This is a genomic window from Alkalihalobacillus sp. MEB130 (assembly GCF_032335535.1).
In the GTDB taxonomy this organism is placed as follows: domain Bacteria; phylum Bacillota; class Bacilli; order Bacillales; family Bacillaceae_D; genus Halalkalibacter.
In genome coordinates, this window is record NZ_JAOANA010000008.1 from 1 (window position 1) to 115,343 (window position 115,343).

At 36.7% G+C, this 115,343-nt stretch carries 114 protein-coding genes, 1 tRNA gene, 3 pseudogenes and 2 riboswitches; of the genes and pseudogenes, 98 read left to right on the top strand and 20 right to left on the bottom strand.

All coding sequences use genetic code 11. From position 1 onward, the window contains the following. Positions 1–92: 92 nt before the first annotated feature. Positions 93–446, top strand: coding sequence for a hypothetical protein (locus tag N0O92_RS09585; RefSeq protein WP_315614462.1), 354 nt, complete (start codon positions 93–95; stop codon positions 444–446). Positions 447–968: 522 nt separating this feature from the next. Further along, a complete protein-coding gene (locus N0O92_RS09590; protein WP_250096249.1) occupies positions 969–1,946 on the top strand; it encodes a tyrosine-type recombinase/integrase in 978 nt (325 codons plus the stop codon). Between the two features lie 107 nt (positions 1,947–2,053). On the opposite strand, the gene N0O92_RS09595 is transcribed toward N0O92_RS09590, so the two are convergent. Then, a complete protein-coding gene (locus N0O92_RS09595) occupies positions 2,054–3,112 on the bottom strand; it encodes a tyrosine-type recombinase/integrase (RefSeq protein WP_315614463.1) in 1,059 nt (352 codons plus the stop codon). A 572-nt stretch (positions 3,113–3,684) separates the two neighbouring features. On the opposite strand from N0O92_RS09595, the pseudogene N0O92_RS09600 reads away from it, so the two are divergent. The 18 genes and pseudogenes from N0O92_RS09600 to N0O92_RS09685 form a co-directional block, all read left to right on the top strand. Then, a pseudogene (locus N0O92_RS09600) lies at positions 3,685–3,819 on the top strand (metal ABC transporter substrate-binding protein); the annotation flags it as partial. A gap of 209 nt (positions 3,820–4,028) precedes the next feature. Then, a complete protein-coding gene (locus N0O92_RS09605; RefSeq protein ID WP_250095570.1) occupies positions 4,029–4,379 on the top strand; it encodes an AbrB/MazE/SpoVT family DNA-binding domain-containing protein in 351 nt (116 codons plus the stop codon). A gap of 160 nt (positions 4,380–4,539) precedes the next feature. After that, on the top strand, positions 4,540–6,153 hold the full coding sequence (locus tag N0O92_RS09610; RefSeq protein WP_315614464.1) for a multicopper oxidase family protein: 1,614 nt from the start codon (positions 4,540–4,542) through the stop codon (positions 6,151–6,153). Between the two features lie 541 nt (positions 6,154–6,694). Then, positions 6,695–7,405, top strand: coding sequence for a hypothetical protein (locus N0O92_RS09615; RefSeq protein ID WP_315614465.1), 711 nt, complete (start codon positions 6,695–6,697; stop codon positions 7,403–7,405). 72 nt (positions 7,406–7,477) lie between these two features. After that, positions 7,478–8,176 (top strand): response regulator transcription factor, encoded by a 699-nt coding sequence (locus N0O92_RS09620; protein ID WP_250095573.1) that lies wholly within the window; start codon positions 7,478–7,480, stop codon positions 8,174–8,176. A gap of 18 nt (positions 8,177–8,194) precedes the next feature. Beyond that, on the top strand, positions 8,195–9,589 hold the full coding sequence (locus N0O92_RS09625; protein WP_250095574.1) for a sensor histidine kinase: 1,395 nt from the start codon (positions 8,195–8,197) through the stop codon (positions 9,587–9,589). 390 nt (positions 9,590–9,979) lie between these two features. Beyond that, positions 9,980–10,510: a thiol-disulfide oxidoreductase ResA gene (gene resA, locus N0O92_RS09630; protein WP_034633130.1), complete on the top strand. Its 531-nt coding sequence runs from the start codon at positions 9,980–9,982 to the stop codon at positions 10,508–10,510. Between the two features lie 5 nt (positions 10,511–10,515). Continuing rightward, complete coding sequence (gene resB, locus N0O92_RS09635) at positions 10,516–12,123, top strand: cytochrome c biogenesis protein ResB (RefSeq protein WP_250095576.1); 1,608 nt, start codon at positions 10,516–10,518, stop codon at positions 12,121–12,123. A 21-nt stretch (positions 12,124–12,144) separates the two neighbouring features. Next, entirely contained in the window at positions 12,145–13,341 is a 1,197-nt protein-coding gene (gene ccsB / locus N0O92_RS09640) for a c-type cytochrome biogenesis protein CcsB (protein WP_250095577.1), read from the top strand. Between the two features lie 12 nt (positions 13,342–13,353). Then, positions 13,354–14,064 (top strand): cytochrome c biogenesis CcdA family protein, encoded by a 711-nt coding sequence (locus tag N0O92_RS09645; RefSeq protein WP_250095578.1) that lies wholly within the window; start codon positions 13,354–13,356, stop codon positions 14,062–14,064. Positions 14,065–14,374: 310 nt separating this feature from the next. Further along, positions 14,375–15,277, top strand: a complete 903-nt coding sequence (locus N0O92_RS09650) for a F510_1955 family glycosylhydrolase (RefSeq protein ID WP_034632503.1) — start codon at positions 14,375–14,377, stop codon at positions 15,275–15,277. Between the two features lie 304 nt (positions 15,278–15,581). Next, positions 15,582–16,142 (top strand): class I SAM-dependent methyltransferase, encoded by a 561-nt coding sequence (locus tag N0O92_RS09655; RefSeq protein WP_250095579.1) that lies wholly within the window; start codon positions 15,582–15,584, stop codon positions 16,140–16,142. Between the two features lie 304 nt (positions 16,143–16,446). Next, positions 16,447–17,307 carry a prolipoprotein diacylglyceryl transferase gene (gene lgt / locus N0O92_RS09660; protein WP_250095580.1) on the top strand — a complete coding sequence of 287 codons (861 nt, stop codon included), beginning with the start codon at positions 16,447–16,449 and terminating at the stop codon, positions 17,305–17,307. 274 nt (positions 17,308–17,581) lie between these two features. Further along, entirely contained in the window at positions 17,582–18,865 is a 1,284-nt protein-coding gene (gene spoIVB, locus N0O92_RS09665) for a SpoIVB peptidase (RefSeq protein ID WP_250095581.1), read from the top strand. Positions 18,866–19,142: 277 nt separating this feature from the next. Then, the gene (locus N0O92_RS09670; protein ID WP_250095582.1) at positions 19,143–19,793 is read left to right on the top strand and encodes a ferric reductase-like transmembrane domain-containing protein; all 651 of its coding nucleotides are present in this window, start codon (positions 19,143–19,145) and stop codon (positions 19,791–19,793) included. A 235-nt stretch (positions 19,794–20,028) separates the two neighbouring features. Then, entirely contained in the window at positions 20,029–20,586 is a 558-nt protein-coding gene (locus N0O92_RS09675) for a DUF1405 domain-containing protein (RefSeq protein WP_250096189.1), read from the top strand. A 222-nt stretch (positions 20,587–20,808) separates the two neighbouring features. Continuing rightward, entirely contained in the window at positions 20,809–22,731 is a 1,923-nt protein-coding gene (asnB, locus tag N0O92_RS09680; RefSeq protein WP_250096190.1) for an asparagine synthase (glutamine-hydrolyzing), read from the top strand. A gap of 189 nt (positions 22,732–22,920) precedes the next feature. Then, positions 22,921–23,340, top strand: coding sequence for a rhodanese-like domain-containing protein (locus N0O92_RS09685; RefSeq protein ID WP_315614466.1), 420 nt, complete (start codon positions 22,921–22,923; stop codon positions 23,338–23,340). Positions 23,341–23,412: 72 nt separating this feature from the next. On the opposite strand, the gene N0O92_RS09690 is transcribed toward N0O92_RS09685, so the two are convergent. Both N0O92_RS09690 and spoIIP read right to left on the bottom strand, forming a co-directional pair. Continuing rightward, positions 23,413–24,249, bottom strand: a complete 837-nt coding sequence (locus N0O92_RS09690) for a cupredoxin domain-containing protein (RefSeq protein ID WP_250096192.1) — start codon at positions 24,247–24,249, stop codon at positions 23,413–23,415. Positions 24,250–24,650: 401 nt separating this feature from the next. Further along, on the bottom strand, positions 24,651–25,814 hold the full coding sequence (gene spoIIP / locus N0O92_RS09695; protein ID WP_250096193.1) for a stage II sporulation protein P: 1,164 nt from the start codon (positions 25,812–25,814) through the stop codon (positions 24,651–24,653). A gap of 290 nt (positions 25,815–26,104) precedes the next feature. Here spoIIP and N0O92_RS09700 point away from each other — a divergent pair, with 290 nt between their 5' ends. From N0O92_RS09700 to N0O92_RS09835, 28 genes and pseudogenes are all read left to right on the top strand, one after another. Continuing rightward, positions 26,105–26,803: a response regulator transcription factor gene (locus N0O92_RS09700; RefSeq protein WP_250096194.1), complete on the top strand. Its 699-nt coding sequence runs from the start codon at positions 26,105–26,107 to the stop codon at positions 26,801–26,803. Beyond that, complete coding sequence (locus N0O92_RS09705; RefSeq protein WP_250096195.1) at positions 26,800–28,185, top strand: sensor histidine kinase; 1,386 nt, start codon at positions 26,800–26,802, stop codon at positions 28,183–28,185. The genes N0O92_RS09700 and N0O92_RS09705 overlap by 4 nt, the downstream gene beginning before the upstream one ends. Positions 28,186–28,399: 214 nt before the next feature. Then, entirely contained in the window at positions 28,400–28,657 is a 258-nt protein-coding gene (locus N0O92_RS09710) for a hypothetical protein (RefSeq protein ID WP_250096196.1), read from the top strand. Between the two features lie 72 nt (positions 28,658–28,729). Next, on the top strand, positions 28,730–28,897 hold the full coding sequence (locus tag N0O92_RS09715; protein WP_315614467.1) for a hypothetical protein: 168 nt from the start codon (positions 28,730–28,732) through the stop codon (positions 28,895–28,897). A gap of 322 nt (positions 28,898–29,219) precedes the next feature. Beyond that, the gene (locus N0O92_RS09720; RefSeq protein WP_250096198.1) at positions 29,220–29,777 is read left to right on the top strand and encodes a TVP38/TMEM64 family protein; all 558 of its coding nucleotides are present in this window, start codon (positions 29,220–29,222) and stop codon (positions 29,775–29,777) included. A gap of 88 nt (positions 29,778–29,865) precedes the next feature. Next, positions 29,866–30,699 (top strand): M15 family metallopeptidase, encoded by an 834-nt coding sequence (locus tag N0O92_RS09725; protein ID WP_250096199.1) that lies wholly within the window; start codon positions 29,866–29,868, stop codon positions 30,697–30,699. 214 nt (positions 30,700–30,913) lie between these two features. Next, positions 30,914–31,315, top strand: a complete 402-nt coding sequence (locus N0O92_RS09730; RefSeq protein WP_315614468.1) for a four-helix bundle copper-binding protein — start codon at positions 30,914–30,916, stop codon at positions 31,313–31,315. A 12-nt stretch (positions 31,316–31,327) separates the two neighbouring features. Next, complete coding sequence (locus tag N0O92_RS09735) at positions 31,328–32,656, top strand: MFS transporter (RefSeq protein WP_250096201.1); 1,329 nt, start codon at positions 31,328–31,330, stop codon at positions 32,654–32,656. A 51-nt stretch (positions 32,657–32,707) separates the two neighbouring features. Next, positions 32,708–33,025, top strand: coding sequence for a hypothetical protein (locus N0O92_RS09740; RefSeq protein WP_250096202.1), 318 nt, complete (start codon positions 32,708–32,710; stop codon positions 33,023–33,025). Positions 33,026–33,804: 779 nt separating this feature from the next. Continuing rightward, on the top strand, positions 33,805–34,953 hold the full coding sequence (locus tag N0O92_RS09745) for a YncE family protein (protein WP_250096203.1): 1,149 nt from the start codon (positions 33,805–33,807) through the stop codon (positions 34,951–34,953). 476 nt (positions 34,954–35,429) lie between these two features. Further along, positions 35,430–36,164: a cytochrome c biogenesis CcdA family protein gene (locus N0O92_RS09750; RefSeq protein ID WP_250096204.1), complete on the top strand. Its 735-nt coding sequence runs from the start codon at positions 35,430–35,432 to the stop codon at positions 36,162–36,164. Positions 36,165–36,293: 129 nt separating this feature from the next. Further along, positions 36,294–36,500, top strand: coding sequence for a hypothetical protein (locus tag N0O92_RS09755; RefSeq protein ID WP_250096205.1), 207 nt, complete (start codon positions 36,294–36,296; stop codon positions 36,498–36,500). A gap of 308 nt (positions 36,501–36,808) precedes the next feature. Beyond that, positions 36,809–37,504, top strand: coding sequence for a response regulator transcription factor (locus tag N0O92_RS09760; protein WP_250096206.1), 696 nt, complete (start codon positions 36,809–36,811; stop codon positions 37,502–37,504). Further along, complete coding sequence (locus tag N0O92_RS09765; RefSeq protein ID WP_250096207.1) at positions 37,501–38,913, top strand: sensor histidine kinase; 1,413 nt, start codon at positions 37,501–37,503, stop codon at positions 38,911–38,913. Before N0O92_RS09760 ends, N0O92_RS09765 begins: the two co-directional genes overlap by 4 nt. Before the next feature lie 261 nt (positions 38,914–39,174). After that, entirely contained in the window at positions 39,175–39,372 is a 198-nt protein-coding gene (locus tag N0O92_RS09770) for a hypothetical protein (RefSeq protein WP_250096208.1), read from the top strand. 2 nt (positions 39,373–39,374) lie between these two features. Further along, a complete protein-coding gene (locus N0O92_RS09775) occupies positions 39,375–39,629 on the top strand; it encodes an SHOCT domain-containing protein (protein WP_250096209.1) in 255 nt (84 codons plus the stop codon). 89 nt (positions 39,630–39,718) lie between these two features. Then, positions 39,719–39,961, top strand: a complete 243-nt coding sequence (locus tag N0O92_RS09780; protein WP_250096210.1) for a hypothetical protein — start codon at positions 39,719–39,721, stop codon at positions 39,959–39,961. 405 nt (positions 39,962–40,366) lie between these two features. Further along, positions 40,367–40,573, top strand: a complete 207-nt coding sequence (gene copZ, locus N0O92_RS09785) for a copper chaperone CopZ (RefSeq protein WP_315614469.1) — start codon at positions 40,367–40,369, stop codon at positions 40,571–40,573. A gap of 213 nt (positions 40,574–40,786) precedes the next feature. After that, a complete protein-coding gene (locus tag N0O92_RS09790) occupies positions 40,787–43,249 on the top strand; it encodes a heavy metal translocating P-type ATPase (protein WP_315614470.1) in 2,463 nt (820 codons plus the stop codon). Positions 43,250–43,307: 58 nt separating this feature from the next. After that, complete coding sequence (locus N0O92_RS09795; protein WP_315614471.1) at positions 43,308–44,639, top strand: cell wall-binding repeat-containing protein; 1,332 nt, start codon at positions 43,308–43,310, stop codon at positions 44,637–44,639. 265 nt (positions 44,640–44,904) lie between these two features. After that, positions 44,905–45,993 (top strand): hypothetical protein, encoded by a 1,089-nt coding sequence (locus N0O92_RS09800; protein WP_315614472.1) that lies wholly within the window; start codon positions 44,905–44,907, stop codon positions 45,991–45,993. Between the two features lie 522 nt (positions 45,994–46,515). Then, positions 46,516–47,490, top strand: coding sequence for a helix-turn-helix transcriptional regulator (locus N0O92_RS09805; RefSeq protein ID WP_315614473.1), 975 nt, complete (start codon positions 46,516–46,518; stop codon positions 47,488–47,490). A 92-nt stretch (positions 47,491–47,582) separates the two neighbouring features. Further along, positions 47,583–49,118, top strand: a complete 1,536-nt coding sequence (locus tag N0O92_RS09810) for a TIGR02677 family protein (protein WP_315614474.1) — start codon at positions 47,583–47,585, stop codon at positions 49,116–49,118. Beyond that, positions 49,111–50,292 carry a TIGR02678 family protein gene (locus N0O92_RS09815; protein WP_315614475.1) on the top strand — a complete coding sequence of 394 codons (1,182 nt, stop codon included), beginning with the start codon at positions 49,111–49,113 and terminating at the stop codon, positions 50,290–50,292. Before N0O92_RS09810 ends, N0O92_RS09815 begins: the two co-directional genes overlap by 8 nt. 1 nt (position 50,293) lies before the next feature. Beyond that, complete coding sequence (locus tag N0O92_RS09820; protein WP_315614476.1) at positions 50,294–54,529, top strand: TIGR02680 family protein; 4,236 nt, start codon at positions 50,294–50,296, stop codon at positions 54,527–54,529. Positions 54,530–54,540: 11 nt separating this feature from the next. Next, positions 54,541–55,827 carry a TIGR02679 domain-containing protein gene (locus tag N0O92_RS09825; protein ID WP_315614478.1) on the top strand — a complete coding sequence of 429 codons (1,287 nt, stop codon included), beginning with the start codon at positions 54,541–54,543 and terminating at the stop codon, positions 55,825–55,827. Positions 55,828–56,199: 372 nt separating this feature from the next. Continuing rightward, positions 56,200–56,346, top strand: a riboswitch (cyclic di-AMP (ydaO/yuaA leader). Positions 56,347–56,409: 63 nt separating this feature from the next. Further along, positions 56,410–57,075 (top strand): potassium channel family protein, encoded by a 666-nt coding sequence (locus tag N0O92_RS09830; RefSeq protein WP_315614479.1) that lies wholly within the window; start codon positions 56,410–56,412, stop codon positions 57,073–57,075. 2 nt (positions 57,076–57,077) lie between these two features. Further along, positions 57,078–58,414, top strand: a pseudogene (locus N0O92_RS09835) (TrkH family potassium uptake protein). 471 nt (positions 58,415–58,885) lie between these two features. Here N0O92_RS09835 and N0O92_RS09840 read toward each other — a convergent pair. Both N0O92_RS09840 and N0O92_RS09845 read right to left on the bottom strand, forming a co-directional pair. Beyond that, positions 58,886–58,982, bottom strand: a tRNA-Sec gene (locus N0O92_RS09840). Between the two features lie 165 nt (positions 58,983–59,147). Next, positions 59,148–59,270 carry a hypothetical protein gene (locus N0O92_RS09845; RefSeq protein ID WP_315614480.1) on the bottom strand — a complete coding sequence of 41 codons (123 nt, stop codon included), beginning with the start codon at positions 59,268–59,270 and terminating at the stop codon, positions 59,148–59,150. 213 nt (positions 59,271–59,483) lie between these two features. Between N0O92_RS09845 and hutP the strand changes: the two genes are divergently transcribed. The 5 genes from hutP (at position 59,484) to hutG (ending at position 65,470) form a co-directional block, all read left to right on the top strand. Beyond that, positions 59,484–59,927: a histidine utilization transcription antiterminator HutP gene (hutP, locus tag N0O92_RS09850; RefSeq protein WP_315614481.1), complete on the top strand. Its 444-nt coding sequence runs from the start codon at positions 59,484–59,486 to the stop codon at positions 59,925–59,927. A gap of 123 nt (positions 59,928–60,050) precedes the next feature. Then, entirely contained in the window at positions 60,051–61,568 is a 1,518-nt protein-coding gene (hutH, locus tag N0O92_RS09855) for a histidine ammonia-lyase (protein WP_315614482.1), read from the top strand. Between the two features lie 15 nt (positions 61,569–61,583). Beyond that, positions 61,584–63,245, top strand: coding sequence for a urocanate hydratase (gene hutU, locus N0O92_RS09860; RefSeq protein WP_315614483.1), 1,662 nt, complete (start codon positions 61,584–61,586; stop codon positions 63,243–63,245). 16 nt (positions 63,246–63,261) lie between these two features. Then, positions 63,262–64,548, top strand: a complete 1,287-nt coding sequence (hutI, locus tag N0O92_RS09865; protein WP_315614484.1) for an imidazolonepropionase — start codon at positions 63,262–63,264, stop codon at positions 64,546–64,548. Beyond that, on the top strand, positions 64,517–65,470 hold the full coding sequence (gene hutG, locus N0O92_RS09870) for a formimidoylglutamase (protein WP_396334490.1): 954 nt from the start codon (positions 64,517–64,519) through the stop codon (positions 65,468–65,470). The genes hutI and hutG overlap by 32 nt, the downstream gene beginning before the upstream one ends. Positions 65,471–65,513: 43 nt before the next feature. On the opposite strand, the gene N0O92_RS09875 is transcribed toward hutG, so the two are convergent. Beyond that, the gene (locus N0O92_RS09875; RefSeq protein ID WP_315614485.1) at positions 65,514–65,717 is read right to left on the bottom strand and encodes a hypothetical protein; all 204 of its coding nucleotides are present in this window, start codon (positions 65,715–65,717) and stop codon (positions 65,514–65,516) included. A 413-nt stretch (positions 65,718–66,130) separates the two neighbouring features. On the opposite strand from N0O92_RS09875, the gene N0O92_RS09880 reads away from it, so the two are divergent. The 6 genes from N0O92_RS09880 to N0O92_RS09905 all read left to right on the top strand — a co-directional run bounded on the left by N0O92_RS09880 (position 66,131) and on the right by N0O92_RS09905 (position 71,180). Further along, positions 66,131–66,874, top strand: coding sequence for an ABC transporter ATP-binding protein (locus N0O92_RS09880; RefSeq protein WP_315614625.1), 744 nt, complete (start codon positions 66,131–66,133; stop codon positions 66,872–66,874). 1 nt (position 66,875) lies between these two features. Next, positions 66,876–68,498, top strand: a complete 1,623-nt coding sequence (locus tag N0O92_RS09885; protein WP_315614486.1) for a hypothetical protein — start codon at positions 66,876–66,878, stop codon at positions 68,496–68,498. 119 nt (positions 68,499–68,617) lie between these two features. Then, on the top strand, positions 68,618–69,112 hold the full coding sequence (locus N0O92_RS09890) for a small multi-drug export protein (protein WP_315614487.1): 495 nt from the start codon (positions 68,618–68,620) through the stop codon (positions 69,110–69,112). Positions 69,113–69,133: 21 nt separating this feature from the next. Further along, positions 69,134–69,874 carry a hypothetical protein gene (locus N0O92_RS09895; protein WP_315614488.1) on the top strand — a complete coding sequence of 247 codons (741 nt, stop codon included), beginning with the start codon at positions 69,134–69,136 and terminating at the stop codon, positions 69,872–69,874. Between the two features lie 18 nt (positions 69,875–69,892). Next, complete coding sequence (locus N0O92_RS09900; RefSeq protein ID WP_315614489.1) at positions 69,893–70,297, top strand: GntR family transcriptional regulator; 405 nt, start codon at positions 69,893–69,895, stop codon at positions 70,295–70,297. After that, on the top strand, positions 70,290–71,180 hold the full coding sequence (locus tag N0O92_RS09905) for an ATP-binding cassette domain-containing protein (RefSeq protein ID WP_315614490.1): 891 nt from the start codon (positions 70,290–70,292) through the stop codon (positions 71,178–71,180). The genes N0O92_RS09900 and N0O92_RS09905 overlap by 8 nt, the downstream gene beginning before the upstream one ends. A gap of 38 nt (positions 71,181–71,218) precedes the next feature. Here N0O92_RS09905 and N0O92_RS09910 read toward each other — a convergent pair whose 3' ends face one another. Beyond that, the gene (locus N0O92_RS09910; RefSeq protein WP_315614491.1) at positions 71,219–71,542 is read right to left on the bottom strand and encodes a 2Fe-2S iron-sulfur cluster-binding protein; all 324 of its coding nucleotides are present in this window, start codon (positions 71,540–71,542) and stop codon (positions 71,219–71,221) included. A gap of 237 nt (positions 71,543–71,779) precedes the next feature. Here N0O92_RS09910 and N0O92_RS09915 point away from each other — a divergent pair, with 237 nt between their 5' ends. Further along, positions 71,780–72,499, top strand: coding sequence for a YebC/PmpR family DNA-binding transcriptional regulator (locus tag N0O92_RS09915; protein WP_315614492.1), 720 nt, complete (start codon positions 71,780–71,782; stop codon positions 72,497–72,499). 160 nt (positions 72,500–72,659) lie between these two features. On the opposite strand, the gene N0O92_RS09920 is transcribed toward N0O92_RS09915, so the two are convergent. Next, positions 72,660–73,136: a CBO0543 family protein gene (locus N0O92_RS09920; RefSeq protein WP_315614493.1), complete on the bottom strand. Its 477-nt coding sequence runs from the start codon at positions 73,134–73,136 to the stop codon at positions 72,660–72,662. A 172-nt stretch (positions 73,137–73,308) separates the two neighbouring features. After that, on the bottom strand, positions 73,309–73,455 hold the full coding sequence (locus N0O92_RS09925) for a hypothetical protein (RefSeq protein WP_315614494.1): 147 nt from the start codon (positions 73,453–73,455) through the stop codon (positions 73,309–73,311). Positions 73,456–73,565: 110 nt separating this feature from the next. On the opposite strand from N0O92_RS09925, the gene N0O92_RS09930 reads away from it, so the two are divergent. Then, positions 73,566–73,799, top strand: coding sequence for a hypothetical protein (locus N0O92_RS09930; RefSeq protein WP_315614495.1), 234 nt, complete (start codon positions 73,566–73,568; stop codon positions 73,797–73,799). An 86-nt stretch (positions 73,800–73,885) separates the two neighbouring features. Here the strand turns inward: N0O92_RS09930 and N0O92_RS09935 are convergent, their stop codons facing one another. After that, on the bottom strand, positions 73,886–74,194 hold the full coding sequence (locus N0O92_RS09935) for a hypothetical protein (protein ID WP_315614496.1): 309 nt from the start codon (positions 74,192–74,194) through the stop codon (positions 73,886–73,888). Positions 74,195–74,330: 136 nt separating this feature from the next. On the opposite strand from N0O92_RS09935, the gene selB reads away from it, so the two are divergent. From selB to N0O92_RS09965, 6 genes are all read left to right on the top strand, one after another. Continuing rightward, positions 74,331–76,229, top strand: a complete 1,899-nt coding sequence (gene selB, locus N0O92_RS09940; protein ID WP_315614497.1) for a selenocysteine-specific translation elongation factor — start codon at positions 74,331–74,333, stop codon at positions 76,227–76,229. Beyond that, entirely contained in the window at positions 76,201–77,253 is a 1,053-nt protein-coding gene (locus tag N0O92_RS09945; RefSeq protein ID WP_315614498.1) for a glycosyltransferase, read from the top strand. Before selB ends, N0O92_RS09945 begins: the two co-directional genes overlap by 29 nt. Before the next feature lie 72 nt (positions 77,254–77,325). After that, positions 77,326–78,276, top strand: coding sequence for a phosphate/phosphite/phosphonate ABC transporter substrate-binding protein (gene phnD, locus N0O92_RS09950; protein WP_315614499.1), 951 nt, complete (start codon positions 77,326–77,328; stop codon positions 78,274–78,276). Positions 78,277–78,287: 11 nt separating this feature from the next. Next, the gene (gene phnE / locus N0O92_RS09955) at positions 78,288–79,049 is read left to right on the top strand and encodes a phosphonate ABC transporter, permease protein PhnE (protein ID WP_315614500.1); all 762 of its coding nucleotides are present in this window, start codon (positions 78,288–78,290) and stop codon (positions 79,047–79,049) included. Between the two features lie 36 nt (positions 79,050–79,085). Next, positions 79,086–79,820, top strand: a complete 735-nt coding sequence (gene phnC, locus N0O92_RS09960; protein WP_315614501.1) for a phosphonate ABC transporter ATP-binding protein — start codon at positions 79,086–79,088, stop codon at positions 79,818–79,820. 179 nt (positions 79,821–79,999) lie between these two features. Continuing rightward, entirely contained in the window at positions 80,000–80,728 is a 729-nt protein-coding gene (locus N0O92_RS09965; protein ID WP_315614502.1) for a hypothetical protein, read from the top strand. 701 nt (positions 80,729–81,429) lie between these two features. Here N0O92_RS09965 and selD read toward each other — a convergent pair. After that, positions 81,430–82,479, bottom strand: a complete 1,050-nt coding sequence (gene selD / locus N0O92_RS09970; RefSeq protein WP_315614503.1) for a selenide, water dikinase SelD — start codon at positions 82,477–82,479, stop codon at positions 81,430–81,432. Between the two features lie 177 nt (positions 82,480–82,656). On the opposite strand from selD, the pseudogene N0O92_RS09975 reads away from it, so the two are divergent. The 3 genes and pseudogenes from N0O92_RS09975 to N0O92_RS09985 form a co-directional block, all read left to right on the top strand. Further along, a pseudogene (locus tag N0O92_RS09975) lies at positions 82,657–82,848 on the top strand (Rdx family protein); the annotation flags it as partial. A 55-nt stretch (positions 82,849–82,903) separates the two neighbouring features. Next, on the top strand, positions 82,904–84,295 hold the full coding sequence (gene selA / locus N0O92_RS09980) for an L-seryl-tRNA(Sec) selenium transferase (RefSeq protein WP_315614504.1): 1,392 nt from the start codon (positions 82,904–82,906) through the stop codon (positions 84,293–84,295). 36 nt (positions 84,296–84,331) lie between these two features. Beyond that, positions 84,332–84,829, top strand: a complete 498-nt coding sequence (locus tag N0O92_RS09985) for an acyl-CoA thioesterase (protein ID WP_315614505.1) — start codon at positions 84,332–84,334, stop codon at positions 84,827–84,829. A 71-nt stretch (positions 84,830–84,900) separates the two neighbouring features. Here N0O92_RS09985 and N0O92_RS09990 read toward each other — a convergent pair whose 3' ends face one another. Then, positions 84,901–85,038, bottom strand: coding sequence for a small acid-soluble spore protein P (locus tag N0O92_RS09990; protein ID WP_315614506.1), 138 nt, complete (start codon positions 85,036–85,038; stop codon positions 84,901–84,903). Between the two features lie 109 nt (positions 85,039–85,147). Between N0O92_RS09990 and N0O92_RS09995 the strand changes: the two genes are divergently transcribed. After that, complete coding sequence (locus N0O92_RS09995; protein WP_315614507.1) at positions 85,148–85,282, top strand: hypothetical protein; 135 nt, start codon at positions 85,148–85,150, stop codon at positions 85,280–85,282. Positions 85,283–85,327: 45 nt separating this feature from the next. On the opposite strand, the gene sspO is transcribed toward N0O92_RS09995, so the two are convergent. Beyond that, a complete protein-coding gene (sspO, locus tag N0O92_RS10000) occupies positions 85,328–85,462 on the bottom strand; it encodes a small acid-soluble spore protein O (protein ID WP_315614508.1) in 135 nt (44 codons plus the stop codon). Between the two features lie 293 nt (positions 85,463–85,755). Here sspO and acnA point away from each other — a divergent pair, with 293 nt between their 5' ends. The 6 genes from acnA (at position 85,756) to N0O92_RS10030 (ending at position 90,634) form a co-directional block, all read left to right on the top strand. Continuing rightward, complete coding sequence (gene acnA, locus N0O92_RS10005; protein ID WP_315614509.1) at positions 85,756–88,470, top strand: aconitate hydratase AcnA; 2,715 nt, start codon at positions 85,756–85,758, stop codon at positions 88,468–88,470. A 161-nt stretch (positions 88,471–88,631) separates the two neighbouring features. Continuing rightward, positions 88,632–88,775, top strand: coding sequence for a hypothetical protein (locus N0O92_RS10010; RefSeq protein WP_315614510.1), 144 nt, complete (start codon positions 88,632–88,634; stop codon positions 88,773–88,775). Positions 88,776–88,929: 154 nt separating this feature from the next. Beyond that, a complete protein-coding gene (locus N0O92_RS10015; RefSeq protein WP_315614511.1) occupies positions 88,930–89,646 on the top strand; it encodes a DUF421 domain-containing protein in 717 nt (238 codons plus the stop codon). A 61-nt stretch (positions 89,647–89,707) separates the two neighbouring features. Beyond that, entirely contained in the window at positions 89,708–89,848 is a 141-nt protein-coding gene (locus N0O92_RS10020; protein ID WP_315614512.1) for an FbpB family small basic protein, read from the top strand. Between the two features lie 47 nt (positions 89,849–89,895). Continuing rightward, positions 89,896–90,036 (top strand): acid-soluble spore protein N, encoded by a 141-nt coding sequence (locus N0O92_RS10025; RefSeq protein WP_315614513.1) that lies wholly within the window; start codon positions 89,896–89,898, stop codon positions 90,034–90,036. 139 nt (positions 90,037–90,175) lie between these two features. Beyond that, positions 90,176–90,634, top strand: a complete 459-nt coding sequence (locus N0O92_RS10030) for a VanZ family protein (RefSeq protein WP_315614514.1) — start codon at positions 90,176–90,178, stop codon at positions 90,632–90,634. Positions 90,635–90,730: 96 nt separating this feature from the next. Here the strand turns inward: N0O92_RS10030 and N0O92_RS10035 are convergent, their stop codons facing one another. Beyond that, positions 90,731–91,360 (bottom strand): TVP38/TMEM64 family protein, encoded by a 630-nt coding sequence (locus N0O92_RS10035; protein WP_315614515.1) that lies wholly within the window; start codon positions 91,358–91,360, stop codon positions 90,731–90,733. A gap of 186 nt (positions 91,361–91,546) precedes the next feature. Between N0O92_RS10035 and N0O92_RS10040 the strand changes: the two genes are divergently transcribed. The 10 genes from N0O92_RS10040 to N0O92_RS10085 all read left to right on the top strand — a co-directional run bounded on the left by N0O92_RS10040 (position 91,547) and on the right by N0O92_RS10085 (position 100,823). Beyond that, complete coding sequence (locus N0O92_RS10040) at positions 91,547–92,137, top strand: copper resistance CopC family protein (protein ID WP_315614516.1); 591 nt, start codon at positions 91,547–91,549, stop codon at positions 92,135–92,137. After that, positions 92,134–93,732 (top strand): copper resistance D family protein, encoded by a 1,599-nt coding sequence (locus N0O92_RS10045; protein WP_315614517.1) that lies wholly within the window; start codon positions 92,134–92,136, stop codon positions 93,730–93,732. The genes N0O92_RS10040 and N0O92_RS10045 overlap by 4 nt, the downstream gene beginning before the upstream one ends. A gap of 88 nt (positions 93,733–93,820) precedes the next feature. Beyond that, positions 93,821–94,750, top strand: a complete 930-nt coding sequence (locus N0O92_RS10050; RefSeq protein WP_315614518.1) for a DMT family transporter — start codon at positions 93,821–93,823, stop codon at positions 94,748–94,750. 94 nt (positions 94,751–94,844) lie between these two features. Continuing rightward, positions 94,845–97,172, top strand: a complete 2,328-nt coding sequence (locus tag N0O92_RS10055) for an AAA family ATPase (RefSeq protein ID WP_315614519.1) — start codon at positions 94,845–94,847, stop codon at positions 97,170–97,172. A gap of 22 nt (positions 97,173–97,194) precedes the next feature. After that, positions 97,195–97,617 (top strand): acyl-CoA thioesterase, encoded by a 423-nt coding sequence (locus tag N0O92_RS10060; RefSeq protein WP_396334491.1) that lies wholly within the window; start codon positions 97,195–97,197, stop codon positions 97,615–97,617. Positions 97,618–97,686: 69 nt separating this feature from the next. Next, positions 97,687–97,923, top strand: a complete 237-nt coding sequence (gene tlp / locus N0O92_RS10065) for a small acid-soluble spore protein Tlp (protein WP_315614521.1) — start codon at positions 97,687–97,689, stop codon at positions 97,921–97,923. A 268-nt stretch (positions 97,924–98,191) separates the two neighbouring features. Then, positions 98,192–98,503, top strand: coding sequence for a hypothetical protein (locus N0O92_RS10070; RefSeq protein ID WP_315614522.1), 312 nt, complete (start codon positions 98,192–98,194; stop codon positions 98,501–98,503). A gap of 46 nt (positions 98,504–98,549) precedes the next feature. After that, on the top strand, positions 98,550–99,377 hold the full coding sequence (nadE, locus tag N0O92_RS10075; protein ID WP_315614523.1) for an ammonia-dependent NAD(+) synthetase: 828 nt from the start codon (positions 98,550–98,552) through the stop codon (positions 99,375–99,377). 88 nt (positions 99,378–99,465) lie between these two features. Beyond that, positions 99,466–99,957, top strand: coding sequence for a DUF4352 domain-containing protein (locus N0O92_RS10080; protein ID WP_315614524.1), 492 nt, complete (start codon positions 99,466–99,468; stop codon positions 99,955–99,957). Between the two features lie 2 nt (positions 99,958–99,959). Next, complete coding sequence (locus N0O92_RS10085) at positions 99,960–100,823, top strand: PHP domain-containing protein (RefSeq protein ID WP_315614525.1); 864 nt, start codon at positions 99,960–99,962, stop codon at positions 100,821–100,823. A gap of 76 nt (positions 100,824–100,899) precedes the next feature. On the opposite strand, the gene N0O92_RS10090 is transcribed toward N0O92_RS10085, so the two are convergent. Further along, on the bottom strand, positions 100,900–101,559 hold the full coding sequence (locus tag N0O92_RS10090; RefSeq protein ID WP_315614526.1) for a reverse transcriptase-like protein: 660 nt from the start codon (positions 101,557–101,559) through the stop codon (positions 100,900–100,902). Positions 101,560–101,737: 178 nt separating this feature from the next. Between N0O92_RS10090 and metA the strand changes: the two genes are divergently transcribed. The 4 genes from metA (at position 101,738) to N0O92_RS10110 (ending at position 105,834) form a co-directional block, all read left to right on the top strand. Then, positions 101,738–102,649: a homoserine O-acetyltransferase MetA gene (gene metA, locus N0O92_RS10095; RefSeq protein ID WP_315614527.1), complete on the top strand. Its 912-nt coding sequence runs from the start codon at positions 101,738–101,740 to the stop codon at positions 102,647–102,649. A 264-nt stretch (positions 102,650–102,913) separates the two neighbouring features. Further along, complete coding sequence (locus N0O92_RS10100) at positions 102,914–104,131, top strand: EAL domain-containing protein (protein ID WP_315614528.1); 1,218 nt, start codon at positions 102,914–102,916, stop codon at positions 104,129–104,131. 113 nt (positions 104,132–104,244) lie between these two features. Beyond that, positions 104,245–105,390 (top strand): MFS transporter, encoded by a 1,146-nt coding sequence (locus tag N0O92_RS10105; RefSeq protein WP_315614529.1) that lies wholly within the window; start codon positions 104,245–104,247, stop codon positions 105,388–105,390. A 240-nt stretch (positions 105,391–105,630) separates the two neighbouring features. Further along, complete coding sequence (locus tag N0O92_RS10110) at positions 105,631–105,834, top strand: hypothetical protein (protein WP_315614530.1); 204 nt, start codon at positions 105,631–105,633, stop codon at positions 105,832–105,834. A 2-nt stretch (positions 105,835–105,836) separates the two neighbouring features. On the opposite strand, the gene N0O92_RS10115 is transcribed toward N0O92_RS10110, so the two are convergent. Further along, positions 105,837–106,235 carry a YppG family protein gene (locus N0O92_RS10115; protein ID WP_315614531.1) on the bottom strand — a complete coding sequence of 133 codons (399 nt, stop codon included), beginning with the start codon at positions 106,233–106,235 and terminating at the stop codon, positions 105,837–105,839. Between the two features lie 15 nt (positions 106,236–106,250). Beyond that, positions 106,251–106,688 carry an Hsp20/alpha crystallin family protein gene (locus tag N0O92_RS10120; protein ID WP_315614532.1) on the bottom strand — a complete coding sequence of 146 codons (438 nt, stop codon included), beginning with the start codon at positions 106,686–106,688 and terminating at the stop codon, positions 106,251–106,253. A gap of 92 nt (positions 106,689–106,780) precedes the next feature. Between N0O92_RS10120 and N0O92_RS10125 the strand changes: the two genes are divergently transcribed. The 5 genes from N0O92_RS10125 (at position 106,781) to N0O92_RS10145 (ending at position 110,865) form a co-directional block, all read left to right on the top strand. Beyond that, positions 106,781–107,713: a dipeptidase gene (locus N0O92_RS10125; protein WP_315614533.1), complete on the top strand. Its 933-nt coding sequence runs from the start codon at positions 106,781–106,783 to the stop codon at positions 107,711–107,713. A 56-nt stretch (positions 107,714–107,769) separates the two neighbouring features. Further along, a complete protein-coding gene (locus tag N0O92_RS23885; protein ID WP_483860627.1) occupies positions 107,770–108,054 on the top strand; it encodes a HesB-like (seleno)protein in 285 nt (94 codons plus the stop codon). A gap of 366 nt (positions 108,055–108,420) precedes the next feature. Further along, positions 108,421–109,158: a SurA N-terminal domain-containing protein gene (locus tag N0O92_RS10135; protein ID WP_315614535.1), complete on the top strand. Its 738-nt coding sequence runs from the start codon at positions 108,421–108,423 to the stop codon at positions 109,156–109,158. Positions 109,159–109,311: 153 nt separating this feature from the next. Next, complete coding sequence (locus N0O92_RS10140; RefSeq protein WP_315614536.1) at positions 109,312–110,217, top strand: chemotaxis protein; 906 nt, start codon at positions 109,312–109,314, stop codon at positions 110,215–110,217. Positions 110,218–110,547: 330 nt separating this feature from the next. After that, positions 110,548–110,865, top strand: coding sequence for a HesB/YadR/YfhF family protein (locus N0O92_RS10145; protein WP_315614537.1), 318 nt, complete (start codon positions 110,548–110,550; stop codon positions 110,863–110,865). Positions 110,866–110,958: 93 nt separating this feature from the next. On the opposite strand, the gene N0O92_RS10150 is transcribed toward N0O92_RS10145, so the two are convergent. Next, positions 110,959–111,222 carry a YuzF family protein gene (locus tag N0O92_RS10150; RefSeq protein WP_315614538.1) on the bottom strand — a complete coding sequence of 88 codons (264 nt, stop codon included), beginning with the start codon at positions 111,220–111,222 and terminating at the stop codon, positions 110,959–110,961. Positions 111,223–111,467: 245 nt separating this feature from the next. Here N0O92_RS10150 and msrA point away from each other — a divergent pair, with 245 nt between their 5' ends. Then, positions 111,468–111,998: a peptide-methionine (S)-S-oxide reductase MsrA gene (gene msrA, locus N0O92_RS10155; RefSeq protein WP_315614539.1), complete on the top strand. Its 531-nt coding sequence runs from the start codon at positions 111,468–111,470 to the stop codon at positions 111,996–111,998. Positions 111,999–112,188: 190 nt separating this feature from the next. Further along, positions 112,189–113,352, top strand: coding sequence for an alpha/beta hydrolase (locus N0O92_RS10160; protein WP_315614540.1), 1,164 nt, complete (start codon positions 112,189–112,191; stop codon positions 113,350–113,352). Between the two features lie 25 nt (positions 113,353–113,377). Here the strand turns inward: N0O92_RS10160 and N0O92_RS10165 are convergent, their stop codons facing one another. Together N0O92_RS10165 and N0O92_RS10170 are read right to left on the bottom strand one after the other, a co-directional pair. Beyond that, positions 113,378–113,623: a DNA alkylation repair protein gene (locus N0O92_RS10165; RefSeq protein ID WP_315614541.1), complete on the bottom strand. Its 246-nt coding sequence runs from the start codon at positions 113,621–113,623 to the stop codon at positions 113,378–113,380. A 156-nt stretch (positions 113,624–113,779) separates the two neighbouring features. Next, the gene (locus N0O92_RS10170) at positions 113,780–115,012 is read right to left on the bottom strand and encodes an aminopeptidase (protein WP_315614542.1); all 1,233 of its coding nucleotides are present in this window, start codon (positions 115,010–115,012) and stop codon (positions 113,780–113,782) included. A 118-nt stretch (positions 115,013–115,130) separates the two neighbouring features. Further along, positions 115,131–115,174: riboswitch (PreQ1 riboswitch) on the top strand. Positions 115,175–115,343 lie beyond the last annotated feature (169 nt).

Below are 115,343 nucleotides of genomic sequence, written 5' to 3' on the forward strand. Positions count from 1 at the left end.
TTCGACACCATTACAGTAGAGGGACTTGGGGTGACTGGCAAGTCTTTTTTTATGCACTTATAAAATAAAGTGCAGGACTCTGCATTTTTCCTTTGCAAAGCTCTGCACTTTTATTTTGCAATAAACAACATAAGAGTTCAGGTAATTTAACAAAGTATCCTTATGTAGAATTCGGTCCATATGGCTTTCATATAAAGGCTAATGATAAATACCTAGAATCACTAATTAATAGAAATCCAACAATAATAAAGGGAAATTTACCTAATAAAATTCAAGCGGTTGATCATTCAAGATTAAATATAAACCAGTTACTACTTTCTATAGCGGAGGAAACGGTTTGTAATTATTTGCACAAAGGACTTTATAATGGTTTATGGAGAGAGTTAGTTAAAAATAAAAAGCGGTTGGGAATTGATGAAACAGGAAGATTTATCTCCATTAATTAACTAAATATGTGTTATAACAGGAGCATGAATTATGCAAGATAAAAGAAGAGAAATATGAGGATAAATATAGTATAATTAAAGTGCACATATATAAAAACTATTGAATCGTGTTGTTGAGGAAAAGAGAATTTATAAAATAATTTCTAATCCATTTACTAATTATTTTCTTTTCAAAAATACCCAAACTTCATTACACAAATTTTATACACTATCCCTATGAAACCTTTTAAAATAAGGGGTTATGAGGCTTTCTCTAGACTGACCACCGGTAGCAATTTATGCTTTGTAACAATTTCCATAAGACCTTTTTTGAAGGTGATTATAAACAACATTTCTGCTCTTAGGCTTTAATAAAAATTTTTTTATTTTTTTGTGTACCTGTTGTTGCCGTCACATAAAATCTATTTTAAGATTACATCATAGATAGATTCACAAATTTAATAATCGAAAAGGGAAGCACCCTCACGAAGCCTAATTACTTAGGTCTCGTTTGGGTGCTTTTTCTTATTTAAGGAGTTGTAGATGTTGATAGAATACCGTAACAATATCAAGCTAGAAGATGCATTTGAAGAGTTTATCTTTCAAAAAAAGATTGGTGGAGAAAAAGCACGGACCATAAAGGACCATATCACACACCTTAATTATTTTAAAGGATTTCTTAAGCTGAGAAACAAGGCGTTTACCTACCTAGAACAGATTGATAAAAAAACATGCCAAAAGTACATTGAATATATGTTGGAAGAAAAAGTACTTTATGATGATCATCGACATATAACAAAGGATAAAAAAGGTCTAAGTCCTTCTACGATAAACATACGGACCAATTCACTTAAGGCACAATTCAATTTTTATGTTGAGGAAGGGTACATTCAACAATCTCCTTGGAAAGGGATAAAGAAATTAAAGGTAGATGAGACAGAACCTAAATTCTTAAGTGTGAAAGATTATTCACTACTACTAAAAGCACCTGACCGCAAGACTTTTCATGGATTTCGAGATTATTGTATCATAAATATCTTGTTAGATGACGGACCTCGGATTACTGAAACATTGAATTTGACTCTTGATGATGTAAACTTGGAAGAACTCTACATTAAATTCCCTTCACAAGTTACTAAAGATGGGGAATTTCGTATTGTTCCAATTAGAAAAAGAACAGGCTTCCTATTAAAGCAGCTAATCAAAATGAACAATGAAGTAAATGATGAATCTTTCCATATTTTCATAAGCAGTACAACTGGGAAAAAACTAGCTGCTAGTAGCTTTAGGAGTAACCTTACCAAATATAAAGAGAAAGCAGGAATAACAGAATCCGTACATCCACATAAATTACGCCATACATTCTGTATTGATTACCTGAGAAATGGAGGAGATCCGCGTTCTATGATGGCTATCATGGGACATACAACTGAGGTAGCCTCTAAAAAGTATTCACGATTTTCAACTAATACTCTTAGAGAAATAAAGGGTAAGCATTCGCCACTTAGTAAAAAGGATTAAGAAAAAAATTTCTTAATAATCCAACTCGAAAAAATGTTTCAAATAAAAGCCATCAACTATTATCATTTACTATAGTTGATGGCTTACTTATTAAAATAGCTAATTGTTTAACTTTCCATCAAATGCTGAATGGGACTATATTGATGATGTTGGGATTTGATATCTTCTCCATTCATCTGAATGTATTTTCTCACCATGTTCATGCTAGAATGCCCCAGTATCCTCTGAAGTGTAAAAGGATCACCACCATTTAAAATATAAAACTTCGCAAATGTATGTCGGAACGTATGAGGGGAGACTCTTACATCCCTTATGTCTGATTCATCTCCATAATCTTTAATTCTTTCTCTAATGCCACTTGCATCTAATTTCTCTCCAAAATTGCTCAGAAAAATGTTATCAGCTGGTTCTTCGAATGCTCTACTTTCATTGATTAGTATTTTAATTAACTTTGCTGTTTTTTGTGAAAGAGGCACGATTCTCTCTTTACCATTCTTTGCTAAATGGGAAGGAATTGTTATTGTCTTTTGGATTTCATCAAAGTGCTTTTTCTCTATGCCCAATATCTCTTTGCATCGGATTCCTGTATCAATAAACGTAACCATTAACACATAATCTCTAAAGCCTGCATAGCTCCTTTGATCAGGCTGCTTTAATAGGTCTTGGACTTGTGTTTCTGAGAACGACGGAATAGTATCTTCTTTCGTTTTTAAGAGCTTTATTCGTGCCGTAGGGTTAATTAGAATATAATTTTCATCAAATAAAAACTTGAAAAAGCATTTCAAGGTTCTTAGCCGTACATTAACTGTGACAGGAGAGAGACCCTTCTTCTCTATATGCTTATAAGCTGAGCTGGTATGATCATCCCAAAGCATCTTCTCTTTTGTCATGTAATAAATATAATCCCTTACCATTTCAGTCGTAATATCTATACCTAGTTTAACACTTGGATAAGCATTGTTTAAAAATGAAACAAAATACCGAAAGTGGGTACTGTGATCCTTTAGTGTACGTTCTCTCAACCCTTCAAGTTCTTTTGACTTCATAAATGTCTGAAATAATGCATCTAACTGTTGCTCTTTTTTCTCTTCAGCTAAAGGAACTTCATCATAAAACGTTCTTTGTGAAATGGTTTTCCTACCCTTACGTTTACTTTGGTTTGCCAAAATAAAAACCTCCTTCGATTTGAGGGAAAGATCCCTACATAGCAAAGGAGGTCGAACGGTTTTCTTTGTATTGCCCACACGGTCTATATGTAAAACCTAAAATTGATCAGGTCTTAAAAACGTTGATTTGGCGGGACTGTGTAGGAATCGAACCTACCAGAGACGGCACGCGCCTCCCAAGCGGTTTTGAAGTTCTTGGTGGTATATATTTTGTAGTACTATGAAGTGCTGTAAGGTGCTATGTAATAAGGTTTGTGTGATATAGAATCTTACGTAGTATCAATAAATTTTTAGAAATGGGCACCAAACTTGGCACCAGATATGTTCAAAAATATGACTTGAAGTTCTAATTATTTTTTTTTATAATTATTTGTTCCTAACACTATAGAGAGCTAAAATAGACTGTCCTTTGTGACATCTTAAAGAGCTTAGGATAGACTAAAATAATGATTGGTAAGAAACAATTGAAAGAGTACTCAAAAGACATTCATTTTGTGCGATTATATATGAGAGAACTAAATTATAAAGAAGATTTTGATGATGTAGTTGTTAATCTTTTCACAAGATTCGGATCAAAGGAAACTGGTGTACCTATTGTAGGTACCGTATATACAGATTTTTTAGGAAAAGAACGAACAGATGGAGATACCTATTTAAAAATGATGGAATCAAATATTAATATGATTATTGATGGTTTAAGTCAGTAATTGATTTATTCTTTAAAGAAAACACACCATACCTACAAATAAGGGATGGTGTGTTTTCTTATGATTAATGTTCAGTAGTTTATATCTTTTGGGTTACGTAAATAGCTAAATTTCACAAAATATACCTTAAAAATTATTACGACTTCTTCACACTTTCTTTAAATTTCAATCCTATTCTATTAATAGTCATTGAAATGAGGTGTTAATAAATGATAAAAAGTTGCAATATTAAAGAAAGAGTTAATGAACTAGTTGATAGTAAATTAACGTGTAGTCTTAAGCATAAGCAGCACATTACTATTCCGAGTGCAATTAGGAGGAGGTTGAATATCTTACCTGGAGAAGAGGTTGCGATAGGGTTAAAAGGTGGCTCAAAAGATCTTATTATTAAAAAATACTCGGATCATTCTCTTGATAATAAAATGATAGTTAGTGATAGAGGCTCAATTCGTATTCCTACAGAATTAACAAGAGTTTTGGGCCTATGTAGAGGTGATGTATTTCACATTTATTTATTAAAAAATGATGATTGTATCCTTCTAAAAAAGGAAAATTTATAGACGTAATTTAAATTTCTTGTTTATTTTTTCAGAGGAAAAGTGTGACGTTTTTATGAAAATGATGTTTAAGTTCATTTCTTCATAAATTCTATATACTTTTTTTTTAGACTTATATTTGAAAGCTAATCAAACATTATTTTTGGAAAAGGGGAAATTAACATTGAAAAAATCATACGGTTTAGCTGGAATAGCTCTGGTATTGTCATTCGTTATAGCCGGCTGTTCAAATGATGCAGTTGATCATTCTGCGATGGGACATGGTGAGCCTCAGCAGGAAGAACAAACACAGGATGTGACTTCAGAAGTAGATGGAAAGAGAGTTTTTGATCTAAATGTGACAGAAACTCACTGGATGTTCAATGATGAGATCATGGATGATGCATGGACATATAATGGTAGTTTACCTGGTCAAGAAATTAGAGTTCTAGAAGGCGATAGTGTAGTAGTAAATGTGACCAATTCACTAGATGAACCCACTGCTCTCCATTTACACGGATTTCCGGTTCCAAATGAAATGGATGGTGTTCCTGGTGTAACACAAAATGCAATCATGCCTGGAGAAACATTTACTTATGAGTATCAGGCTGATGTGCCGGGGACATATTGGTATCATTCCCATCAAGATGGTGCTAGACAAGTTGGCAAAGGTCTTTACGGTGTCTTTATTGTTGAGCCTAAAGACGGGGAATCTTATGATCTGGATGAAGTGGTCGTAATTGATGAATGGTCCTCTATGGGAATGGGAGACATGGATCACAGCGGTATGGATCATGGTGCTATGGATCACGGTAATATGGACCATGGAAGCATGAATCATGGAGATATGGATCACGAAGAAATGGACCATGGCAATATGGAAGAAGAGGAAATGGATCATGGCGATATGAGTAGTGATAGTAATGGGTTAAGTCATGCTGAAATGATGAATGAAATGTATGATACTATGATTATTAATGGAAAAGCCACTCCGCAAATAGAGTCAATTCAAGTTGAAGAAGGAAATAAAATGAAACTTCGTTTTCTGAATGCAGGGCTCTTTACTCAAGTTGTTTCGATTCCAGGGCACTCTTTTCAAATCACAAATTATGATGGCCAGCCTGTTAATGAACCTGAATGGTTAAACGATACAGCATTTCGTATAGCACCTGCTGAACGCTATGATGTTGTAATAGATCTAGACAATCCAGGGGCATGGGGTATACAGGTTTTCGCTGAAGAGAACCGAGAGAATTTACAGTCTTTAATACCTATTATTTATAATGATTATGAAGATAATGATCTTCAAACGACGGAATCGATTTCTTCATTTTTTGACTTTACTACCTACGGAGAAGCAGTTGATGTAAATCTACCTGAAATCACAAAAGAGTTCGATATGAATCTTGGAACAAATGATGGTGGCGAGACGTTTACAATTAATGATAAATTGTTTCCAGACCATGAGAGCTATGAAGTTGAAGAAGGAGACGTGGTGAAATTTACAATTGTAAATGACACGGATGTTGACCACCCAATGCATTTACATGGAGAATTTTTCAATGTTATCTCTAAGGACGGAGTATCTATCTCTGGATCACCAATCTTAAAAGATACATTGAATGTCAGACCAGGGGAAACATATGAAATTGTCTTTGAAGCAAAGAACCCAGGGATTTGGATGTTCCATTGCCATGAATTTCACCATGCCAATGCAGGAATGATGGCGGAAGTCCGTTATAAAGGTTTTGAACCAAGCTTTTCAATAGATCCTAACATCCCGAATAAACCTGAGTAATTTCATAGAAAATATAAACAAACATGACTCCTATATATGAGTCATGTTTGTTTTGTTTTAATGACTCAGTATTTTTTGCGTATTTTGACTGTTTCGTTTCATCAAACTTATATAATTCTCATTGATCGTAATATCTCAGAAGGAGCTACTGCACGGTTGTGTAAGAATAATGTCGGCACCAATTTCTGTATCATTTCAATAACCTTATCGTGAAAATTTGTTTGACAAAAAGATGAGTAAGCTTCAGAGACTCACCTTCCATTATTTCAGTCATTTGTCTAGCTGTAGGTTCAAATGAATGAGCATCAACGCCTACAGTGTTTTTTGAAAAGGTAAGATCTTAGTTTATTATCTTCATATTTTCTCCACATTTATCTCCTATTGTTATATCAAATGCAAGCAGTTTTCAATCAGGGAAGTAGAATTCTATTAATAGTGCAACTAGTAATATTTTCTCTCTATAAATAATGGTAGTTAGTGTAACTTAATATAAATGGACTGGTTACCCCTTTATAAATGTGTGGGCTATAGGAGGAGTAATGTGAGAATAATATTAGTACTGATATTCATTTTTATTACTTTGGCTGGATGTCAACAACCAGATATCAAAGACGTTCAATATATTTACGAAAACAGTTATATAAAAGTGGAAATAGATGAAATCGAGGAAGTAGAGAATGGTTTTTTCTTAACAGTAACGCTGGAAAGTATTACAGAGGGCGGAATTAACAAAAATGATTATGCTGTTGCTTTTCCAAGTCAGATCATTTTAGCTAATGGTCATGAATTTTACAAAATTAATGAGGAGCAAAAAACAGAGTTCGTTAATGATGAGAAAGTGATGATACGCGAGTTCTATTTAAGTGAAAGTGAAAACCAAAAATTAGCAGGATTCCTATCTTTTTCGTTATACGTTAAGCCAACTTTAAATAAAAAATTAGTTACCTTTGAAATAGATGGGAATAGAAATAATGTTATGAGTGACGGAATTATACTAACAAATATAGATATAAAGGATAACTATTTAAGGTTAAATTTAAATGATGTACATCCAACAAAAGGAATAGGGGTAACGATAGAGCTTGAAGGAGAGAGGATTTATCCATTGGTGTCTAAAACTGAACAAAATCTAAATACGATAAAAGGTGAATATGAGTTCGCTCAACCACTACCTGAGACTATTGTATTAATGGTTTCAAGAGCAAATTTGTCAGAAACGATATGGGAACTTCCTTTTACAATAGAATTTTAACATTAATATGATAACATGCTTTTCATAATTTTTACCATTTCGTTTCAAATTAAATACTAAGGGGTTAATCATATGATTGAAAACAAAACTATTTTAATTGTTGATGATGAGTTTCAAATGCGAACTCTTTTATCGATATATTTGAAGGATGAGGGATTTGTTCTATTTGAGGCTTCGACGGGTAAGGAAGCTATTACAAAGATTCGGAATAACCCAGATAATTATGATCTGATTATACTAGATATTATGATGCCAGATCTTGATGGTTTTGAAGTATGTAAAATCGTAAGAGAGTATTCAACAATTCCGATACTAATGCTCTCAGCTAGAAAGGCATTAGAAGATCGAGTAGATGGGTTAAATTTAGGAGCAGATGATTACCTTACAAAACCATTTGAGCCAGAAGAGTTAATAGCTCGTGTAAAAGCATTGCTAAGAAGAGTAACCACAATTGAGGCAAAGAAAGACGAGGTGAAGTTAGCATTTGAAGATGGATTATCCATTTATTATGAAAATAGAAGTGTCTATGTGAACAATGAATTGGTTGAATTAACAGCAAAAGAGTTCGAGCTTTTATATAAGATCGCTTTAAATCCACAACGAGTATATACGAGAGACGACTTGCTTTATTTAATCTGGGGAGAGGATTATGTAGGAGCACAAAGAACTGTAGACTCTCATATCAAAAATATACGATCAAAACTTTATGCTGCTGGACTAAAAAATAATCGAATAATAACTGTATGGGGTGTTGGATACAAATTTGTATAAAAAGAGATGGGATAACTTATGAATCGAATTGATATTAAATTAGGACTTACGATTCTACTCTTATTAATTACGATAATATTACCGTTAGGCTTTGTTATGAATCAAATTTTTTATGGGTTTTATGTTAGTCAAGCCCAAGAAGAAACACATATGCTGTCTTCTCAATATGCTAATTTAATTAATGATAGTACAGTTGAAAACCGATTAGAGGTTGTGGAAGTAGCTGCGAAAATCTCGAATCAAAAAATGATAGCACTTAGTGATGAAGGAGAGGTCTGGGCTCAATCGAATTTTGTAATGAGTCATCATGACACAGAGTATCTTCTTGACCTTATCCATTCTGCAAATTCACACCACTATATGACCAATTCGTTTGAAGATAGTGATGGGAAAACGTATATTGCGACAGCTTCACATATAAATGTAAATAATGCCAAGGGACATGTTATTGTTTTTTCTTCACTCGAGAGTATCATACTGTCCATAAAAAACGTGCAAAACTTCCTAAAACTCTCAGCAATTGGTGCTTTATTTCTGGGAATTGGACTTACTTATTTTATTTCCAAAAAATTATCTCAGCCATTAGTCAGTATGGAAAAAGCGGCAAGACAAATTTCTAAAGGTAACTATAATACACGTATCGTTCAGAAATCAGGTGATGAGTTAGGGACACTTGCGCGAGCTATTAATGATTTAGCATTTAGTTTACAACGTATAAATGATCAGAGACGCGAGTTTTTCGCCAATATATCACATGAGTTACGCACGCCTATGACATATCTAAAAGGGTACTCAAAAGTTTTGCGCGAAGGGCGTTGGAAAACAGAAGAAGAAAGAAACCAATATCTTGAAATTATTGATCATGAAGCAACAAGATTAACTTATTTAGTCAATGATTTATTTGACTTAGCACAGATGGACGAAGGCCGTTTTAATCTTGAACATAAAAAAGTGAACATAAATGAAATTATAAAACTTGTTGTAAAGAAAACGGCATACAAAGCTCTAGAACAAAACCTTAAAATAGAATACTTAGGTGAACTATCTGATAAGGATGACAGTATAGTGCTTGGTGATCCTTTAAGATTGGAGCAAGTTCTTATAAATTTAGTCGAAAACGCAATAAAGTATACGAAAGAAGGATCCATTACAATTTCTACTGTTAGTATTGATGAAAATATTAAGATTAAGGTTAGGGACACGGGAATTGGCATGGAAGAAGATGAGCTACCGTATATATTCGAGCGTTTTTATCGAGTAGAAAAGTCTCGGTCTAGGGCTTTCGGTGGTACTGGTCTTGGATTGTCCATTGTGAAGCAACTAATAGAGTTACAAAATGGGACAATTGAGGTGGAAAGCACTGTTGGTGAAGGTACTGAATTCACTATTATTCTACCCAAAATTTCGGATTAAAGTGAGATGAAGCCAATTGAAGAAAGCAGAATGGCTAGTTATTTTTGTTTTTACTTTATTAGGAATTATATGTTTAACGATTTCAGCAACTTGGATTCTACCTGAAGCACATCGTCATCTCAGTCTTACCTTTATTACCATTTGTTTATATACTCTTATTCCAGTTTTCCTAGTAAGTTGCGTTTATATTATCTTTAAAATCTACACCAAAAAGGCAAAGCATATTAAATAATAATTAATGGGTTCTCTTAATATTAAGGGGCTCATTTTTTATGCCATATTGAATATATGAATAGGATGTGACAGATTTTCCAATTTAGCATTTCTCCATGATTCCTTCACAATTTCTCTTTATACTCTTAAATATTGTAGGTTTAAAGGAGGAATTTTATGAAAACTAGACGATTATTTATCCGAACAGTGACCTTGCTCATCATGGCAATCGCGATAGGGTATACATTCTATTCTAATTTTTTTTCAGATGCGGATGCAGCTGTTCGGGTAGGCGATGAAGCACCAAATTTTGTTCTTACAGATCTTAATGGCAATGAGGTAGAGCTTGAAGATTACCGGGGGCAAGGTGTTTTTTTGAATTTCTGGGGTACATATTGTCCACCATGTGAGCGTGAGATGCCTTATATGGAAAATCAATATGCGATATATAAAGATCAGGGAGTTGAAATCCTTGCTGTTAATGTAGGTGAACCCGAATTAACCGTTCAGCGCTTCGTCGAAAGACTAAACTTAACGTTCCCAATTCCAATGGATAAAGGACAACAAGTATTAGACCGTTATGGTGTTATTCCACTTCCTACTACATTTCTAATCAATGCGGAAGGAGAAATCATTAACATCATTACAGGAGGCATGTCAGAGCAAGCGATCGCACAGTATATGGAAAGTATTAAACCGCAGGAGTGATTGAAATGAATAACCTTAGCTGTTCTTGTGGACAGCAAAATCCTCAAGGAACAGACTTATGTGGAGGATGCGGCAAACCATTAGTCGCGAGTGAAAATCAGCAAGTTTTAAATATGCGTTATGAAGGAGCAGCAAGACGTTCGCAAACCTACAATAAAACGATAGTTGATCAAATATGGAATTTTTTCTCCTCAGTAAAAGTAGGGATTTGGATTATTGTCATTTTGTTGCTAGCGTCATCATTGGGAACCATTCTTCCACAGGAAATGTATATACCACCAGCCGTTAACCCGGCAGAGTACTATCAAGATCAATATGGGTTCCTCGGACAAGTGTATTATGAATTAGGCTTTCATAACCTATATCAATCTTGGTGGTATTTATTATTAATGGCTGCTTTGACCGTTTCACTTATCATTGCTAGTGTGGATCGTTTTTTTCCATTATATCGTTCCTTAAAACACCAACGTGTCCATAAGCACATCAATTTTATGAAGAAACAGCGTCTAGTGAGTGAAACACAACTAGATAAAACGGCAAATACTGAAAAATGGTTGAATAGTTTAAAAGGGAAAAAATACAACGTTAGAACAGATGGAACCTCTATTTTAGCTGAAAAAGGACGGTTTGCTAGATGGGGACCTTATGTAAACCATATTGGTCTCATTATTTTCTTAATTGGTGGGATGCTACGCTTTTTTCCGGGAATGTTTGTTGATCACCACCTTTGGGTTCGAGAAGGGGATACGGAGGTCATCCCAGGGACAAATGGAGAATACTATCTCGAAAATCATCAGTTTATCGTTGAATTATACGATGAAAATGACGAGCTCTTCCAAACGGCGATTGATAGAGCAGGGGGAGTTGTTGTTAAAACTTATCAAACAAATGTGACATTGTACCAACGAAACGATGACGGCCCAGTAGGTTCACAACGCGATCTTCAAGAAGTGGATTCGTATCAAATCAGAGTAAATGATCCTTTTAAATTTGATGGATTTGGTCTTTACCAAGTTGATTATAAACTTCACGAGTTAAATAAGATGATGTTTACAGTTGAAAATGATGAAACAGGAGAAATGATTGGAGAGTTTACAGTTGATCTATTTTATCCTGAACAACAGTATGATCTCCCTAACGACTACTACGTTAAATTACAAGATTATCTTCCAGACTATTATTTAAATAATGATGGAATTCCAAGTACCAAATCAAGGATTCCTGATAATCCAGCCTTTATCTTTGAAGTGAATAGTCCAAATCAAGAAAAAAAAGAAGTGAGTTTTTTAACCATTGGACGTAATTTTGATCCTACAAATGAGAATGTTTATTCAATTCGATTATCTGATCTAGAGACAAAACATGTATCTGCGCTGATTGTTCGAAAAGACTATACTTTACCCATTTTAGTTATAGGTGGATTCATTTTTATGATCGGATTAGTCCAGGGAAGCTATTGGACTCACCGGAGAATTTGGATACAAGAAGAGAATGGGAAAGTAATGATGGCAGGCCATACGAATAAGAATTGGTATGCTTTTAAACGTGAAATGGCTGAAGTGGCAAAAGAGGCAGAGCTCGAACAGCCGGTCGATAGGACAGAAGACAAATAAGTAGTTTGGGAGTGTTACAATATGGTCGAACTAAGTAGTAATCTATTGCTCGCGGCGTTTTTTATCTACATTTTCGCGACAATTGCTTTCTCTATTACGATCTATTATGAAAATAGTAAATCAGTTAATAAAACGAAGAGGTGGGGATGGATCAGCTTTGGTCTGGCGTGTGCAGGATTTTTAGCACAACTAGGGTATTTTGTCACTAGGTGGATTGCGGCTGGACATGCCCCGGTTAGTAATATGTTTGAATATACCACGTTCTTAGGATTAACCATTATTTTTGCGTTTCTCATTCTTTATCTTATTTATAAGAAGCCGGTATTAGGTATTTTCTCAATGCCTGTTGGAATTGTGATCATTGCCTATGCATCAGTATTCCCAAGCGAAGTTACGCCTTTAATACCTGCCTTGCAAACTTACTGGCTTCATATTCATGTGATAACCACTGCTATTGGTCAAGGGATTCTAGGGGTTGGATTTATTGCAGGTTTAATCTACCTTATACGTGTCGTTGACCAAAGTAAGCGCTCAAAACAAACATTTTGGCTTGAGGCTGTTATTTATTCGGTTACGTGTGCTGTGGCCATTGCAATTACAGTCGGAGTGTTTTCATTAAATAATTACTCTGTCACTTTTAATTGGATAAATGAATGGGAAATGGAGGCACAGCTTGAATATGAACTACCGGCTATTGTAGGTCCTTATGAAGGTGAATTAATCACAGCTGATCAAAACCGGTTCGGACCATTACTGGAAACACCTAGCTGGATGAACGGAGTGGAGTCCCCAAGAAAATTGAATACGTTTTTCTGGTCAATTCTATCAGGTAGCATTCTTTATCTTTTATTGCGTTTCATTCTGAGAAGACGGATTGCAGCTGCGATACAACCTATCTTGAAAAACGTTAGTCCACAACTATTTGATGAAGTTAGTTACAGATCGATTATTATTGGGTTTCCAGTCTTTACTTTAGGTGGATTAATATTTGCCATGATTTGGGCTCAAATCGCTTGGACACGATTTTGGGGATGGGATCCAAAAGAAGTTTGGGCTCTTATAACGTTTCTTTTTTATGCTGCCTATTTACATTTAAGACTATCAAGGGGTTGGCATGGTGAGAAATCCGCATGGCTTTTAGTGATTGGTTTTGGGATTATCATGTTTAACTTACTATTTATCAATTTAGTCATCGCAGGATTACATTCATACGCGTAAAAGGAGATTCTAATGGCAGATTTAACTATATTATTGGCTTTTGGAGCGGGGGTTTTATCTTTTATTTCCCCCTGCAATCTCCCATTATATCCAGCCTTTCTATCCTATATAACTGGGATGACGGTGGATGAGATGAAGAAAAAAGGTCGTTTTCTACCTCCAAGAGCTATGTTACACACGTTCATCTTTATTTTAGGGTTTTCTACTATTTTTGTTGTGCTTGGAATGTCCACAACATTAATAGGAGACCTATTCTTGAAATACAATAATCTCATTAGACAACTAGGGGCCATTTTTATTATTTTGTTTGGACTGGTAACTCTTGGAGTAATCAGGCCGTCGTTTCTAATGAAAAATCATCAATTCCAATTTTCAAAAAAACCAAGTGGATATGTCGGAACTTATGTAATAGGAATTGCTTTTGCAGCTGGGTGGACTCCTTGTATTGGTCCCATCCTAGCTTCAGTCATTACTTTAAGTATGACCAACCCGGGTTCCGGGATGCTTTATATGAGTGCTTATAGTATTGGGTTTGCCATACCGTTCTTTATGATGACATTCTTTTTTGGGAGAATGAATTGGATTAAAAAATATACAAATCTCATTATGAAATTTGGCGGAATTTTAATGATCATATTTGGTGTATTTTTATATTTTGATTGGATGACTAGAATTACCTCTTATTTAGTAAATAATATTTTTAATGGTTTTATGGGTTTTTAAAAGAGGGGATCATACGTATGAAGATTCAGCTGAAATGATGTCGTATATCTTAAAAGTGGGATTTGTTGCACTTGCTCTGCTTGTAATCATTTATTTAATACTAAGGCTTTTGTTTCGATTGGAAAGTAAAGCGAAGTCTCCCTTTGCCATTTTGGAGGAACGTTTCGCAACCGGTAAAATCTCAGAAGAAGAATTTGTAAAGAGAAAGAACATGTTAAAATAAAAGTTGTCGCTCTATCGTAGAAGGTTTTAACGATAAAGTGAGCAAATTTTCAACAAAAAGATAACACATTTAAAGGGGATTATTTCAATGAAAAAAGGATTAATGGCTAGCATTATTACTCTATCTCTATTTGTTATATCAGCATGCTCAAATGACACAAATCAGATCGACTCGTTTATGCATATTCATGGATTAGAATACTCACAACATGACGAGAGTATTTTTTTAGCTACACATATGGGCTTAATTAATTTAAATGAAGAAAGTTGGGAACTAGTTGGTGAGCCAGAACATCAGCATGATTTCATGGGTTATACAGTTATAGATGAAAACGTAATGATCTCAAGCGGGCACCCTGGTGCTCGGTCTGACTATGTTGATCCATTAGGGGTTATCATTAGTCATGATTCTGGTGAAACATGGGAACCAATTGCACTTTATGAGGAAGTTGATTTTCATCTTTTACACGTAAATGAAGGAAACCAAGAAATCATGTATGGAATTGATGTATACAACTCAAACCTATATCGGTCAAACGATGGAGGTTATGATTGGGATGTGGTGGATACAGCAGGATTACCAGGACCTGTAGCTTCCGTTCTTTCATTAACGTCTCATCCGCAATCTCCTGATTACTTGCTAGCTGGAACTGAGACTGGAATGTATGAATCATCAGACGGTGGTCAAACGTGGGCTTTAAAAGAAAATAATCTTAGCGCAAGTTCTTTCCAAACTCTTGATTCTGATTCAGAAGATTTAGTAGCCTATCTCTTCGGAGAAAAGGAAGGCTTGTATTTAAGTGAAGACTTTGGAGAAACATGGGCATCTTTGAATTTTAAGGTAGACGATGATTACATTATGTATATTAGTAACCATCCAACAGATGATCAAAAGATAGTACTCGGATCAATGAGCCAAAGTATTTATGAGACAAAGGACTTTGGGAAATCGTGGGAAGTATTGGCAGAGGAAGGAAAAAGAAAGAATTAAAAATATAACTCAATTAAGAGTAAAGTCAATAAAATGAAAACAGAAAGGGGTAAATGAGATAATAAGTCATTTATCCCTTTTTTGGTTTGTATTATATTAAGTTGTTGCATTTTTTTGTAAGAAGCATAGCTGCAGATATATTAAGAGTCGGATATAAAGGGCTCGTGCAGCTCGTAATTGTCAGGTAAGTTAAAAATTAATTTTTCAGAATAACATAACTTTTTATTAAAACTACTAAACTTCATACTTTGAACAAATTCATATGAAATAATCCTCTTATTAACGAAAATAAGGGGTTTTTATTATGCCAAATGAGAAAAGAGTTTTCTTGAAAAGTTTTATGCACTCCCCAAAGGCTATTGGAAGTATTATCCCTAGCTCTCCTTACCTCGTTCAGAGTATGGTTAACCAAGTAAAATTACAAAAAAATTCGAAGGTTGTTGAATTAGGAGCTGGGACAGGAGTTCTTACTGAAACAATACTCAAAGAATCAAAACTAAATCACCCATTAATAGTATTTGAAAACAATAACTCCTTAAAACAATCGTTAAACAGATTTGCTTCTGAAATTACTATTTTTGATGATGCTTTTAACTTGAAGGGGCTCCTAAATGAACAAGAAAATTCAATTGATTATATTTTTTCTGGTCTTCCTTTACTAAATTTCAAAAAAGAAGAACTATTCAATTTACTTGATCAGATAGACTATGTTCTCAAACCAGGCGGGAAATTTATTGCTTTTCAATATACACCTTTTTTGCTTCTTTATCTTAATGCGGCTTTTGATAAAACGAGTCTTAAAGTAGTTCCTTTAAATATTCCTCCTGCTTTTGTCTTTGTCTGTGAGAAAGAGACATTGACATAAAATCGAAGTTCTACTTATTAGGACTTTGGATAGGAGATTCTCTTATATACTTTAAAAATTAGAAAGGCTGAATTTATTACGTATCCTGTTTGTGGTAGGGAGGATGAATTTCCCTTTGAACGTACCTGTATCAATCATCGAAACTATCAACGTACCTTTGAAACTAGTTAAATTATAAAAGATCTAACAGGAATTATATTTAATTTTCATAATTAATTCAAACTTTCCTTATATATTAATAACTATAGTTCAGATTTTATATTAACTTTGCAAAACAATTAAACAGCTAAGAGGTGAAAGGGAAATGGAAGAAACAATACAACCGTTAAGCAGAATTTTTATTGAAATCGGTCCTTTAAAAATCTATTGGTATGGGGCACTTATTGGGACCGGTGTAGCCATTGGTTATATAATGGCTACACGGGAAACGATTAAACGAGGGCTACCGAAAGATACATTTGCAGATTTACTTCTATGGGCATTACCTATCTCCATTATTTGTGCCCGCTTGTATTATGTGGCCTTCCGATTTGAACATTACGTAGACGACCCTATAAGAATGTTGTATATATGGGAGGGTGGCTTAGCTATACATGGTGGATTAATTGGCGGTGTAGCGACAGCTATTGTTTATGCCAAAAAACAAAATATACCAATATTTAAATTGTTGGATATTGCTGCACCTAGTATCATACTGGCTCAGGCCATTGGTCGTTGGGGTAACTTCATGAATCAGGAAGTGTATGGTGGACCTGTAACAAGAGAGTTTCTCGAAAATCTTATGTTACCTAATTTTATTATCAATCAAATGTATATTAATGGAACCTACTATCATCCAACATTTTTATATGAATCAACCTGGAATATAATTGGTGTTGCAATTTTACTTTGTCTGCGCAGGTTAAACCTGAAACAAGGTGAAATTTTTTATAGCTATCTCATTTGGTATTCTATTGGTCGCTTTGTCATAGAAGGAATGAGATTAGATAACCTGATGATGGGTGATACTTTGCGAACGGCACAAGTAGCTTCTATTATATTGATTATTGGGGCAGTAATAACTTGGATTTATCGAAGAAGAGCAGGTTTAGCTAATCAAGGATATCTTGATGAGGTAGTGAAGCAACAAAAAAATAATAAAGGGAAGAAGAGAAAGAAAAAATAGACATTCTAAAAACAGCTGACCATTTAAGGTCAGCTGTTTTATGTTTTATTAAAGTGTCGTCTCTTAAAAAAAGGAAGAAGAAATTAAATTAAGATAAATGATTAATAAAAGCATAAAAATTTTGTAAATTCCCAAGAATGAATTAAAAAATAAGGTTGTCCAAGAAGTTAGTTGTCATGGGCTTGAGTGTTAAATGTCATCATTTTTTAATTATGTAGCTTTCAAATTTAGGAGATTAAGTTAACACATGTATTGTACCAAGGAGGCTGAAGTTGTGAAGGGCGAGGGGATCAGAAAATTAATTGGTTGTATTCTCTTACTAAGTATATTTTTCGTGGGCTATTCTACGCCTGTTCAAGATGTCATAAGTATTCCAAATGAGATTACTGTTTATGAAGGGCAGCAAATAAGCTGGGAAGTTTCTTCTACACGTATAGGTGACTTTTCTACAAAAACTGAAAATGAAAAACTTGTTACAAACATTACTACTTCTACAAATAATAGAACAGGTACAACCTCAATCACTGCAACAAGCAAAGAAGCCAATGATACAACTTTGACAATTGAAATAGGTAATTTTCCAATTAAACAAGTTCAGGTTCGTACATTACCAGAACTGAAAATTTTGCCCGGAGGTCAATCCATTGGTGTCAAGCTAAATAAAGAAGGCGTGGTTGTCGCAGGCTATCATTCTGTTAAGTCTTCAGTTGGAGAAGAATCACCTGCAGTTAAGGCAGGAATAGAAGTAGGAGACTTGATAACGAAAATTAATGGGAATCCTATAAGTAGGGCGGATCAAGTGGAAGAAATTGTTCAAGAAGCTGGTGAGAAAAAAGAAATACTAAAAATAGAAATTAGGAGAGATAATCAATTTTTTTTGAAAGAATTAACACCTTTAAGAAATAAAGAAGACGACAAATATCAATCAGGGCTATATATACGTGATTTCACGGCAGGTATAGGTACTCTAACATTCTTTCACCCTGATACGAATAAATACGGGGCACTTGGTCACGTTATATCAGAAGCTGGAACCAAACAGGCAACCGTTGTTCATGATGGTCAAATAATGTTGTCCCCTGTTACATCAATTAAGAAAGGGGTTAACGGTGAACCTGGTGAGAAGATAGCAAAGTTCTTACCTAATCAGGAGCTTTTAGGTTCAGTTACATTAAATAGTCCTTTTGGTCTTTTTGGAGAAGTATTCAATAAAGATACTTTTTTTGATCAACCTATTCCTGTAGCTTCTGCTGATCAAATTAAAGAAGGTCCCGCTAAAATACTTACGGTTATAGAGGGAGATAAAGTACAAGAATTTGATATTGAGATTCTTAAATCAAATCCAAGAAAGTCTCCAACAACAAAAGGATTAATTATTAAAGTAACCGACCCTAAATTACTAGAAACAACAGGAGGAATTGTACAAGGGATGAGTGGTAGCCCAATTATTCAAGAGGGCAAGTTGATTGGTGCGGTTACGCATGTTTTTGTAAATGATCCAACATCAGGCTATGGAGGCCACATTGAATGGATGTTACAAGAGGCGGGAGTTAAATAGCTATGTATGGTGTAAAAGGGGGTGTCTCAAAAGGTCTGTTTTTGACCTTTTGAGACACCCCCGAAGCAATGAGCGAAGTCGCTACATCTTTTAAAAGCCTTGAGAGGAGTGGGTTTCTCCTCTCAAGGCGCGTAGCGAACGGAGCCATTGCCACCTCTGTTTCGGACTTTTGGGACAACCCCTTTAAATTGCTCGTAAAAATTTTTTCTTCTATCATTCTTCATACATTCTACAAACATGCAGGATATACTCCAACAGAAGATTAAGGAGGAGTGCGATGAAAAATAGTACTTATAGACAAATAGTTGTAGGGGGTTTATCGCTTATACTAGCTTATCTATTTTTTCAAAGCAGAGGTCTCTGGGATCCAATGCATGCATGGAACAGAGCATTTGCAGATGTATCGTTACTATTCTTAAGTGTGATTTTACTTCTAGGATCCCTTTCTAAAGTATTCAAGTCAGTAAGGAAATGGCTGGTTTGGAGAAGAGAACTTGGGATATGGACAGGTGTTACTGCAATTGTTCATGTATTGATTATCCTTGATGGCTGGGTTCAATGGGAATTATTCCAGTTCTTTTTCGTTTTTAGTCCAATTGCAGGTGAGTGGGTTTTACATCCTGGATTTGCTTTAGGTAACTTATTGGGAATTGTAGCGTTGGTATATGTTCTTATCTTAATGTTAACATCAAATACAAGAAGTAAAAAAATATTGGGATTCAAATCTTGGAAATACGTCCAACAAACTGTACATGTCTTGTATCATTTGGTAATTTTGCATACGGCTTATTTTATTTTTATACACAATCCTGATGCGCCTAATTGGTTACAAGTACCTTTCATCATGACTATTACATTAGTCTGGCTAAGCTCTTTAATAGGGTTTTGGTTTACCGTAAAAGAGGCTAAAAAAAGTAAAGGTATATAAATAAATGGCTCCTTACGAAGGTTAGGAGCCATTCATTTTGTTGTCATAAGAGATTAAAGCTATTATCTTTTTTTCAAAGATTTCATAAATCTTCTTCATAGTTTCTACACAATTAAATGCAATACTCTATAACACAAAGCTTGTTAGGCTAATTTTAAATAGGATGTAGAAAGAAGGAAAGCTATTGATTTACTTGAAGCTGGTTTATTAACTGGCTTGGGAAGAAACGTACTATTTGGTTATTATTTATGACCAATTGGGAACGATCTACGGATATATATGGTATATGCCTCAATTAGTCGAAACGGAACTTTGGTTTTTGCCGTTTGTCCCAGATAGTCCTACTGCTAGTTTATTTTTTACCATTACGTTGCTGTCCTTTTTAGTAGGGAAAAAATGGCCGCTAATAGAAGCGTTTGGTGCTGTTACTTTGTTTAAATACGGAATATGGGCAGTTGTCATGATTGTGGCAACAAATTTTACTGGAGGAACCCTTCATTGGACAAGTTATATGTTAATTGTTTTTCACATTGGAATGGCAGTTCAAGCACTCCTGTTTAGTCGATACTTTCGTTTCAAATTAAAACATTTGTTAATTGTAGCACTGTGGACTTTAACAAACGATATATTGGATTATTCACTGGGGATTTTTCCGTGGTTATATTCAGGACTTCATCCCTATTTAACTAATATTTATATGTTTACTGTAAGTCTAAGTATTACGAGTGTTCTCGTATTTCATGTGTTGGTTGCAAGGAGAACTGGACAATACAAGAATGATATACCTGTTTGATTAAATTCGATGTGTACTCCTAAACATGACCATAAAGTAGAGGTCATGTTTTTATGATGGTATGTCTTTAAAAATGGCGGTTCAAAATGGGAGTGGCACTGTGATGTTGAACATTAAAATTCATTTCCCTTTGTTTTACATGAGTTCTTCATGAAAAAAACATACATTGAGGGTAATGTAATTATCTAATCTAAAACAAGAAGAAATATGAGGTGTTGTCAAATGTGCGGTTTTGTTGGATATATAAATGAACAAAATGAAATCGGAAATATAGAAAAAAATCAAATAAATAATATGCTTAAGTTGATTCATCATCGTGGACCAGATGACACAGGTTTCTTTAATGATGATCATATCGTTTTTGGATTTAAAAGACTAAGTATCATTGATGTGGAAAATGGAAAACAACCTATCTCATTTGAAAATGAGCGGTACTGGATGGTATTTAATGGTGAAATTTATAACTATCAGGAACTGCGTAAAACCTTGAAAAATATAGGTTATACGTTTCAAACTTCATCAGATTCAGAAACGATTCTTGCTCTTTTTAGTCATAAAAAAGAAGAAGCTTTTTCTGACTTAAGAGGAATGTTTGCTATTTTGATTTGGGACAAGCAGGAGCAAACGATGTACGGAGCACGAGACCCCTTTGGTATCAAACCATTGTATTATACGAATGGTGAAAGTGAGCATGAACTATATTTCGCGTCTGAGAAAAAAAGTTTAGTAGCACTTGAAAACAAAAGATCTTTAAATAAGGAAGCATTACATCATTATTTAACTTTTCAATATGTGCCTGAGCCATTAACGATGACAACTGATACGTTTAAAATCGAGCCTGGCCATTATTTCATCAAAAGGAAAGGAGAGAATTTAATCCAAACAAAATATTGGGAGCCAACCTTTAAACCAAGTCAAGGTGATCTGGATGCAAGTTCTAAACAGATCGCACGAACGTTAGAGGAGTCTGTAAATTGTCATATGATAAGTGATGTTCCATTAGGAGCTTTTTTATCTGGAGGAATTGATTCCACTTGTATAGTAACATTAGCAAAAAAAATTAATCCTGACATTAAGACATTTACTGTTGGATTTGAGCAAGAAGGATATCATGAACTAAACCCTGTAAAGCAAACAGTGGAAGCTTTGGAGGTTGAAAATTCTTATTATCAAGTTTCAGTTACCGAATTTATTGAGGAACTTCCTAAAATCATTTGGCATTTAGATGATCCCGTGGCTGATCCAGCAGCTATTCCTCTTTACTTTCTAGCAAGGGAGGCTACCAAACATGTAAAAGTTGTTTTATCTGGAGAGGGTGCAGATGAACTTTTTGGAGGCTACCGAATCTATAAGGAGCCTTTGTCACTTCGTCCTTTATCTTCACTTCCGGATAGTGGTAAAAAAATGATGAATTTCATTCTTAATCGAGTTCCACAAAAAGTAAAGGGCAGAAATTATATAGAACGCGGGCTTACACCGATCGAAAAGCGTTACATTGGGAATGCAAAAATGTTTTCGGAAGCCGATAAATTTAAGTTGTTAAGCCAGTATCAATCAGAATATAACTATGAAAAGATTACTACGCCATTTTATGAACAAATTCAACACCTTGATGATATTACGAAGATGCAATATATCGATCTTCAGACATGGTTACGAGGTGATATTTTAGTGAAGGCTGATCGAATGACAATGGCGCATTCATTAGAACTCCGTGTTCCATTTTTAGATAAAGAAGTCTTTAAAGTGGCTGCTAACCTTCATCCCACTTTAAAGGTAGATAAATCACAAACGAAAATTGCTCTTAGAAGTGCTATGAAGCACATTGTACCAGAGCATATTGTCAATCGAGCTAAGCTAGGGTTTCCGGTTCCAATTAGACATTGGTTACAAAATGAATTGTACGATTGGGCAAAGAATTTGATTATGGATAGTCAGACTGACTATATATTTAAGAAAGAAGAGATTCTTCAGTTGCTTGAACAACATCGTAAAATCAATTTGCATGAAAGTTCAATGTTTAAGAGCAAAGGGGATTATAGTCGTCCATTATGGACAGTACTGACTTTCATGCTTTGGCACCAAGTCTTTATTGAAAAGGTCTATGAATTTGATACTACTATGGAGCATAGTAAACAGTTTTAAGTTTTTTCATTGAACATGTTGAATAACTTTATTCAACATGTTCGGCTATTATTGTTGTATGTTAAACGCTTTCTAACAATGCTTGTCCCGCCTTAAGGGGCTTACATGTTAACAGTTTTAATACATATCCTTTTCTCTAATCTTTTAAATAAGCAAGAAAAAATATAGAACTAGAAAAAGGAGCGAGAAATGATGAGAAAATATCTTTTACCTTTAAGTTTTATCGTTGTAATAATCATTTCAATTGCAATTGTTATTAATCCATTCCAAACAGCTACCGTAGAAGAGGAGCCGATAAGTCAAAAATGGGATGATATTGACCAAGAGGAAGTTCTGATGGAAGTTGGTAACGAATATGTAGAAATAGTAGATTTACGAGAAGAGGAGCTCTATAAGGAGGGGCATATATCTGGAGCCATTAATATCCCCTATGAAGAGTTTCAAGACCGCTATAATGAATTAAATCAAGAAAAACGAATTATTCTTATTTGTCATACAGGTAGAATGGGAGTTGAAAGTGCCGATTTTCTTGTGGAAAAAGGATTTGATAAAGTAGCTAACTTCGGAGGTGGCATGGCTGTTTGGGATGGACCTCTTTCAACAGAATAAGTTCGTTTCCTTTTTAAAATAACAAAGTTCCCCTACTTAGTCTGAGCGAAAAGTAAGTAGGGAAACTTTGTCTTATAATTCCGTAACGATTATAGTAGCTTTCATTCCAGCTGCTTCATGTCCAGGTATGGTACAAACGGCTTCATACGTACCAGGTTTCGGAAAAACAACTGACATATTTTCAGAAGTACCAGGCATCGCATGGAGGTGAAAATCCAACCCTTTAATCTCAAAATCATGTTCCTCTATTCCGTTATTAACTAATGTTAGTGATACCTCCTCACCGGGTAACAATTGAATTTGATCTGGACCAAATTGATATTCATTCGCGCCTACTACTATTTCTTGATTATTTCCATGATTGGCATGATGGGCTGGGCTGTTATTAAATTCAAAAGTGAAATTGTGAAAACTAAAAATAAACAAACAAACAAGAGTAAAGTATGGAAGTGGGTGTGAAATCAATGAATTATTGTTTGATTCCTTATTAATTTCATAAACTAAAAGTAAATAAATTAGAAAGAAAATCCCAACAGTCCAAAGACTCATTATGTTTAAAAGTTGGTTATAATGTTCAGGGGAAATCATAACACCTAACATCGTTCCCATCATTCCCCCCATTACTCCAGAAATGAGTCCATCAATAATCGCGATCAAGGAGTAAGGAAATCCTGCTATTACACCAACGAACCCGCCAATTAACATGCTTAGAACAGTAATTTCAAAAAACAAGTCAGGAAATAAAACTGCAGAGAACGTACCTATACTTAATCCGGTAATCATTCCAAGAGTCATTGAAACAACCATTCCTATCATATTGCTTAATTTCTTTTTAAATAGATAGGAAAGACATATTAACCAAGTTAATAAAAGGATAAAAACAATACCGAGCAAAACTGGTTGTAGCAATTTATTCTCTCCCTTCATGTTCATACTGTTAGTTTATTAACGTTAAAGATTAAATATGTACAAGGGTTACTATTTCGTATCTTCACACATCGGGAGAAAGTCGATATAAATAATTTTAACGAGGTAAGGGATAAGTACGTGAGGTGAGACAGGGGCTCATAAAATTAATCATTTTTATTTAAGACGATGTAAACTATAATTAAGTAAATTCTCTTCTACTTTTTGTTTTTTGCGTACTTTTTAAAGGGTATACAATTATTGTTATTGAAGGTCCCAAAATTATGGGGTCCTTCAATAACATGTAAAAGTCAAGTCATTTCAATATTTTTCATTAGATTACGTTTGTCAAAATTCAAAGTAGAACTAGAGTAATTACTATTAAGAAATAATGCTAAGTAAAATTAGTTATTCACCTGCTCAGCGGAGTTCCAGTAATACTCACTAATAATTTCTGCTAATGCCTCAGTTGTCCGGTAACTTTCCTCTAATGTATTATCTACACCGCCCATTTCAATAAGTATGGAGTTTTCCGAAAGATCCTGATTATATCTACCGTTAATCCCGGTTCCGTCTTTAACTAGTACCCCTCTACTTAACCCTGGATATTGTTTTTCGAGTAAATAGTGCAAGTCCTCAGCTAGTTTTTGATTCTTCTCATAGTTAGGGTTATTTTTCCCAATAACAAAATAAGTTCGTGCGTATTCTATCCCGTTAATTGTAACGGTTGTTATATCTCTGCGTAATGCATCGCGATGGATTTCAAAGAAAAATTCTAAGTCTTGATTGTTTTCCATGGCTGTTTTTATAAGATCTCTTGACGCTTCATAGGACTGAGGATAGCTCCATCCAAGTTCGCTTAACATACCACTAATATCAGTTTTGTCGACCTCCGTTCCGATACCTCTCTTTTCTAATTCTTTTCCTAATCTCTCGCCTACTAAAGTGACATTTACATCTGCATGCCAAGCATCGTCCGGTTCAGATGCGTTTTTTAATTCAGGAAGGAATGATTCCCGACTATGTGAATGGATAATATGAACAACTTTATTCTCTGTTGATTGAGATTCGGCGCTCATATCATTACGTTCATCAGAAGTTTCTTCGTTTATATTTGGTAACCCCTCAGAAGCCGCCTCTCTTTCAGCAAGTATCACATCCATTGGGGGAGCTGATTCAGAAGTAGGCATGTTTGTAAAATCGGATCCTTCTCCAGCAACAACAATCGTTCCATCATAAAAAGAAAACCCAGGAAGTTCTCTTCCTAAAAAAGTTCTAGGATCATCAAAATTTATATTAGTTATAAATTCAAATGCAAATTTCCCTATTGAGGGATTTTGACTTTCGGCTGGCAAAACCTCCGAAAAATATTGATTCTCCATGCTCATAAAATAAAAGAGTGATTCAACGGAGATGTCATAAGTTGTTCGTTTTAATGCGTCACTTGTTAGAGATGTTTGAAAGGTCGTTAATGCTCCAATAATTATAAAGATGGAAATCATACTTAAAATCAACATAGTTATCATATTTTGAATGGTTGCAGCACTATGAGTTTTGCTAGATTTCAATAGCGACCTCTCCTTTCACTCGTTAATAGATATGATGATAAGTTAAATATTAGAAGAATCAAATTCTATAAAACTCTATTAATTTAAGCGGAACTTTTTATTTATAATAGTAAAAGGGACAAGAGATTAGTTCATAGCAAAGTGGATATAGAATAAAAATGAATCTTTTCTGATAAGAAGTTCATTGTTTTTACATACTTTTAAGTTAATATGACATTGGATTGTTAATATTAAAAATCTATGTCGAAGGTAATATGTTTAAGAAATAGATTAAGTATGAGGTGAGATCAATGAAAAAAATACTTATAGTTGATGATGAAAAACAAATGCAATCATTGCTCTGTGTATGTATTGGTTCTAGTGAATTTGAGTTAACGACAGCGGGTTCTGGAAAAGAAGCACTTGAATTAATAAAAGAGCAACAGTTTGATTTAATGTTACTTGATATCATGATGCCAGAAATGAATGGCTTTCAAGTATTGAAGGAATTAACGGAGAAAGAATTATTAGTCCCTACTATTATTATTTCAGCTATTGGTGAAACAGATCAGGTGGTAGAGGGGTTAAACCTTGGGGCATCTGATTATATTACGAAGCCGTTTGAACCGAAAGAACTAGTGGCCAGAGTTAATTCTGTACTTCGACGTGTAGAACCTTTACAACTGGTAGAAAAAAGGAAGGGGATTTTTGGAATTACCATAGATCAGTCACAGCAAATGGTTTCCTACAATCAGAATGGGATTCCACTGACGAAAAAAGAGTATCAGCTTTTTAGTACCCTTCTATCCAACCCTGGACGTGCTTATACAAGGGAACAACTCTTTTACCTTGTATGGGATGAGGCAGATGATCGTGATTTCCGAAATATTGATACCCATATTAAAAACATCCGTGACAAATTAAAAAAAGCCGGGCTTGACAACACTGTCGTGGAGACAGTATGGGGGATTGGTTATAAAGTTCCTCAATGTGAGGGATTGAGTATATGAAATTGTCGACTAAAGTGAGCTTGCTTGTACTTTTGTCCGTGGTATTGATTATAGTCATGATGGGTTTCTCTTTTTACACCCTTTCGAAATCATTTTACAAAAATCAACTGCAGGTGGAAATTGAGCATAGACTTGACGCACACCGCGAAGTAGTAGAACTGCATACGGTGCCAGAAACGCTAGAACATGTGATGATTATGGAAAAAAGAAATCAAGATAATTCATTTATTGTGTTTGATGCGAATTTCAATGTTCAAAATAGTACTCAACAAGTTTCAAAGGAAATGATTGATCGATATCAAAGTTGGATTGTTAGCCTTTCTGAACGCTCGAATGAAAAAACAGAACTTGTTAACACCATGACTGAACATATTCCCCATATCTGGTCATACGAACCGTTTGAAATCAACGGAGAGTTGGGAGGGTATCTATTTATTGACCAAGATACTGGTAGCTTTGAAAAAGCTAGATTAACTCTTTTAGGTATTACAATGTCAATGGGATTGATTACACTATTATTTTCAGGTATGTTAACAATTTTCTTGTCAAAAAAGATTACGCTTCCACTTAAGAACGCACGGGATTTGACAAAGCAAATAGCAAAAGGGAACTTTGATGTCCAACTTTCTAGTAGAGGAAATGATGAAATAGCTGATTTATTAAGACATATTTCTACTATGGCAAGACAACTTAAAGAATATAAAGATACAAGACAACAATTTCTAACCAACGTCTCCCATGACATCCGAACACCACTAACATATATTAAAGGCTATGCTGCATTGTTAAAAGATCAGAAGGTTGAAGCAGACCTTGTTCATGAGCAGGCAACAATTATTCACCAAGAAGCTGTACGAATGGAAAGTTTAGTAAAGGACCTGTTTCAATTAATGAAGTTAGAGGAAGGGAAAATCCCGTTGAATATTCAGGAAATCGATCTTGTAGATTTCATTCAAGAAGTTAAAAAGAAAGTAACATTAGCTACTGATGATAAGAAAATAGACATACTCTTTTCATACGCCTACCCAACTCTTCTTGCTAACATTGACCCAGATCAGTTTGAACGAGTCTTACTTAATCTTTTGAATAATAGTATAAGACACACAAACCTAAATGGGAAAATACAAGTTAGACTAGAGAAGAGAAACAAAGAAATAATAATTGAAATTGAAGACGATGGCGAAGGAATTCCAGCAAAGGATCTTCCCTATATATGGGACCGTTTTTATCGAGTAGACAAATCGCGTTCCACGAAATACGGTGGTAGCGGATTAGGGTTAGCCATTACTAAGCAAATAATTGAACTGCATGGTGGAACAATACAAATCAAAAGTATGGTTAATGTAGGAACGGTCTTCACCATTAGATTAAACAATTCTTGATATATTGTTATCAAAAATAGATGGACTTAACAACCAGCGAGCAGAGTAAGCCCTTTTTTCATAAATGAAAATCGGCTCAAAAATAAATTTTCCAAAGAAAGTATTCTAATCTTTTGTACTACTTCATATTTCCATCAAATTCTTTTGTTACATTTTTTATGAGAGGTCCTTAAAGCTCTGTAGGGAACCGAATTGCTGAAAGGGGTTTTGCGAAATGGATTTAGTTACATTCCTTTTACTTGGTGTTCTTGTGCTCTTAAGCCTGACTTGTGTTAAAGGCATGGGCAAGCATGGTGGAAGTTCTACCTGTTGTTCGCCTAAAAAAAACATAACTGGTAGTCCAGTAAACAACGAAGATTCAGTTTCTGAATCGATCGAGTTACAAAAAATGTATTCACAAATGGAGAAAATGGAAAAGGATAATCAAAAACTATTGAAAGAAATTGACGGATTACGAAAGGAGTTGAAATAATTGAACATATTTTTAATAGTATTTATTGCGATTAAAATCGTTTGTCTGTTCTTCTGTTGGAAAGCCGTCAAGATGACTAAGCAGAGTACCCCTAATAGGACGCAAAAAAATAAGAATGAGAATGTAATTAACTCATCTGAAGATTGGCAGCGAGCACATAAACAAATGAGTAAATTAATGGAAGAAAATAAAAAGTTGACGGCATCTTTAGAGGAACTAAAAAAGTCAAAGTCATCATAAGAAAAATGCTCACTTTATAGAGAAATCATTGTTGAAAAGGTTAATATAAAATGAAGGTAATTGAAGAAAGCATATGACGCATGAAAGAATAATGGCATTGACTCCTATCAATTTGTAGGAGTCTTTTGGATTTTATAAAAGGTATGCAAAGTTACTTTAGTGATAATAACCAAAATTTGAAAACTTCATATTTTCTACATAAATGAACGATAGAATGATAGTTCTTGATCAGAGTAACAATACAAGAAAAATTAAGCGTCAGGGTCTATGGAGATCTCATAAAAATACAAGATCATTATGAAGACAAATAGAGGAGGGGAAAATGGAAGATCGGCTTATATATTACTTTCAAGAGTATGAACACTTTGCAATCTTAATTAGTATTGGAATTAGTATTATTGTTGCAGTATTAGGAGTTATTCCAAGTTTCTTTGTGACTGCAGCGAATCTTATCTTTTTCGGGTTCTGGATGGGGACATTTATTTCTTTTGTTGGAGAGTCGCTCGGAGCCATCATAGCATTTTATTTGTATCGAAAAGGGTTTAAACAATTTTCTCAGAAGCCATTGGACAAGTACCCGAAATTAAAACGGTTAGTACATTTAAAAGGAAAAGATGCCTTTTATTTAATTTTATCCCTTCGCCTTCTTCCTTTTGTTCCTTCAGGTCTGGTTACTCTTGCTGGAGCCATTGGGAGTGTTTCATTTATCACTTTTGCTATTGCAAGCTCAATAGGTAAAATACCTGCGCTTTTGATTGAAGCGTATTCGGTTTATCAGATTACTCAATTTGAGTGGCAAGGAAAAATGATCCTTAGCATTGCAGCGATTTATTTAATTTTTGTTGTTTGGAAAAAAAGGAAGCAACCCACTTCTGTATAATGAGTCACTTACTAATAAAGCTTAAGACCTGAAATCTCGCTAAGTTGTAATTGCAGTAATAACACAGAAAGGATAGGTATTTTATTAAATGAGGTATTTTTACATTGCTGCACTAGCAGTCGTATTTGTAATCTTAATTGTAATTTATAAAGAAAATTCACTATTAACAAATTCTACAAAAGAAGAAAATAAAGAAATGTTATTAAGTGACTACTTATCAACAGACGACGGAAAAATGAAGAATAAGAACGGTGATATAGATAGTGCTCCAATAAAAAATAGTATCGATAAAGGCGAACAATCCCAAGAAGATCTTGCTAAAGATAAACCATGGGAATCTTACACGGAAGAGCAATTAGATGATGTTCTTTTATTGGTAAATAAAGAGCGAAATTTACCAAAAGACTATGTACCTTCGGATTTAGTTGAGCCCAATGTACCTTTTCCATTTATAGAGGATCTGCCTCAACGGTTAATGCGCCAAGAAGCAGCGGAAGCACTTGAAGACTTATTTGAAAAAGCCAATGATGATAACTTAAATCTTTATGCTCAATCCGGGTATCGCTCTTACGAACGACAGGAGAGTATTTTTGCATATTATGTTGAGAGAAGCGGAGAAGAAAAGGCAAGTCAAGTAAGTGCGAATGCTGGACATAGTGAGCACCAAACTGGTCTAGCAATGGATGTTACTAGTCCGGAAGTGAACTTTCAATTAGTTACCTCATTTGAAGATACGCCTGAGGGGCAATGGATTAAGGAAAATGCTGCGCAGTTTGGTTTTATAATACGTTATCCAAAAGATAAAGAAAAAATTACAGGTTATCAATACGAGCCATGGCATCTTCGGTTTGTAGGCAAAGAGCCAGCCAAAGTAATTTATGAACAGGGGTTAACGTTAGAAGAATACTTAGGATTTGAGTAAGATACGAAGAGTAAATTTTAATTAAAGTAAATACTAATATTTTTTTTCTAAGCTCCCTTCTCAAGGGGGCTTATTTACGTTTTGGTGTCATGATAATAATTAAAATTTTGAACAAATTTCCTATAATACTTCTGCCTTGTGTGACTTGGTAATATTTACTAGATTTGTGTAGAGTGGTCTATTAAATAATAAGAAAGAAGGGAGGAGATGTAAAATGACCAATTTGATTGATTCAACTATACAACAACATCAGGCCTGTATTGATGCTTGCAACAAATGTATGCAAGCATGCGAAGAATGTTTGTCATCATGTCTAAAAGAGCCTGATGTACAAGCTAGAACTCACTGTATCAGTATGTTAAGAGACTGCGCAGATATTTGTTCAATGGCATCTCAATGGATGTCTCGTGGGAGTATGTTTGCAAAACAATTTTGTGAAATGTGTGCTATGATCTGCGAAGCCTGTGCTACTGACTGTGAGAAGTTCCAAGACGCTCATTGCCAGGAATGTGCTACTTACTGCCGCAAGTGTGCAGAAGAATGCCGTAAAATGGGAGCTTTAAATCGAGCAAAAGCAGGTGATCAAGGTTGCCTGTTTTTGTTCAATACCTGTTAAAGAAGGGATCAAATGATTATACAAGACATTAAAAAATTAGACCGTGCCATGCTGATTTTATTATTAGGAGTCTTGCTTTCACATCTAGGAACATACTTAGTGATTCCTATGTTACCGATTATGTTAAAAATAGATGCAGCATTATCTCTAGCGCAAGTAGGAATGGTATTGGCAACGAATGCCATATCATTTCAATTTGGGAGTTTACTCGGAGGATTTTTGGCAGATCGTATTGGAAGAAGGTTCATTATTGGATTAGGAGCGATGATTGGTGCAGCTGGATTAATCGGTTTTGGGCTCTTTAATGTATTTGGATTGTTACTTGTAGCCTCACTGATTACAGGTCTTGGCAATGGATTGAACGCTCCATCAACCAAGGCGGCCATTGCGGCATTGGCATCAGAAGAAACGCAAACGACAGCCTTTTCGATGCGTGGGATTGCCGCTAATATCGGAACAGCAGCAGCTGGACTTATTATCTTCTTTGTTGTGACAGGATCCTCTAAGTTGATTTTTTGGATTGCGGGGATTATTTATGTGGCACTCGCATTAAAGAGTTGGTTTTTCCTTCCGAAAAATTGTGGAGATGCAAATTGTCCTGTTATCCCATCGGGTGCATATAAGGAAGTGTTTAAGAATAAACCTTTTATTGTGTTTGGTGTAGTTAGTGTTATTATTTGGGCTTTATATGCTCAGTTGGCTTTGACCCTTCCAATACGGGCAACGGAGGTCTTGCCCGATCCAAGTAATGTGGCCCTAATTTGGACGATCAATAGTGGGATTGTCATTTTGGCTCAAAACGTGATGACAGGAAAAGTTATTCAGAGGTTACATCCGTTAACCGCACTTGCATTCGGGATGTTATTTATCGGGTTTGGAGTCGGTTCTCTTTACTTTGCTACATCGTTTTTTCACCTTGTGTTAAGTGGTGCCATCTTTGTTTTAGGTGAAATGCTTATCTTACCAACTATTGATAGTACAATTTCACAGTTATCGACAGCTGGATTGATCGGTCTCTTCTTTGGATTGGCGAATGTGATGTCAGGCTTAGGTGAAGCTGGTGGAAACTTTATTGGTGGTCAATTACTTCAAATCGGAACAGAAGTTAGTTATTTGCCGTGGGTCGTGTATGCAGCAACAGGGGTAGCGTTATTCTTGGTTGTTCTATTACTCAAAAAGTGGCAGCCGCTTGAACAATTATTACAAAAGGCAGCGACACAAGATGATAAGCCGAGACACGCACCAAGAGTTCAACCGGGACCTACGAAAAACCGCTCTCATCCGTTTAGTGGTTGGGAACAAGAAGTATTTTTCAGAAAAAAAAGTCATCCCCAGAGATAGGCGAATAATCAAATGGAACAACATCATTAGCATCATGAATTGCAATATCATATGTACAGGGGTGCAGACGAAAACGATATCATCACAACCATTACGTATCAAGATTCTATTTTGAAAATTCATTTAGAAGATCGGGAAGGAAATTCACCAGAGTTTTTACCAACACATGAGAAATATATGCACCTGATCGTAGTTAGTGATGATTTGCAAGAGTTTTATCATTTACATCCTGAACAAATTGATTTGTATACGTATGAAGTAACGCTTCCTCTTCGTGATCTTACATCATATAAGGCTTTTGTTGATATAAATTCGAAAGGGAAACATTATCTAATTGAACCGAATGCAATAAAGGGCAATATACTTTAACATACTAATATGAATCTAATTCCTAACAAAAAAAGATAAAGGAGATTAATGGGAAGCAAGTTGAAATGACTCAATCGGAGAAGATGTTACATTTCATTTCGATTTCAAAGGTGAGAAACCTGAACCTTAACGAGGGGCTCTTGGACATGTAGTAATTATTGATGATGAAGTAAAGCAATTTATTCGTGTGCATCCTAATACTATGGGTTGAGTTTAAATTTGCAGATCAAATAATTGCTTTTCCTTTCTGGATAGAAGTAAAGGAAAAGTAAAAGTAAAAGCATGAAATATCAAATCACACCTATCAGAGACTTGAATCTCAAAAATTCTTGTCTTTTTATTTTTGCTTTTAATTCTACAAAGGCTAATGTAAATATTAAACAAATACTAAACAATCTAGTGATTGGATAGAATTAAAAATAATAATCAGCAATGAATTAATAATTGTCTCCATGTACAATATTTGGTTTCTTTTTTGAATCGAAGTTAAATATGAACACAACTTTGAAAAAGCAGCAATCACTCATAGATAGCTAGGAATAAATCAGATGAGGAGGTTTTTGAATATGTTTACTGTATTGTTTGAACTTCTCTAATTTCAAACGATGTAATACAGATAACGACTTTTTTATTACAGATAATTATATAGAAACTATGAAGAAAGCAGGGTAATATATTGAACAAAAAATACTTATTATTTGCTTTTGTGATTGGAATCACATTTGTCCTAAACCCCCTCCTTTTATACTTACATTTATAAAGATCTAGGAGGGAAATAGATGAAAAGAAAAATTTGCTTCATACTTATGATTTTGACGTTTTTACTTTTGCTTGCTGCTTGTGGACAGAACGCTGAAAGCATGATGACTAACGAAGAAAATGCTAATGCAGAAAACAAGTTAAACGATGATATGGAAGAAACAGTAAAAGAAGTGGACGAAGGGGATAATGATTTCGAAGAAGAGTACAATGTTGTAGTCGGAAATGAAAAGGATGGGACTATGTCTGTCATTTACTATCCAGAAGAAAGGCAAGAGCTTGTTTACCTTGATGGGGAAGCACATAATCTAGAAGTCAATGTTGAGTCTCAATTAATTTGGGTAACCATTAATCCGCCACATGGCGATAATGAAGATGAGGAACATAGTCATAGCCATGAAAATGATGGTAACGAAGAAGAAGATAAGGTAAAACAAGAAAAGGTTGTAGCATATGATATAAACACACTAGAAAAAGTCGAAGAACATCAGGTAGGGAGCCACCCTGCTCATGTAACGGCCACAGAGAATGGTGAGATCGTTGTCGTAACTAATTCAGGTGATAATTCTGTCACGGTTATTAATAGAAAGACAGATGAAGTTGTTAATGTAGAAGTGGGAGAATATCCGCATGGAGTAAGGATATCACCCGATCAGCAATATGCTTATATAGCGAATATGCAAAGTGCTGATGTTAGCATTATTGACTTACAATTGAATGAAGAAGTTAATCGAGTACATGTAGGAGAGGGTGCTGTTCAAACTGGATTTTCCCATGACGGAAAGTATGCCTTTGTTGGATTGCATGTTGATAACCAACTAGCTGTTATTGATACTTCATCACAAGAAGTAATCAAACACATTAATGTTGGAGTAGGTCCGGTACAAATGTTTGCTAGTTACAATAATCAATATGTCATTGTTGCAAATCAAGGAAGTGAAGAGAACCCATCAGATACGATCTCTATTATAGGACTTGATACATTAGAAGTTGAAAAGGAGCTTTCCTTAGGAAAAGGGGCACATGGTATCGTTATTTCTAAGGATAGCAAATATGCCTTTGTAACAAATATGTTTGAAGATACGGTTTCCGTTGTTGATTTAAAAAAGTTAGAAGAAGTTAAACGATTAGATGTAGGGGAATACCCTAATGGAATTTCTATAAACTAGAGGAATAGCCTTAAGAAGTTGTAGGTAAACTTTTTAAGGCTTTTGCATTGTTAAATTGTTAATATATATGGCCCCCTAAATTCGGCTGCCAGCGCAAAAGCAGGCTTTACAATGGTTCCCGTTTTCTTACTAGAGAATTTGTCTGACAGTTCTTGAGAAGCTATTTCTATACCTTTAATAGAACCTCTAATAAATAACACCTCGACGATAATCCTTTCTTCGAGGTTCTTCTTGCTTACTATACAATTTTCATTGTCACATGAAAGAATTTTTTCTCGGTGCTTGTCGAAAAAAATCTATATAAATTTCGCATTTTTAAAATTTTTTCTTCATAGTTTCATCACAATTCTTCGTTACAATTGCAAAATATTGAATCATTTTTATCAATTCTTACGGCAGTAATTAAGTGAAAAAGTGAAAATTCTATTAAGGAAGCTTCATGAAATTGTTGTTTACTATAAAGCGAGGTTCGTAATATGTATGATGTATTTAATTCTATTAGCAGATTATTATATGATCCTTTGATTCAACTAACGTATGGTTTTGAACATATTCCGATATTAGCAGCACTTGTTATAGGAATTCTAGCAGCCGCTGCTCCGTGTCAATTTACCGGAAATGTAGGAGCCATTACACTCTATGGGAATCGGTCTATCCAAAAAGCTATTCCATGGTCAGAAGTCATATTCTTTCAACTTGGGAAAGTCGTTGTTTTTTCGGGGTTAGGATTACTAGTGTGGATATTAGGTTCTGAATTTCAACAAGAACTAATTGGTTATCTTCCATGGATACGTAAAATACTTGGGCCCATTTTTATCGTAATCGGTCTTTATTTAGTTGGACTCATCACATGGAAATGGTCTATCGGTCTAAAACAAAAAGAAGCTGGTGATAAAAGAAGAGGCAAATGGGGGGCATTTCTTTTAGGAAGTAGTTTTTCATTAGGGTTCTGTCCAACCATGTTCTCAATCTTTTTCTTTTTGCTAATGCCGCTAACCCTTTCTACTTCATACGGATTTATTTTACCAACTGTGTTTTCGTTTGGTACATCGATTCCTTTGTTCATTACGATGTATCTCATCTGGACTTTTGGATTAAACGGGACACTTTTGAAAAAAGGAAGAAACATCGGAAAATGGATCCAGCGAGTTGCAGGTTTTTTTCTGATCATCCTTGGGATTTTAGATACGATAACTTATTGGGGGATTTAAGAAAGTATGTGCATTTTTTAAACCATGATCTTAACCTAAAAGAAAAGTTTATTTGAGGTTTTTTCTTCAAAATTTCAACACATTTACCCTTTACAATATAAGTAGTTTAAAAATAAGGAGGTATTGTCTATGGAAAATTTAACTTACTATCTTCCACTATTATTATGTCCTTTAATGTTAGTGATGTTATTTTTCTTTATGAAAAGAATGTCTGATGGAAATAACAATAATAAGAGTGAACCGAATGCAAATGATTTACAAAAAGACATGAATCACTTAATGGAGCAAAATCAAAAATTGATGAAAGAAATTGATACTTTAAAAAGGTCACCATAACGGAGGGGATTAGGTTTGAAGGAATTATCAATTTTTGTTCCGATCATACTTATATTCTTACTAATAATTGCGATGATGATTCACTCTTATGCTAATATCAAAAGAAATCCAGAAGTTTTTAAACTATGGATTAACAAACCGGAAGATCCCTTTGGTAAACGGGAAAAAAGAACCTGATATTGTTGAAAGAATTTTATCGTAAGATCAATCAGTGGAGGAGACTTTTAATTGAGTACCTCCATTTTCTTCTTTTCAAGTAGATTTGTGAGTATAAGATTATATTCTTTTATAAGAGAAGAGGCAAAAACATGAATACTAAAATTCTAATTGTTGATGACGAATGGAATATGAGAAATTTAATCCTAATTCATTTATCCAAGCAAGGTTTTCACATAGTGGAAGCTATTAATGGGAAAGAAGCACTTAAAGAAATGAAATGTCATTCATTTCAACTTGTTATTTTGGATGTTATGATGCCAGAGATGGATGGGTGGGAAGTGTGTGAAGAAATTCGAAAAGAAAATTTGTCTATACCTATTTTAATGTTAACAGCTAGGACGGATACCACAGACAAGGTGAAAGGACTCGATATTGGTGCGGATGATTATTTAACAAAACCGTTCAAACCAGAAGAACTTATTGCGCGGGTGAATGCATTATTAAGAAGATCCGTAATAAATCAAACAACGCAAACAAAACAACTCCACTTCCACGAGCTGAAAATGGATGTGGATGATCATAAAGTTTTTGTTCAAGACAATCCCGTTCATTTAACCCCTAAAGAATTTGAGTTATTAAAATTTTTACTATTAAATCCTAAGCAAGTGTTTAACCGAGACCAGTTACTTTTGAAAATTTGGGGAGTGGATTTTCTCGGAGATGAAAGAACGGTTGATTCTCACATAAAAAGTATTCGTTTAAAATTAAAGAAAGAAGGGCTGAGTTTTACTATCATCGAAACGGTTTGGGGTGTTGGCTATAAGTTGAAGGAAATAGACACATGAGATTGAATCGAATTGATGTAAAATTAGGGCTGACGATGATTACCGTTTTTTTATTAGTTTTCGCACCTTTTGTTTATGTCATTGATCAGGTTTTTTGTAATTATTATTACAATAAGGCAAAAGAGGAAGCTCGTCAATTAACGTCAAATTATGCACAGATGATAGCGAATAATCAAATGTTAATGTCAACGCCAATGGTCGAAATGGCAGGAAATATTACACAAAAAATAATCTTCTTACTAGACAAAGATGGAGATATGATCATGTTTACAGGTACGGATGATCTGGAAATAAACATTAAAGAGTTCGACTTGCAAAACCTTTTTGAAGGAAGGCCTGTTTTCTACGAATACGTAGAACCGCTCACTGACAATCCTTATCTTTTGTATGGTCATCCGATAAATGCTGATCAATTCAAAGGTAGTCTGTTCATGTTATTTCCACTTAATGATATGTATGATTCGATGTCTAAGGTAAGACAGTTGTTTCTTCTAGCTGGTGTTGGAGGTTTCTTTCTAGCTCTTGGATTTACATTTATTGCTTCAAGAAAGCTCTCGTCACCTTTACTTGAAATGCAGGCTGCAACGAAAAAGATTGCCAAAGGGGATTTAAATACAAAAGTGATTGTACGATCAAAAGATGAAATCGGTTCTCTAGCTGTTGGCATTAACAACCTAACTCAGGAACTAAAGAGACACCATGATACAAGAAGTGAATTCTTTGCTAGTATTTCTCATGAATTAAAGACACCGGTTTCATATTTAATGGGTTATTCGGAAGTCTTGAAAGAAAAGCTGTATCAGACGGAGGAAGAAAAAGAACAGTATTTATCAATCCTTGAACATGAAGCAACTCGATTAAATTCTCTTATATCAGAACTATTTGATTTATCTAAGATGGAAGAAGGGAAGTTTGAAATAAAGAAGGAGTGGATCGATTTAACAGAACTTGCCGATAATCTCGATATGAAATATTTATTAAAAGCAAAAGAGAAAGGGCTATCATTTATATTTAAAGTAGATGAAAACATTTCCTTGTTTTATGGAGATGGGAAACGTATTGAACAAATTCTTACCAATTTATTGGATAATGCGTTTAGGCATACGACTAACGGACAGGTAACGTGTGAGTTCAAACAAGGTGAAAATCAAGTTTTCGTTATTGTTAAGGATACCGGAACCGGTATTCCTGCCGACGAAGTTCCATTTATTTTTGAACGGTTTTACCGTGTTGAAAAATCTCGTTCAAGGGAATTTGGAGGGACAGGATTGGGGTTAGCCATCGTTAAAATGTTAGTCAAATTACACGGTGGTACAATAGAAGTAACTAGTAAGGAAAACGAAGGAACCCAATTTACCCTTTCTTTTCCTAACGAATTTTTGAAAAAGGAGAGGGGAGAACAGATATGAAGTGGATAGACTGGGTCATTGTTAGTCTACTTTTACTTATTGGGTTAGTTTGTTTAAGTATGTCCTTAACATTAACGACCGACGAAAATTTTATCATCTCTCTCCTGAAAATTTGTCTTTGGGTAGGTATACCATCTCTAATGATCGGACTAATCTTTCTGATGTTCAAAAGAAAGTAAGCAATTCAAGGAGAAAAAACAGGATGTGTGTAACTAGTGTTGACAAAAAAAGATAGATTTACTTGGGGGGCTTATTCTTTTTATGACAATATTCATTTCATTGGTAAACGGAACTGTTGTTGAAGCCCATTCAGAAATAAAAGAAATAAGTCCGAGAATCAGTGAAATATTGGACTTTTCACCGGAACATATTAGTGTCATGTTTGCTAAGCCTGTAGAGGTCTATTCAGAGTCTTTATTTGAGGGAAACCATATAGTTGAAATAATTGGAGGTGTTTAATCATGATGATGAACTGGGGAATAATGAATATCGGTATGATTTTGTATATGGTCTTAGTAATTCTTATATTAGGTTCAATCATTTATGGTGGATTGGTATTAGTCATGAGACTCTTAAAGAAGAACAATTCAACCGTTGTCATTCAAGATCATGAACAAGATACATCACTTGAAATCTTAAAAGAGAGGTTTGCAAAAGGGAATTTAACGCAAAATGAGTTCGAGCAAAAATATACGTTCTTAAAAGGAAAAAATTAAATTATATCAGTAACTATCACAATTTCATCAAAATTATAGTTTAAACTATAAATGTAAATAGATAATACACTTTTAAAGGAGTGAATAACATGCGAAAAAAAACGAAAATGTTACTTTTTTCATTCGGGTTATCTTCTGTCTTAGTCGTAGGAACAATGGGGTTTTCAGGAGTATCTCAAGCTAATGAAGACCATGGTATGATGAATATGATGAATGGTAATGGCATGATGAATATGATGCAAGGTATGAATTCCTTAGAAGGTGAGGAAATGATGGAAGCATGCAGTAACTTTATGGAATCATATGGAAATAAAGGGGCTGAAACAAATTAGGAGCTCTAATAAAAGCTTTCAAGTATAAGAGGAAGGAGAATCCGAGACTGCTGAAAATATAAGGTCTATGAAGTGCAATAAAATTAAAAAGATTAGGGAATGATTTTAAACATTCTCTAATCTTTTTTGAGTCTTACAAGAGCAAATTAATAGGTCATTTCTAACTCATTAATGTGATGATTCGTTTCATATTCACTACGAAGATCGTCGTTGCAATCTGTATGTGCGTGGCAAAGAGACCTTGGGAATGACTTTTTTCAAAGCCATGGCGATTCTTTAGTTAGTAAGGATGCTTCTCATCTATTCAATTAATTTTCACATTTAAATAAGCATTCGGGTTTATTACCGTAGGGGGGTATGGTAAAATTAATTTGAAAAGAAAAAAGATTTTGGGAGGATGAAAAAATGGAACAAAAAACATTAAAAGTTAACGGAATGTCATGTGGGCATTGCATTAGTACGATAGAAAGTAATATTGGAATTTTAAATGGTGTCAACTCAGTAAAAGTTCTACTGTCTGAAGGAGAAGTAAACCTTAATTATGATTCTGATGTTATTTCATTAGATCAAATTATTCATGAGATTGAAGACCAAGGATATGATGTAGAATGAAATAGTTGGATAGAATCATAGAAGTGAGGTCGCACGATTTTAGTACGACCTTCTTCACTATTTTCATTAGCTTTATCTAAATAAAGATACTTATAGAAACAAAGAAGAATTTGTGATGTATCTCACATATTTTCTTTACATTCTTTTGGTAATCTATAGGGGAAATATGATCACAATAACAGTATTATTCGAATTGTAAAGGAGGGGAATCAGGTGAGTAAGATGATATTTTCGGTAAAAGGAATGACATGTGCCTCTTGTGTCAATCGCGTTGAAAAGATGATCTCAAAAGTAGAGGGTGTTCGATCTGTTAATGTAAACCTGGCAGCCAATCAAGCTCAAGTTGAAGCGGATGAAACAATAGAAATGTCTGAGGCAATTATAAAGGCTATTGAGAAGGCTGGATATGATGCTAAGCCTATTGATAACGATGGTCGAAGAAAGGTTCTGTTTTCTGTCAAGGGAATGACATGTGCCTCTTGTGTTACTCGTGTGGAAAAGGCTATTGCAAAAGTAGAAGGTGTACAATCTGTTAATGTGAACCTCGCTGCTAATCAAGCTCAGGTTGAAGGAGAAAAAGGAATATTAGATCCCGAAGCTGTTATAAAACGAATTGAAAAAATAGGATATGAAGCATCCATTATCAATGAAGATGAACAAAGAGAAGAATCCGATGAGCAAATGGAAGAAACGAGAAAGCTGTTTAAAGATTTTACAGTAGCAGCTGTCTTAACAACTGTTGTGTTAGTTGGTAGTATCCCTCATATGATGCATGGCTGGGGAGCATGGGTACCGACATTTTTGTCTAATCCCTTATTCTTACTTGTGTTAACGAGTTACATCCAACTCGTACCTGGTTGGAGATTTTATAAAAATAGCTATAAGGTATTAAGAAATGGCTCAGCAGATATGAATGTACTAGTAGCAATGGGTACGTCAGCTGCGTGGCTTTATAGTGGTGCGATGACGCTATTTCCGGATCAGCTTACGGCAATGGGCTTCCCGTACCAACTTTATTACGATGTCACAACCGTTATTACGACGCTTATCCTCTTAGGACGTTACTTTGAAGCGAAAGCAAAAGGGCAAACCTCTACTGCAATTAAGAAATTAATGAGTTTGCAAGCAAAAACAGCCAGAGTGATTAGAGATGGAAATGAACTCGAAATTTCTGTTGATGAAGTAAAGATTGATGATGAGATCATTGTAAGGCCAGGCGAACGTATTCCTGTCGACGGAGTCGTCACAAAAGGTAGATCTACGATAGATGAATCCATGTTAACCGGTGAGTCTATTCCTGTAGAAAAGGCAGCTGGAGATGAGGTTATCGGTGCGACTATTAACAAATCTGGAAGTTTCCGTTTTCGGGCAACAAAAGTAGGGAAAGAAACGGCACTTGCACAAATTATTCGAATGGTTAATGAAGCTCAAGGTTCGAAAGCTCCGATTCAACGTGTCGTGGATTTAATTTCTGCTTACTTTGTACCGGTAGTCTTACTAATTGCGGTAGTCTCATTTATAGTTTGGTATTTTGTTGGTCCTGACCCAAGTTTGATTTTCGCATTAACTACTTTTATTGCGATTCTTATTATTGCTTGTCCTTGCGCATTAGGTTTGGCAACACCAACAGCCATCATGGTTGGTACAGAAAAAGGAGCTGAAAATGGCATCCTAATTAAAAATGCTACAAGTTTAGAACGTGCCCATAAAATTAAGACCGTTATTTTAGATAAGACCGGTACCATAACGGAAGGCAAGCCAAAACTAACAGATATCATTACAACTGACATAGTAAGTGAACAGGAACTATTGCAAGTCGCTGCATCAGTTGAAACTGCATCAGAGCATCCATTAGGTGAAGCCATTGTGGAAGCTGCCAAAGAAAAAGACCTTCCTATAAATCACCCTGAATCTTTCGAAGCGATTGTTGGTCACGGATTACTTGCCTCATTAAATAACAAAGAAGTCTTAATTGGTAACATCAAACTGATGAATAAATACAATATTGATTTGGGGTTATACGAAGAAAAAGCAATTGCATTAGCTGATCAAGGGAAAACACCCATGTATGTTGGGATTGACGGGGAATTTGCAGGGATCATAGCAGTAGCTGATACATTGAAAAAAGGAACCATCACAGCTATCAAAGCCTTAAAATCGATGGGCATTGAAGTGATTATGTTAACAGGCGATCATAACCGAACGGCCAAAGCGATAGCAATGGAAGCCGGAATCGATAACTATATTGCTGAGGTGTTACCTGAACATAAGGCAGAAGAAGTAAAAAAACTACAAGGAGAAGGAAAAATGGTGGCTATGGTCGGTGATGGTATCAATGATGCTCCTGCACTTGCTCAAGCCGATGTAGGAATTGCGATTGGAACAGGGACTGATGTTGCGATGGAAACCGCTGATATCACTTTAATGCGTGGTGATATTAAGAGCGTTGTAACGGCCCTCAGACTCTCTAAATCAACGATGAAGATGATCTGGCAGAACCTTGGGTGGGCGTTTGGATACAACATTGTTTTGATTCCAGTAGCAGCGGGTTTACTATATCCTCTATTTGGAATTTTACTAAATCCGATGTTAGCTGGAGCGGCAATGGCATTTAGTTCTGTTTCAGTTGTGTTAAACACTTTAAGACTTAAAAAATTCAAGTCAACGATTGAGTAGAGTTGATTTGGATAAGATAACAACAGGAGATATAAATGAAGTTAATGATTAGAAAGGAATGGATAAATTGAAAAAAGCAAAAGCTACTAAGTTGATGTTAATTGTATCTTTCTTACTTTTAAGTATGCTCCTTGCAGCGTGTACTCAAGACAGTGAGGATCATGCAGGGCATGGAAACGATCAGAATATTGAGCACGACGAAGAAATGGACCATATGGACGAAGAAATGGATCATGATGGTCATCATGACGACTCAGTTGAGGTAGATAGATCCAATTTAGAACAGGAGGCTGCAAAAGCTCCAGAAAACCTTAACGAGTTAGCAACCGAAGAATTAAAAGTCGTAAATACTAAAAACATTACTCGAATAAATGAGGATGATCCTATCCAATTCTCCATTCACGTATCACAAACTGTTTGGCCAGCAACCCATGTGGGGAATCAACCTGGAACAGTTATATTGGCTCCTTTAAATCAATGGCAATATTCCTTAACCGCCCTAACGTTGGTTCACCATCCTAATGATGGTCCATTGCTGTATTGGGACGGAGAAATTTCTGATGATGTCTTAAATGAACTTAATCGACTACAACCAAAAGGCAATAGTGAAGACATTCAAGTGCTTGTTGTTGGGGATCTTCCAGAAGCTGAATTGAATAAATTAAACGCATATAATGTTGAACAAGTACAAGGTGAAAATGCAGCTGATTTCGCTAGAAACATTGAAGAAAAATTCACAGAAACTATTAACGAAGTTCATCCAAATGTAATCATTGGTTCTTCAGAGGAAGACGCAAAAGAATATACAATTTCTGTTGGGAATTGGATTGCTCATATGAATGAATCTTTACTTTATGTAGACGATGATGGTATTCCTCAAGAAACAATTGATGCTCTTAATGCAAGAGAGGACGGGGTAACGATTTATCTTGTAGGCCCAGAAGACATTATTTCTGAAGAGATTGCTCAAGAGTTAGAAACGTATGGAACAGTCCATCGAATTGAAGGCGATAATCCAGTAGCTCAATCCATTGAATTCGCGTCATTTAAAGATGCTGAAACAGACTTTGGTTGGGGAATTACTAGTCCTGGGCATGGTTTTGTCTTTTCGTCAACGAATACTCCTGAACTTGCCATTGTAGCTGCTCCTTTTGCTCATTTAGGAAAGCATGCTCCAATGATTTGGTTAGATGAAGGGGAACTTACAGGTGAAATATATCAATACCTAGCAACTGTTAAGCCTGCTTTTAGTGAGGATCCTACAGAAGGACCATATAACCATGGTTTTATAACAGGAACATTTACAGATATTTCATTTACCACTCAAGGCATACTAGATGAAAAGCTAGAAATTGTCTCCTTAGGTGGAGATGACCACGGAGGACATTAAAAAATGGAGGAGAGGTTGATATGTCAACCTCTCCTCTTAATGGTGCGCCCAGCATGAGTGCAATCTCTAGGGTGAAAGTCCTGATCCGTGAAGGCAGAAGTAACGGTTAGCTTAACGCAAGGGTGTTCACGGCGACGTGAAATCTGAAGGAAGCAGGCGGGAAACTTCCGGTCTGAGGAACACGAACTCATATAAGGCTAGGTACCAGTGGGTGAGTTTGCCATACAAAACAAAGCCCTTTCTGCCTAAGGTGGTACAGAGTAAAATGGGAGTAGAAAACCCATCGAGATTAAAAGCCAAGGATTATTTTCAATATTACGATGAAAGAATCCAGGAATTTAAAGAAGGAAATAACAGTATTGCGTATCATCTTCGAGCATTAGACGATGCGATGCATGCCTTTAATGAATCTATGGTCGAATCTGGTGAATATCAGTACCAGTTTAAATTTCCAAAGAAAGAGAGACTTTCAAAGAAATTAAATGATGAAAAAGTATATAGAAAAGCTAAAGAAACAACTGTGGAAGCAGCAAGTAGAAAAGACGTAGAAGAGGTGTGTGCAAGATTAAGAGAAATGAAATCGCATGCGGCTCAAATAGCTGCTGATGTATTATGGGGAGAATTTGTATCCGGTAGGCGTATAAACGCACAGTTAAGACATAAAGCAGGAGATTTCAACAAAGAAGAAGGAAGTTTGACCAGCTATGGTGATAAAGGAGGGAAGGATAATTTTGGATTCTTGCGTCCTGAAGCCATTGACCATTTTACAAAATTAACAATGAAAGTAAATGGCGATAGAAAAAGTGCAGGAGCACCCATGATACATTTGCCGTATCAATTTGGTGACAAAGCTGGACAAGATAAATCGATAGATAATATGAGAAAACATTTATCTGGTTTAATCAAACAAGTCAGTGATGAACTATATACGGAAGGGAATATTGATAATCGTGTTACTTCTCATGGAGCTAGAAAAGGATTTGCTCAAGAGGAAGCATTCTATCTATTGCATAAGTCTAAAAAAGAGCTTCAAGTTCATTTAGATGCAATAGCAGAACAAGACCCAAAACTTAGAGGTAAATTCGGTAATGTTTTAAAGCATATTAGAAGCAAGTTTAAAGTTGAAGCCAATGGGAAAAAACGTAAATTTACAAAAAAAGAACTGGTTTCTCTAATCGTCAGTACTTCCATCAATCATTCAAGAATCGATGTAATGAGGTATTACTTGAATAAGAAGTTTTGGGAGAATATAAAGAAGAATCATAGCGAGCTTCTAAAAGATAAGCCTATTTACTTGTCAAATTGTATAGCCACAAGGCAGTCCAGCATACCTCGACAGAGTACAGTATTATAACATCGAAACAAGTCCAGCATGCCTCTCGATAGGAGTACAGTAGTTTTAACCTCGGTACAGGTACAGTATTATCGATAGGAATTACGTTAAGAAGATGAGTATAAAACGGATTGAATTATTCAATTAAATTAGAACTAAGAAAATATCTGAATATCACTCTCTAGTTAAATAATCCTAAATTCTGATATGTATATAATATTTTCTAAAAAAGCCACTAATATAGGTGGCTTTTTGTGTTTTAATCTCATAACTTTTCAAGATAATATCCGATTATGTGTGAATTTTTAAAATGTTAATACAATCGTCCTTTTTCTTTTTTCTTCATAATAATACGAAGTATCTTAAGTAGTATAAACGCATTTCATTAAAATAGATTATTTTTATTATGATGGAGAGGTACAGTGTAATACGCTGTGGCTCTAGGTTATACTATAAAAGAAGAGGTTTTTACATAATTGTAAAAAAATGGTTGAATGACCTTATGTAGTTAATCCTCATTTCACTTTATAAGGATGTGAAAATTTGAATAAAGGTGATAAATCAAAGTACTCATCCCAGCAGCGTATTGTTGATATATATATTCGCCTACTAACTGGGGAAAACATAAATATCTCTAATTTATCATTTGAATACGGTAAGCACTCAGAGACAATTAAGGATGATATAAAGAATCTTCGAATCGTACTTGAGCAGCAACAGAATGCTATTACCTATAATGTGAAAAACAATACATATTATCTTGAGAAAGAAAATGAGTTTTTAAAGTCGGGTGACATCCTAATTTTACTAATGTTACTTTACCAAAGTCGTTCGTTAGTTAAGGAAGAAAGACTTGAAATTGAGAAGAAGTTGATAGGTCTGTTTCCTTTGGAGGAGCAACAGAAGCTTAACAAATTCTTCCGAAGTTATAACTACCATTATTCAACAGCTCAGGAAAAAAACACAAGAGAGAAATTAAATGATTTATTTTACGCAATTCTTGAACAAAAACAAATTACATTCCTTTATAAAAAAGCTAATGAAATAAAAGAGAGGAGGGTAAAGCCCTTAACTATTAATTTTCACGACCATCAATTTTACTTATTGGCTAATTTTGTAGGAAAGAGTTTTGACCAGCCTACACCTTTTCGCTTAGACAAAATAGATAAAATTCAGATTTTAGATGAGAGATTTCAATTGAATAAGTCTAGTGATTATTTTAAACCCGGTAAGCATAGTAACCAATCCTATAATATGTATAGTGGTAAGGAAGTAACTGTTAAGTTGAAAGTTGATAGGTCTGTAGATGAATACGTTTTTCGGACCTTTCCTATTGTAAACAAAGTAAATTCTGATGACGAGGATATGAGCATTTTTGAAATTAATGTACTTGGAACTAAAGGAATTTTGTTTTGGATTTTAGGACAGCGAGATAGGGTAGAAGTACTTTCACCCAAGGTGCTAAGGGATGAGGTCAAAGAAATTATTACCAAAATGTTAAAAAAGTACCAGGAGTAAATTATTAGTGATGGATAATCAAAAGTTGTCTGGCTGAAGCACATTAAATTTTAATGTATTTTAAGCCATGACTTGGCTTGGGAGGTGGAAGAATGAATAAGTACCACTTGGACTCCGTTGTGGCTTTGAAATATGCAACGGAACCCAATTCCTATATTTATAGACCGATTGTAAGGTATCTATACAACAAACATATGGGTTTTGAGCATTACGACACGACTCTATTGGATGTTTTTCGTATGCTCAAAGAAAATGAGGTTGTTAATGATGAATATACGGAGACTAACTTACAAGAGGCTTTGAATCAATTAGAGACTTGGGAAGTCATTAAATCCAGACAAGAAAAGCAAAGTGGTATGACGATTGAAGAATTTAAGAAGAAACGCTATCTATATCAAATTACCGATTTAGGATTAGAAGTAGATGCATTATTGCTAAGGATTGATGATTTAGATGAAAAACTTATGGGAAGTTTGGATAGCAGACAGTTTAGTAGACTGTATAAGTTTTTAGAAACATTTAAAGACATTGATGCAGTGTACGCTCCGCCAGACAAGGCTTCAGAAATATGGATGAATGTTTTTGAAACGCATAAAACCTTGCGGACAAACGCAACAAATTACTTATTTCATATTCAGGAAGCGGAAAGAGCTAATTTGTTTAATACAGAACTATTCTTGAATTTTAAAGACACGTTTATGCAGTATTTAGGAACGTACATTTCGGAATTAGATAGAGTGAAGTATAAAATTTATAAACTAATAAATGAAATCAATGATGCACATGTTGAAAAGTACATCGATGTACTGATTGAAGCAAATAAGCCGAATAGTATTCTATACGAGGATTTCTCCGAGGGAAAATTAAAGATTTCTCTTAAAAATAAATGGGTGGAGCTTAAAACGTGGTTTCTAGGTACAAAGGGCGGGACAAGTGATATAGAAGTTCTAAGTGACAAAACGAAAGAAGCCATTCGTCTAATCGTCACCTATGCAAATAGATTATCTGATTCCATGACCAATACGCAAAATAGAGTTACCGATTATCAGGCGTTGGCGAAAAAATTTATCGATAGTTCATCTTTAAAGAATGCTCATGAATTGTATGCTGCTGCTTTTGGAACTTCTCATTCCCGTTCATTACATGTAACGGAAGAAATATCACTGAATGAAGATGGTCAATACTCTAATGCGGATGAAATTTGGAATACGGACATTAAACCCTATCAAACCCCTAACATGAGTAACCGAGGACCAAAAGGAAAAACGAAAGCTTCTGTTATAAAAAACAACAAATTAGAGCGTCAACGAAGGGTCATGGAGAGCTTAGAGAAAAAAAGAGCAGAAGAGAGAAAAATGAAAGAGTTAATTAAAGAAGGAAAAATTATACTCTCTGAAATAAAAGAGCCTTTAGAGCCTTTCCAAAGAAAAGTGTTATTGAAATGGATTATGAGAACAACCAATATGAGGCTAGGTAAAACAAAGAAAAACACATTTCGAACGGAAACAGGGTTAACGCTTAAAGCTAATTATCGTTCAAAGGAAGTTGTGACAATTCCTTGTAAGGATGGAGCATTAAGAGGATTCGATATCGAATTTGTCGTTGAGGGTGAAAGATATGATGCGTGAAGAAAATAAGGGGTTACAACTAGGTATAGAAGCCTTGTTAGAAAATTTTCTAGTGCAAAGAAAAGATAATCCGGAAGTATTTCGAGAGATATTAAGTAGTGAAAAAATGATTCGTAAGTACATGGTAACTAATTTTGGTTATCAATTAAAACTTGATAGTGAAACGGCTAAACTTGAGAAGATTCCATTTTTTAGTCGAGATTGGATGGGTATCCAATCTTTTAAAAACGAGTTAGATTACGTCTTTTTAATGGCGTTGTTCTCTATACTAGAAACAAAGTCATTTGAAGATGGTTTTTTATTAAGTTCCATAATTGAGGATGTAAAAATATTTTTGTTAGGCAAAGACGAAGGAAATCTTATTTATGAAGTAGATTGGAAGGTCAAGCACCAGAGAGAAAGCTTTTCAAGAGCGTTACTTCGGGCACAAGAAACAGGGTTGATTAAATTATTGGACGGAGAGTTGTCTAGTTTTGAAAAGTCAGAAGAAGGAGAGGTTCTTTACCAATCAACTTCCTTGATACGTTATCAATTCCGAAACTTCTCTAAAAAAATTGATTCTTTTGAAACAACAGAAGAAATGTTGTTGGATGGTTTGGATAAGGAAAATGTAAGGCATTCTTTGTTTCGTAAATTGTATTTTGAATCCGTACTCTTTTTTGATGAATTGTCAGAGGAAGAAATGCAGTATTTAAATGATAAATACAACTACGAAGATGTAAAGCAACAGATTGAGTTATATACTTTTTTCCGACTTGAACGCATGTATAATTGCATTTGTTTAGTTCAAGATGTTAGGCGATTAAACCTTCAACAACATCCTAGTAGAAAGCACGAATCGTATATCGTGTCTCAGATTGCTTATAGAATAGTAGGTCTTTTAAGAGAAGAAAAACCTTTTGGATTATTAGTTTTGGAGAATAGTCGATTTGAAGATTTATTAAAGGACGTTATCCAACATTTTAGTCTAGGCTGGTCTAGTTCTATGCGAGACAAAACGCCTTTCTCTAAATTTAAACAAATTATATTAGATTATATGACAAGCTGGAAGTTGGCATCGTATGATGATGCAACGATGAAAATAACCATTTACCCATCTATGATACGAACTGTAGGAGAATACGACGCTGACTTAAGGGATTATATCGATACAGAAAACATTAGGGGGAAATAAAATGGTAGTAGAAGCACATGACAGAAGTAATCGTTTAGAACCTTACTTGGTGGGTTTTGTTAATTTTTGGGTGTATGAAAATGAGGTTTATCCATTTCATAAGGGGAACATTCTGTTCGGTGGACAAAATGGGCAAGGGAAGTCCGTTTCTATGCAGTCCATTATACCTTTATTATTGGATGGAAATACGCATCCATCGAGAATTGACCCGTTTGGTTCAGGGAAAAGAAAAATTGGAGACTATTTAAAGACTAATGATGAGCTTGACAAAGGTAGGATTGCTTATTTGTATCTGACGTACAAAAAGATGAAGACGGGTGAAATTATAACGACAGGAATTGGATTACGAGCTATTGATGAGTCAAGAAATGACTTTTGGGGATTTGTTATTAAAGGAAAAGAGATAGGAAAGGGTTTTTCGTTGACTAAAAGCATTGGATATAATGCGGATGGATTAGAAGAGTTTGTTCCTCTCTCCAAAGAGGAGTTGAAAAATCAAATAGAAGAATTGAAATGCGGTAAGTTTGTAACAACACAGAGAGATTATGCTGATGAAGTAAATAAGCAAGTGTTTCAATTTAATAACGTAAGCCAGTTAAAAGAACTTACCAAGTTATTAATCCAAATCCGTTCTCCTAAGTTATCCAAAGAAATGAAGCCGGATGTTCTGTATGATGCTTTAAAAAATTCACTGGAAGAGTTGCCTTCCTCTGAATTTTCTATGATATCCAACACTATTAAGGATATTGATGACCATAACCGTAAACTGGAGAAAACAAAAATTTCACTAGAATTATCTTCTTCCTTACTAGAGGATTACCTTGGTTATCAAAAAGCCATGTTAGGAAATGCTGCGAACCGGTATCTGGAGGCGCTACACGAACAACGCGAAATGATGGTAAAAAAAGATTCAGCGGAAAAGAAACTCATTACGCAAAAAGCAAAGTTAAAAGGTGTTGAAGAGCGGTTAACGGATATAGATATAGAACTACGAACAAGCAAGACCAAGTTAGATTTGTTGGAAACATCTGAGGTCCGTTCGTTAAACAATGAAAAGCAAAATAAAGAGCAAGAAAAGAAAAGAAAAGTAAGTGACCTCAAAGGAAAAAATGACCAGTATGAGAGAAATCAACAGAAATTGAATGCATATAAGAAAGATATAGATAAGGCAAATGAATTATGTGACGAGTATGAGAAAGAAATCAAAGAAATCATTGATGAACTTGGGGATTTGGCAACAGAAGTCCAATTTTTTGAAGGGGAATCCTATTTGTTGATGGCGAAGGAAAATCTCTCCAACTATAGGAAAGATAAGGGATACTTTGGTGTTTGGGTTTCAAGATTAAATAGTCATGTTCAAAGCTTAAAAAACGTATTGGAAGCTATACAAGAAGAAGAAAGAGTTTACGGTTTATTGAAAGAAAAGAAAGAGGAAATGCGTGAGGTAGAGTCAAATATCGAACAAATAGAGAGAGAACTGACAAGGATTAGTGAAGAGTTCGCTTCCATAAAGAGGAAGTTCAAGGAAGATTTTCGAGAATGGGTGCAATCCAATGAGGAATACTCTCTTTCTCAAAGTGAGATAAGTGACGTTATGGAAATCGTGGAAAACTTATTTGATTTCAAAGATATGACACCTAAATACATCGAGGAAGAGTTATATGAACAGAAAGAGCGTTTAATTGAACCGTTAAAAGAAGAAGTTCTTAATAATAAAGTGAATATTGAGCATTTAGAAAATAAAATAAAAGATTGGGAAAGCGTACTGGAAGAATTACAAAAACAGAAAGAAGTAGCACCCTTTTTCCGTCGGAAAGAGACGGTGGAAAATCGTTTGGCTTTGACAGAAAAAAATATACCTTTTGTCCCGTTTTATGAAGCTGTTGAATTTAAGGATGTGTTATCCGATAAGGAAAAAGAAAGAGTAGAGTCGGCTTTGTTGGATGCAGGACTGTTGGATGCATTGATAATCCCTGTTGCTGAAACGAAAAATGTAGGGGAAAACGATGCCGTTGTTATGCCCAAGGAGAATGATGGAGAAACGAAGACACTATTTAGTGTTCTGAAGCCAGTAGTTCCGGAAAATTCCGAAGTTGCAGAAAAAGATATTTGTTCTGTATTAAAAAGTATATCTTTGGAAGAGTTAGAAAATACAACATATGTAACTACCTCTGGAAATTATCAACATGGGTTGCTTAAAGGTAATGCAGTAAAACAAGAACAATCTTCCTTTATTGGAAAAGAAGCAAGAAGAAGGCACAGAGAGAATAAAATGGCGGAAATTCTTCTGGAAATTGAATTGTTGAAAGAGGAAATTGATTCGTGGGAAATGCAAAACGAAGAAGTAAAAGGTAGAATGCAAAAATTGTTAGAAGAGTATGAAGGCAGACCTACAATGGAAGGTTTAGATGAAAATAGAACGTTGAAAGAACAAAAGCTAGTGCAAAAAAGTGAATCTGATAAGAGAAAAGGGAAGTTGCAAGAAGCTCATGAAGATTTAGCGAAGAGTTATGAAAAACAACGCATAGAGAGAATCCAAATTAGCGAATTCTTAGAAGGTACAAAGGATGCAAAAACCATTAAAGAATTAATCGAAATAGCTACGAATGAATATGGTGGAAAAGTTCAATCTATGGAGAAATTATTTTTAAAGTTTGAACACAAGAAATCGGAATCAGTATCTGCCCAACTAAACTACGAAGATACTGAACAGGGTTTAATAGAATTAAAAGGAGAAATAAATGTCTTGGACAGTGACATTAAAATCCTTGTAAAAAACTTAGAAAACATTGAAGAAATGCTAAAGGAAGCTGGCATTGAGAAGATTGAAGAAGACATTAAAAAGTTACGAAAGCTTATACAAGATTTGGGGGATGAACAAAAAAAGAAAATCGGAGAACAACCAACCGTTGAACAGGCGATAAATCGAACCAATGAAGTGATATCTGAGGCAAAGGAAGAGTTGCTCTTTTTACATAGACAATTGATTATTCGGGAGGAAGTATTTGGTTTCGATTTGAAAATGAATCATATAGAATACGAGGGTACGCTGGAATCTTTGGCTAGTAAGTATGCAGAAGAAACGGAAGTGTTAGAGGCATACAAGCAACTACACAATGCAGTCCACGATTTTAAGTCTAAAGATTTAGAGGGCTATCCGCCAACCTCTCGTGAAATGGTGTCTGGAAGTACCGAGTTGTCATGGGGAGATTTCGAAGGCAAAAAAGACAGAGTGCAATTAATTAATTCGGAGAGGAAACGTTTAAATGTTATTATTCCTGTACAAGGCTCGAAGAAAAACCCGAAAGAATTCCACAACTATTTAAGAGAATTAGAAGAAAAACAACGTTCTGTATTGAAGAAGGATGAGGAAAACTTAATCAAAAACGTAATGATTCAGGGAGTAGGAGAAAAAATAAAGTATTTAATCACTAAGGCGAAATCATGGAAAGACGATATTAATGCTTTCATGAAGTCGCTAAACAACTCCATTGAATTACGATTAACGTGGGAACCTATAGACAAAACAGATAAAAATTCTGAGGACCATTTAACTACTACAAAATTAGTGGAGCTCTTAGGAAGAGACTTTGGTACTTTGAAAGATATTGATATCGAAGCCTTGAGTAAGCACTTTATGAGTAAAATAGCCTTAGCGAAAGAACGATTAGACAGAAAAAACAATAAAGACGACTTAGAAAACCTGGAACAAGCCTTAAAGCAAGTACTGGATTATCGCGATTGGTACAAGTTTAAAATACTGTATACCCTAGAGGGTCAAAAGGAAAAAACATTGGATGAGAAGAACCTCAACATCCTAAGTGGTGGAGAGAAAGCGATGGCTATTTATATTCCATTATTCTCTGCTGCTTATTCTAAGTACAGTGCTTCTTCGCCGGATGCTCCTTATATCATTGCCTTAGATGAAGCATTTGCAGGGGTGGATGAAGAAAACATATCGGAAATGTTCTCTTTGATGGAGAGGTTAGGTTTTAATTATATTCTCACATCACAAGCGTTGTGGGCAGATTATCCTACCGTTTCAGGAATCAACATCTTTCGTTTAAGCTATGATAAGGTAGCGAGGTTCGTGTGTTCTGAGCCTTGGAGATGGGACGGAAAAACACTGGAAATTAATGAGGAAGTTTTAATCAGTAAAGGTGTCTTGATAGATGAAGATGACAAGTTGAGCGGAGACCCGATTCAAGATTCGTTGTTTGATTCGGTTAGAACATAGGGGGTATGGTGATGGATAAAGGTTTTATAAGGGAAGTAGAAGAGTATTTTGGGAGGAGGGCGTTTTCTCGCCTTTTCTCTCTTTTTAAAAGCAAAATAGAGTCTTTGGGATATGTAAGCGGGTCTGTGAAAATAGCCCCTTCGGATGAGGAAAGGACCGCAATCGAATCGTGGATGGGGATAGCTTATGGTGGAAAAACAATCACCATTTCTTTATCAAAGTTTGAAAATAGATTGATTGGTTCAAAGTTCGAGGAAATTACATTATACGAGATGGTTGAGTTAATAACGAAAGAATCTATTATACCAAAAAAAGAAAGAGAACGTCGGGAAGAAGAAAAGAAAAATGCGTTCTTCAGGAAGTTAAGGGAAGGGTATCCTCATCCTTACGCGCAAGTAGTTGTTAGAAGAATACTAGAAAAGGAAAAGGGCTCCTCTAGATTTATTGCTTTATATAATGAGCAAGAATACGATTCAATTGAAGTGATACTAAGAGCAATATCAAATTTACCGCCGGATGGGGAATTTGAAAAGTTGCCTTTATTTGCGGAAAGAATCACAGGGAATCCCCATTTTTTTGATAAAAATAAGAAGCTTTATCAGGCGATTGAGATGGTGCTTTGCGAAAAAGAAGACCGAGATTACCGAAGCAATTTAAATGCGGAAGACGAAGTGAATTTGTTGGCAATGGTAGGCTTAGAAAAGGATGACTTGCACAGTTTTGTGACTTGTTATGGGCTTGTGGCTTTTAGGGAAGATGTAATGTTGCAACAGTGGTATTGGGCAAATCAAGAAGAATCTGTTCAAAATATTCCTTTGCGTGCTTTGCGTCATATTGATACAGTAAAGCCGGTAATAGGAAAGAAAGTATTTGTCTTAGAGAATAGCGGGGTGTACTCCAGCATTTTAGATAAAATAGATGGAGTGTATCCTATCGTCTGTACGCATGGGAATTTTAAACTCTCTGGAATGTTGCTATTAGACAAGTTAATTAAAAGCGGTGCGGAGATTTACTATTCTGGTGATATCGATGTGAACGGTATAGCAATTGCAAAGTATTTAAAAAATAAATACAAAGAAAGTGTTCGTATATGGAGAATGGGCTTGGACGAGTATCGAAAAAGTGCTTCAAAGGTACCTTTGACCAATGCTGGGCTAGAACGACTAAACTTAGATGAAAGTGATGAGTTTTATGAAGTTGTTAACGAGATGCAACATTTAAAGGTAGCAGGATACCAAGAGCCACTACTAAATTTGTTTGTATTTGATATTACGGAAGGAATTAATGAAAAGGTATAAAAATCAAAATATCCGAAACTTTTAAGGTGTTATCCAACTGGGGTAGCATTTTTTCTAGCATGTAAAAGATATAAGGGAGTTTTTTCCCTTTTTCATGTTTTATTATGTTTTGGAATATGTTACAAGTATTTTCCAAAAAAGTGGAGACGGTAATCGTATAAAAAATCATCAAGATAACATCTCATTATCTTTATTAAGATTAGTATTTGGGGATTTGGGACGAATCATAAAATTATATTAGGAAAGGAGATACAAATAGAAACTGAAATTGAATCTATCTATTAAAAAAAATTGATACGTTACTCAGAAAGAATATATTGACAAGAATATAAAAGAGGAGTAAATTCTCTTTTATAAATAAATACAATTTTAACCTTTTATTCGCTTAATCTTCTTTAGAGCGGGGGAACCATTTTTGGTGGTTAAAAACCACCTTTGGGGTGAATCTTACTAAGTAAGAGGGGATACTCTCAGTCCCTAATCCGACAGCTAACCTCGTCAGCGTTATTTTTGGAGAGAAGGGTCTTTTTTAGACCATTCTTTGTGATGGTCTTTTTTTATTTGGGAAAAGGAGTGGAAACAATGGCAGAAAAAAAGAAGCAATTTGCAGTTATAGGCTTAGGGCGTTTTGGGGGAAGTGTTTGCAAAGAGTTATATAGAATGGGGCATCAAGTGTTAGCCATTGATAACAATGATACTAAGGTTAACGAATTTGCATCCCATTCTACTCATGCAGTGATAGCCAATGCAACCGATGAAAAATCATTACAATCTCTTGGCATTCGAAATTTTGAGTATGTGATTGTAGCCATTGGTGATGACATTCAATCGAGTATATTGACTACCCTCGTATTAAAAGAAATGGAAGTTGAAAATGTCTGGGTGAAAGCACAAAACGTTTACCACCACAAGGTTCTTGATAAAATTGGAGCAGACCGAATTATTCATCCTGAACAAGATATGGGCATTCGTATCGCACAACATATAGTTTCTGAAAAAATTGTCGATTATATCGAATTATCAGATGAATATAGTATTGTGGAGCTGCTTGGAACAAGAAAAATACATAATTCAACACTTATCGATTTAGATGTTCGTGCTAAGTTTGGATGTACAATTTTGGCAATTAAACGTGGTGAGGATATTAATGTATCTCCAATGCCTGATGATACGATTTATGAAAAAGATATACTTATTGTCATTGGACACAAAGCCGACTTAAAACGTTTTGAAGAAGAAGGGATGTAACGATGTTAGATAGAAGAGGTTTTTTACATCGAAACATTCAAATGTCACCTCCGCAGATATTGGCATTAAGTTTTTTTATAGCAATTGTAATTGGTACTTTATTATTAAAGTTGCCTATTGCAACAGCAGAACCTATTAGATGGTTAGATGCTTTATTTACTGCTACTTCAGCAACAACAGTAACTGGTCTTGTTGTACTAGATACGGGGCTGGATTTTACGGTTTTCGGACAAGTAGTTATAATGATTCTTATCCAAATTGGTGGATTAGGGTTGATGACTTTTGCTGTATTAATTGTTGTTGTCTTAGGAAAAAAATTGGCTTAAAAGAGCGAATGTTGGTACAAGAAGCATTTAATCAGACATCTATAGGTGGTGTCATTCGCCTTGTTAAAATATTATTTATTTTTGCTATCTCAATGGAATTTATAGCAGTAATCTTGTTATCTATGCGCTGGGTCCCAGAGTATGGTTGGGCATTTGGAATATATACAAGTGTTTTCCATACGATTTCTGCATTCAATAATGCTGGATTTTCGTTGTGGTCTGATAGTTTGATGGGGTATGTTGGAGACCCTGTTGTTAATATTCTAATTACTTTTTTATTTATTACAGGTGGTATTGGATTTACTGTTTTATCTGATTTATGGCATACAAAAGTATTTCATCGTTTATCGTTACATACTAAATTAATGCTTACAGGGACTCTAGTTATAAATGTTGTTGCAATGTTATTGATATTTACGCTTGAATACACAAATTCTGCTACGCTCGGCACTCTGGAAATGGGAGAAAAACTATGGGCATCCTATTTTCAAGCTGTTACACCGAGAACAGCTGGCTTTAATTCGTTGGACATTGGTAGTATGAATCCAGGCTCGATAGTTTTTATCTTGCTTTTAATGTTTATTGGAGCAGGGAGTGCTTCAACAGGTAGTGGGATTAAACTTACAACCTTTATTGTAATTGTGATGGCGGTTATAACGTTTTTAAGAGGAAGAAACGAAACGGTAGTGTTTGAGCGAACAATTAAACACCAGATGGTAATTCGTTCGTTAGCAATTGTTGTTATTAGTTTATTTGCAGTGTTTTTAACCATTTTAGCGCTAACGATTACGGAAGATGCACCGTTTATCATGATTGTGTTTGAAGCTTTCTCTGCATTTGGGACGGTTGGTTTGTCTATGGGATTGACTGGAGAATTATCGGATGTAGGTAAGCAACTGATTATTGTTTTAATGTTTATAGGAAGAATTGGTCCATTAACATTAGCCTTTTCATTGGCAAAAGCTCAAAAATCAAGTATTCGTTATCCAGATGGAGAAGTTTTCACGGGGTAGCGGTAACTTGATTCAATACAAGGCTATATCTTCTTACTGGAGATGTACCTTATTGTCTAATGAGTAAAGCTACCTTGTTGAATTTTATTCAAATATTTGTTTTTCTTTAATTCCTGAGTATTAAAAGCTAACTCCTTTTCTTTTCCGAAGTCGTGTTCGCTTTAAGAATATCAATGCAGGGAAATATTTCTTTAAAGACCATGAATCTGTCAAACATCACACTTAAGGAATTAGCCTTCGATTGGTTGGGGTTTCTCTTACTGGTTTTACTCCTAGAGTATTTTCTAATCCTTTTTTGTTCGTGATTTGCCATAAAAAAACCTCCCACATTTTGTATGTAGAAGGATACAGGTTGAATAAATATGTAGACGAAACCAAGCGGTCTTGCTAAACGGTCTGCCACGGTTTCGTCTAAAACCTAACCGAGACCGTTTGATACCTAAAACCCTTAGAACCGTAAAAACCTTAATTTGGCGGGACTGTGTAGGAATCGAACCTACCGGAGACGGCACGCGCCTCCCAAGCGGTTTTGAAGACCGTGGCGAACACCAGTGTCACAGCCAGCCCCTTGATAGTTAGTTTTATCATTGTTTTTTCGCACGGTTTTCATTATGCACTAAGTATGAAACTTTTTCAATAGAAATGATTAGGTAATTTTTTGAAAATAAAGGGCTCAGTTTATTAAAAGCAGTGGTTCGAATAAATTACGTGAATGCATGAAAATGAAATCATTTTAAATCCCCTTAATAGCTTTACAACACCAACCTAAATAAAAGATTAAAATTATAGCTAACAACCCGAAAAAGCTATATCGATCGAATACTGGAATCTCATCTTTCTCTTTATCCTTGTCCACTCAAATCACCCCTTCTTATGATTACCAATTTATTTACAAATGATTACAGGATTAAAACGAACTTGATTTTTACCATCATGAGGATTTCAGGAAAGGTAGGCCTATAACCGTAATAATTTGGAAATTTTTATTGACGCTTATTGTTAAAGCGCTTACAATAAAAGTAGTTAGTAGACATTAGAGCTTTTAGAAAAGTGAAAGAGTTGTTGTAAAATGGCATTAAGCAGTGATAATCGTATTGGACGACACGCCATTCTTCTGTTGCTTTCGGAGGATTCAGAAGGTCAATTGAAGAGACTGGAACAGTCGAATTGGAAAGGTTGTACCGGAAAAGTCGGTTCAATGGAAGCTCATAAAGTAGTGGCGGCAATAGAAACAGCAGCGAAGAAAAATGGGGTTATTCAGTCGAATGTTTACCGCGAATCTCACGCACTTTATCATGCTATTATGGAGGCGTTACATGGTGTAACGAGAGGCCAAGTTCAGTTAGGATCTGTTTTGCGAACAGTTGGTTTATCGTTTGCGATATTACGTGGGAACCCGTATGACAGTGAGTTAGAAGGAGATTGGATAGCGGTTTCCTTGTACGGCACAATCGGTGCACCTGTTAAGGGGTCAGAGCATGAAACAATTGGTTTAGGTATTAATCACATATAACTGCCCATAGTTATTTTAGTTAATAGGGGGCTATATCTTGAAATCAAAAATTTGATTTCAATGATATAGTCCCCTTTTCTATTGCTCCTTTACTTTGCTAAAGACATGAAGGGAGAGAAGAAGATGGTTATTTTGAATGGTCAGACTCTTACGTTTTCTGACATGCGTAAAGTACTGTTTGATAACGAAACAGTAACATACTCAGATGAAAGCATGAGGAAAGTGAAAAAAAGTCGCAAAGCGGTTGAGAAGATTGTTGATGAAGGGAAAGTAGTTTACGGCATCACAACAGGATTTGGGAAATTTAGTGATGTTTATATCGGCAAGGATGATGTCGAGACTTTGCAATTAAATTTAATTCGATCGCATGCTTGTGGTGTTGGAGATCCTTTTCCTGAAGTGGTTTCACGGGCGATGGTTCTGCTTAGGGCAAATGCATTGCTTAAAGGTTTTTCGGGAGTGCGACCGGTTGTCATTGAAAGATTATTAGATCTAGTGAATGCTAACATTCATCCTGTTATTCCGCAGCAAGGATCGCTTGGAGCTAGTGGCGATTTGGCTCCATTGTCACATTTGGCGCTCGTGTTAATTGGTGAGGGAGAGGTTTTTTATCAAGGTGAGAGGATGAAAGCAATCGACGCTTTAACAAAAGAGGGGATTTTTCCGATCACGTTAACCGCAAAAGAAGGCTTAGCTCTTATTAATGGAACGCAAGCGATGACAGCAATGGGAGTCGTTGCTTATTTAGAAGCAGAAAAACTCGCCTTTCAATCCGAGCTTATTGCTTCCATGACGATCGAAGGGTTACACGGAATCATTGATGCTTTTGATGAGGATATCCATTTAGCTCGAGGTTATAAAGAACAGATAGAAGTAGCAAAAAGAATTCGCTCGTATTTACATGATAGTCAGCTTACGACAAAGCAAGGAGAAGTAAGAGTGCAAGATGCATATTCCATTCGATGCATCCCACAAGTGCATGGGGCCACATGGCAAACATTGAATTATGTGAAGGAAAAGTTAGAAATTGAAATGAATGCAGCAACAGATAACCCTCTCATTTTTGATGATGGAAAGAAGATTCTATCTGGAGGGAACTTTCATGGGCAGCCAATCGCCTTTGCGATGGACTTCTTAGCAATTGCAATGGCTGAACTTGCTAACATTTCCGAGCGTCGAATCGAGCGTTTAGTGAACCCACAGTTAAGTGATTTGCCGCCATTCTTGAGTCCAGAACCAGGGTTGCAATCAGGAGCAATGATTATGCAATATGCTGCAGCGTCACTTGTGTCAGAAAATAAAACATTGGCCCACCCAGCGAGCGTCGATTCGATTCCATCATCAGCGAATCAAGAAGATCATGTTAGCATGGGGACAATCGGCTCAAGACATGCCTACCAAGTGATACAAAATGCACGTCGTGTTCTTTCTATTGAAACCATTTGTGCGATGCAAGCAGCAGAATATAGAGGAATAGAGAAGATGTCGAGTGCCACGAATTCCTTTTTAAATAAAGGAAGAGAGCTAGTTACATCGATCACAAAAGACCGTGTGTTTTCTAAGGATATAGAAGCCATTCATGACTGGCTGAAAGATAATTCCCATCATATTGACCAAACAGAAACGAAAATTTATTCATAAAAGGGAGAGAGAAATATGACAACTAAACGAATGATTCAAGCAAAAACAGGGGTAGAGAGAGAATGTAAAGGTTGGGAGCAGGAAGCTGTTTTGCGGATGCTTTGTAATAACTTGGATCCCGAAGTAGCCGAAAAGCCTGAGGAGTTAATCGTGTATGGGGGAATTGGAAAGGCGGCTAGGAATTGGGAGTCGTTTGATGCGATTGTTCGCTCTTTGAAAAAGCTTGAAGCAGATGAGACATTACTTATTCAATCTGGAAAACCTGTTGGTATGTTTAAGACGCACCCGGCTGCGCCAAGAGTATTGTTGTCGAATTCTGTGTTAGTTCCAAAGTGGGCCAATTGGGATCATTTTCATAAACTCGAAAAAGAAGGACTAATGATGTATGGCCAAATGACGGCGGGAAGCTGGATTTATATTGGGACACAAGGCATTTTACAAGGAACCTATGAAACATTTGCCGAGATTGGTCGAAGACATTTCTCTAATAGTTTAAAAGGAACCATCACGTTAACAGCTGGACTGGGAGGAATGGGTGGTGCCCAACCTTTAGCGGTAACGATGAATGGTGGAGTGGTTATTGCGGTTGATGTAGATGCAGAACGAATTCAAAAACGAATGGATACGAAATATTGTGACCGGATGACGGATTCACTAGATACAGCACTTGAATGGGCGCAAAAAGCAAAAGAAAATGGAGAGCCTCTTTCCATTGGGTTAGTTGGAAATGCCGCTGCGATTCATCATGAAATACTCGAGCGAAAAATTCATATTGATATTGTCACAGACCAAACATCTGCCCACGATCCTTTACATGGCTATGTTCCAGAAGGGTTTTCAATAGCGGAAGCTGCCGAACTTCGTGAAAACGATCCGACTAGGTATGTAAAGCTTGCAAATGAGAGCATGAGAAAGCACGTCGAAGCAATGGTTGCATTGCAAAAACGGGGATCAATCGTTTTTGATTATGGGAATAATATCCGCCAAGTCGCTAAAGACGAAGGGTTTGAAGAAGCTTTTAGCTTTCCTGGGTTTGTTCCGGCCTATATTCGTCCATTGTTCTGTGAAGGAAAAGGACCTTTTAGATGGGTGGCCTTATCAGGGGATCCAGAAGATATTTATCGTACAGATGCCTTGATTAAAGAACTGTTCCCTGAGAACGAAGCTCTTTGTCGCTGGATTGATATGGCTCAAGAAAAAGTCGCATTTCAAGGTCTTCCTTCTCGAATTTGTTGGTTAGGATACGGTGAGAGACAAAAGATGGGACTTGCGATTAATGAGTTGGTGAGAAAAGGAGAATTAAAAGCACCGATTGTTATTGGACGGGATCATTTAGATTGTGGTTCTGTTGCTTCTCCAAATCGAGAAACAGAAGCGATGTTAGATGGAAGTGATGCTGTAGGAGATTGGGCGATTTTAAATGCACTTGTTAACACATCAGCTGGTGCAAGCTGGGTGTCCGTTCATCATGGTGGAGGTGTGGGGATGGGATACTCTCTTCACGCGGGGATGGTTGTTGTTGCTGATGGGACGGATCTCGCCGAAGAACGTTTGCATCGAGTTCTGACGACAGATCCTGGTATGGGTGTAATCCGACATGCAGACGCAGGTTATGAACTCGCAAAAGAAGTGGCAACAGAGAAAAAAGTCATCATTCCAATGAATGAAAAAGAGTAAGAAGGAGGGAAAACGTATGAAAGAATATGTAGATTTACTTCTTATAAATATAGGTCAGTTACTCACGATGGAATCAGTTGGTCCAAAAGCAGGTAAGGCCATGCAGGATGTCGGATTGCTTGAAGACGCCGTTGTCGGCATAGCAAATCGCAAAATTGTTTTTATCGGAGAAAGAGAGTCAGCAAGTGGTATTCAAGCAGGGCAAGTAATTGATTGTCAAGGCAAACTCGTGTCACCGGGATTGGTGGATCCGCACACTCATGTTGTCTTTGGAGGTTCGCGTGAACATGAAATGGCACTAAAACAACAAGGAGTTCCTTATTTAGAAATCTTACAACAAGGGGGAGGCATTCTTTCGACAGTGGAGAGTACTCGTGAAGCAACAGAGGATCATTTATATGAAAAGTCACGTTTTCACCTTGACCGGATGTTGTCGTATGGAGTTACAACTGTGGAAGCAAAAAGTGGCTATGGACTAGATGTAGACACCGAGTTAAAGCAGTTGAAGGTGGCCAAACGATTGCAGCAAGATCATCCTATCGACCTTGTTTCTACTTTTTTAGGTGCGCACGCCATTCCTCATGAATATAAGGAAGATCCTCAAGCTTTTTTAACTGAGATGATCAACATGCTTGATTTGATTAAAAAAGAGAATCTTGCCGAGTTTGTTGATATTTTTACCGAGACGGGTGTCTTTACAGTCGAGCAGTCTCGAGAGTATTTAAAAAAAGCGAGTGAAAAAGGATTTGGACTGAAAATTCATGCGGACGAAATTGATCCACTAGGTGGTACCGAACTTGCAGCTGAATTGGGAGCTATATCGGCTGATCATCTCGTCGGTGCATCGGATCATGGAATTCAAAAGCTGGCTGAGACCGGAACGATTGCTGTACTACTACCGGGAACGACTTTTTATCTTGGAAAAGAAACCTTTGCACGGGCGAGAAAGATGATTGATGAGAACGTTATAGTCGCATTAGCAACCGATTTTAATCCAGGTAGCTGCCCAACTGAAAACATTCAACTGATCATGACGTTTGCGGCACTAAAACTAAAAATGACACCAGAAGAAATTTGGAATGCGATGACCGTTAATGCTGCTTATGCGATCGGACGTGGAGAGCAAGCTGGTCAACTAGTGGTAGGGCGTCAGGCAGATTTAGTAATCTGGGATGCTCCGAATTATCACTATCTTCCTTATCATTATGGCGTGAATCATGTGAATACCGTTATAAAAAATGGTGAGGTTGTTTCAAAAAGGAGAGAGGTCAGTGACACAACTTCCTTATCTTCAAAAAGCTAACTCATCTTTTATTGATCGTGAAGTGACAAAGATGGGAGATATAATCAAGCGGTGGAACGGAGAAAAGATCAAGGGAGTTGGGTTAGTTGGAGCCCCTCTATCAAAGTCTTCCATCAGTCATTCAGGAGCATGCTTTGCACCAGGAACAATCCGAAAAGCATTATCAAACTATTCGACTTATTCAGTGGAAGAGAACGTTGACTTGCTCAATTGGGCCATACAAGACCTTGGAGACATCTCGATGCATGTTACTGATATTATGCAATCCCAGAATCGAATTTATGAAACGATTCATCGATTGAGTAAGGAGAATGAATCTTGGCTACCGATTATACTAGGTGGTGATAATTCTATCACCTACCCAAGTGTGAAAGGATTCAAGGAAGCAAATGGAGAGGTAGGAGTCATTCAGTTTGATGCTCATCATGATGTTCGAAATCTCGTAGACGGGGGACCTTCTAATGGTACTCCATTTCGAAGTCTACTTGAAACTCAAACGTTAAAAGGCACCAATTTGATTCAAGTAGGCATACGTGATTTTTCAAATAGTAAACCATATTATGATTATGTAAACCAACATCGTGTGACGGTATACACTATGAAACAAGTAAGACAACAAAGTATGAAAGAGATGATGGAAACATCGTTAAAGAAGCTAGAACAAACAGTCGACAGTATCTATGTTTCTGTAGATATGGATGTACTTGATCAGTCACAAGCACCGGGTTGTCCAGCGATTGGACCAGGTGGAATGGATGCTATTGATCTTTTTGAAGCGATCACCTATTTAGGAAAACACCCGAAAGTAAGGGCTCTAGAAATTGTTGAGGTCGATCCGACGGTTGATTTCCGTGATATGACGAGTCGAGTAGCGGCTCATGTTATTCTTCACTTTCTAAAAGGCAAACATTTAGGAACTTAATCAGGTTAAAAGGACCACCGTTGTTGTAGTGGTCCTTGTTTATTTACCCATTATGAGAGTTTACATTTCTATGAATGCCTGAATTCGAATAACTTTGTACCATTTTTTGTAAGTCTTTATGAGCTTCCCGTAATTCTAGCGTTGCGTCGACGATTTTTTGAAAACCTTCTAAATCTTTTTCTGATGCATTTAATAGTGACTTTGTCATTCCTTCAGCGATTTGTTGTAAGCTTAAATCTCGGTTCACAAACAATGACCACCTTTCTTTTATTTTAGTATCTTTTGTCTTTATTACTATTTTTTGAAAGAGGATGCTTTTTCCTGCAACAAATTATCAACATATCTCACCACAATGTTATAAATGTAAACAAATAACGAGGAAATGTTTCATTTTATATGTAAATTATGACTGAAAAAGCGTATTCATACTCATTCAAACATAGTTTACTAGATACTTTGTGGAAAGGAAGAGCATCCGCAACTTTCTCATTATTTTTTAAGAACTTTAGATTTTTTTTCGGTCCAAAGGTATAGTACCACCGTTTCATTAGCACTTCTTTTTAGAAGTTATGTTAAAATAAGGAAAATGCAGATGGGAGAGGTGGAAGTTTGGTGAGTGAAAGAAACGAACAACCGATAGTAACACTTGAAGATGTAACCATGTCTTTTGATGGGAAAATGGCATTGCGAGCGATTAATCTAGAAGTACTTAAAGGTCAAATTATTGGTTACATAGGACCAAATGGAGCCGGGAAAAGTACAACTGTTAAAATCATGCTCGGACTTGTTTCGGGCTATTCTGGTAAGGTGTCCATATTTGGCAATGATATTTCCGATGGAAAAGTCGACTATAAGAGAAGAATTGGCTATGTCCCGGAAACAGCTGAGTTATATGATAACTTAACAGCCATTGAATATTTATCGTTTGTTGGGGAGTTATACGGGATGGAATCGGAACTTGTTGAGGCCAAGGCTAAACGACTTATGGGTAAGTTTGGGTTAGAGGAAGTCTTTCATTCGAGGCTTTCGAGCTTTTCAAAAGGAATGAGGCAAAAGGTATTGCTCATTTCTAGTTTATTACATAATCCCGATTTATTGTTTCTAGATGAACCATTAAGCGGCTTGGATGCCAATAGTGTTATGGTCGTAAAAGAAATATTAGCACAGCTTGCAGCACAAGGGAAGACGATTTTTTATTCGTCTCATATTATGGAAGTGGTCGAAAAGATAAGCAATCGAATTATTTTGATTTCTGAAGGACGGATTGTGGCAGATGGTAGCTTCGAGGAGTTAAAAGAACAAAACACGGAAGGTACGTTAGAAGAAATCTTTAATCAATTAACGGGTTTTCATCAACATAGAGAAATTGCCGAGGATTTTGTCTCTATCGTTCAAGAGGTGTAAAATGGACAACTTTCAATCTATTAAACTATTAGATATGTTTAGAACTGTATTTGTAAAAATGGGTGTAGATTATGACATAATGAGGCAAATTCTCCGAGTGAAATTAACAATGGATCAAAGAAGAGTTCCAACGATTTTCACACAGTCGAATTCGAAGAAAAAAGAAGGAAACCAATTTTTAAAGTCACTATGGCTGTATGCTCTTTTTGGTCTAATCCTCATTCCTTTTATTTTATTAGGCGAGCATTATTTATTTCAAATGAGCATTGTGTTTGGGATTGCGATGTTTATCATTATGACTTCAATGATCTCGGATTTTTCTTCTGTGTTATTAGACATTCGAGATAAGCCGATTCTTCAAACGAAACCAGTTGATAGGAAGACAATTAGTGCATCCAAATTTGTTCATGTACTAATTTATTTGTTCTTTTTGACTGCAGCCATCATGACAATTCCTCTGATTGTTAGTTTATTTGTACAAGGATTTCTGTTTTTTCTCTTATTTCTTGTGGAAATGATCTTTCTAAATCTTCTCATTATTGTTATGACAGCGATGATGTATTGGGTTATTTTGCGTTTCTTTGATGGAGAGAAATTGATGGATTTAATCAATTATGTTCAAATTCTGCTGTCATTAGGAACGATTATAGGATATCAATTAGTCATTCGATCATTTGAATTTCTTGATTTGAATATTGAGATTACGATGAGTTGGTGGCAATTTCTTCTTCCTCCGATGTGGTACGCAGCTCCATTTGAGTGGCTCTTAAATGGGAATGGAAATGTTTATATCCTCATTCATTCTGGTCTAGCCTTTGTTATTCCCGTCATTTGTATGTTTTTATATATAAAAATGTTGCCTTCGTTTGAAAGGAATTTACAGAAGCTTAGTAATCAAAAAATGAGTAAAAAGAACCGGAACCAGACAAACGTGTTGGAGAAGTGGATTTGCCGTTCGAAGGAAGAGAGAACGTTTTTTCGATTTGCAAAAGTGATGATGAAACAGGAAAGAGAGTTTAAGTTAAAAGTGTATCCATCACTAGGATTAGCAATCATACTTCCTTTTTTGCTGTTTTACAATGAGTTTCGCTATCGTACGGTCGAGGAAATCACTTCTGGTCATTTGTATTTAGTTATTTATGTTTGCTTGATTGTTATTCCAACGATTATTATGATGTTAAAATTTTCGGGTACGTATAAAGGAGCTTGGATTTACCGAGTGACTCCGTTGCAGCAAATGGCTCCGATTTATAAAGGAACATTAAAGGCATTTCTAGTAAAATTGTTTCTGCCGATCTTTGTCATTGTGAGTTTGGTATTTGGAGTCATCTTTTCTACTTCAATCATCCCGCATCTTGTTGTCGTGTTTTTGAGTTCGCTCATTTATACAGTGATTTGTTATTTATCATTGGAGAAGGCTTTGCCTTTTTCTGAATCTTTCAGAGCAGGTCAGCAAGGAGAAGGATTGGCTATTTTCGTTATGATTCTATTAATTGGACCTTTCGTTGGGTTACATTATCTTAGTTCTCTGTTGCCATTTGGAGTTTATGTTTATCTCGTTATTTTGTTTTTCGTAAATTATCTTATGTGGAATGATCGTATCTTTAATCGCGGTCGGATATAGGGAAAGAAGAATTCTCAAAAGCGTATAGGGCTTTTGGGAATTCTTTTTTTCTGTTGACACATATTGGTGTTATACTGTATATATTAATATATACAGTATAACAGTGGGGAGAGGGTATTATGAGTTTTTCAGAATTATTGTGGGCGTATTTGCTTGTGCTTTTGTTAGCGGCTGTTCCTTTTCTTGAGGGATATGCGGTTGCACCGCTTGCTATCATTGCTGGACTAGCAACGGTCCCTGTTTTTGTCCTAGGTGTCATTGGAAATGTGGTAACCGTTGCTTTAGTTATTGTATTTGTCAATAAAATTAAAGAATGGCGCACTAAGAAAAAGAAAGAAACGGAAGAGAAAGCTGAGAGCAAACGCTCGATTCGGGCACAAAAGATCTGGACGAAATACGGTCTTCCAGGGTTAGCGATGATTGGTCCTTTGTTTGTCGGAAGTCATGTGACTGCTTTTATGAGTGTGTCGTTAGGAGGAACAAAAAAGAAGGCGTTAATTTGGATGACAGCAAGTATTACGATTTGGACGGTTGTCTTTGTCATTTTAGCTCATTTAGGAATTGATTTGTTAGGCCATCAAGAAGATGGATTATCCAATCGGTTCTTCAATTAATGTCATAAGGAGGGATGAGAAGTGGTTAATCAGGCGTTCTGGCTTGTAAAAAAAGAACTGAAAACTAATTGGACTGCGTTGTTATTAACGGTTCTTGTAGTTATTTTTTTGGGGTTATTTGCTACTATTTTCTTAGAGCAAGCGGCCCGAGCATTGTTCGGTCAAGAAGTGATGTATTATAACAATCCTGTTTTAGATATTCTTTTTGTTGCTCTGCTGCCGTCGTTATCAACGATTTTTATGTCAGGTCCGTACTTATCCTTTCAAACGATTAAAGATGACCCGTATACAAAAAGGATGGCCTTTATTCGGACATTGCCGATACCTGTAAAAATTGTAGCACTTAGCCGTACATGTTTAATGCTACTTATCTTACTACTGATGTCGATTGCATTCTTTGGAGCGATTGTCTACAAACTACCAAGCGATTTCTATCAATTCGTTTCTGCGAAAGAGCTTATCATTTTTATATTTGCTTGGTTTGGATATTCACTAGCTTTAGGAGGTATGAATCCGTTTATTGAGTACGGAACAAGTGGAAAAGTGTTACACCTCGTACCGCTTTTCTGGATTGGGTTAATGATGGGATTATTTGTTGGATTTCATTCTATTGTTGGCTATAGTATTGTGGAATGGAGCTTGCTTCTCATTAGTCAGTACGGTTGGATTGTTGCTGTTGTTTCAATCATCTTTGGGGGAATAGGTTCTGCATTTTGGCATAAATTGCTCACTCGTCGCCTAGCAAAGAGAGATTATATGTAGTGGAAGGGAGGAGGATCTATGAAGTTACCTATTCGAGTTTCTGAGGAAAGCAGAGAACCCATATACCATCAAATCGAAGCACAAGTCACATCTTTAATTGTTGGGGGACAGCTTCCGCCAGGTACACCACTTCCTTCTATACGGGTTCTTTCTAATGATTTAAAATGCAGTGTTATTACGACGAGAAGGGCATATCAAAATTTAGAAAGCAAGGGCTTTATTAAGACCGTTCAAGGAAAAGGGACGTTTGTGAAAGAGATGGAGACAGAAAAAATGGAGGAGACGAAGCAAAAAGTAGTCATGGATGCCTTTGAAAGGGCCGTTACCCAGGCAGAGCAAGTAGGTCTTACGGCAAAAGGCATACGAGCCATTTTTGATAATGTGATGAATAGAAGAGAAAAGGGGGAAGAGGAGGGTGACTAAATCAATTGTTTTGACGAAGTCTCTTACTAAGCATTATAAAAAATTCACTCTTGGTCCGATCGATTTTCAAATTGAGGAAGGGACCGCAGTTGCTATTGTTGGCGCAAATGGATCCGGAAAAAGTTCGTTTTTTCGTTTGCTGATGAACCTTCTGCAGCCAGACGAAGGATCCATTACATTATTTGATCAATCAATGAATGAAAGTGAAGCGGAAATTAAAAGGAAGATTGGTTATTCAGGTGGCATGCTTGAGCCACTTGGCTATTTAACGGTTAAGGAAATATCAAGCTTTTTCGCTTATTGGTACCCTACGTGGGATCAAGAGTATTATGTGAATTTAATAAACAGGTACGAAATAGACACAGGGATGAAGTTCGGCAAATGTTCAACAGGAATCAAAAAGAGAGTAGAGTTTATCTTTTCGCTAAGTCATCATCCTACATTATTGCTTCTAGATGAACCATCTTCAGGAGTCGATATTGTCTCCCAAAAGAAAATGAAGGAAGATCTTATTGACTTTATGGAGAAGGGGGAAAGAAGCATTGTCATGGCCACACATTCGATCGATGAAGTAAATTCGATTTGTGATTGGATCACGGTGTTTGAAAAGGGACAAATCATTCAATCGTTTAATAAAGATGAGATATTTGAAAAGTGGGCAAGAGTATGGGTAACGGATATGACAGAAACGATCAAACAGCACCCGAATTTCTTGGAACTAGACGTGGAGCCGCTTCAAATTGTGACGAATAACTGGAGTGAAATGGAAAAGGAATTAGAAAAAGAGGGAATTGCTATTTCGCACTTCCAAAAGATGACCCTTGAAGAGGGATTGGAATACATCATATCTTCTGAGTCGCGTAACAGCATAAAAAAGAATTGAAACGTGTGAATGGAGCTCACACGTTTCTTTTTTTCTATTTATTCTTGTGGACGTGTCCCTGGCTCCATTCCTGATTCTGATGCTGTCATAACAGGTTTAACTGTTAGATCCGATTGGACACGGATTTGACAGGAAAGACGGATGTTTTCTTCTCTATAGCCTTTCGCATCTAAAATGGCTGCTTCAGCGTCTGAGATGGCACCTGCATCTCCACTAATAATCTCGACACGACAGGTCGTACATCTTGCATTCCCACCACAACGATGTAAAATATCAACGTTATTGTCTTCTAAAGCAAGAACTAATTTGGTTCCTTCTTCGACTTGAAATGAACCTTTTCCTTCGACTTTGATGGTTGGCATGAGTAATTCCTCCTTTTATTTGTTACGATTTACTAAAACAACACTACCATAAATTGGGTTGAATGTGTACTTGTCCTTCAAATGACCTTAGAGAGGAATCGAAGATAAAGGTCGAAACCATTGACATAAATATAGTATAATGATGAGGTAGGTACATACTGAATGGATTTCATTCAAGAGATTAGAATGAGAAACATTGCGAGAATATAGATATAAGCTGAAAGTGAGTGTTTGAACATGGGGCGTAAATGGAACAATATTAAGGAAAAGAAAGCGTCAAAAGACGCAAATACGAGTCGGATTTATGCTAAATTCGGACGTGAAATTTATGTAGTTGCTAAACAAGGAGAACCGGATCCAGAATCAAATCGAGCGTTAAAGGTCGTGCTTGAGAGAGCGAAGACATACAGTGTTCCAAAAGCGATCATTGACCGTGCTATTGAAAAAGCAAAAGGCGGTTCGGAAGAGAATTACGATGAACTCAGGTACGAAGGGTTTGGACCAAATGGTTCGATGGTGATCGTAGATGCATTGACAAACAATGTGAATCGAACAGCTGCAGAGGTACGATCGGCTTTTAAAAAGAATGGGGGAAACATGGGAGTAAGTGGCTCTGTTTCGTTCATGTTTGATGCAACAGCTGTTTTTGGTCTTGAAGGCAAAACAGAAGAAGAAGTTCTAGAGCTTTTGTTAGAAGCCGATATTGATGTTCGCGACATTGTTGCCGAAGAAAATTCGGTGATAGTATACGCAGAACCGGATCAGTTTCATGAAATTCAAGAAGCTTTGAAACAAGTAGGAATTACTGACTTTACTGTAGCGGAGCTAACGATGTTGGCTCAAAATGATGTAACATTGCCAGAAGAGGCACAAGCACAATTTGAAAAGTTGATTGATGCTTTAGAGGATTTAGAAGATGTTCAGCAAGTGTACCACAACGTTGATTTAGGTGAATAATGTTTAAAATGAGTCTTACTATTATGGTTTGAACTCTAAAGATGAAGGCTACTCCATGATGAGTGGTCTTTTTGCATAGAGAAAAAATGCGATCGTGAGTAAAAATTGGATACATCTGTATTTGATGAGAGGTCAAGATTGAAGCTAACAGCACGTAAAGTTAGATGCTCTTAGCTCCTGGGTGCTTTTTAATTACTTCAAGCATGCCTCTAGAAATGACTTTCACAACAAATACAAGGAAGAATGAGTAGAGCCATCTCCATTTCCCTTTAAATTTGAGTGCATCTGTTTTTCGTTCAAGGACAATTTCATAAATCGCTTGAGGTGTAGCGAAAAGTAACAATTTTCCTACTAATCCAGGGAACTTAGAATGATATGTAGATTGACAATACCAAATAGACAAGAAAGGACAAACTAAGAAATCATAGACAACATTTATCTTAAACATTTTTGGCTGAAACCTTACGGGGTATGAAACTTGCTTTGTTTCCACTAAAGATTTATCGAATACATAATTAACAATACAATTTATTAAATAGAGGGGGAACCAAATTTTAACAGAAGGCTTCTTGAACAGAGTTATTGTTGAGATCATGCCGAAAATAATTCCCAATTTGATTATTGAACGTTCAATCATAGTTCATACCCTCCTTTTCTCAATGTATTTTCAACTAGGAAGGGAAAAAATATGCATTTGAAGATTGAAATAAATTGGAATAAAGGTATTATGGAAGGTTGTACAACGTTTATTTAGGCGAATATGTTTATGGCAGACCAGTATGTGTGGTCTGCCAATTTTTATGTCGTTTTTACTCTTTGCTGCTTCTGTGATTTAGTGAATCTGTTTGAAATTGTCTTAAGCGTTTCATCGTTAGTTTCCAGTCACGTTGTTCACGCTTTTTTTTCTTTCTAAGTAGAAGTTTAAGTTCTTTTTTTCTAGAGTCATCTTGGTTCATGGTTTCGACACACTCCTTTCTTTTGGTAGTTACAAAAGGTAACTACGCTAAATACGTATGTCGATTATTGCCTGACCTATGACGCGAATAAGCCAATTGAAGTTGATTCATTGCATGTTTCTGCCAAACGTAACATTCCTGATTTACTTTTCGTTCGTTTGCGTAAGCTAACTGTAATCGCAGGAGCAGGAGGGAAATTAGAGATGGGAGAACCATGTTTTTATTGTAATGATGATGTGAAAGATGTATTTAGCCATGGATTGTTTATTCATCAAAATGAACATGTAGACAAAACACTTTGTCAAGACTGTTACAAAGAATGGTTAGAAGGAATTAAAGAATAAAAGAAGAACCCCAAAACCCGAACAAGTTGTTCGGGTTTTGGGGTTGGAAAGGAAATCAGCAGCGCTAGTAAGGGGTACGTGGATCCTTACTTACCTGGTTCATTTAAGTCAAGGTCGATATAATCTTGTTGCTTATTTTGTTTTTCTACTTTTGGTTCGAGAACGGTTGAAATAAAGAAGTACGTACTATCTACATCAGGTAATGTTTTTTCCGTGAAAACCTCTTTTGTGTCGGGATCAAACACTTTAGCCGTAAACGTTTGATCAGCTTCATTGAAAAAGAGCTTTACTCCATCTCCAAATTCTTCTGGAGGGCGCGGGAGGACAAAGATTTCGTAATCATCCGGGTGAGCTTTGATGTTTTCAATCTTCTCTAGAATTTTGATTTTATCCATCGAATTCTCCTTTGACTAGTTTGCATGTAGCTTTTGCTGTTTCTATTTTTCGCATGCACTTTCCTTTGTTTCGGTAGAATGGTTATAGTATGATTAGACGAAAGAATTTGGTGATGGTAGAGAGGGATTTACATATATGAATCATTACACAGTTGGAATGGCAGGTCATATTGATCATGGAAAAACAACGTTAACGAAAGCATTAACAAATATTGATACAGATCGTCTAAAGGAAGAAAAAGAGAGAAGCATATCGATTGAATTAGGATATGCACCATTACAGTTACATGAGGATATGGAAGTTTCTATTATCGATGTTCCTGGTCATGAACGGTTTATCCGGCAAATGATTGCAGGGGTGGCAGGAATTGATTTAGTCATGCTTGTTGTTGCGGCAGACGAGGGGATTATGCCACAAACACGAGAGCATATCGATATATTACGTTTACTTGGAATTCAGAATGGCCTTATTGTTGTAACGAAAACAGATCGAATTGATGAAGAAATGAAAGAAATTGTTGAACTAGATATTCGTGAAACAATCGAAGGCACATTTCTAGAATCAAGTTTATTGTTTTTTGTCGATAGCCATAGTCTGATCGGGATAGAAGAGTTAAAAAAAGGGATTGAAATGGCACTGGAAGGGAGAGCTAGTCGTGACGCAACAGGTGCGTTCCGATTGCCGATTGACCAGGTATTTACGATCCATGGTCAAGGAACGGTTGTTAGAGGTACTGTATATGAGGGGATTGTCAATGAAGGCGACATACTAGATTTATTGCCACAACGAGTTTCCGTTCGTGCTAGACAATTACAAGTACATCATCAAAGTAAAAAAAGTGGTAGAGCAGGACAAAGGGTTGCGATTAATGTAGGTGGTGTTTCAAAAGAGGATATCAAACGAGGAGATGTCCTTGTGGCGACAGGGCACTATGAAACAACTGAAACGATTGATGTAGGGCTTACGACGGTTTCAGAGTTGAAATTTCCTTTAAAACAAAGAGGGGCCATCAAATTACATATTGGCACGGCAGAAGTGTATGGGAAAATTGTGTTTTTTGATAGAAATGAGTTGGCAGAAGGCAATGATGATTTAGTTTGTCAAATTCGATTAGATGAACCAATCGTAACACGAAGAGGAGATCGCTTTATTTTGCGACGTCCGACTCCGATGGAAACAATTGGCGGAGGAACTGTCATTGATCCGCATGGAGAAAAATATCGGTTTGGTGAAGATACCGTTCGAAAACTCGAGCAAAAGATGGACGCTACTCCATTGGAACGGCTCTATCAAATAGTGACTGAAAAGAAATTAATTTCATTGAATGAAGCTAGCAAGGAAGCTAGTATAGACGAATCTGATCTAAAACAGTGGATCCAGGATGAAAAAGGGCTAGTCCAACTTGGAAGTGGGGAACTGACAAGTGAAAAGGTAATTCATTCGCTAAAAGAGGCGATGGTGAATGATTTAAAGCAATACCACACTGAATTCCCGTTTCGTGAAGGGATTAAGAAAGCAGAATTGGTTCAACACTATATTCATACGTATCCGAAGCGGCTTGTTGAACGGGTTTTAGAAGAGGAGACTATCGTGCGAGGACCTTTTATCTCGCTTTCTACTCATATCCCTCACCCACCAGAGCAATGGAAAAAACGAGTGGAGCATGCGTTGGATAACTTGAAAAAGGAAGGCCTTCAAGTTTCAGCAGTAGTCGACCATTTAAAGAGTCAACAAATTCCAGACACTCTTTATGAAGAAGTTATTCATTATTTTCATCAACAAGAGATCTTGTTTTCTTTAGATGATAAACTCTCGATTCACCGTGATCCTTTTGTAGCAGCCGTTAAGAAATTACGTAACGAGACCGAGGATGTTTTTGAGTTAAAACAGGCAAAAGAATCTACAGGTTTATCTCGTAAATACTTAGTTCCTTTTTTAGAGAAACTAGACAAACTTAGCTTGACGATGCGACAAGAGCAAGAGCGAAAATGGAGGGTGACAGAAGTTGAAAATTGGCTCGGTAACAAGTCCTAAAATTATTCTGTTTACTCCATACTATAAAGAAAACCGTGGAAATTCAACAACGGCTAGACGTTTAGTGAAAGGGTTACAAATGTGGGATGCAACAGTTCATGTTTTTGCCTATGAGGAAGAGGAATGGACAGCAGATTGGGACGTATTGTTTCAAGAAGTGGATATTTATCATGTCATTCATTTAAAACGTTTTACACAGTGGATAAAAAAACATTCCCATTTACAGTTGAAAAAACCGTACATTTTAACATCTGGAGGAACAGATGTGAATGAAGATTTAAAAAGTCCGGATGCTGTCCGGTTAATGGTGTCGGTAGCAGATCAGTCTTGTGCGATAACGGTTTTTAGTGAAGATGGAAAAGAAAAAATTGTACATGTATATCCTGATCTGGCAGATCGAATTTATGTGATTCCTCAAAGCGTAGATCTTCCTGTTGGAGAAGAAGCTCCTTCTTCGGTTAAAAGTATAGGGGGTAACCCAACTTTATTACTGCCAGCTGGGTTACGTCCGGTAAAAGATGTATTTTATGTTTTAGATGAATGTGAGGAAATGCGTAACAAATGGCCAGATTTAGCGTTTATTCTTATTGGTCCTGTGTTAGATGAACAAGTTTATCACGAAGTAGTGCAGTACGAAAAAAAACATGAATGGTTTCATTATGTGAAAGAAGTTCCACTTGAACAAATGCGAAGCGTTTATGAGCGAGCGGATGTTGTCTTAAATACATCGATATCTGAAGGACAGTCTTCTGCCGTTTTAGAGGCGATGGCAGTAGGAAAGCCTGTTGTTGCAAGGGAAAACTCTGGAAATGCCAGTGTAATTCAAGATGGAGAAACAGGTATTTTGTTTGATTCGCCTGAGCAGTTTCGAACGAAAATAGAAGAGATGATCATGTCCGAGAAGAGCATTAGCAAGCTTATTGAAAAGGCGAAAACGTATATTGAACTGAATCATTCTCTCGAAAAGGAAATGGCCCAATTTATGGAAGTATATGAACATTGTTTATTTAGAGCCTATGAGTAAGGGATATCTCTTTACAAGCTATAGATAACAATGGTAGATTCCTCAGTAGATTGAAAAAAAGGTGGAGAAAAAATGAAAAAATGGATCATGACAGTAGGATTAGCTCTAACATTAACAGCATGTGGAACAGCTGATGAGCCAGATGAGGTCGTTCAATCCCCGACCATTGATGAAGTAGGGGAAGAAGAGGCACCAGCAACTGACCATGATGAGGTGTTTGAAATTGCGGTTATTCCATCCCAGTCTATGGGAGAGATGCAAACCGGTTTGGATAATTTAGAAGCTCATTTAACAGAGCGTCTTGGAAGAGAAGTGGTGGTAGAACAGTATCCTAATTACAACGCAGTCGTTGAAGCAATTAATTACAATCACATTGATTTAGCGTTTCTAGGTCCATTAACGTATTTAATTGCTCACGAGCAAAGTGGCGCTCAAGCGATCATTACACAGGAAGTGGATGGAAGTCCGTATTACTATTCTTACATAATTACGCATCAAGACCGTGAATGGGATAGTCTTGATGATTTGTTAGAGGATCGTTCAGAAGTTGACTTTGCTTTTGCTAGCATTTCTTCCACTTCAGGTCATTTAATTCCGGGTCTGCATTTGCGCCAGCTTGGTTTTTACGAAAGTGAAGACGAACATGAGTTTAATCAAATTCAATTTGCTGGATCACATGATATTGTAACGAACCTTGTCCGTGATCAAGCCGTTGATGCTGGAGCAGTGGATAGCGCGATCTTAGAAGCACTGATGAAAGAAGATGATCAAAACGGCGGAACATTACGTGAAGAGATAAAAGTATTATGGCAATCAGAGGAACTTTATCAATATCCATGGGTTGTCCCAGCTGAGATGAATGATGAGTTAATTGCCGAAGTTCAAGAAGCTTTTTATGAAATTGCAGATGAAGAAATTTTACGCATTTTCGGCGGTGCTACGCGTTTCGTTGAAGCGGATGATAGTCAATATGCTGATGTTTTAGAAGCAGCTCGTGAATTCGATATGCTTTCATTAGAATAGGAGTTACGTAAATGGTTTGGTTTCGTAGGCGATACATCATTTATGTGTTACTGATCATAGCCGCTCTATGGTGGAGCATGGATATGACGGGATTTGAATGGAGAAAGCTTACCCAAATCGGAAATATTTATCATATGGTGACCACTCGTTTTTTCCCAATTGAGTGGTCCCTTTTTCCGAGAATGGCGTATCACAGTCTCGTAACATTGGCCGTAGCCTTTTTAGGAACGTTTCTTGCTTTATTAGTGGCCTTGCCACTTAGTTTTCTGGCTGCGAAAAATACAAGTGGATCATTAGCGATGTACAGTTCCGTTCGCGGAGGGTTAAGTGCGTTGCGCTCCATTCCAGAGATTGTCTTTGGACTCATCTTTGTGTCTGCTTTTGGACTTGGACCTTTTGCAGCTGTATTAGCCATTATTTTGCACAATATTGGGGTATTAGGAAAATTAATTTCGGAACTGATTGAAGCAGCCGATCATGGACCACAAGAAGCGATGCGTTCTGTTGGAGCAACAAAATGGGTAGGACATCTATTTTCGATTTTGCCTCAAATCTGGCCTAATGTGTTATCTCAGTATTTTTATCGTTTTGAAGTCGCTATCAGAACGTCACTTATCCTTGGGTTTATTGGTGGTGGCGGAATTGGTCAGCAGCTCTTTAATCACTTCCAAAGTTTTTATTACACGGCAGTTGCCCTAGATATTGTTCTGATTATGATCATGGTGATTGCGGTCGACTTTATTGGTGGGCGTATTAGGGCGAGAGTTATCTGAATCGAGAAAAGCAAAGGCGGTGTATAGGAGGGAAAGATGCTTACTATTTCAGACTTAGTTGTACGATATCCTAAAGCGAACGAAAATGCATTAGATCGGATCAATGTAACGATCAATAAAGGTGAGTTTGTTTGTGTACTCGGGAAAAGCGGAGCAGGCAAATCCACATTCATTCGTTCCATTAACCGATTACAACAACCTACATCGGGCCAAATTTTGTGGAATGATGTGGACATAACAACCCTTTCAGAAGCAAAAATGAGAAACGTTCGATCAGATATCGTCATGATTTTTCAACATTTTAATTTGATTCCACGCATGACCGTTTTTCAAAACACCCTTACTGGCTCGTTTGGAAGGCGTTCACCATACAAAAACATTTTAGGCTTGTTTTCTGAAGAAGAAAAAGAACGGGCTTTAAAAGCTTTGCAAGAGGTAGAGTTAGAAAAACATATCGATAAACGAGTAGAAGCTCTTAGTGGAGGTCAGAAGCAACGAGTAGGGATTGCAAGAGCCTTGTTACAAGATCCAAAAATGTTGTTAGGAGACGAACCGGTCGCAAGCTTAGATCCGTCTACTTCAAGAAGAATTTTTGAGATTTTAAAAAGAATTCACGAGGAACGAGAATTGCTATCGATTATCAATATTCATGATGTTAATTTAGCAAAAGAATTTGCAACAAGAATCATCGCTCTTCGGGATGGTCAACTAATATTTGATGGGCAACCAGAAGAGGTTGATGAACGTATGTTTGCTGATATTTATCAATAATATTTGAAGAACCTCCTTACAAAGGGGGTTCTTCTAGTTCTATAGTCATGGTATTGGGCGATGATAGCCTTTTCTTTTCCGAATAAAAATAGATCCATTAGCATAGATGCTTTGTGATAAAATATCGTTTGATCACATAATTGTGTGGGTCTTGAAAAAGTATAGAGGGGAAGAAACATATGCGATATACCCAAAAATCATGGAAAAATAAAGTAACTGATGGCGTACTTTCCACTTGGTCAAAAAGCAAGGGAATGAAACTACTCGTTATTTTGCTATCGGCACTAGCCATTTATATTGTTATTCAACATGAGGTATTATTTAGACTTTTTGTCATTTTATTTTTGGTTAGTTTGGCTTTTACTATGAATAGAAAAATAAGTCGTTTGCCTATCGTTCCTGAAACGGAAGTAAAAGCAGAGCAAGTTGTAGATAATTCCGATAACGATGAAACTCAAATATTTGAGAAGGCAGTAATGGAGAAAGAAGAAGCTCTAGAAAAAATTGATTTAGACCGTACTCAATTGTTAGAAGAACTTTTTTCAAAAGCGGATCTAGATGATTTAGAAAAACAAACATATCGCGATAAGATTAAGGAAAAAGAATCCGAGAGATCGAATATGATGCAGGATCTAATGATTGTTAAAGGGAAGTGGCAACAAGCTCTTTTAGGTACGAAAAAATACTTCATGAAAGAGGATCCTATTAAAGAAATAGCGGCTTCCTTAGAGTCAGAAAAAATCCAACATTCGTCTATTGCTGCTTTAAATGATGAAGTGTATGCGATTGTAAAGAGATTAAGTGAACATACGATTCAGTCGTTAAAAAAGAACCATTATATTGATGAAGACCATAATTTAACACGTACGGGATACAAAGCTTTAATGAAAACCGTTGAAAAAGAGTAGTAGGAAAAATGAGAGGCGCTGAAAAGATTTCTTTTCAGCGCCTCTCGTGCCAATATGGGTATCGCATGAGTTCGTTGATAGCTACATTATGAAGGACAAATCTATAGTGATTCAACTTGGATTTGTCTTTCATCGAGGTGATGAAGGACAAACCTATAGTGATTCAATTTGGATTTGTCTTTCATCGAGGTGATGAAGGACAAACCTATTGCGATTCAATTTGGATTTGTCTTTCATCGAGCTTATGAAGGACAGATCTTTAGCGATTCAATTTGGATTTGTCTCTCATCGAGGTGATGAAGGACAAACCTCTAGCGATTCAATTTGGATTTGTCTTTCATCGAGCTTATGAAGGACAAATCTTTAGCCAGTCAATTTGAATTTGTCTTTCATCGAGGTGATGAAGGACAAATCTTTAGCGATTCAATTTGGATTTGTCTTTCATCGAGGTGATGAAGGACAAACCTCTATCGATTCAACTTGGTATTGACTTTCACGAGCCATATAGCATACGAAAAAGGAGGGTACAAAAACTCAGGAACTTTCACTTAAAAACGTAGCTGTCTGTAACATAAAATGTAAAAACCATTGATATACAAATGAAAATAACGTACCAAATCTTTGCGAAATGGTACGCTATTTTTATTGCTATTTGTAATTCTTTCTTCCAAAATTAAATCCGTTCAATTTTTCTAGAGTCTTTATCTTTTTACAATAATAGGCTTTTCTTTTTTCTCGGTTACATTCCCGATAATGGCAGCAGAAGCACCAGCTGAATGCATAGATTCAACATACTTTTTCGCTTCTTCAGGAGACAAACTTATGAGCAATCCTCCGGAAGTAATGGCATCGCATAAAATACTTTTTTCTACATCGGTTATGGTGTCGTATTCTACACAGCCTTGAAGCCAGCGTTCGTTTGCTTTTGAACCACCAGGAATAATCCCTTTTTCAGCAAGTTCCTTCGTTCCTTCTAGCATTGGAATTTGTTCGAAACTAAGCTCGAATGTAACATCACTGCCATTTGCCATTTCGTAGCTGTGACCTAATAGTCCAAATCCAGTAACGTCAGTAACAGCGTTTGGATGCAATCCTTCAAGCAGTTCAGCTGCTTCTTTATTTAGTTGGGCCATCGTCTCTGTGACCGCTTTTTCTTGTTCGGCTGTTACGGCCTCGCGTTTGATTCCAGTCGTGAGAATTCCAACTCCAATCGGTTTTGTTAGAACGAGGGAATCACCAGGTTTCGCTCCAACATTTTTAAAGATGCGATCAGGGTGTGCTAATCCCGTAACAGATAGTCCAAATTTAGGTTCTTGGTCGTCGATTGAATGACCGCCAACGATAATGGCTCCTGCTTCTTTCGTTTTGTCTGCGGCTCCGCGCAAGATATCGGCAAGAGTCTCAGGCGGCAATTTGCTAATAGGGAACCCGACTATGTTCATAACAGTGGTTGGCTTGCCACCCATTGCATATACGTCACTTAAAGCGTTCGCTGCAGCAATTTGACCAAACATATAGGCGTCATCAACAACAGGGGTAAAGTAGTCAACCGTTTGTATCATAGCTAAGTCATCTGTCAGGCGGTATGCCCCGGCATCGTCTGATGTATCTAAACCAACGAGTAAATTAGGGTCATGCGTTTGTTTTGGTAAATGACGCAAAACTTGCGCCAGGTCTTCAGGACCAATTTTGCATCCTCAACCAGCTTTTGTAGAGAAAGATGTAAGTCGAATTTGTTCTCTTTTGTCCATATGGGACACCTCCTACATATACAATCAAGCACGTTATAGTGTGCGTAGTGTGATCATTTTTTTTGCATCATTCACCATATTATCCTACAATATAGTTGAAACCAAAGTAAAGGAGTTTGATTTGCAATGGAATTTAAAGTATCTGTAGAATTTTGCATGATGTGAAACTACGCACCAAAAGCCGTGAGTTTCACGGACGAGATTCTTGATCATTTTCGTGGGAAAGTAAAAGAGGTTACATTACAAACGAGTAGTGGTGGTGTTTTTGAAGTAACTGTAAACGGTCAGTTGATTTATTCTAAAAAAGAAACAGGAGAATTTCCTGATCCTAAACTAATTATTGAAAAAATGGAAAACATGAATGTATAAATGAAAGGGTGACAATGAGTCACCCTTTTTTTGAAGAAGGGTGGTTCACAAAAAAGTGCATCAATTATTACGAAAAATACCAGCAATTCATGAATTGCAACAAGACCAATCGTTTCTAACATTACTTGAAACAAATGACGTATCAAAAGGAAAGTTAACAGAGTGGTTACAAGAGGCGGTTTCTGATTTGAGAAACGACATACTTGCTGGAAACTTCCAAACAGAAGACGATGTGAATCCATTATCAGATATCGTCTTTTCAAAATTATCAGAGCGCCTTAGTCACCATTCAACGTATCAGTTACGACGGGTTATTAATGGGACTGGTACAGTTCTACATACCAATTTAGGACGAGCCAGGTTAAGCGATCAAGCGGTAAAACAAGTTGTGGAAACAGCTTTTTCTTATTCAAATTTGGAATATAATTTAAAACAAGGAAAACGCGGTTCAAGACATGATCTTATAGAAGAACTCGTCAAAGAAATAACGGGAGCAGAAGCGGCAATGGTAGTTAACAACAATGCGGCAGCTGTTTATCTTGTTTTGAAAGCACTAGCAAAAGGAAAAGAAGTGATTGTCTCAAGAGGAGAATTAGTTGAAATAGGAGGATCATTTCGAGTTTCTTCGATCATGGAAGAAAGTGGCGCAACTTTAGTTGAGGTAGGCACAACGAATAAAACCCATCTATATGATTATGAAGACGCGATTTCAGAAGAAACCGTAATGATGATGAAAGTTCATACAAGTAACTTCAAAGTGATAGGTTTTACAAAAGAAGTTTCTGTTGCAGAGTTACGTCCGCTTGCTCAAACACATAATGTCATCCTTTATGAAGACTTAGGGAGTGGAGCGATTTATGACTTAAAAAAAGACGGAATAGGAAATGAGCCTACTGTCTCAGAAGCTCTAAAGAAAGGAGCAGATATCGTTACTTTTAGTGGAGATAAGTTGTTAGGTGGTCCACAAGCAGGGGTGATTGCAGGAAAGAAAGAGTGGATTGATCGATTGAAAAAGCATCAACTTGCACGAGTGTTACGAGTTGATAAGATGACGCTTGCTGCGCTAGAAGCGACATTAAAAGCATATGTGAATGAAGACTCTGTTCGTGAAGAGCTGCCTACGTTACGAGCAATTCTATTGAAGAAGGATGAGGTTGCTTCAAGGATTGAGGAATTTACACGTAAGTTATCATCGCATTGGAGAACAAATGTAAAATCTGATGTTTCCCAAGTTGGAGGTGGGACAATGCCTGATGTAGAACTTGATACCCTCTTGCTGTTATTATCATGTGAGAATCATACAGCACAGTCCTTGCATAATAAATTAAGGTCAGGAGAACCTGCAGTCGTTTCTCGCATTATCAATGATCAAATTGCTTTTGACTTTCGTACAATTGAAACACATGAATTTGAAGATTTGCATAAACGGTTAAAAGAATTTGAATAAACGTCAGAATTTGAACAAACTGGAGAGATTGAAACAATGGAAGCAAAAAAAACATCACAATCAAAAACAATTATGACCGATCTGGTATTGCCACCAGATACGAACTACCATGGAACGATCTTTGGGGGAAATGTAATGGCCTATGTTGATAAAGTGGCAAGCATTGTTGCCATGAGGCATTCTCGTGCAATGGTCGTTACAGCTTCTAGCGATAGTTTGGACTTTATTTCACCTATAAAAACGGGGGAAGCCATTTGTCTTGAAGGGTTTATTACCTATACTAGAAAAACATCAATGGAAGTGTATGTGAAGGTTGAAGCGGAAGATTTATTAACAGGAGAAAAGCGCCTAACAGGAACATCGTATCTTACGTTTGTTGCCTTAGACGAAAACGGAAAGCCGACAACGGTGCCACCCATTATTCCAGAATCAGAAGAGGAACAATGGCATTATGAAGGAGCGATAGAACGATTTGAACAACGAAAAAAGAGAAGGGACGCAAGAAAAGAAAGGCAAAATCAAAAAGGAGAATAAATCTTTGCTAAAAAGGTAATACCAGCCTTTTCAAAGCCTAGATTAATCCCCTTTTTGATGGAAATTTCCTTTTAGCCTTCTCCGTTTGTTTGGCTCACTTGGTTACGTTTTTTTACCTTTTTCGAACCGCTCAATGGTTCAGGTTGGCCAGATTGTGCGTTTTTAGGCTGGTTTCTACGTTGGTCCTTATACGTATTATGTTCTGTCATGTTAATCATCCCTCCTCGAGTGTAGTATCTCTGGAAATGGACGATGTATACGAATATTGCTGTTCGTTTATCGCACTCTAGAAAAGAGCTTTGTTCAAGGGGGAATAACATGCTACACTCCAGTAAGCAACAAGCCGTTGAAGCTGGTCGTAAAGCGGTTGAGAAAGCTCGAAAGGCAGTGGGGAACATAAATGCTCATGAGGCAGATTACCGAGCAAAGAGAAAAAGAAATAAAAATCGTTAATACTATTCAAAAGGGTGTCTCCGCAACGGAACACCCTTTTTGCATTTATTGACGCTTCTTTGTTTTTTTGTTGTGTTGGCGTTCCATTTCCGTTAAAGGTTCATTCGCAGTTTCCTCTTGGTGTGCAGCGTTATAGGAAAGGACTCGCTTGTCTTTTTCGTCTGGTTGTTGCTTAGCCATCATAACACCTCCCATTGATGTAGGTTTTGTGATTATTTCTTCATTTATTCAGTGAATGCTGTTCAAGTTTATAAGCGAATGATTAGAGTTTTTATACTTTTTTAAATTTACTTTCAAAAGAATTAAAAAAAACATTTATTCTTCACACAAGTTTTGATATTCTAAAGAGGGGCTGTTTTGTCGAATCGATTAAAGCGCTTTCTATTTGTCTTAAAATAGACGGTCTAGTCGGTCTGATTTAGACAATTTTGACAGTTTGCGGTATGATAGTCTTGTAAAGGGAGGGTATACATATGTCAACGAAAAAAGATGTATTCAATGCAAAAACATCCTTTTCTTTGGATGGAAAGACAATTAATTATTACTCTTTAAAAGCACTAGAGGATGCTGGTCTAGGCAATGTAACGAAACTACCATATTCAGTAAAGGTTTTACTAGAATCAGTTCTTCGCCAATATGATGGTTATGTTATTAAAGAAGAGCATGTTGAAAACTTAGCGAAGTGGGGAACAAGCGAGCTCAAAGAAATCGATGTTCCATTTAAGCCATCTCGTGTTATTCTTCAAGATTTTACAGGTGTACCGGCTGTAGTAGACCTTGCTTCATTACGTAAAGCAATGGCGGATCTTGGTGGAGACCCACAACAAATCAATCCTGAGATTCCTGTAGACCTTGTTATTGATCACTCAGTACAAGTTGATAAAGCTGGTACAACGGATTCTTTAGATTTCAATATGAATTTAGAATTCCAACGTAATGAAGAGCGCTACCAATTCCTAAGTTGGGCAAAGAAAGCGTTTGATAATTATCGTGCTGTTCCACCAGCAACAGGGATCGTTCACCAAGTAAATCTAGAGCATATTGCTAATGTCGTCCATGCTGTTGAACAAGACGGCGAAACATTAGCTTTCCCTGATACTCTTGTTGGGACTGACTCTCATACAACAATGATTAACGGTATTGGTGTACTTGGTTGGGGTGTAGGTGGTATCGAAGCCGAAGCTGGAATGCTTGGACAACCATCTTATTTCCCTGTGCCAGATGTAATTGGTGTTAAATTAACTGGTTCCCTTCCAAGTGGAACGACAGCTACAGACGTTGCATTAAAAGTAACGCAAGTATTGCGTGAAAAGAAAGTAGTTGGAAAATTTGTTGAGTTCTTCGGTCCTGGACTTGCAGAAATGCCACTAGCTGACCGTGCGACAATCTCAAACATGGCACCTGAATATGGTGCAACTTGTGGTTTCTTCCCAGTTGATGTTGAGGCACTTAACTACATGAGATTAACTGGTCGTTCTGAAGAACAAATTAAGCTTGTAGAAGCTTATTGCAGAGCAAATGGATTGTTCTATGTAGCTGGTGAAACTCCTGATCCAACTTATACGGATACAGTTGAAGTCGATCTAAGTGAAATTGAAGCAAACCTATCTGGTCCTAAACGTCCACAAGACTTAATTCGTCTTTCAGACATGCAAAAATCGTTCCGTGATGCAGTTGTTGCACCACAAGGAACTCAAGGTTTAGGCCAAACGGAAGCAGAATTTGATAAAAAAGTACCAGTTAAGTTTAAAGATGGTCGCGAAACGGTAATGGAAACAGGTTCAATCGCTATTGCTGCGATTACAAGCTGTACAAATACTTCAAATCCATACGTTTTAGTTGGAGCAGGTCTTGTTGCCAAGAAAGCTGTGGAGTTAGGTCTTGAAGTTCCTGAATTCGTTAAAACTTCGTTAGCTCCTGGTTCGAAAGTCGTTACTGGTTACTTGACGGACTCAGGTCTTCTTCCATATTTAGAAAAACTTGGTTATAACCTAGTTGGTTACGGCTGTACTACTTGTATCGGTAACTCGGGTCCACTAGAGGACGAGATTGAAGAAGCTATTTCTAACAGTGACTTAACTGTAACTTCAGTCTTATCAGGTAACCGTAACTTTGAAGGGCGTATTCACCCATTAGTGAAAGCAAACTACCTTGCTTCTCCACCTCTTGTTGTTGCATATTCTCTTGCGGGAACAGTGGATATTGATCTTCAAAATGATCCAATAGGTCAAGATAAAGACGGTAAGGATGTTTTCTTTGCAGATATTTGGCCTACTGCAGATGAAATTTCTAAAGTAGTTTCTGAAACGGTTACACCTGAATTGTTCCGTCGTGAGTACGAGAATGTATTTAGCAGTAACCCTCGTTGGAATGAAATTGAAACAACGGATGATGCTCTTTATAAGTGGGATGCTGAGTCAACATATATTGCTAATCCGACATTCTTCGAAAATCTGTCTCCAGATCCAGAAGACATTAAGCCATTATCTGACTTGCGTGTCATCGGTAAATTTGGCGATACGGTAACAACGGACCACATTTCACCAGCTGGTGCAATTGGTAAAGATACGCCTGCAGGAAAGTATTTAATTTCTAAAGGTGTTGAGCCAAAAGACTTCAACTCATATGGTTCACGTCGTGGTAACCACGAAGTGATGATGAGAGGTACGTTTGCAAACATCCGTATTCGTAACCAAATCGCTCCTGGTACAGAAGGTGGTTATACAACTTACTGGCCAACTGGCGAAGTAACGTCTATCTATGATGCTGCAATGCAATACAAAGAAGAAGGTACTGGCTTGGCAATTTTAGCTGGTAAAGATTACGGTATGGGAAGTTCTCGTGACTGGGCTGCCAAAGGTACGAACTTACTTGGTATTAAAACAGTTATCGCTGAGAGCTACGAGCGTATTCACCGTAGTAACCTTGTTCTTATGGGTGTTCTTCCACTTCAATTCAAAGATGGCGATAGCGCTGAATCTCTTGGATTAACAGGTGAAGAGTCATTCTCAGTACAAATTACAAACGATGTTAAACCACGTGAAATGGTTAAAGTCGTTGCTACAGCTCAAGATGGCAAGCAAACAGAGTTTGACGTACTTGTTCGCTTTGATAGTGAAGTGGAAATGGATTACTATCGTCATGGTGGTATCTTACAAATGGTACTTCGTAACAAGCTTGCTAACTAATAACTAAATGTATAAAACCTTCTCTTACTTTCTTGGTAAGAGAAGGTTTTTTTTGTCTTTTCTCTAATTTCATGTACCGTACAGTTTTTCAATTTTAACTAATATAGATTAGGAAGTTGTGCATCCTAAAACTGATAAAAAGGAAAGTGAGGTTGAAGAACATGGGACGTCAGAAAAAAGGCAATGCGAACGCACAAAGAAATAATAACGCTAAGAAATACGGAAAAGAAAATCATCCTGAATCAGGATATGAGACATATGCCGAACAAGAAGCGGCAAAGATGAACCGCAATCAACATTCCTAATGGGAATCTCACTAATCTCAAAATAGTAGGGCTGTCTCAAAGACTGAACCTATCCATTTTTGTAGTGTTAGGATAGAATCATCGATCTACACCTTGTCTTTGAGACAGATCTTTACTTTTCTTAAGGTAGAGAGGAAGAACGGAGGAATTTAGATTGTTTGATTTTTGGCAAGGGGCAGAAGGATTACCGGTTTATGGATATATGATTCGAGCAACAATCGTGTACTTTTATATTTTTCTTATTGTAAAAGTGTTAGGGCAACGTTCCATGAGTTCAATTGATGCACTTGATTTTATTTTTGGTGTCGTTATTGGGGACATTCTGGGCGAGCCTTTAACAGATGGAGAACTTCCGCTTGCGGGTCCGGTTGGAGCGGCAGCAATGACAGCAGGATTACACTTATCCTTATCGTTGTTTGCGCTAAAGGCTCCTCGCTTTCGGAGAGTCATTGAAGATGAACCGATTATTCTGATGAAAAATGGGAAGATTCTTCATAAAGAATTAAGAAAAGCGAAGATTACACTTGAAGCCTTTTTAATGGATCTACGTTTAAACAATGCAAGTGACTTAAATGAGGTCGATTATGCGATTCTAGAAATGAATGGGTCCATTAGTGTGATAAAAAAATCGAATTACGACAGTGTAACATTGAACGACATGAATATGAGTGTTCCGTCGAAGGGATATTCTTCTGTATTAATTGAAGATGGACGAATTATAGATGCAAATGTAGAAAAATTTGGTACACTAGATTGGCTGAGAGAACAAGTCCACAAACATGGATTTGCCAATCCGAAAGAAATCTTTTTGATGACTGTTGATGAATCAGGACAGATTTACACTAGTCCCAAAGTAGATAGCCAAACATAATGAATGTATAAAAACACTCCTTATTAGCCATAATGGTAAAAAGCTAAAGGAGTGTTTTATCATGAGAAGAGTCAGAAAATTATCATTTGAAGAATTAGTTAGAGAAAACAAAGAAAAGCTGTTACAGGATAAAGAAGCGTTAGACCGCTTAGAAGAGAAATGGGAGAGAAAAAGATCAGCTGTCAAACAAGTTGAAATGTGAATAGGGATGCTTTTTAGAGGTAACCTATATATAGGGAGGGGTTACTTATGAAAAGCACAAAGTCAAATTTTGCTCAGTATAGACCTGATCATTTAGGTATGCAGCCTGTTAAATCAAAGGCGAACAACGGCAAGAAAATGGCTCAAAAAAGTAATGAGCAACCTAATTATGTTCCTCCTAAAGGATAAATAGGAATTCGGCCCTAGAGACCATAGTGTCTCTGGGGTTGTTTGTTATGAGAGCAGAAAGATGTCGATGGAAAAAGCTTGTCATATTGGGGAATAAACGAAATAATGGAAAGGGATGTGCATGAGAGGAGTGTAAAACATGAGACATCAAAAAGCAATTCTTTCCATACTATTTCTGATTTATATTGTCGCGCTGTTTTATGTAACGTTATTTGCATGGAATTATGGAGCATCCCTTGGTCCCGCTGGTCCAGGAGGACGAAATTATAACGTAATTCCATTTCGAAGTATATATCGTATCGCTGTTTTTAGTCCTCAATTATCCGATCCAATTCGAATACTCGTTGGCAATGTTATCTTATTTCTTCCATTAGGTTTTTTGCTGCCCGCACTTTGGAGGAAAGCCCAATCATTCGTTGTCATGCTGACGATAAGTTTTTCCGTTTCGTTCGTAATTGAAACGAGTCAATTTCTGTTTACTCAACGTGTGGCGAATGTGGATGATCTTATACTGAATACTCTTGGAGGATGTATTGGATTGCAACTTTTCTTTTTCGTAAGGTGGGTGAAACGAAGGGTTGTTTATATTCATACATAGAGGGTGTCCAATCTATATGAAGCCACAGACTCACCTTGCTCAACGTTGACGTTGGTACAAGGTGAGCCTGTGGATCATTTTACTAGAAGTGGTTTGTTATTGTTTAGCATGATGTGAAAATCGGTTGAACAGGCGAAAGAAGACATAGACAAGTAATAAAAAGGATCCATAAAAAAGGGCAATGAATACGAGCTCACCCGGATTGGTCACAATTGTACTTCCAACAGTCGCAAATAGAATCATAGAAGGAACTTTTCCTAAAGACGATGCAATGCTATATCGTAAAAATGAAACACGACTTAAAGCTGAATAAATATTAACAACAATCGATGGAATGATGGGTATAAGCCTAGTTAAAAAAATCGTCATAAATGCGTTGCGCTCAAATAAAACCGTAACTTTAGATAAGCGGTCATAACGATAAAGCCACTTTCGACCCCAATCTTGATATCCGTATCGGACAAATGCAAACATAAGAATGGAAGCGAGTGAAGATCCTATCCATGTAATCAAGCTTCCACCTAATGGTCCATATGCTGCTCCGAGAACACCTCCGATAATCGGATACGGAATAATGGGAAATAACGCAAAGATAGTAGCCAAGATAGATGTGACAATCATATATTCTGTTCCGCCTTGACGGATCCATTGCAATAGAGATTCTCCGTATACATACATCAAGATAGCTATTCCTACATAACCTAATAAAACGAACACTTTCCTCATTGTATCCTTCCTTTCTCTCTGTATATTTTCTCATATTTTTACACTGATTGTCCCTTTTTGTTTTGTCACTTTTTTGAATAATTTTCGTAGTCTATAGAAGGTTTTGACATCGTAGTCCTTTTATAAATAATGTATATCTGCTAAAATAGGGAAAACAAACTGGAATACTAGGAAAAAGGTGAAGAAATGAATCGATTTAAATGGTTATTGTTTGGTAGTGTTTTGTTTTTACTGTTCCCTTTACATGTTGGAGCGCATTCATATGTAACGGATTCGACCCCGGCAGATGGGGAAGAACTAGCCGAAGCAGTTACAGAAATAATGTTGCATTTTAACGCAGGAATTGAGAGGGTAAGTACAGCCACAGTTTACTTTGAAGATGGTGAGGAAGTTTCTGTGGAAGATATTACAGTCGAAAGTCCGGATCTAACCATCTCACTTAATGAGCCTCTTGCTCCAGGCGATTACACAGTTGACTGGAGAGCTTTAGGAGAGGATACACACCAAACTGAAGGAACAATTGCTTTTCGCATTTTAGACTATGAGGAACATGGTGAAATAGAAGAGGATTCTATCAATGAAGAGACAACGGTGGTTGACGAGATAGAGGAGCCTGCTAGTGAAGATGAAACGACAACAGGTGGTACAGATGAGGTCGTAGAAGCAGAGAATGTCGTTGAATCGTCAATGGAACGGTTTTTATTACCCATTGTTATGACGGGCGCAATCGCTCTACTTTTTCTCCTTCTGTATGTAATAAAGAGGGTACGTAAATGATTGAAAGTTTGGCCAATATTCTCCTTTATATTTGTTTTTCTCTTCTCATGGGATATTTCGTCCTACATGCGATTCCTCAAACCTATCGACCGAGAATAGTGGTTTCAACTAATGGAATGAGGTTTCTCCTTATCCTTATTCCGTTTCTTCTGTTAGTCCCTGTCATACGAGTGATTATTACATTGTATCAGCAATTTTCCGTGCCATTAGGTGAATCTATTGGCACGGTTGCTTTGGAATATTCAATCGGACATGCTTTTGTTCTTTCTGTGGTCGTTACAAGTTTCATGTTTGTATTTCTATCAAAATTAAAGGGAAGTTGGGTTGCTGTCTCCCTTGTTGGGTTTCTCGTTGTTTTAGGAAGTTGGTCTAGTCACGGTGCAGCCGTAGCCGGGACATTTGGCTTTGTGGGGAACTCTCTTCACTTACTCGCTGTTTCTGTATGGATTGGAATTTTAGCTGTCGTTGCATGGTTTGGAAAAGACGGGGCAGAAATACAGTCATTTACCAAATGGTTTTCGATCGTGGCCGTGTGCTCCGTTCTGGTTATTATCATTTCAGGATTTATGCTTATGGGAGCGATTGTTCCAGAGTATGTTCAATCCTGGCTATTAACTTACGGGCAACTTCTTTTTATTAAACATTTGCTATTTTTGCCATTGCTTATTTTTGGTTTGCACCATCTGTTGTTAGGATTGAAGAAGAAAGTTGATCATGGGAACGTGGTGGCTTCATTTCAAGTTGAATCCATTCTAGCTTTGTTTATATTTGGAATTTCTGCTTTTATGACTGAACAAACCCCTCCTCATGAAGTGGCACAAACCTTACAAACAGAACAGGTATCACGGCTCATGGATGCGTTTTTGAGTGATCACATTAGTGTCGGAGCCATTTATCTTTCTGCATCTATAGTGACAATCATGTTGTTTGTCACCGCTTTATTGCTATTTATATACGCATCATGGTCGTTGTTCAAGCCAATAAAGGTGATGAGAGCCACTGTCATTTTCGCGATTAGTATCGTTTTAATGTATATCACCGTTATGTTAAGTGTGGATATGAAAGGCTATGAACAGGACGATACAGTTTATTCGTCAATCGAAGAAGCTTTGTCACAAACGTATGATGAAGATACAATGATTGATATACTCGTTACGGAGCAACACGACGATCAAATGAATATTGTGTACATGGTAAATCAACATGAACTAGTTGCTGAGAGACTTGAGCAGGTAGAAGATGGGTACAAACGATTGCCAGCCGCTATGTTAACGATTGGTGGAACAGCCGTTTTAGATGAAAAGCAAAAAATTCGAACGTTTCGTGTGCAAAGTGGAAACTGGCATAATGACTCGTTTGCGTACACTTATGTGACATTTGGTATGATTCAAGAACCTGTTGATGTTGCTCGGGTTCAAATTCATTACGAAGGTGGATCCTATATTGCCGGTCTAGAAGAAGAAACGTTTATAAATGTTGTTTCAAGCAATGAAAATTGGGCTGATCAACATCCTATTGATTTCTTAGCTGATAATGGTCAAGTCATTGAAACGTATGCGAGAAATGTAATGGAGGAAGGAGTTTACTGCCACTAATGGTTGTAAACTTTTTTCTTTTTGAAAGAAAACTATTTCGTTCATCGAAAGAAAGCCGTACAATGGAAACTAAAAAGGGGAAGAGAACATGGAGAGAAAGAAACAATGGATGATTTACGGAATGTTAGCTCTTGCTACGAGTACATGGGGAAGCGCCTTTATCGCTGGGAAAATCGCAATCCAAAGTTTTGAACCTGCAACGATTTCGTTTTTGCGGTTCTTTGGCGCAGCATTATTGTTATTTCCGATCATGTGGTTAGTTGAGAAAAATGTGCCAAAGCCTACGAAGAAAGATTGGATGATGTTTGCATTACTCGGATTAACTGGAATTGCAATTTATAATATATGTTTCTTCCTAGCGAGTAAGCATGCTCCAGTTATAAAAAGTTCATTGTTTATCGCTACAAATCCGATGCTAATCATGCTCTTATCAGGATTGTTCTTAAAAGAAACGATTACAAAAAGAAATATAATAGGCCTTCTACTAGCTTTTGTCGGTGTTGTCATGATTATTACAGAAGGCAATATCATGGTGTTGCTACGTTTTCAATTTGAGCCGATTGATTTTGTCTTACTAGGAGCTGTTATTACATGGGCACTTTACAGTGTACTAGGTCGGGTCGTTCTTAGGAAATATAGTTCGATTGTTTCTACGACATATGCAGTTGGATTTGGAACGTTATTTCTTTTGCCTTTTATGTTGTTTGAAAAACCATGGGACCATTTTGCTTCAAGTACGTGGTCTGCTTGGTTAGCAATCGCTCATATGAGTGTATTTGTAACAGTCTTAGGATTTATTCTTTATTATTATGGTATTCAAAAAATTGGTGCAGCTAAAGCTTCGATATTTATTAATGTTATGCCTGTTTCAGCCGTAATCATGGCTACCATTTTTCTTGATGAGACATTAACAGTTGCTACGATTAGTGGAGCCGTTTTTGTTTTATCGGGTGTTTATGTTGGAACGTCAGTCAGGCGAAGAAAGAAACAGTCGGTCCCACATGCAAAGACGGGATAATGATGATAAAATGATGTACGTGGCGAGAAGTTACTGAAAAAGGCTAGAACAAGCTTATTTTAGTAACTTCGTTTTTTAGAAAGTGGTGTGGATAATGTTACAAGGTCGATGGACGAATGAAACAATAGATAAATGGTTTAAGCAATTGGAACACGGAGAAGTACAGTTTCAGGAGGGAGTAGCTTGGGAGTTACTGGAATTGATTGAAAAGCTTGATTCCGATATAGATCAAGTCAGATACTACCGGGCTAAGCTAAAGTCCTTACTTGCCAATGCGCGATTTGAACGCATTCAGAAGATAGATCACTTAGTTGAACGGTGGGTAAGAGAAGCATTAGAAGATGACCAGGAGAATGCGTTAGCTCATCAATTAAACGTAAAGTTATTTTTGGGATTTCTAGATCAAATTCCGGTCCCTGAAAAGTTTCCGCCTATCCGGGAAACCGATCATGGTTCAGCTAAGAAAAAAACAGCAACAGAATACGAGCATGTAGCTAATAAGTTCTTTCGTTTTGTTGATGAATTTGAAAGTCACAAGTCAAGTGTGGGAAAGTCATTTCATTATATAGACGATGCCCAAAAAGAGAAGGTACAACAACTTATATCGTTTGTAGAGGAGTTGCAAAAACCGTTTCAATTGATTTTATCTGCGACCTCTGAATATTCAAATTCGGTAACAGGGGTCTATCATTCAGCATCTCAATTTACGCAAATAGTGAACGCGACCAAACAAATCGAACAAGTGACGGAAAAATGGATTCAACTTTCTCCGGCCAAAAAAGGAGAACGTGTCAAAACGGCTTTAGATGAACTAAATAATATGGTTGGGTTGGCAGATGTGAAAGAACGCGTAAAACAACTTTATCACTTTTTGCATTATGAAAAAGAGCGCGTAAAGCAGGGGTTTCATTCAAAAGATGGAATGAATTTACATATGATTTTTACGGGGAATCCCGGAACAGGAAAAACACACTTAGCGAGATTAATGGCCAAAATTTATTTTGAGTTGGGACTTCTAGAACATGATGAAGTTTATGAGGTCGATCGGACTCAATTAGTAGGATCGTATGTAGGGCAAACGGAAGAAAATACAAATAAAGCAATTGAGCGTGCAGTTGGTGGAGTTCTCTTTATTGATGAGGCTTATAGCTTGAAACGAGCAGGAGCCGCTGGGAATGATTACGGCCAGACCGTTATTGATACCCTTGTTTCGGCCATGACTAGTGGCAAATTTGCTGGTTCTTTTGCCGTTATATTGGCAGGGTATCCAGAGGAAATGAGAACTTTTTTACGATCGAATCCTGGCCTTCGAAGTCGGTTTCCGGAACAGAATCATATTGAGATCGAAAATTACTCCGTCGATGAGTTGATTGAAATTGGGGAAAAGGTTGCGCTAGAGAACGATTATTTGTTAACAAGCGGGGCTAAGAACGAATGTAGAAAACGAATAGAAAGAGCACAGGTGGATGAGGCATTTGGAAATGCGAGAGCAGTGAAAAATATTATACTAGATGCGATCTTTCAAAAAGGCTCTAATACGTTGTTAGAAAAAGCACAAACGGAGGATTTTGTTCTCTTGCAAGCAGGAGACTTTAAGGAAGAGAGCAATGGAGAAGAGGAGCAACAAGCTAGTACAGAGTTGAATCAATTAATTGGTCTCAAACAAGTAAAAAAGGAAATGATTCAGCTCACTTCTTTTGTGAAAATTCAACAGCTTCGTAGAGAAAAGGACATGAAAGCTTTGCCATTACAAGTACATTCGGTTTTCACTGGCAATCCAGGTACAGGGAAGACGACGGTCGCAAAGCTTTACGCCAAATCATTAAAAGAAATCGGGTTATTAAAACGAGGACATCTTGTCGTTGTTTCTCGGGCTGACTTAGTTGCCGGTTATGTGGGACAAACCGCACAGAAAACAAAAGAAAAGATTAAAGATGCCTTAGGAGGAGTTCTTTTTATTGATGAAGCCTATTCACTCTTAGCGAAGGGTCAAAGTGATTTTGGCAAAGAAGTAATTAATACACTTGTCCAAGAAATGACTGAACATGAAGAAAATCTTGTTGTCGTGTTAGCGGGGTATAGCAAGGAAATGGAACAACTGTTAGATAGCAATCCTGGACTGAGGTCACGATTTAAAAAACATATTCATTTTCATGATTATTCAAAAGCAGAATTAGTTCAAATAATTGAAAGACGAGCGGGAACGGCAGGGTACCACTTATCAGAAGAAGCAAAAGAAACGTTACGTTCACAATTGCCAGAACAGGGTCATCCGAGTAATGGACGATTTGCAATGGATCTATTTGATCAACTTGTGCAAGTACAATCATTACGCCTCGTACAGTTGTCTAACGTTGAAATGGAACAGTTGGCTATAATTGAGAAAGAAGACGTAAAGAAAGTAGTACAGAAAGACGAATAATAGTGGATGAGGAGTGTTTTTATTGTTTATATCAACAAGGGAGATACAAATTCTCTATGCAGATACGGACATGATGGGAGTCATTTATCATGCTAATTATTTAAAGTATTTTGAGCTTGGTCGTGGAGGCCTTGTAGAGGATGTTGGCTATAGTTATGTGGAGATGGAGAAGTCAGGGTATTTTGCACCGGTATATGACGTAACCGCTACGTATAAAAAACCTGTTCGATACGGAGAAAGAGCCTTTGTGAAAACATGGGTTGAACGAAATGATGGAATTAAAACCATTTATGGCTATTCGATTGTAAATGAAGCTGATGAAGTATGCGTGGAAGGAACGACCACTCATATCATTGTAAAGAAAGAAACGTTTAAACCAACGGCTTTTAAGAAAGCTTTTCCTGAATGGTTTGAAAAATATGAAGAGATTAAGAAAAAGGGGTAAGAGGTGTATAAGCCTACTTTCGTTATCCATACTAAGCTTGCAAGTATTTCAATCAAAGGGGTAATGAACATGGCAAAACCAGATAATCGCAACGACAATGTAGAAAAACTTCAACAGATGAAAGAAAATACAGAGCATAATATAGAAGCTGCTGAAGAGTCTGTTGCGCATACAGATATGAAGGAAGAACAAAAGCAAATCGTAAAAGAAAAAAATGAGCGTCGAAAGGAAAGCATTCGAGGCTTTGAAGCTGAGATCGCTGACGAAATGCAAGCTCGTCAAAATGGGTATCCAGACGAACAATAGAAGTAGAACTCAGGTCGCTTGGAGCAATCACTGTTCCAAGCGATTTTTTGTATGAAGAAGGAAATGGGTAGACTTTTCCTCTCCGCATGAAAAGAAAATTCATAATAAGAGGAAGCGTGTTACTTTTCCTCACATGAAATTTTTACAAATAGGATAGCGGCTTTTCTCTAATGTGAATGTAAAAGTTTAGGTGTACAGAGTTATGTGGAATGATAAGAATAGAGATCGTATGCTATAATCAAGCCAAATAAGGATAAAAGGTGATAAGGTGGCTTTCGGTCTAGATAGACGAACCCTTTTAGAATGGAAGCAGCTAGCTGGAAAAGGAGAGATTGCCTTTATCACTCACTTCTGGCTAGATGATCGGTTTCCTGAATGTACGTCTGTGACAAAGGTAGGCTGCGCAAATGTAGACAAGCTTGAAATGTGGGGAGCTCAGTATGGGTTAAAACGTGAATGGATCCATCATAGACACGAATATCCACACTTTGATTTATTAGGAAACAAGCAAATAGAGATCTTACGAAAAGAAGGATTGGAGGAACAATTAACCAAACTAGGACTTCGCTTCCAACAATAACGATTATATGGTTATAATAAGATAATACTTAATTGGAGGAGATTTTATGGTAACGCAAGCTACGATTATTAGCGATTTACAAACAAAATCATCGATTGATCCGAAAGAACAAATTCGAGAAAGAGTTGAATTCCTAAAAAATTATTTAGTACATACAGGAGCAAATGGATACGTCCTTGGAATCTCTGGAGGCCAAGATTCAACATTAGCAGGGAAGTTAGCTCAAACAGCGATTAATGAATTAAACGAGAAACAATCAGATAAGACTTATTCGTTTTATGCCGTGCGATTACCTTATGGTGAACAACAAGATGAAGCAGATGCGCAAGATGCGATTCGTTTTATAGAACCAACAAAAGCGATTACAGTGAACATTAAGCCAGCAGTCGACGCATCAGTGGCAGCTTTTACACAAGCTACTGGGGGAGAAGAGCTTTCTGATTTTAATAAAGGAAATACGAAAGCGCGTGAACGAATGAAATCTCAATACGATCTAGCGGCACATTATGGATGTCTTGTTATAGGGACGGACCATGCAGCTGAAGCAATTACAGGTTTCTTCACAAAGCATGGTGATGGTGCATGTGATATTGCCCCTTTATTTGGGCTAACGAAGAGGCAAGGAAAAGCTTTGCTTATGGAGCTCGGGGCACCGGAACATTTGTATACAAAGGCTCCAACGGCTGATTTAGAAGATGATAAGCCAGGGCTACCTGATGAAGTTGCTTTAGGGATGACGTATGACAATTTAGATGATTATCTTGAAGGGAAGAACGTTGATTCTTCCATCGCTGAGAAAATTGAGTCACGCTATGAGAAAACAGAACATAAACGCCAGTTACCTGTCACGATTTATGACGTGTGGTGGAAATAAATTCAGGCATAAATAAGTAAAATCTCTCATAATTTAATTCGAGCATATTGAAAAAATACGTAGGATGATCAATTAAGGAGAGAGTATGATGAAAGGGAAAGTCATATTATTACTTATGTTATTTGTATGTCTTGGTTCTCTAGTTGGAGTTTATAGCTTTTTGTATCCTAAAACAGAAACGTCTCAAGCTCAAATTATTGATGAACATTCAAAAGAGCTAGAAGAAATAAAAGAAGTAAATGGAATCGAAATAACGTACAATGGTGTGCGGACAGAAGCTTCTGATCAACCAGATAGCCAATACGTTATTGTTGATTTAACGCTAAAAAATAACCGAGAAACCGTTTATGAATCATCAATATTTAAAATCACATTAGTAGATGAGGAAAACTATGCTCATAGTGTTGATTCATCAATCGAAACGAAGGGGATTCTTGGTGGGCAACTTCACCCTGATCGGACAAATCGTGGGGAAGCGGCTTTTTTAGTTCCGAAAGGTCATGAATATGAGCTAGTCTATACGGATCATTTGCGAACTGGACAAGTTACGTGGAAAGTACAAGTTGATAAGGATGAATAAAAATGATTGAACATAGCAACAGTGATCTTCATATGCACTCAACTGCCTCAGATGGTGGGTATTCACCATCTGAGTTAATGAAAAAATGCAAAGCCGTTGACTTACAAATTGTAGCCTTAACGGATCATGATAGTGTGGATGGGATTGAAGAGGCAACAAGAGTAGGCAATGAATTAGGACTAGATGTTATCCCTGGTATTGAACTATCAACGAAACATAAAGGGAAAAGTGTACATATTTTAGGTTATCATCTTGACTGGCGTGATCGAAAACTTCGCTCACTATTAGAATGTCAAAAACAACTTAGGCGAGAGCGTCTTGATCAAATCATAGCACGGTTAGAACCAATTGGGTTACATCTTAAGCCAGAAGATGTGTTAAAGCATGTTGATGGTGGCAGTATTGGCAGGCCACATGTTGCCAAAGCATTAATAGACGCTGGTTATGTAACGGATGTCGCTGAAGCATTTGAAAAGTACTTGGCAGAAGGGCAGCCAGGTTATGTAGAGAAAGCGAAAGAGATGACAGTAAAAGAAGCCATTGACTTGATCCATAATACGGGAGGCATTGCTGTTGTTGCTCACCCGGTTTATTATGATTTTGATCAAGATATTATGGATTGGGTAACCAAGTGGGGACTAGATGGAGTAGAGATTTATCATCGTGATCATGATAAAGAAGCCATCAAACGGTTTGAGCAGCTCTGTGACTCAATTGAAAAAGAAGTGGGGAGACCTTTGTATCGGACTGGTGGATCTGATTTTCATCACGAAGATTATGGAAGGGTCCCAGAACCTTTAGGTGTGACAAGACTTAGGAACCATTTTGCAGAAACGTTGTTAGAGAAGAGACTGTCTCCAAAGTAATGACAGCAACTTTATATTTTGCTTCGGGTTTATCGCAAAAGGTCCGATAATAGACCTTTTGGATAAACCCTTTTCATTACATTTTTTCAATGACACTTTCAATTTTTGTTCCTTCTAGTGCTTGAGTAGCTAATTGATCTGCCTCTTTGTTCAAACTTCGATCAATTAATTCATATTCAAGTTTTAATCCTAACTTTGCAGCCAATCCCTCAATTCGATCTAACCATTTGATATAATGTTCTTCGTAACATGGCCACTCCCCAGAAGCTTGGTTGACAACGATCATCGAATCAGAGTGAATGCGGACGGTTTGGTGATGAACATCCATTTCTTCTAAGTGGCGAATTAATTGATAAAGAGCGGCATACTCAGCTTCATTATTATCCTCAAGTAATTCAAAGGTATCGTTGAATCGGACTCGCCAATTTTTGTTGTTCTGCTTATAGTAAATGGCCAGCCCAATTCCCGCTTGGTGCGTGTCAACGTTAAACCCACCATCAATGTAGGCTGACACATCATGAGGCTCGGTTTCTAATTGCTTCAGGAATTTTTGTAAATCTTTTTTTGTCCATGTTGTATCATGTTCATCTAAAAATTCAACACTCTTTAATCGGCCTGTTTTTTCTAAATCATCACTAAGCATTAAAGCAGAAGAGACACTCATCCAATCCGATTTCATAAAAAAGGACTGCTTGGTTTTTGCTGGTGAATAATACCATTCTAATCGAATTTTCATGAAAACACCTCTTTTGTTAGGGTAAGATAATTGCAGAATTTCTTTTTTCATGATAAGTTAAATTATCGAAATGTTACATTATTTTACGGATTTCTTTAATCTTATTATAAATTAGTATGACGACAACTTTGTTTTTACATACAGTAGGAAACGTATTTGAAAAAGGAGTTCATGCATTATGCCGATTAAAATACCTGATCATTTGCCAGCAAAAGAAATTTTAAATGCTGAGAATATTTTTGTGATGGACGAAAGCAGGGCGTACTCACAAGATATACGGCCATTAAAAATTGTGATTCTTAATTTAATGCCCATCAAAGAGACAACAGAGACACAATTATTACGCTTGTTAGGGAACAGTCCATTACAAGTTGAAGTTTCATTTTTATATCCGAATACCCATCAGTCAAAAAATACATCTCATGAGCATCTTCACACGTTTTATAAAACGTTCGACGAAATTAAATCAAAGAAATTTGACGGAATGATTATTACGGGTGCTCCCATTGAAATGCTTGAGTTTGAAGCTGTAGATTATTGGGAAGAGCTCCAGGAAATTATGAACTGGAGTGTCGACAATGTCACTTCAACGTTGCATATTTGTTGGGGAGCACAAGCAGGATTGTATCATCATTACGGAATAAATAAATACCCTTTAGAAGGAAAAAGATTTGGAGTCTTTTATCATACAATTGAGAAACAGAATGTGAATCTTCTACGCGGGTTTGATGATGAATTCCTTGCACCTCATTCGAGACATACAGATGTTCGCAAAGAAGAAATTGAGCAAGTGAACGATTTGGAAATACTAAGTATGTCAGATGAAGCGGGTGTTTACATTGTTGCTTCAAAAAATGGAAAGCAAATTTTTGTAACAGGTCATTCTGAATATGATGTTTGTACATTGCAAGAGGAATATGAACGTGATAAAGAAAAGGGACTAGATATTCACCTGCCGCACAATTATTTCCCGAATGACAATGATCAGAAATTGCCACGGTTGCGGTGGCGAGCTCACTCAAATCTATTATTTTCCAATTGGCTTAACTACTATGTTTACCAAGAAACTCCTTATGACTTAGGAAAATAAAATATAAAAACTTGAATAATTGCAATGAAGGCACTGTGAAGATTTGTTGAAAATCTTACAGTGTCTTTCCTAAATCCTTAGATAAACGAAATTCATTAGTGACATAAGGAAAAAGTGTCATGGTAACATGAAAATATAGGTTGCCTGTTCTCACGTATTGCCGTAAGCTATGATATAATTAATTTGCTAATAGGAACGGTGTACTATTGTAGTCAGGTGAAAGACTGCCTTTTTGTAAGGTCTTTCGTGGAGGTGTTGGACTGTATGGATCCTTTAGATGTAATGATGACCAAAGAGAAAGTTATCCCTTATTATCAACCTATTTTTAGTGCGGATAAGCAATTAGTAGTCGGATATGAAGTGTTAGCACGACTCCAAACAGAAGAAGGAGATAAAAGTTTAGGGTGGTTTTTTCAAGATAAGAATATTCCAGATGAATACCGATTAGAATTAGATGAACACATTCAAAAGCGGGCTCTTGATGATTTTATGGGAACAGATCAAAGTACATTCTTATTTTTTAATTATGATACGTCATTACTATTAAAAGATAATGGCGATACTTTTATTAAAACATTGGAATCTTATCAGCAAAAAGGACTTAAGCTTCAGCAAATTGTTTTGGAGTTAAAAGAAGACGATGTGGCTGAACACTTTTTTGATAATAAACACTTTTTTTACTATATTCAAAGTTTTGGTTTTAGACTGGCTCTAGATGATGTCGGGCATAATGGCAGCAATCTAGATCTTATTGCTATGTTTAAACCCAATATTATAAAAGTGGATGTTTCCTTTATGGAGGATGAAGAATTCCCTCATTTATACTCAGAAGTTCATCAATCTCTTTCCATGTTGTCGCGAAAAATTGGGGCCACCTTGCTATTTGAAGGGGTATCTTCGTTTAGTCAGCTTAATTATGCTTGGCGAAATGGGGGCCGCTACTACCAAGGTTTTTACTTGCGTTCACCTTCATCTACTTTTGTTGAACCCGGCTGTTGCCGCGAAAAAATGCAAAAAGAATTTCACCATTTTATCGTATACGAACGAAAAAAAATGGAAGCACAATTTACGTTAACCAATGATTTAACCACGCAACTTAAACAAACAATGAAAACATTTAGTCCAGACGATACGTATGACGAAATGATTAAAAAAGTGGCAAAAGATTGTGATCGATACGCTTTTCGTATTTATGTATGTGATGCAGAAGGCTTTCAACAATCTTCAAATGCTGAGAAGAATGATCAGAAAGAATGGGTATTACTTGAGGAAGGGCGTTTCAAAAACTGGAGTTGGAGACCGTATTTTCTCGAAAATATTATGCGAATGAATATTGAAAAGCGTGGCTTTTTGTCTGATTTATACACGGATATCGAACGGGATGAGCGAATTCGTACGTATTCCTATCCGATATCAGACAATTTATACTTGTTTTTGGATATCCCTTACAATTATTTATTTGAACAAGAAGGGTTGCTTTAAGAAATAGGTCTGATCTAGTGAGGCATGTATGTGCTAGTCTTCATCTAGATCAGACCTTATTGTTGTGCTTCACGCTAGATAAAGAAAATAGTTTCATTGCTTAGGAGGCTAATATGGAGTATCGTTCGGTTTACCGGTTGATGGCCTATCTGTTCTTTGCCCATTCAACGATTACAATTATTAATGGTTACATCCCGGTCTTTTTTAAGGAGCAAGGGTTATCAGGCTCACAAGTTGGACTTTTAATGGCAATTGGACCGTGTGCAACTATTATTGCACAGCCCATGTGGGGATATTTGAGTGATAAGTATAAAACAATTAAAAGAATGCTTTTACTTGCGCTCATCGGTGTGATTACAACAGCTTTTACGTTTATGTTCGTGAATTCCTATTCTGGTTATCTAGTTATGATGTTTATGTTGTTCTTTTTTGTTTCTCCTACTACGGCATTAGGTGATTCGTTGGCTCAAAAAACATCTATACAAAAAAAGGTGAGCTTTGGCCGTATTCGTCTTTGGGGTTCATTGGGATTTGCTATTACGTCGTTAGTCGTTGGGTATGTGTTGACATGGATTGGTATCGAAAATATTATGGTACCAATGCTCGTCATGGCATCTCTTGCTTTACTAGTCGCCTTTACCGTTAAAGATGTACCAGGAGCTAATAAACCAGCTACCATTGTCGACGCGTTGAAGTTAACAACAAATGGTTCTCTCGTATGGTTCTTATTGTTGGTATCCTTTATCTCCATCTCTCATCGAGCTAATGATATTTATCTTGGATTATATGTTGTTGAACTCGGAGGACCTGAAGCTATGATTGGTTGGGCTTGGTTTGTGGGAGTGATGGCAGAAGCGCTTGTGTTTGCAACGACAGCCTACTGGTATAGGAAATGGTCTCCATTAACATTCGTTATTATTGCAGGTGTACTATATGGAGTTCGGTGGGTGTTAATGGCCTTTGTAGAGAACCCGTGGCTGATCTTGCCTATTCAGCTTTCACATGGTATCACATTCGGGGTCTTTTATATTGCTGCATTTCAAATTATAAATAAGTTGGTTCCCGCTCATTTGCAAGCAACTGGACACGTACTTTTTATAACGGTTATCTTTGGGCTAGCAGGCATTATTGGATCGTTATTTGGAGGATATATTATTGATGCAACATCCATATCCGTTCTTTATTATATAATTGCAGGAAGTGCCTTCCTTGGAACGATTGGGCTTATTCTTTTTCAGAAAAAAGAAATTGGGAAATGAGCAAAGAGCATGTCTTATGTGAAAAGTAGGTTTACTTGTGTTAGAAAATACGATGGACATTAAAGTGGAGTGTACCGAAAGTTAATGTTACCCTTTTAGGTACACCCCTACATAAAAAAAGAAAGGTTGTGCATCATGGACATTATTTTAACTGATCGCGCTAAAGATTATTTTAGTCAGGTACAACTAAGTGAAAAAGCCATTCGTGTTAGAGCTTACGATACATTTGAATGAAGCACGATGGTTGCGTACGACCTCGCTCTGGATGAGTTGAGACCAAATGATACAGAGAAGAAAATAGAAAATTGGCCCTTTGTGTACGATGAAAAGACTGAGGACGAAATTGGAACATTTGTGAAAATTGACTTCGTTCCATCACAAGGGCTCAAAATGATCAATGCCAATCAAACGTTAGCTTATGCTCTTCAATTAAAACAGGTTTAATGTTACTTTTTCGCAAATAAGCTGCCAATCGATTTCATAATAGGGGATGCTTGGTGTACGGTCTTGACAACTTGATCGACTGTGCTCACGGTTTTCCCCATGTCAAAATTTCCGCTTTCATTCGTAAATGCGGACTTAAAGAAAGACGGTTTATTCGGTTTGTAACCTGGTGGCTGATTTCCTGCACCCATGTTCGGAAATGGTGGCCTAGGTCTTCCAGGTCTGCCTGGTGCTTGTTGTTGGAATGGTTGTTGCATAAAACCATTCATTGGTTGTTGATGATGATGCGCAAACGGTGGTTGTTGATACGGTGCATAAGGGTTTTGGAATGGTGGTTGATTTTGAAACTGTTGATGAGGCATCATTGGACGCTGCTGTTGTTGATGACTAGGTTGAAACATACCTAATCTACCTCCTTATTCAATTGAAATTTGTTTACGTTTGTTAGGAATGATGATTCGTAAAAGACCATTTTTATAAGTTGCTTTTACCTCTTGTTCATGAATAACAAAAGGAACTGGAATGACACGTTGCCTAATTTGCGTGTGTCCTACACGCTCGGTAATTCCGCTTTCATCATCTATATATTCAGAACGTTCGTCCTGTGTGACCTGGATTCGTACGGTTTGACGATAAATGTCTAATCCGATTTGCTTCTTGCTCACACCTGGCAGTTCTGCTTCAATAATAAAAGAATCATTCGTTTCGAACACGTTTGTAGGAATAGGTGCTAGAAACAATGGATTGTCATTAAGTTGCTGCATCGTATTTTGAAAAAAACCATCAATGGTTTTTAAAATATTTTGATAATTCTCAGGAAGTTTTTTAGACCATGGTTGATGTTGATTTGACATCTTTAGTCACCCCTTTATAAGTAGATTATTACTATATATGTATGAACGAAAAAGGAGAATGGTGCAAACAAGAACAGTCTAGGAGGGATGGTATGAGAGCAGGAATTATTGATTCTCACTGCGATGCATTGCTAAAGTTATGGGAGCAACCAGAACGGAATTACGTCAACTCCCCTGATATTGATGCTAACTTAGAGCGTTTACTAGCAGGTAATGTTCGTATTCAATTATTTGCTATTTTTGTAGAACCTTTTATTAAACAAGATCAAAAATTTCAAGTTGTTTTGGAGCAAATTGATATTTTTTTTGAGAAGGTTTTGAAAGCGAGTCCGAAAATAAAGCATATAAAAAGATGGTCAGATCTAAATGAATTAAAAGATCATGAATTGGGTGCGATTTTAACTCTTGAAGGTGTGGATGCGATCGGTGATGATGTAACGAAACTATCAATTTTGCATCAATTAGGAGTATTATCTGTTGGCTTAACATGGAACCAAGCGAATTTATGTGCCGATGGAGTAGGAGAAGCAAGAGGAGCTGGTCTCTCTACTCTAGGGAAAGAAGTAGTTCGATTAAATAATAGGAACAACGTGTTGACCGATGTTTCACATCTAAGTATTAAAGGATTTTGGGATGTGATGGAACTAGCTATTTGTCCGATTGCCTCTCATTCGAATGCAAGACAAATTTGTGACCATCCAAGAAATTTGTATAATGATCAAATTAGTGAACTGATTAAGAAAGACGGGTACATTGGTCTCGTCTTTTGTCCAGACTTTGTAACCACTGGTTCGGCGACTATAAAAGATCTACTTTTACATGTAGATCATATGTGTAGTCTTGGTGGAGAACGTCATATTGGGTTTGGCTCTGACTTTGACGGTATCTCAGAATACATTGATCGCTTAGAACATAGTGGACAATATCAAAATTTAGTAGAGGAATTAGATAAACATTATTCCACTGAACAAGTGCAACGTTTTTTGTATGGCAACTTCAAACAATTAACAAAGCGTATAGTATGAAAAACTCATCCTTTTCGAGTATACTAAGTTTATAGATGAAACGAGGTGAATGAAACGTGAAAATTACAGATCGTGCGAAAGACTTCCTTGTAGAGACAATGAATGAGCATGGATTAAACACGGTTCGTGTTGTACTTGCTGGTATGGGTTGAGGCGGTCCTAAATTAGGGCTGGCTCTGGATGAACCAGCAGAAACCGATCAACAAGAAGTGGTCAATGGAATTAATGTAGCAATTGAAAAAGATATCGTACAACAAGTTGCAGACTTAACTCTTGATTATCAAGAGTCAGAAAGCGGAGCAGGGCTTGTAATGCTTGGCGGAGGTCAAGACTGTTGTTAATGAAAATGTGCTAGACTGAAGTCTCGTACATTGCGCTCCTGCTATGAGAACGGCTACTCATAGCAGGATTTTATTTTTAAGCACAAGTCTTTGCCCATGCCTTAGAGGATTAAAAATAGGAAGACTTTCTTTTTCAATGCCTTTTTTAACAAGTTTTCTTTTTTACATAGTTTTTTAAATAATAAAGAGAAAGGAAGGGTCCCCTTTGTCATCACTAGCAGGAGAGGGACTATTTCTTTCACAAGATTTCATAATTACTGGCCGGATGCTATCCATCATAGGGAATTGGTAGGATAGAACCTGAAAAACAAAATGTTTTATGTTACAATAGCGACAGGTTTTTAAATGGAAGGAGATTGAATCAATTTGAAGAAGTTAGTAATGGGGTTTGGTATTTGCGCACTAGCATTTGGACTAGCTGCTTGTGGAGGAGAAGAAGAAGCAACTCAAGAGGATCCAGTGGCAACAGACGAAACTGAGGCTGTAGAGCCTGGAGAAGAGGAAATGGGATCTTTCATTGATACGTCAGATATACCGGAAGTTATTGCTACGGTAAATGGTGAAGATATCGATAAAGAAGTTTATGTTGCTACAATAGAGCAGGAAGCGATGCAACTTGCGATGCAAGGAATTGATATTGATAGTGAAGAAGGTGCTGTTTACTTAGAACAAGTAAAAGATCAAGTTCTTGATAGAATTATTAACTCGACTCTTATCGCAAATGCAGCAAATGAAGAAGGAATCGAAGTAACGGATGAAGAAATTGAGTCAGGAATTGCCGATTTAATGGCTCAATTTGGACTTGAATCAGAAGAACAGCTTCAAGAGTTATTAGAAGCACAAGGAGTGCCAATGGAAGAGCTTCGAGAAGATGTTGCTGAAAACGTCAAAAGCAATAAATACATTGAGCAAAAGGTAACAGAAATAGAAGTGACAGAAGAAGAGATCCAAGCATTTTATGACGAAGCTGTAGCATCTGCACCTGAAGCAGAGGCTGACTTCCCTGAATTAGAAGAGGTTCGTGAGGAGATTGAATTTCAACTCCAAATGGATGCCCTTCTAGCTAATTTAAGAGAAGAAAGTGAAGTTACGATTCACGTTTAATAGTCAATCGAACGATTAGTCCTATCTATAAGGCTTATCGTTCGATTTTTTTTGGTTAGTTTAATGAATGAAATTTCACTTGCGAGTAAGTGATTCCTCTTATAAACTATAGGTAGTAGGTAGGAAGTATCAGGAAGATGGGGGAAAGTTTATATGAATCAGCTAGAAAAACAAGGGATTTTATTGGAAAGTGGTACGAATGAACTAGAGATTGTGATGTTTCAAATAGGAAATAACACGTTTGGAATTAATGTGCTAAAGGTGAGAGAAATTATAAACCCTCTTCCAATTACAGGTACACCAAATGGGCATGAACATGTAGAAGGAGTCATTCGTTTACGAGAAGAAGTGATTCCCGTTGTTAATTTAGCTAAAGTATTACATTTGCCAGATTCAGAAAATCCAGAACAAGATAAATTTATTATTGCGGAACTCAACAAAATGAAAGTAGCGTTTCATGTTCATAGTGTTTCTAGAATTCATCGAATTTCATGGGAACAAATTGAAAAGCCGAGCGAACTTTCTCAGGGGAACATGGGACATACGATCGGTATTGTAAAAATGGAAGAAATGATGGCTCTGTTATTAGATTTTGAAAAAATCGTTGTAGATATTAATCCAGATACCGGTTTAAGTGTTGAGCGAGTAAAGGCGTTAGGTGTTAGACAACGTTCGGACAAGAGGATTGTCATTGCTGAGGACTCTGCTATTTTACGCAAGTTGTTACAAGATACGTTGCATGAAGCTGGCTATGATCGTCTTCAATTTTTTGAAAATGGAAAAAGTGCGTGGGAATTTCTACAGTCGCTAACAAAGGATGAAATAGAAAACAAGGTGGACCTTGTCATTACAGATATTGAAATGCCTTTAATGGATGGTCATCATCTAACGTTAAAAATAAAAGAAAGCCAACTGCTTGAGCATCTTCCTGTGGTTATTTTCTCTTCATTAATTTCAACAGACCTTTTTCATAAAGGTGAGAAAGTAGGAGCAAATGCACAAATTAGCAAGCCAGAGATTGTTCAGCTTGTAGAAACACTAGATCAATTGGTTGGGTAAGTAAGAAATAAGAACGTAAGCAGTTTGCTTACGTTCTTATTTCTTTTGTAATGACTTTTCTAATTGTTTCTTTTGTTCTTCTGTCAATAGCCCCATTTTGCTAAAAAGGTGAGCATAATACAATGTGCGTTTTGTTAAGCTCATTATTTTTCCTCCTTTTATTAAGATATGTGATCGCTGCTTTTTTTATAGTATATGCACGACGTTAAAAAAGTTGACAGAAGGAAACTTTTTTTAGCGTAGGTAATGTAAAAAGGTATCTTTCATAGACAAGCGTTTTACATAATTGATATGATAGAGGCAGGTAAGGTTAAATAGGGAGTGTTTATAATGAATATACAAATTACAAAGCCGGCACTGCAGTGGTTTAAAGAAGAATTAGGATTAAAGGGGCAAGGAGAACATGTCCGCTTTTTTGCTAGGTATGGCGGGTGTGGATCGATTCAGAGTGGGTTTTCACTTGGAATTAGTCAGGAATCTCCTTCAGTCATTGGGGCAAAGGAAGAAGCTGATGGGATCATCTTCTATATAGAAGAAAAAGATCTTTGGTATTTTAAAGGCCATGATTTGAAAGTGAAATATAGTCGAAAAAATGAAGAAATTGACTTTGTTTATGAGGAACAAGAAAAAACGGAGCCTTCATCTTAAGAATTGAGATGAGGAAGTCAAAGGATGGAGATCTTTAAGAGGTACCTAATAAGGCAAATGCCTGTTGGATACCTCTTTTGTAATAAGTTCGATTTACTCTTCTTCTCGGTACACAGACGGCTTTACCCAAACTATTTGTTGAATACGTACAAAAAATGGGCAATTTTTCACATCGATGACAACATGATCAGCTTTTACATCAGCTACAATACCGCGGACAAGTCCTTCCGTTGTTTGAATGACAACATTTGAGTGTAAGAGCGATTGAAGAGTTTGAATCATAAATGGGTCAACACCAGCTACCATTTGTGGAACTGTTTGATCTGTAGACTTAGGCGGAATGTTTTGATAATGCATAAAAAATGTCCTCCTTTAACTTTAAAATCCACTGTTATCCTATGCAGGCGCCCGAACATTGTTTAGGCGAGTGCCTAATGGATCGCTATTTTCTTTTGATGAGCTGAATGCAATTTGTTAATGAGGGAAAAAGTACAAGATAATATGGGTGTTCTTTGTCCCAATAAATACTCAAAAACTAAGGAATAAAAAAGCACCGTTTATAAGTAAGAATTGGCAATAATAATCGAAAGAAGGGGAATAGTATGAGAGAAGAAAATTTGGAAAAAGCAACATTTGCAGGGGGATGCTTTTGGTGCATGGTTCAACCATTTGATGAATTACCTGGTATTATAAAAGTGGACTCCGGATTCATGGGAGGACATGTAGATAATCCTACTTATGAGCAAGTAAAATCAGGTAAAAGTGGGCATTATGAAGTTGTACAAATTACATACGATCCGGCCTTATTTACTTATGAAAGACTATTATCACTTTATTGGCCCCAGATTGACCCAACCGACCCAGATGGTCAGTTTCACGATCGAGGTCCACAGTATCGAACAGCGATATTTTATCATAATGAAAACCAAAAAGACCAAGCAAAAAGATCAAAACAAGAAATAGTCATGAGCAAACGTTTTAAAAAACCGATTGTAACCGAAATATTAAACGCTTCAACCTTTTATCCGGCAGAAGAAAGCCATCAACATTTCTATAAAAAAAGTCCAAAAGAATACAAGGAGGATCGAAACAAGTCAGGACGTAATGAATTTATAGAGTTCAATTGGAATTAAGCGTCATTTCCACAAAAAGGTAACCAGATGCTTTGTAACCTGGTTACCTTTTTATTTAAGTCACGGATTAGCAAAGAACCACGTACAATATGTAAAAATGTATAAAAATTTGATAAAATCTCTTATCTGATTTTCTTTTTCCTGATATAATAAAAGTATAAATTGTCAGACTTCTTATGGGGGTGACGCCATGAAAATAGTATTTGAGAAACTAGGCATTTGGATGATGGTTGCGTCACTTGGGTTTATTGTAAGTTCACTTTGTGTCATTCTCTTTGTTCATTATTGGGCACATACAGAAGCGGGGAAAGTTCCTCCTAAAACAGCGGTGCTTCTTCATGCCGTTCACCATAACTTGGTTACACCAGATATGAAGGTACCTAATTTCCTTTCAAATAGTGGGGTGCCTCGTTTTACAAATGAATTGATTGACATACCAGTTTCAGATGGGTCAACTGTTGAAGGGAAAATGTATCGACCGATTGCAGATGGTCCACATCCCATCATTCTTTATTATCATGGTGGAGCATTTATGGAAGGGTATGGAAGTATCCATACTCATGATAATATCGTTCGGGCACTAGCGTCACGAACGAACAGCATTGTCATTGCAGTAGGATATCGAGTCGCTCCTCAACATCCATTCCCTGCTGCGATTGAGGACAGTTATGATGCACTCGTTTGGGCTCATCATTATGCCGAAGAATTAGGAGGAGACCCAACTAAGATTGCTGTTGTAGGTGATAGTGCAGGAGGAAATATTGCAACAGTCGTTTCACTAATGGCGAGAGACCGAAATGGTCCTCCTATTACAGCACAAGCACTTTTGTATCCTTTAACGACATTCCAGGATATTGAATTTGATTCAAGAATGACATATGACAGTGGCTATTATTTGCTATCTCGAAGCGTCATGTTACGAGCGAGAGATACGTATACACCAGATGAGTCGATGTGGATTCATGCTTATACGTCACCACTTGAAGCGGAAGATCTTTACGGATTGCCACCAGCCCTTGTTATTACAGCGGAATTTGATCCGTTACGTGATGAAGGGGAAGCCTATGCCAAACGTCTATCAGAACACGGAGTTCCGGTAGAAACAATTCGCTACAATGGTGTTATGCATGGTTTTATTTCCTTTTATGAAGTGATGTATCGGGGCAATCACGGTCTTGCACAAACGTCCATGTTTTTACGATCAGCTTTTGAAGAAGATCCGTCGTATCAGCCATATCATTTATACGTTTACGATGGAACTACTACAAGATCAACGAAAATAAGAGATCAAGCGGAAGCTTATGCTATAGGAAGTTTTTTATTAGGAAAACAAGCATTATCTATATTTGAATAATAAAAGGAGCCATTTTGAATGGCTCCTATTGTTGTTGTTGGGCTCGTTTTACAAACATTCTTTCTTCCTCGACTAAACCGCAAGTGGCGCATTGTACACGAAGTTCGGGGCCACGATACGTCATATGAAGAGGGCCTGCGTTATTATCTTCATATTGTTCAATAATATCACCACTTCTTGCATCCATTTTCACTGGAGTAGCAACTTGTTGAATTAAATTAAACCGTGAACGGTTTGTTTTGCAATTAGGGCATAAGTATGGATTTGACATCTTTCATCCTCCTTTTAACAATAGTGTTACCAATTGTAGAAAGAAAAGGAGAGGTAAGATTAGGAAATGAAGTTAAATAGAAGAAGTGCAATATAGAATAGGGGTACGAAAAGGTCTAGGACCGTTTTCGTACCCCTTTGCTGAATCAAGATGAAATTAAAACGCCCAGTTCCCTTCACGGAAGATCGGTTCACGTTTGCCATCTTCATAGACGCCATCGATATTCATATCAGCAGACCCAATCATAAAATCAACATGTGTCAAGCTCGTGTTTAAGCCATTTTTCTCAAGCTCTTCTTTATTCATGTCTTTTCCGCCTTCAATACAGAATGCATAGGCAGATCCGATAGCTAGGTGGTTGGATGCATTCTCGTCAAATAACGTATTGTAGAAAAGGATATTCGTATCAGAAATAGGTGATTTGTGTGGAACAAGAGCTACTTCTCCAATAAAACGAGCTCCTTCATCCGTATCAAGCAAACGCTTCAATGTTTCGTATCCTTCTTCAGCTTTAAAGTCAATTACTTTTCCATCTTTAAATGTAAGTGAGAAATTATCAATGAGAGTTCCCCCATAGTTTAATGGCTTCGTACTTGAAACGGTTCCGTTTACGCCTGTTTTCTTAGCAGATGTAAACACCTCTTCAGTAGGCATATTTGCAACGAAGGATACTCCGTCTTTATTAATACTTCCACCGCTTACCCAAAGATGTGTCTCAGGTAATTCAATTACTAAGTCTGTTCCTTCTGACGTGTAATGGAGTGCATGGTAATGCTTCTCGTTCAACGCATTCATTTTGTCATCAAGCAGAGATAAGTGCTCCTGCCATGCTGAAACTGGATCAGCCTCATTAATGCGAGTAGCTGCAAAAATGGCTTCCCATAGTTTCTCAACTGCTTTCTCATCTGAGTCTTCAGGAAAGACTTTTTTCGCCCAGCCAACAGAAGGAACAGCTACGATTGACCAACTAATTTTGTCGGACATAATGTAGGAGCGGAATCCCTCCATTGCCTTACCACTTGCTTTGTTAGCATTGGACACACGCTCTGGGTCCGCATCTTTTAAAAGGTCGGGATTTGAACCTGTAATGCTTAAGAATGCAGTACCGTTCTCGGCCATTTCTTCATAGCCTTTTGCAACCCATTCAGGAAATTCATGAAACGCGTCATCTGGAGCTAATTCATATTTTGTTTTCGTTAGTTCTTCATCGCTCCACTCGACATGTACATTTTTTGCACCTGCTTCGTATGCTTTCTTTGCTACAGCACGGACATATTCTGCTGCATTAAGGGGGGTACGAATAGCGAGAGTTTGACCTGGTTGTATATTGATACCAACTTTGACGGCAAGTTCAGCATATTTTTCTAGTTTTTCTTGAAAAGTTGACATGTACGTTCCTCATTTCTTTATGTATAAATTTACCTGCATAGTTATTTTACCAAGTTTTGATCGAGGTGAAAAGAATAGCGACCCCAAATACTTTGTGCTATGATAGATAGTGGAAAAAAGACAAGAGGTTCGCAAACTCCCTCTATAAAAAACTAAGGTGTGGACTGTACGTCTTGATAGTACAGTTTTCTTGTCGTTAGTAGGCAAGGGTCCGTTATGTTTTAGAATGCATTTCTAGAACCTTTATTCATATTGTTCCTTCCTGAAGATACTTTATGAATGAAAAAGGACGAATATACCCGTTTGGAGTGACGAATGCTCTTTTCTTCAT

Coding starts and splice junctions, on each gene's coding strand:
- N0O92_RS09745 (WP_250096203.1), top strand. CDS start 33,805: ATGAAAAGAAAAATTTGCTTCATACTTATGATTTTGACGTTTTTACTT.
- N0O92_RS09750 (WP_250096204.1), top strand. CDS start 35,430: ATGTATGATGTATTTAATTCTATTAGCAGATTATTATATGATCCTTTG.
- N0O92_RS09810 (WP_315614474.1), top strand. CDS start 47,583: ATGAATAAGTACCACTTGGACTCCGTTGTGGCTTTGAAATATGCAACG.
- N0O92_RS10020 (WP_315614512.1), top strand. CDS start 89,708: ATGAGAAGAGTCAGAAAATTATCATTTGAAGAATTAGTTAGAGAAAAC.
- N0O92_RS10025 (WP_315614513.1), top strand. CDS start 89,896: ATGAAAAGCACAAAGTCAAATTTTGCTCAGTATAGACCTGATCATTTA.
- N0O92_RS09685 (WP_315614466.1), top strand. CDS start 22,921: ATGATGAGAAAATATCTTTTACCTTTAAGTTTTATCGTTGTAATAATC.
- tlp (WP_315614521.1), top strand. CDS start 97,687: ATGGCAAAACCAGATAATCGCAACGACAATGTAGAAAAACTTCAACAG.
- phnC (WP_315614501.1), top strand. CDS start 79,086: ATGCTTACTATTTCAGACTTAGTTGTACGATATCCTAAAGCGAACGAA.
- sspO (WP_315614508.1), bottom strand. CDS start 85,462: ATGGCTAAGCAACAACCAGACGAAAAAGACAAGCGAGTCCTTTCCTAT.
- N0O92_RS10035 (WP_315614515.1), bottom strand. CDS start 91,360: ATGAGGAAAGTGTTCGTTTTATTAGGTTATGTAGGAATAGCTATCTTG.
- ccsB (WP_250095577.1), top strand. CDS start 12,145: ATGGTCGAACTAAGTAGTAATCTATTGCTCGCGGCGTTTTTTATCTAC.
- copZ (WP_315614469.1), top strand. CDS start 40,367: ATGGAACAAAAAACATTAAAAGTTAACGGAATGTCATGTGGGCATTGC.
- N0O92_RS10120 (WP_315614532.1), bottom strand. CDS start 106,688: ATGTCAAATCAACATCAACCATGGTCTAAAAAACTTCCTGAGAATTAT.
- N0O92_RS09620 (WP_250095573.1), top strand. CDS start 7,478: ATGATTGAAAACAAAACTATTTTAATTGTTGATGATGAGTTTCAAATG.
- nadE (WP_315614523.1), top strand. CDS start 98,550: ATGGTAACGCAAGCTACGATTATTAGCGATTTACAAACAAAATCATCG.
- N0O92_RS10165 (WP_315614541.1), bottom strand. CDS start 113,623: ATGTCAAATCCATACTTATGCCCTAATTGCAAAACAAACCGTTCACGG.
- N0O92_RS10160 (WP_315614540.1), top strand. CDS start 112,189: ATGAAAATAGTATTTGAGAAACTAGGCATTTGGATGATGGTTGCGTCA.
- N0O92_RS10140 (WP_315614536.1), top strand. CDS start 109,312: ATGAATCAGCTAGAAAAACAAGGGATTTTATTGGAAAGTGGTACGAAT.
- selB (WP_315614497.1), top strand. CDS start 74,331: ATGAATCATTACACAGTTGGAATGGCAGGTCATATTGATCATGGAAAA.
- N0O92_RS10115 (WP_315614531.1), bottom strand. CDS start 106,235: ATGTTTCAACCTAGTCATCAACAACAGCAGCGTCCAATGATGCCTCAT.
- asnB (WP_250096190.1), top strand. CDS start 20,809: ATGTGCGGTTTTGTTGGATATATAAATGAACAAAATGAAATCGGAAAT.
- metA (WP_315614527.1), top strand. CDS start 101,738: ATGCCGATTAAAATACCTGATCATTTGCCAGCAAAAGAAATTTTAAAT.
- N0O92_RS10100 (WP_315614528.1), top strand. CDS start 102,914: ATGGATCCTTTAGATGTAATGATGACCAAAGAGAAAGTTATCCCTTAT.
- msrA (WP_315614539.1), top strand. CDS start 111,468: ATGAGAGAAGAAAATTTGGAAAAAGCAACATTTGCAGGGGGATGCTTT.
- resA (WP_034633130.1), top strand. CDS start 9,980: ATGAAAACTAGACGATTATTTATCCGAACAGTGACCTTGCTCATCATG.
- N0O92_RS09920 (WP_315614493.1), bottom strand. CDS start 73,136: ATGATTGAACGTTCAATAATCAAATTGGGAATTATTTTCGGCATGATC.
- N0O92_RS09900 (WP_315614489.1), top strand. CDS start 69,893: ATGAAGTTACCTATTCGAGTTTCTGAGGAAAGCAGAGAACCCATATAC.
- N0O92_RS10040 (WP_315614516.1), top strand. CDS start 91,547: ATGAATCGATTTAAATGGTTATTGTTTGGTAGTGTTTTGTTTTTACTG.
- hutP (WP_315614481.1), top strand. CDS start 59,484: ATGGCATTAAGCAGTGATAATCGTATTGGACGACACGCCATTCTTCTG.
- hutI (WP_315614484.1), top strand. CDS start 63,262: ATGAAAGAATATGTAGATTTACTTCTTATAAATATAGGTCAGTTACTC.
- N0O92_RS09985 (WP_315614505.1), top strand. CDS start 84,332: ATGGAAGCAAAAAAAACATCACAATCAAAAACAATTATGACCGATCTG.
- hutU (WP_315614483.1), top strand. CDS start 61,584: ATGACAACTAAACGAATGATTCAAGCAAAAACAGGGGTAGAGAGAGAA.
- N0O92_RS09710 (WP_250096196.1), top strand. CDS start 28,400: ATGGATTTAGTTACATTCCTTTTACTTGGTGTTCTTGTGCTCTTAAGC.
- N0O92_RS09965 (WP_315614502.1), top strand. CDS start 80,000: ATGCGATATACCCAAAAATCATGGAAAAATAAAGTAACTGATGGCGTA.
- N0O92_RS09760 (WP_250096206.1), top strand. CDS start 36,809: ATGAATACTAAAATTCTAATTGTTGATGACGAATGGAATATGAGAAAT.
- N0O92_RS09645 (WP_250095578.1), top strand. CDS start 13,354: ATGGCAGATTTAACTATATTATTGGCTTTTGGAGCGGGGGTTTTATCT.
- acnA (WP_315614509.1), top strand. CDS start 85,756: ATGTCAACGAAAAAAGATGTATTCAATGCAAAAACATCCTTTTCTTTG.
- N0O92_RS09935 (WP_315614496.1), bottom strand. CDS start 74,194: ATGGATAAAATCAAAATTCTAGAGAAGATTGAAAACATCAAAGCTCAC.
- N0O92_RS10105 (WP_315614529.1), top strand. CDS start 104,245: ATGGAGTATCGTTCGGTTTACCGGTTGATGGCCTATCTGTTCTTTGCC.
- N0O92_RS09705 (WP_250096195.1), top strand. CDS start 26,800: ATGAAATTGTCGACTAAAGTGAGCTTGCTTGTACTTTTGTCCGTGGTA.
- N0O92_RS10055 (WP_315614519.1), top strand. CDS start 94,845: ATGTTACAAGGTCGATGGACGAATGAAACAATAGATAAATGGTTTAAG.
- N0O92_RS09700 (WP_250096194.1), top strand. CDS start 26,105: ATGAAAAAAATACTTATAGTTGATGATGAAAAACAAATGCAATCATTG.
- N0O92_RS09925 (WP_315614494.1), bottom strand. CDS start 73,455: ATGAACCAAGATGACTCTAGAAAAAAAGAACTTAAACTTCTACTTAGA.
- N0O92_RS09775 (WP_250096209.1), top strand. CDS start 39,375: ATGATGATGAACTGGGGAATAATGAATATCGGTATGATTTTGTATATG.
- N0O92_RS09800 (WP_315614472.1), top strand. CDS start 44,905: ATGGGAGTAGAAAACCCATCGAGATTAAAAGCCAAGGATTATTTTCAA.
- phnE (WP_315614500.1), top strand. CDS start 78,288: ATGGTTTGGTTTCGTAGGCGATACATCATTTATGTGTTACTGATCATA.
- N0O92_RS10170 (WP_315614542.1), bottom strand. CDS start 115,012: ATGTCAACTTTTCAAGAAAAACTAGAAAAATATGCTGAACTTGCCGTC.
- N0O92_RS09995 (WP_315614507.1), top strand. CDS start 85,148: ATGCTACACTCCAGTAAGCAACAAGCCGTTGAAGCTGGTCGTAAAGCG.
- N0O92_RS09625 (WP_250095574.1), top strand. CDS start 8,195: ATGAATCGAATTGATATTAAATTAGGACTTACGATTCTACTCTTATTA.
- hutH (WP_315614482.1), top strand. CDS start 60,051: ATGGTTATTTTGAATGGTCAGACTCTTACGTTTTCTGACATGCGTAAA.
- N0O92_RS10145 (WP_315614537.1), top strand. CDS start 110,548: ATGAATATACAAATTACAAAGCCGGCACTGCAGTGGTTTAAAGAAGAA.
- N0O92_RS09720 (WP_250096198.1), top strand. CDS start 29,220: ATGGAAGATCGGCTTATATATTACTTTCAAGAGTATGAACACTTTGCA.
- N0O92_RS09770 (WP_250096208.1), top strand. CDS start 39,175: ATGACAATATTCATTTCATTGGTAAACGGAACTGTTGTTGAAGCCCAT.
- phnD (WP_315614499.1), top strand. CDS start 77,326: ATGAAAAAATGGATCATGACAGTAGGATTAGCTCTAACATTAACAGCA.
- N0O92_RS09670 (WP_250095582.1), top strand. CDS start 19,143: ATGAAAAATAGTACTTATAGACAAATAGTTGTAGGGGGTTTATCGCTT.
- N0O92_RS09820 (WP_315614476.1), top strand. CDS start 50,294: ATGGTAGTAGAAGCACATGACAGAAGTAATCGTTTAGAACCTTACTTG.
- N0O92_RS09765 (WP_250096207.1), top strand. CDS start 37,501: ATGAGATTGAATCGAATTGATGTAAAATTAGGGCTGACGATGATTACC.
- N0O92_RS10080 (WP_315614524.1), top strand. CDS start 99,466: ATGAAAGGGAAAGTCATATTATTACTTATGTTATTTGTATGTCTTGGT.
- N0O92_RS10085 (WP_315614525.1), top strand. CDS start 99,960: ATGATTGAACATAGCAACAGTGATCTTCATATGCACTCAACTGCCTCA.
- N0O92_RS09780 (WP_250096210.1), top strand. CDS start 39,719: ATGCGAAAAAAAACGAAAATGTTACTTTTTTCATTCGGGTTATCTTCT.
- N0O92_RS09735 (WP_250096201.1), top strand. CDS start 31,328: ATGATTATACAAGACATTAAAAAATTAGACCGTGCCATGCTGATTTTA.
- N0O92_RS09725 (WP_250096199.1), top strand. CDS start 29,866: ATGAGGTATTTTTACATTGCTGCACTAGCAGTCGTATTTGTAATCTTA.
- N0O92_RS10030 (WP_315614514.1), top strand. CDS start 90,176: ATGAGACATCAAAAAGCAATTCTTTCCATACTATTTCTGATTTATATT.
- N0O92_RS09910 (WP_315614491.1), bottom strand. CDS start 71,542: ATGCCAACCATCAAAGTCGAAGGAAAAGGTTCATTTCAAGTCGAAGAA.
- N0O92_RS09990 (WP_315614506.1), bottom strand. CDS start 85,038: ATGACAGAACATAATACGTATAAGGACCAACGTAGAAACCAGCCTAAA.
- N0O92_RS10010 (WP_315614510.1), top strand. CDS start 88,632: ATGGGACGTCAGAAAAAAGGCAATGCGAACGCACAAAGAAATAATAAC.
- N0O92_RS09830 (WP_315614479.1), top strand. CDS start 56,410: ATGGCAGAAAAAAAGAAGCAATTTGCAGTTATAGGCTTAGGGCGTTTT.
- N0O92_RS09590 (WP_250096249.1), top strand. CDS start 969: ATGTTGATAGAATACCGTAACAATATCAAGCTAGAAGATGCATTTGAA.
- N0O92_RS09740 (WP_250096202.1), top strand. CDS start 32,708: ATGTACAGGGGTGCAGACGAAAACGATATCATCACAACCATTACGTAT.
- N0O92_RS10090 (WP_315614526.1), bottom strand. CDS start 101,559: ATGAAAATTCGATTAGAATGGTATTATTCACCAGCAAAAACCAAGCAG.
- N0O92_RS09730 (WP_315614468.1), top strand. CDS start 30,914: ATGACCAATTTGATTGATTCAACTATACAACAACATCAGGCCTGTATT.
- N0O92_RS09890 (WP_315614487.1), top strand. CDS start 68,618: ATGAGTTTTTCAGAATTATTGTGGGCGTATTTGCTTGTGCTTTTGTTA.
- N0O92_RS09885 (WP_315614486.1), top strand. CDS start 66,876: ATGGACAACTTTCAATCTATTAAACTATTAGATATGTTTAGAACTGTA.
- N0O92_RS09880 (WP_315614625.1), top strand. CDS start 66,131: ATGTCTTTTGATGGGAAAATGGCATTGCGAGCGATTAATCTAGAAGTA.
- N0O92_RS09715 (WP_315614467.1), top strand. CDS start 28,730: ATGACTAAGCAGAGTACCCCTAATAGGACGCAAAAAAATAAGAATGAG.
- N0O92_RS10045 (WP_315614517.1), top strand. CDS start 92,134: ATGATTGAAAGTTTGGCCAATATTCTCCTTTATATTTGTTTTTCTCTT.
- N0O92_RS10125 (WP_315614533.1), top strand. CDS start 106,781: ATGAGAGCAGGAATTATTGATTCTCACTGCGATGCATTGCTAAAGTTA.
- N0O92_RS09755 (WP_250096205.1), top strand. CDS start 36,294: ATGGAAAATTTAACTTACTATCTTCCACTATTATTATGTCCTTTAATG.
- N0O92_RS10150 (WP_315614538.1), bottom strand. CDS start 111,222: ATGCATTATCAAAACATTCCGCCTAAGTCTACAGATCAAACAGTTCCA.
- N0O92_RS09650 (WP_034632503.1), top strand. CDS start 14,375: ATGAAAAAAGGATTAATGGCTAGCATTATTACTCTATCTCTATTTGTT.
- N0O92_RS09915 (WP_315614492.1), top strand. CDS start 71,780: ATGGGGCGTAAATGGAACAATATTAAGGAAAAGAAAGCGTCAAAAGAC.
- N0O92_RS09795 (WP_315614471.1), top strand. CDS start 43,308: ATGGATAAATTGAAAAAAGCAAAAGCTACTAAGTTGATGTTAATTGTA.
- N0O92_RS10110 (WP_315614530.1), top strand. CDS start 105,631: ATGGTTGCGTACGACCTCGCTCTGGATGAGTTGAGACCAAATGATACA.
- N0O92_RS10050 (WP_315614518.1), top strand. CDS start 93,821: ATGGAGAGAAAGAAACAATGGATGATTTACGGAATGTTAGCTCTTGCT.
- lgt (WP_250095580.1), top strand. CDS start 16,447: ATGGAAGAAACAATACAACCGTTAAGCAGAATTTTTATTGAAATCGGT.
- N0O92_RS09605 (WP_250095570.1), top strand. CDS start 4,029: ATGATAAAAAGTTGCAATATTAAAGAAAGAGTTAATGAACTAGTTGAT.
- N0O92_RS09655 (WP_250095579.1), top strand. CDS start 15,582: ATGCCAAATGAGAAAAGAGTTTTCTTGAAAAGTTTTATGCACTCCCCA.
- N0O92_RS09815 (WP_315614475.1), top strand. CDS start 49,111: ATGCGTGAAGAAAATAAGGGGTTACAACTAGGTATAGAAGCCTTGTTA.
- resB (WP_250095576.1), top strand. CDS start 10,516: ATGAATAACCTTAGCTGTTCTTGTGGACAGCAAAATCCTCAAGGAACA.
- N0O92_RS09825 (WP_315614478.1), top strand. CDS start 54,541: ATGGATAAAGGTTTTATAAGGGAAGTAGAAGAGTATTTTGGGAGGAGG.